The organism is Pseudomonas sp. S2_F07, assembly GCF_054668325.1.
Genome location: NZ_CP162758.1, coordinates 2,250,900 through 2,363,550 on the forward strand (window position 1 = coordinate 2,250,900; position 112,651 = coordinate 2,363,550).

Consider the following 112,651-nt stretch of genomic DNA (forward strand, 5'->3'; position numbering starts at 1 on the left):
TGGGCTTGTGCACCCGGCCATGGAAGTCCACGCCAATGCCGACGTTCGGGCCGACGGCATCGCGCACGGCAGCGACGTTGGCCAGGGCCTGGTCGACCTTGTCGAAGGTGTCGAGGAATTGCAGTTCTTCGGTGCCGTTCATTTTCACCGCGGTAAAACCACGCTCGACCGCTTCTTTCGCCGCCCGCGCGGTATCCGCCGGACGGTCGCCACCGATCCACGAATACACACGGATCTTGTCCCGCACCTGGCCACCCAACAGGTCGCTGACCGACACGCCCAGCGCCTTGCCCTTGATGTCCCACAAGGCCTGGTCGATACCGGCCAGGGCGCTCATGTGGATCGCGCCGCCACGGTAGAAGCCGCCGCGATAGAGCACGGTCCAGATGTCTTCGATGTTGCGCGGGTCCTTGCCGATCAGGTAGTCGGACAATTCTTCAACGGCAGCGGCAACGGTGTGGGCGCGGCCTTCGACCACGGGCTCGCCCCAACCGGTGACGCCCTCGTCGGTTTCGACCTTGAGGAAGCACCAGCGCGGCGGAACGATGAAGGTGGTCAGTTTGGTGATTTTCATCTTTTGGCTCTCTTATTAGATGCAGCGCGCTCGGCGCTCAAAGAAGTCTTAGCGAAGGGTTTTCCAGGCAGCGACGTAGGCCTCGGCATTGGCCGCTACTTGCGCTGGCGTCATGCCCGGTTTGAACAGGCCGGAGCCGAGGCCGAAACCTTTGACGCCGGCGTCGATGAACGACTGCATGTTGTCCGGCGTGATCCCGCCGACCGGCGCCAGAAGGGTTCCGGCCGGCAACACCGCGAGCCAGGCTTTGACGACTGCCGGGCCCATCTGCTCGGCCGGAAACAGCTTCAGCACATCGGCGCCTTCAGCCAGTGCCGCGAAGGCTTCAGTCGGTGTGGCGACTCCCGGCGACAGGTACAGCCCTGCCGCTTTCGCCGCGCGCAAAACCTTCGGATCGCTATGGGGCATGACGATCACCTGGCCGCCCGCGGCTTTCACTTGTTCGACCTGCTCCGGGGTCAACACAGTGCCGGCACCGATCAGGCAATCGGCGGGCAAGGTACTGCGCAGGATGCGGATACTTTCGTAGGGCTCAGGGGAATTGAGCGGCACTTCGATGACGCGAAATCCGGCGGCGTACAGCACTTCGCCGATGTCCGCCGCTTCCTGCGGACGCAGGCCACGCAGGATCGCGATCAGGCCGTTTTGCGCCAGGGCTTGTTTGAGCATGTCAGGACTCCAGTCAGGTTTAACGGGATGCGGTGCACGTGACCAGGCCGGCAGCCAGCGCCAGTTGCCACAACCCGCGTTCGGTGGCCTGTTCGGCCAGGATCACCCGGGCAAAACCGCAGGCGTCGAGCGCACGGCTGTAGCGGGCACAGAGTTGGGTGTTACCGATGAGGATGATCGAAGGCAGATGCACGCTGTTGCGCCGGCGCCGTTGCACGTTGGCCAGCGCCACCAGCTCGTGGCCGATCAGCAGGCCGGACAGATAGTCCGCCTGGGCGGTGGCGCTCAACTCGCCGGTCAGCCCGAGACTGCGGGCGCTGAACAGGGTCGACAGCGGACCGATGTCACCGTCCGCCGACAACGCGACCCGCACGCCGCGATCAAACGCATCGCCATCGAAAGACCCGCCACATTGCTGGGTGCGTCCGAGAATGCTGTGTTGACTCAGCACAGCGAAGACTTCGCCGGTCATGAAAGTGTCGAAGTGCATGATGCAGCCGTCGGCCACTTCCACCCATTTCGAGTGGCTGCCCGGCAAGCCGATCAGCAGATCAGCGCCCGCCTCGCTCGCCAGGTTTTGCAGCACGCCGAGCACCTGGGTTTCTTCGCCGCGCATCACATTCGGCAAAGACGAACGCTCAATGACGCCGGGCACGATGTGCACATCGACGCCGCGCAGGCTGCGCACGGTTTGCAAGGCAGTACCGAGCGTGGCGACATTCGCCGGCGTATCGCGGTAGGCCGCTTCGCGCCAGCCCTGGGCGCTGCCGACCATGCCGCAGGCAATCACCGGCAGATCCGGCTGGGCATCGAGCCAGTCGCCGCAAGCCTCATCGAAGGCCAGTTCGAAACCACCGGTGCATTCCCGGCCGCCAATGATTCGCGGCGCTTTCGGCAGCTGCATGATCCCCGACGACAGCGAACGCTGTTCGAGCACTTGGCCGCCTTCAGCCAGTTTGTAAGCACGTAATGAGGTTGTCCCCCAGTCGAGCGCGATCAATTGCGCCTGCATCGCTTCACCTGTTTTGGTTTTTGGCAGTGAGTGAGCGGGACTATAAACCTGAGACGGGACATATCTCAATATATAAATATCAATCCCATATTGTGAGACGCAACAAAAAAAGATCGCAGCCTTCGGCAGCTCCTACACGGGATCGTCCGCCGCGGTTTGGCGGTGTACATCGATCCGTAGGAGCTGCCGAAGGCTGCGATCTTTTAAGAAGTTTCAGTTACCCGAAGCAAAATCCCGCAACACCGCCCCATCCATCCGATAGCGCACCCACTCCTCCTGCGGCTGCGCCCCCAGGGATTTGTAGAAATCGATGGCCGGTGTATTCCACTCCAGCACGCTCCACTCGAAACGGCCACAGTCGTTGGCGCAGGCGATTTTCGCCAGTTGCCGCAGCAGGGTCTTGCCCGCACCGCCGCCGCGCTGTTCCGGGGTGATATAGAGGTCTTCGAGGTACAGGCAGTTGCTGCCAAGCCAGGTGGAATAGCTGAAGAAGAACACCGCGAAACCGATGGGGGCACCGTCGCGCAGGCAAATCAGGCCATGGGCGGTGGCGCCTTCGCTGAACAGGCTGCGCTCGATATCGGCAACGCTGGCGATGACTTCATGGCGGGCACGTTCGTAGTCGGCCAGTTCAGTGATGAACGCGAGGATTTGCGGTGCGTCACTGGGGGTCGCCGGGCGGATTTCGATCGTCATGGACGTGCCTTGTCAAAAGTGGAAAACGCCATACTAAGTCGGCGCGTGACGTGTGGCGAGAGAGCTTGCTCACTGGCCACAAATGCGCTCATTACTCCGGCCAACACTAACCCTGGAATCGATAACCTCGGACCTAACATTTGGGCACTGCGTGGTTAGATAGCCGCGCTGCTCATTCAGCCGGTCAAGGAACCGCGTCATGTCTACCGCAATACCCCCAGTTTCAAGCAAGCTGTTCGGCCTGTTCTGCCTCGCCAGTTACCTGTTGTCGTTGTCCTACGGTTCGACGTTTTTGCTGTCGTTGTTGATTGGTTCGCGCGGCGGTAACGAACACGACGCCGGCAGTGTGATTTCGGCGGCGATGCTCAGCACCTTTGCGGCGGTGATTGTTTCCGGTCATTTGTCCGACTTGCTCGGCGCCGCCCGATCGGTGGCGTTGTTCGGTGTGTTGCTGGTAGCAGCCAGCCTGGGCTTCGCCCTGACCCCGGGCTTCGGTCACCTGCTGTTGTTTTTCGGGCTGCTGCTGGGCCTGGGCTGGGGCGTGTTCTACACCCTGGGGCCGATCATCGTCGCGAGTCTTGTGACTCCCGCGCAGCGCGCCAAATACTTCGCCCTGTTGTCGGGCAGCATGATGACCGGAATCGGCAGCGGCCCTTTGCTCGGCCGCGCGGCGAGTGCGCTCGGTTATCCGGTGACGGCGGCGTTTTACCTGGCGGCGCTGGCCAGCCTGATCGGCGTTTTGCTGTTCTGGCGCCTGGATCGACAACTGAAACAGACGCCCGCGCAATCTGGCAGCGTGTCGCGGATTTCCTGGCGTGCAGCGACTCAGGTGCTGTCGTCCAGGGCCGTTTTCCCGATCATCATGGTTGGCCTCGGCGGCTGCGTGTTCGGTGGTCTGTCGAGCTTTCAAACCAGTTACGCGGCGGCGCACTCACTCGACTATTCGCTGTTCTTCCTCGGCTTCATGAGCGCGGCGATCAGCGGCCGCATGCTGGTTGCCGGGTTCGTGGTCAAGCGCGATCCGTTCCGTGCGTCATGCGTACTTTCGGGGTTGATGCTGGCATCGATCGTGATGTTCGGTTTTGTCGTCGACAGCAGCTTCAGCTATGTGCTCGCGGCGGTGATGCTCGGGATCGGTTATGGCCTGACCTACTCGGTGATCAACGGCCTGGCCGCCAATGAAGCGCCGAACGGCAGCACCGCGCAATCCCTGCTGCTGTTCAGCCTGTCGTACTTCATCGGCGTGTTCGGTTTTCCATTGCTGGCCGGGAAAATCATCGTCGAACAAGGCATGCCCACGCTGTTGCTCACGGTGTTGGCGGTTGCCTCGCTCAACTGGCTGATCACCGTGGGCCGATTGATCTGGCGCAGGGCCACAGCAGTCAGGGCACTGGAACAGGCTTGAGCCGTTCGTCGCTGACAATGCACCCATCCGGATCGAGGGCGGACTAATCAGGTAAGGACTCTACTCGTTGGAGACACCGCCATGACCCTGTCCAGGTTGACCGCCCTCGTTCTCACTGCGCTTTTGTCCGCAGCCTCCTTCGCCGGGACCATCGGCTCGAGCACCGGCCCGACCAATCCGGTGGAAAAACCCAGGGCTCCCGCCATCCAGAGTGCCCCCGGCATGAACACCGATGGCACGACGATCGACCATAACCTGCCGCCCGCCACCGGCACCGACCCGCGGATTCAAGGCAATGACGCGGGACGTAAGGGCGGGCCGAACCTGCCGGAGAAAAAAACACCCGGCAGTGGTGGCCTCGGTTCAAGCACCACCGAGGACGAGGAAAGCAACATGAGCCAGTAATGAAGCCAGGAGAAATCCCATGCCTCGTGGAAGCAAAACCAAATACACCGCTGAGCAAAAACGCAAGGCGCAACACATCGAAGACAGTTACGAAAACAAAGGCGTCTCAAAAGACGAAGCAGAAGCCCGCGCCTGGGCGACAGTCAACAAGCAGTCCGGCGGCGGCGAGCGGGCCGGCGGTTCGGGACGCAAGAAGCCGGCCAGTGCAAAATCGGCCGATTGCAAGGAGTCGGCGCGTCGGGCGGTGGCCACTCGTGAGGGACACTCGCGTGGCAGCAGGGCCTCCAGAGAGACCCAGACGGTCGATAGCTTGAGGAAGGAAGCCCGGGCCAAGGGTATTCCGGGAAGATCGGGGATGCGCAAGCAGGAGTTGATCGAGGCGTTGCGCAAGGCGGGTTAAGGCCAACTGTTTTGTACACGGTCCAATGTGGGAGCGGGCTTGCTCGCGAAGACGTCAGCACATCCAACATCGATGTGACCGACAGATTGCTTTCGCGAGCAAGTCGAATCGTCGCACCGCCGCTCCCACAGGAGATCATCTGTACCTTCAGACTTCGGTGGTCAACGCTGCTTCAGGCGGTCAATCACAACGGCCAAAAGCAGAATCGAACCCCGAATCACATACTGATAAAACGTATCGATGTTCTTCAGGTTCATCGCATTTTCGATGATCGCCAGAATCAACACCCCGGCGATCACGTGCCGGATCATGCCGATCCCGCCACTCAACGACACCCCGCCCAGCACGCAGGCCGAGATCACCGTCAGCTCGAAACCCTGGCCGATCATTGGCTGGCCGGAGGTCATGCGCGACGCCAGGATCACCCCGGCCAACGCGCCGATCACACCGTGCACGGCGAAGATGATGATCTTGGTCCGGTCGACATTCACACCGGCCAGCAGCGCCGCTTCCTGATTGCCGCCAATAGCCATGGTGTTGCGCCCGTAGGTGGTGTAGTTCAGCAGCCAGCCGAAGAACAGAAAGCAGACGATAGTGATCAGGATCGGTACCGGCACGCCAAACATCTGGCCGTTACCGAACACGAAAAACGATTCCTGGGACACCCCCACCGCTTTGCCATTGGCGAAGATGTAGGCCAGGCCACGCACGATTTGCATGGTCGCCAGCGTGGTGATCAGCGCGTTGACCCGCAGCTTGGCGATCACTATCCCGTTGATCAGCCCGACGATCAGGCCCATCACCAGCGCCGCACAGACACCGAGAAACACACTGTTGGTATCGCGCATCACCACCGCCGCAACCACCCCGGCGCAGGCAATCACCGAACCCACCGACAAGTCGAAATGCCCGGACGCCAGACAATACAACATGGTGCACGCAGCAATCCCGGTGGTGGAAATCGCCAGGCCCAGGCCACGCATGTTCAGCGGTGAAAGGAAGTTGTCGATCAGCAAGGTGCAGGCGACAAAAATGCCGACCGCAGCCAGCAGCATCACCCAGTCATCGAGGAAGCGTTGCAGGTCCAGCGGTTTGCGTGTAGTCGGCAGGGTGTTGTTTTGGGTTGTCATCATAGTCACCTCTCAGTTCGCCACGCCGTCGGCGCGTTGGCGCGGCAAAGCCAGTTGCAGCAGGTTGGATTCGTTGGCCTGTTCGCGGCTCAGCTCGCCACGCAGGGCGCCTTCGCACAGCACCAGGATGCGGTCGGAAATGCCCATGACTTCCATCAAGTCGCTGGACACCACAATCACCGCGATCCCCTCGGCGGCCAGGTTATGGATGATCTGGTAGATCTCGGCCTTGGCACCGATGTCGATGCCGCGAGTGGGTTCGTCGAGCAGCAGCACCTTCATCGGCATCGACAGCCAGCGGCCGAGAATGGCCTTCTGCTGATTGCCACCGGACAGGTACATGATTTTCTGCGCCGCGTTGGGCGTCTTCACTTTCAGCGCCCTGATCTGCTGCTCGGCGTTGTCCTTCTCCCACAGGCCGCGCAACAGGCAACCGAAGGTGGAGTGAGCGCCGCGCGCACTGATGTTGATGTTCTCGGCGACGCTGGCCAGCGGCAGGATGCCTTCCTTCTTGCGGTCCTCGGGACACAACAGGATCCCGGCGGCAATCGCGTCCCGGGGTGAACGCAGCTTCAGTTCATGGCCTCGAAGTTTCAGCTGTCCGGCGCTGTTGCGCGCCAGGCCGCTGAGCAGGCGCAACAGCTCGGTGCGTCCAGCACCGACCAGCCCGAACAGCCCGAGGATTTCACCTTTGTGCACCTCAAAACTCACCGGTTCGCGCAACCCCGGCCCGAGCAGGCCATCGACCTTGAGAGCCACCGCGCCGCGCTGGCGTGGGCGGTAATCGTAGATGTCCTGGATGTCGCGCCCGACCATGCAGGTGACCAGTTGATCGTGGGTCAGCTGGTTCATGTCGTCGAAGGTGCGCACGTAACGCCCGTCCTTGAACACCGTCACCGCGTTGCAGATGCGGAACACTTCTTCCATGCGGTGGGATACGTAGAGCACCACTTTGCCCTCGTCCCGCAGCCGGCCGATGATCGCCATCAAGCGGTCGATCTCCCGTGCCGAAAGGCTGCTGGTGGGTTCGTCGAAGGCAATCACGTGGGCGCCACGGGACAACGCCTTGGCGATTTCCACCAGTTGCCGCTGGCCGAGAGACAGGCGTCCGACTTTCTCTTGGGGGTCGATTTCATCGGCCAGGCCTTTGAGACATGCCAGTGCCTGCTGGCGCAGGGTACTGCGATTGATCAGGCCGAAACTGGCGGGCAGATGCCCGAGAAACAGGTTCTCGGCCACGGTCATTTCCGGCACCAGATGCAGCTCCTGGTGGATCACCGCGACGCCACTGCCGATGCTGTCGGCGGTGGACTTGAAGTCCATCGTCCGCTCGCCGATCTGCAAGGCACCGCTGCAAGGCGTGTAGGCCCCGCCAAGGATTTTCAGCAGTGTCGACTTGCCGGCGCCGTTCTCGCCCATCAAGGCATGAACCTGCCCCGGATGGGCGACGAAGCTGATGTTGTCCAGCGCCTTCACCCCGGGAAAGGTCTTGCCGATCCCGTTGAAGCGCAAGCTGCCGGTAAGGCTGTGTTCCTGTTGGATTGTTTGCGCGTGCATAACCACCTCTTCACACCGATCAGGCAGCCCCGCCGCCGGGGCCACCGCTGAAATCAAACGGCTGTCAGTTCCACAGGCCGATCTTTTCCAGTTCCTGCTTGAAGTTGTCGCGGGTGATCAGCGTCACGTCATCCATGGCGGTGTACTTCGCCGGTTCTTTGCCAGTGGTGACCCACTCGTACATCATGCTGGCGGTGTTGTAGCCCTCGATGTGCGGGCTCGGCAGCATCGAACCGTAGAAGCCGCTGTCGGGTTTCTTCAGCTCGCCGATGGCGTCGGTACCGTTGATGCCGATGCCGATCACGTTGGCCGCGGCAAAACCGGCGCTCTCGGTGGCGCGCACACCGCCCAGGACGGTGTTGTCATTCATGCCGCCGATGATCAGGTTCTTCGCCGCCCCCGGCAGTTTCACCAGGGCCGAGTTGGTGGCGTCCATGCTGCCCGGCACGTCGAGGGTCTTGAGGGCCGCGAACAGGATGTGGTCTTTCGGCATACCGGCATCTTCCAGCGCTTTGACCGAACCGTCGGTGCGCTTCTTGCCGGTGTCGAGTTCGTTGTAGGTGTTGATCACCGCATAGGTGTCTTTCCAGTCCCAGCCGCGCTTCTTCGCTTCGGTCGCCATGGCATGGCCTTGTTTCTGGCCGACTTCGAAGGCAGCCATGCCGAGGTACGGCACGTCTTCCATGAACTTGCCGCCGGCATCGACGAAACGGTCATCGACGGCGATCACTTTCAACCCGTTGAGCCTGGCCTTGGCCATGATCGCAGGTCCCAGGGACACGTCCGGCGGGCAGATCACGAACCCCTTGGCGCCGTTGGCCGCGAGGCTGTCGATGGCCGAAAGGGTTTTCTCGCCGTCCGGCACGGCGATCTTGATCAGGGTGAAGCCCTTCTCTTTCCCGGCCTTTTCGGCAAAGGCCCACTCGGTCTGGAACCAGGGTTCTTCCGCCTGCTTGACCAGGAAACCGATCTTCACTTCTTCGGCTGCCAGCAGCGTGCTGCTCAGGCTGAACGCCGAGACCGCCAACGCGGCACAGCAGAGGGAACGGATAGCATGACGACGATTCATAAGCTGACTCCTTGTTATTTTTCTTGAGCGTTCTTTGAAAGCGTTCTTTGTTAACCAGCGGGCAGTAAAAACACACCGCCAATAGTCATATCGTATGATGATTGGATTTCAGGCGTACCAAGGCGCCTGAAAGCCCGATCACTCAGTCGTGGTACATCACCGAGCGACCACCATCGACGGTGATGCACGAGGCATTGATGAACGGTGCTTCATCACTGGCCAGGAACACGGCGGTCATTGCCACTTCGATCGGCTGCCCGATGCGGCGCGGCGGGTGCAAGTCGAACGCGCGCTGGCGTTCGGCGTGGGGGTCGGCAAAACCGTTCCAGTAATCGACGTTCAACTGGGTTTCGATGTAGCCCGGCGCGATCGCGTTGACGCGCACACCCTTGGGCGCATATTCGATGCCCAGCGCACGGGTCAGGCCGAGCAGGCCATGCTTGGCCACCGGGTACGGGAAGCACCCCGGAATGATGTGGGTGGAATGGGTGGATGCGATATTGATGATGCTGCCGATGCCCTGCTCGATCATCTGCGGCAGCACTGCCTTGCAACCGTACCAGGCGCCATCGAGGTCGATGGCGAAGCAACGACGCCAGTCTTCTTCGGTCATTTCCAGCGGATCGCGAAACACGTTGACCCCGGCGCAGTTGACCAGCACGTCGATCCGGCCGTGCAGGTCGATCGCCAGCCGGGCCATGGCGTGCAGATCCTGCTGACGCGACACGTCAGCTTTTATTGCCACCACATCGGCGCCCTGGTCCCGCCAGTGCGCCGCGACCTTCTCGACTTTCTCGGCCTGAATGTCGCTGATGATCAGCCCGGCCTGCTGGGACGCGAAGGTCGCCACAATCGCTTCGCCAATCCCCTGGGCGGCACCGGTCAGCAATACGACCTTGCCTTTCAGGCGTTCGCCCTTGGGCGGTTCGGGCACTGGTGGCAATGACAGTGGTTCAGCCATGGATCAAGACTCCTGTTCGAAGACACGACGAAAACCGGGCATCTGTCGATGTCCGGTCAAAAGGCGCTGGGTAGGAAACAGGTGAGTGCGAAAACGTTTCAGCTCGGAAACGCCCTGAGGCACTGGCTCCGCAAGGGAACACGGGGAAACTTCGCTGCATCACTTCACCTGTTTTGTTTTTTTAAGTGTGAGTGCATGTAACTGGTGGGGCCGACTATAAACCCGGCACGCAGAAAATCTCAATATATATATTTACATCCCATATTTTGGGATTTACCCAGCGAAGCGAGTACAGTGCTTCCCGGGCACATCTACCGGGATCGACAACACCGCCCCGTCCAACGGATGGCCCAGCGGACTCGCCGCGCTGGTGATGTACAGGGTTTTCAGGTCTGCACCGCCAAACACACAGCTGGTGGGGCGACTGACCGGCAGCTCGATGATTCGATCGACCTTGCCGTCCGGGCTCAACCTGAGCAGGCAGCTGCCGTCCCAACGGGCATTCCAGATAAAACCTTCGGCATCTATCGCCGAACCGTCCGGGCCGCCACGCCCGTGCGGACCAAACCAGACCTGCGGCGCATCGAGGGCACCGTCGGTACGGATGAAATGTCGATACAAGGTGCCGTCGAGGCTGTCGCCGAAATACACGCTGGTGGCGTCATCGCTCCACAGCAGCGTGTTGGGAATGCCCAGATTGCGCAGCAACGGCGCAACCCGCCCGTCGCGATCGATGCGGAACAACCCACCGGAACGACGGACGATGGGCAGGTCTTCGCCGTTTACGCCGATGTTGTTTTGCATGGTGCCGAGCCAGAGCAGGCCCTGGGCGTCGCAGCGGGCTTCGTTGGGGCGATTGCCCGGTTGCGGATCGGCCACGCAAAACAATGTCAGGCGCGGCGCCAGGCCGGGTGAATCGAGATCGAGGCGATACACGCCGCTGCTCAATGTCACCAAGGCGTCGCCGCTCTCACAGGGAATGAACGCCGACACGTGCTCCGGCATCTGCCATATCTGCACGTTGGCACCGATCAATCGCAGCGCCTGTCTGCCGGCGATATCCACCCAGTACAGGGCTTGGGTGGGGGCATCCCAGAACGGGCCTTCGCCCAGTTGTGCCCGATGTTCGGTCACCGCGGTCCACGCCATGAAACCTCCTGCATTGTTCTTGTTTTTATGTGGGGATTTTCGTTGTCAGCTGGCCTTTTTATCCGCCATGACTTGCGGGTAGTAACGCTTGATCGCCAAGTCCGCGTTGTCGATCAGGGTCATGCAGGCCCAGACACCCCGGGCGGTATCCCGGGCCGCGATAGCCTCGGCCAGGTCCCGGTGAATCGGCAGGGTGCGACGCAGTTCATCCGGGTCGGCGGCGGACACTTCAAAGGCCACCGCCAGCAACGCACCGAGGGCGGGAACCATTTGTTCGATGAATTGGTTGTGGCTGGCGGCGAGGATGCACTCGTGGAAGAACTGGTCGGCACGGTTGTAATCGATGCCGCTGTCCACCGCCCGTTCCAGCGCATTGCAGGCCAACAGGATCGCGTTCACCTGTTCGCCGGTTGCGCGCTCGCAGGCCCAGCGCACGGCCATCGGTTCGATGGTGCGGCGCAGGTCGAGCAGATCGTCGACGAAGTTTTCCGGCAAGCCGCTGCGCGACAGCCAGCCGACGACTTGTGGATCGAAGAGGTTCCAGCGCCGCACCGGCAAAACCCGCGTGCCGACTTTCGGCCCGACCTCGAGCATGCCTTTGGCAACCAGGGTCTTGATGGCTTCACGGATGACCGTGCGGCTCACGCCGAGTTGTTCGCCGAGGTCGGCTTCGACCTTGAGTGACTCACCCGGCTTGACCTGCCCCGTGGCGAGCCAGCAACCCAACCAGTCAACCGTCGATGCATGAAAGCTGCTGGACATGGACACCTCAAAGCCGTACGTGATGGAAGCTCACGCTAATCATCATACGATTGGATGTCAAATAAAAAAGATCGCAGCCTGCGGCAGCTCCTACAGGAGTCCACATTCCCCTGTAGGAGCTGCCGCAGGCTGCGATCTTTTCAAGGCTCAAGCCCGATGGGGAAGAACTCGCCGCCACTCCATACACCGAGCCAGCGCTGGCCGTCGATCTCGCGACTCACCGCCAGCTCCACCAATTGATAGAACACGTTGCGATGGATCAAGGCTTCAAGATTGCTACGCACATGCACGTAAGGGGCCGGCTCTTGCGTTACCGGGTCGATGACCACACGCATCGGATGATCGGCGCCGGCCTCGGTGGTTTCATCGACGTTGGTGGTAAAGCGCAACAGCTGCGCCTCGCCCTCGCCTTCCACGTCCACTGCAATCGCCACGAACGGCGCATCGTCGACCTTGATGCCGACCTTTTCCACCGGAGTGATCAGGAAATAATCATCGCCGTCGCGGCGAATGATGGTGGAGAACAGTTTGACCATCGGCTTGCGCCCGATCGGCGTGCCCAGGTAATACCAGGTGCCGTCCCGGGCGATGCGCATGTCGATGTCGCCACAGAAATCGGGATTCCACAGGTGCACCGGCGGCAAGCCTTTGGTCTTGGGGATTTGCCCCAGCAGGTCGTTGGCTTTTTGCGGGCCACTCATGGCGTTCTCCTCGGGATTACTGGTCACTGAGCCCCAGCAGGCTGCGCGCGTATTGCTCCAGCGGCGGGCCCATCAGGTCTTCGGGTTTTTTATCGTGGAACGTCAGTAAACCGCCACGACTCTTGATGGTTGCAGTATCAATCAAATACTGGGTGCTGGTCTCGATCAACATGATCTGAATCATACCGCTGTCGATGCCGAGACGATCCAGAGCTTCCTGGTCCAGCCACTCGTCCGAGTTGCCGATACGGTCGTCAGACTGGGCAAACCGGGTGTAAAGCAGATAGTGCGCACCGGCGGCACGGGCCTCGCCCATGGCCTGGTCGAGGCCTTCCGGCGTGCGGGCACGGCGGACCATCGGAAAGTATTCGACGAAGCCATCGAACGCGACTTCGGCAATCACATTGGGCCGCGGGTAAACGGTGCTGCCCGGCGGCATGAAAGCGCCCTGGGCGATGTAGACGAACGAGTCCGGCTGAATGCGCAGGTTGTTTACACGACGGCTGTCACTGTGGTCGAGCAACCCCGCATCGCTCATATGGTAACGAGTCCCTTCGGCCATATCGCTGACGTTCATGCAGCCACCAAGTGCCAAAACGGCCAGCAGCAAAACCAGGCTACGCATCCTATCCTCCAGAGGCCGGTGTCGGAAAACCGGCGAATGGCCGTAGGATGCAGCTTTTGCGCCAGCTCATTCACATCAGCATCTGACAGACCGAATCGCGAGCAAGCTCGCTCCCACAGATGATATGCGATCCCCTGTGGGAGCGAGCTTGCTCGCGATTGCGAAGGATCAACCGCCGATAATCTTCATGACAGTCGCACCACCGGAGAACGCCACTTCCTGCTTGTCCCCCAAGGCTTTCACCAGCAGCCGCTGCAAGGCCGGCAGCGCCTGATGGCGCGGCTTGTCCAGCAGATCGCCGATGTAATGGCGATTGCTCGACGACAGGCAGCCATGCAGCCACCCGGTGGAAGATAAACGAAGGCGCGAGCAAGTACGGCAGAACGGCACACTTTCGTTGGCGATCACGCCGAAATGGCCTTGCCCCGGAATTTCATAGCGCACCGCTGTCGCATCGACGGGCGCGTCGGCTTGCAGATATTCGTAGCGCTCGCCGATCAGGCTCAGCAATTGCTGGAGGCTGACGAACTGTTGCAAAAAGGCATTGGAGTCGTTGGCCAGATGGCCCATGCGCATCAGCTCGATAAAGCGCAGTTCATAACCGCGCTCCAGGCAGTAGTCGAGCAGCGGCATCACTTGATCGAGGTTCTGTCCGCGCAGCGGCACCATGTTGACCTTGATCTTCATGCCGGCCGCACTGGCCTCGTTCATGCCGTCGAGCACGGTGGCCAGGTCGCCGCCCCGGGCAATGCCGCGGAACGCACTGGCGTCGAGGGTATCGAGGGAAACGTTGAGGCGCCGAATGCCGGCGTTCACCAGCAGCGGCAGTTTCTTCGCCAGCAACTGGCCATTGGTGGTCAGGCTGATGTCTTCCAGGCCCATCTGTCCGACCGCCGTCATGAACGCTTCGAGTTTCGGGCTGACCAGCGGCTCGCCGCCGGTAATGCGCAGACGCTCGATGCCCGCTGCATCAATCAGATAAGCCACGCCGCGCGCCATGGCTTCGGCCGACAATTCATCCTGCGCAGCCACCAGCCGCTTGCCATTGGGCACGCAGTAGGTACAGGCGTAATTGCAGGCTGAGGTCAGACTGATTCGCAAGTTGCGAAAACGCCTGCCTTGACGGTCAACGATCATGGTCACTCCGGCGGAAGAATATCGGGCCGCTAAAACTTGACTCAGAAATCAAGTTTTAGCAAGTCCTCTACCTGAGTATATTCCTGCGGTACTGCGCCATGTAGCGAAATCATGGCGCAATAAAGCAACTGAATGGCTCAGCTGCCGGAAGTGTCGGTGTCACGCTTGCGCTTGTTGCCCATGCGCACGCCGATGTCCATCAGGAACTGGAAGAAACCTTCCTGATCTTCCAGCACATTGCTCCAGAACGGCGAGTGATACAGCGCGACGGCACCGTGCACCAGCGCCCAGGACGCGCAGTAGTGGAAGTAAGGCGGCACGTCTTCCAGCTTGCCTTCGCTGATCCGCCCCTTGATCAGCAGGGTCAGGCGTTCGAAGTTCGAGGCACGGATCTTGTGCAGCTCCTCGATCATCTCCGGCACCTGGTTGCCCTTGACCACTTTCTCTTCGAGGCGGTCGAACAGGCGATAGCGTTGTGGATCGCGCATGCGGAATTCGAAGTAGGCCCGGGACAGGGCTTCCTTGTCCTTGTCGACATCGGCCGAATGCAGAAGAGCGTTCAAATCGCGCTCGTAGTCGAGCATCAGGCGCAGATAGATTTCCGCCTTGGATTTGAAGTGCTTGTAGATCGTGCCTTTACCGATACCGACGGCATCAGCAATCATCTCGACGGTGACACTGTCTTCACCTTGTTCGAGGAACAGCTTGAGCGCGGTATCGAGAATTTCCTGCTCGCGGCGACGGAATTCACGGACCTTACGAGGTTCTTTATGCATAAGAAAAGGTCTGTCGGGGTCAAAATTCGAAGCCGCGTATTATGCCTAACTTGCGCAAAAATGCACGGATCATCCGACCATATCTGCGCTTTCTGGTCATTCCGCGTACGTTTACAGGGTGATGAGAACTCTTCCGAAGCGCACGTATTCCAAATTTGTTTAAAAACCCGTGCCGCTAAACTGGACGAGGCGCAATCCTGATCAATACTTGAACTGTCGGCGGGGCATCTCCCCCAAGTGTCACGCCGATATTGGTACCAACGGACCGCGTGCCATTGTTTTACTCCTAATGGTCTTAACCCGGATTCACCCCCCAGAACCCGGGTTTTTTTTGCCTGCGATTTAACCTTTTACGTGTGCCAGCGGGAACAGTCGCTTGAAATTCGCCGTGGTTTGCTCGGCAAACCGCTCGTAGGGCTCACCACGCAACATTGCCAGAAATTCCGCAACTTCACGCACGTACTGCGGCAGGTTTGGCTTGCCGCGATAGGGAATCGGCGCCAGGTACGGCGAGTCGGTTTCCACCAGCAATCGCTCGGCCGGCACCTTGCTGGCCACATCGCGCAACGCATCGGCATTGCGAAAAGTGACAATCCCGGACAGGGAAATGTAATAGCCCATGTCCAGCGCGGCCTTCGCCATCTCCCAGTCTTCGGTAAAGCAATGCAATACGCCCGCCTGGGGCAGCGCTGCTTCACGCAGCAAGTCCAGGGTATCGGCGCGGGCGCCACGGGTGTGGATGATCACCGGTTTGCCGGTCTGTTGCGCCGCTTGCAGATGCAGTCGGAAGGACTCCTGCTGCAACTCTGCCGCTTCCGGTTCGTAGTGATAGTCCAGGCCGGTTTCGCCGATCGCCACCACCCGCGGGTGATTGAGTTCCTGCAACAGCCAGTCCAGCGCCGGCGCGGCACCCGGCTGCACATCCAGCGGGTGTACGCCCACCGAGCAGTCGACGTCGTCATAACGTTCGGCCAGGGCCTTGACGTCGGCCGCGTTGTCCGCGGTGACACCGATACACAGAAAGTGCCCTACCCCGCGCTGCCGGGCTGCATCAAGGGCAGCATCCAGGGAGCCGTCGTGGGTGGTCAGGTCGAGGCGATCAAGGTGACAATGGGAATCTACGAGCATAAGGGGCTGCAACTTGTATCGAATGGGTGGGACGGTCGGATGTACCGATACTCAGAGTTTAGGCGCAGACGGTCATCGCTGGGCAGGCAACGACGCCCATTGCACCAGCAATGCCTCCAGCAGCAAGGCCGGATTGAGGTTGGCCTTGCTCAGGACTTTCTGCCGCTGGGCGAGGATCCAGTCCTGGATATCGAGGACTTTGCCCTGGGCGCTTTTCTGCGCCAGGTATTGCACGACCTTGCGCATGTCGGTCAGGCCGAGGCCGGCTTCGTCCTGGGTCAACTGATAGCGCAGGATCAGGCTCGACCAATCGCAGAACCAGTCGAACAGGCGCAACATCGGAATGTTTTTCCATTCTTCGGCCAGTTGCGTCGGCGACTGCTGTTGCTTGAGGAGTTTTTTCACCCCTTCCACCACGTGCGCGCGCTGTTCACGCACGCCCTGCCCCTGGAGGTTGACCGCCGCCAGCGGCGAACCGGCGGCCAGCGTGAGCAGTTCGACGCGCTCGTCTTCGGAACACTCCGGCAGCGCCTGGGCCAGCCATTTCAAACTCATGGCCTCGCCCGGTAGCGGACAGGCCTGCTGCACGCAGCGACTCTTGATGGTTGGCAACAAGCGGCTCGGCTGATGGCTGACCAGCAACAGGACGGTATCGCCGGACGGTTCTTCAAGGCTTTTGAGCAAGGCGTTGGCGGCGTTGATGTTCATCGACTCGACCGGCTCGATCAGCACCACCTTGCGCCCGCCCAACTGCGCGGTCTGCACCACGAAACCGACCAGGTCGCGAACCTGGTCGACCTTGATCGCCTTGTCGGCTTCTTCGGGCTCCAGGATGTAGTTATCCGGGTGGCTGCCAGCCTTGAGCAGCAGGCATGATTTGCATTCGCCACAGGCCTCCAGTGCGTTCGGGCGCTGGCACAGCAAGCTGGCCATCAAGCGCTCGGCCAGTGCCCGCTTGCCGATCCCCGCCGGGCCATGCAGCAGGTAGGCGTGCGCATGCTGGGCGCGACCGGCCAGTTGCTGCCAGAGGGCTTCCTGCCACGGGTAGGCCTCAGCCACGGTTCAACTCCAGCAGGCGCGGCAGCAAGGCATCCAGCGATTGCTGGACCTTTGCCAACGGCTGGGCAGCATCGACCAGCACATAACGCGCCGGATCCGCCTTGGCGCGCTCGAGAAAGGCACTGCGCACGGCATCGAAAAAGGTCCGGCCTTCAAGCTCGAAGCGATCCAGACGACCACGAGCGCTGGCGCGGGCCAGGCCGACCTCGACAGGCAGATCGAAAATCAGTGTCAGGTCCGGGCGCAGATCGCCCTGGACGAAGGCTTCCAGGGTCGCGATGCGTTCCAGCGACAAGCCCCGACCGCCACCCTGGTAGGCGTATGTCGAATCGGTGAAACGATCACACAAGACCACGGCACCGCGAGCCAGCGCCGGGCGAATCACCTCGGCCAGGTGCTGGGCACGCGCCGCGAACACCAGCAGCAGCTCGGTGTCCGGGTTCATGACTTCATCGACCGGAGCCAGCAGCACGTCACGGATGCGCTCGGCCAACGGCGTGCCACCCGGCTCGCGGGTCAGCACCACCTCGATGCCGGCGGCGCGCAGGCGCTCGGCCAGGTATTCGCGATTGGTGCTCTTGCCGGCGCCTTCGGGGCCTTCCAGAGTAATAAACAAGCCGGTCACAGGCAGTCCTTAGTCAGAGTCATTGCGAGCTTTTCGGTGCGTTGGCATCGAGTTCGGGCGTTTCGGGGGTTGGCGCAGGTTCTTGCGCCGGCACTTGCGGCAGCGCCTCGGGAGCCGTATTCGGTGAAGCGGCCGGAATCGGTGTTTGTTCCTGCGAAGCCTTGGCCTCCTGCGTACCGTTTTGTTCAGTATCGGTCGGCGATGTCTCTGGCGTGGCAGTGGGTGCCGGGCTGGAGCGGTAATCGGCGCGACGCTTGATCTGGAACTCCTTCACGGCATTGTTGTGGGCATCCAGGTCGTCGGAGAACACGTGAGTGCCATCACCACGCGCCACGAAGTAAAGGCTGTTGCCCTCCACCGGATTGAGTGCCGCATGGATGGCTTCGCGACCGACCATGGAAATCGGGGTCGGCGGCAGGCCCGCATTCATGTAGGTGTTATAGGGCGTCGATTCCTTGAGGTGAGCCCGGGTCAGCTTGCCGCTGTAGCGGTCGCCGAGGCCGTAGATCACTGTCGGATCGGTCTGCAGCAGCATGCCTATCGCCATGCGGCGCACAAACACGCCGGCAATCTGTCCGCGTTCCTGTGGCACACCGGTTTCCTTTTCCACCAGCGAAGCCATGATCAGCGCCTGGTAGGGTTCGGTGTACGGCGTATCTGCAGCGCGCTTCTCCCACTCCTTGGCGAGCACTTCATCGAGGCGGTCGTAAGCGGTTTTCAGCACCTCGACATCGGACATGCCCCTTACGTAACGATAAGTGTCAGGGAAGAAGCGCCCTTCCGGAAAAATCCCGGTGTGGCCGAGCTTGTCCATGACCTGGCTATCGCTCAAACCGTCGAGGCTATGATCGAGTTTTTCTTCCTTGGCCAGCGCTGCGCGGACCTGACGAAAATTCCAGCCTTCGACCAGGGTCAGGCTGTATTGAACCATTTCCCCGCGTTTCCACAGATCGATCAGGCCTTCGACGGTCATGCCAGGTTGAATGCGGTATTCCCCGCTGTGCAGAGGTTGTTTGGCCAGGTTGAAGCGCCAATACACCCGCAGCCAGAATGCGTCCTTGATGACGCCATTGGCTTCGAGTCGGTAGAAGGTGCGGGTCGGCGTGGTGCCCTTGGGCACATCCAGCAATTGTTCCTGGGCAATGTTCAGCGGCTGTACCAGCGCCGAATGAATCTTCCAGGCAGAAGCACCCATCAGCAGCCCCGCCAGAACCACTCCGGTTTCCAGCAGCAGCAAGAGTTTACGTCTCACGTATCAAGCATCCAGTAGCACACGGGCAATGGTTTGGAGTTTACGGGTGAGCGGCCCAACCGGCCAGTGAAGAGCAGCATAGGCGCGCACCGGCCAGATACCATACACGCTGTTGCAGACAAAGACTTCGTCAGCCCATTGCAGCTGCTCGAGGGGGATATCGGTGATTTGCGTGGGGATTCCCAGCGACTTGGCCTGAAACAATATTTCGGCACGCATCACGCCTGCCACGCCGCAGCGCTTGAGGTCGGCAGTGATGAGCACGCCATCACGCACCAGGAACAAGTTGCTGAACACGCCTTCAATCACGCGCCCGGCCTGATCGAGCATCAAGCCTTCGGCATGCTCGCTGTCCTGCCATTCGGCACGGGCGAGGACTTGCTCAAGACGATTCAGGTGCTTGAGGCCGGCCAGTAATGGCTGCCTGGACAATCGCGTGACGCAGGGAAACAGACGAACACCCTGCTCACCGTGGACCCCAGGGTAAGCCGCCGGTGGATTGCCTTGCAGAATGCGTCGGGCCTGGGCCGAAGGATCCGGGGCGTAACCGCGCAGTCCGTCGCCACGGGTGAGAATGAGTTTGAGCACCCCGTCACCCAGTGCCGCGGCGTAGGCCAACAGTTCGCTGCGGATCAGCTCATGCTCGGCGGTTATCGCCAGGCGTGAGCAGCCATCCGCCAGACGCGACAGATGCCGGTCCAGCAACACGGGCTGACCACTGCGCACGGCGATGGTCTCGAACAGACCATCGCCATAAGCCAGGCCGCGATCCTTCAGCGACAAAGCGTCAGCCGGCTGACCGTCGACCCAGCTGTCCATCAGCCTGCGAACCGGCGGAACACCAGCGAGCCGTTGGTGCCACCAAAACCGAAGGAGTTGGAAACGACCACATCGATATCCATGTTGCGCGCCGTGTGCGGCACGAAATCGAGGTCGCAGCCTTCATCCGGCTCATCGAGGTTAATGGTCGGCGGCGCCACCTGGCCGTTGATCGCCAGCACGCTGAAGATCGCCTCGACCGCGCCCGCCGCCCCCAGCAGGTGGCCGGTCATGGACTTGGTGGAACTGACGGCCAGCTTGTAGGCGTGCTCGCCGAACACCGACTTGATCGCATTGACTTCGGCCAGGTCGCCTGCCGGAGTCGAGGTGCCGTGGGCGTTGATGTACTGCACTTGATCGCCATTGATTTTGGCATCGCGCAGTGCATTGGTGATGCAGCGCGCAGCACCCGCGCCATCAGCTGGCGGCGAGGTCATGTGGTAAGCGTCGCCACTGGTGCCGAAGCCGATCAGCTCGGCATAGATGGTCGCGCCGCGGGCCTTGGCGTGCTCGAGTTCTTCCAATACCAGCGCGCCGGCACCATTGGACAATACAAAGCCATCGCGGCCCTTGTCCCATGGACGGCTGGCGCGGGTCGGCTCATCGTTGCGGGTCGACAGCGCGCGGGAGGCACCGAAGCCGCCCATGCCCAGACCGCAGGCCGCCATCTCGGCGCCGCCGGCAATCATCACGTCGGCTTCGTCGTACATGATGTTGCGGGCCGCCATGCCAATGCAGTGGGTACCGGTGGTACAGGCCGTGGCGATGGCGTAGTTGGGTCCCTGTGCACCGAGGTGGATGGACAGGAAACCGGAAATCATATTGATGATCGAGCCTGGCACGAAGAACGGAGAGATCCGTCGCGGGCCGGTCTCGTGCAGCGTGCGGGCGGTTTCTTCGATATTGGTCAGACCGCCAATACCCGAGCCCATGGCCACGCCGATACGCTCACGGTTGGCGTCGGTGACTTCCAGACCGGAATTGCGTACCGCCTGAAAACCTGCGGCCAGACCGTACTGAATGAACAGGTCGAGCTTGCGGGCTTCCTTGACCGAGAGGTATTCCTCGACATTGAAGTCCTTTACCGAGCCGCCAAAACGGGTGGAATAGGCAGAAAGGTCGGCGTGTTCGATCAGACCAATGCCACTACGGCCAGCCAGAATGCCCTGCCAGCTGCTCGGCACATCCGTGCCCAGTGGCGACAACATACCCATACCGGTGACTACGACGCGTCTACGCGACACAGCACTCTCCTTTTTTCAAATGACGACTTTGCATCAGGCCTAAAGAAAAAACCGCACGCCTTGATGGCAGTGCGGTTTTTCCATGACAGCGAGCAACGATTACAAACTATTACGCCTGGTGGCTAGTAACGTAGTCGATTGCAGCTTGTACAGTAGTGATCTTCTCGGCTTCTTCGTCAGGGATTTCGGTCTCGAATTCCTCTTCCAGAGCCATCACCAGCTCAACGGTGTCAAGGGAGTCGGCACCCAGGTCTTCAACGAAGGAAGCAGTGTTGACCACTTCTTCTTCTTTAACGCCCAGTTGCTCAGCAACGATTTTCTTGACGCGCTCTTCGATGGTGCTCATACCTTGTTTTCACTCCTAATGGACAAATTCAGGCAGCTGGCCAGTGGGTAAGTGTATAGAAAGACTTTTCAGCTTTTCAACTGAAAGCTTCACTCCTCGTACCCGGTGACCCTCTGCCTATAAATAGATTGCAGCTTTATAACGGATTTTAGACAGCTCGTATGACATTTTTTTGAAGCAATCCGTCACATTTGAATTACATGTACATCCCGCCGTTCACCGGGATTGTAGCTCCGGTAACGTAAGCCGCACCGTCCGACGCAAGAAAAGCGACCACGGACGCGATCTCTTGAGCCTGCCCCAGACGACCCAGCGGAATCTGCGTCTGCAAGGCTTCACGCTGTGCCTCGGGCAGTTCACGGGTCATATCGGTATCGATGAACCCAGGGGCCACCGAGTTTACCGTAATCGAACGCGAACCGACTTCACGCGCCAGAGCACGGCTGAAACCTTCCAGGCCGGCCTTGGCGGCAGCGTAGTTTACTTGGCCTGCGTTGCCCATGGCACCCACAACCGAGCCAATACTGATAATTCGGCCCCAACGAGCTTTGGTCATGCCGCGCAAAACGCCCTTGGACAGGCGGAACAGACTGTTCAGATTGGTATCGACAACGTCGTGCCACTCGTCGTCTTTCATGCGCATCATCAGGTTATCGCGGGTGATACCGGCATTATTGACCAGAATTGCCGGCGCACCGAACTGCTCCTGAATGCTCGCCAGAACACTTGCCACGGACTCGTCGCTGGTGACATTGAGTTCCAGGCCTGTGCCCTGGATACCGTTTTCCTTCAGGGTCGCGGCGATGCGCTCAGCACCCGACGCGGAGGTCGCGGTACCCACAACGATAGCGCCCTGACGCCCCAGTTCCAGGGCGATGGCCTGGCCTATGCCACGGCTTGCACCGGTGACCAGTGCAACTTTACCTTGCAGACTCATGCAAGCTTCTCCTGATTCAGGCCAACGCTGCACGGGCGGCAGCGAAAGCGTCTGGGGTATTGAGGTTGGATGTCGACACGCCTTCGGCGCAACGTTTGTTCAGACCGGCGAGCACTTTGCCCGGGCCACACTCGACCAGGTTGGTCGCGCCTTTGGCGGCCAGCGCCTGGACCGATTCAACCCAGCGTACTGGCTTGTACAGTTGTTCGAGCAGATCGCGCTTGAGGGTTTCCAGATCGGCCGGCACCTGGGCACTGACGTTCTGTACCACGGGAATCTGCGGCGCCTGCCAGTCGATCGCAGCGATCGATTCGGCGAAACGTTCGGCAGCCGGACGCATCAGCTCGCAGTGCGACGGCACACTGACCGGCAGCGGCATGGCGCGCTTGGCACCACGCGCCTTGCAGCCTTCGATGGCGCGCTCGACGGCAGCCTTGGCACCGGCGATGACCACCTGGCCCGGCGAGTTGAAATTGACCGCGCTGACCACTTCGCCTTGCGCCGCTTCGGCACAGGCTGCCAGTACGTCGGCATCGTCCAGGCCCAGGATAGCGGCCATGCCGCCCTGCCCAGCCGGAACGGCTTCCTGCATCAACTGGCCACGACGCTCGACGAGTTTCACCGCGTCGCCCAGGCTCAGGCTGCCTGCCGCGACCAGCGCGCTGTATTCACCCAGGCTGTGCCCGGCAACGTAGGCCGGGCGTGCGCCACCTTCAGCCAGCCACAGACGCCACAAGGCGATAGAGGCGGTCAGAATGGCCGGCTGGGTTTTATCGGTTTGATTGAGTTGCTCTTCCGGCCCTTGCTGGGTCAGTGCCCACAGGTCGTAACCCAGTGCATCGGAAGCTTCTTTGAATGTTTCAAGGACAACCGGATGTTGCGCGCCCAGCTCGGCCAGCATGCCGAGGGACTGCGAACCCTGTCCTGGAAAGACGAATGCGAGGGAAGCAGACATGTAACAAGCCCCTAATGATCTTGTCGTCGGAGAGTTGGCGCCCCACTTCGGGGACGCAAGAAACTGACAGTTGGATGGCCCATCGAACCAAGCGGTCACATTTAAGCATTGTCCGACGAAAACGCCTAAAGCAACAAATCCTCCAGACGACCGTGCAGGCGCTCGGGAAGATTCTCCTGAATCTCGATCAAGGCGCGCTCAATGGCACTCTGAAACCCATGGACCCCTGCAGAACCGTGGCTTTTCACCACAATACCCTGCAAGCCGAGAAAGCTCGCGCCGTTGTGTCGGGCAGGCGCCAGATCGGCCTGCAGGCGCTTCATCAAGGGCAGCGCCAGTGCGCCAACCACGCGAGAGGCCACGTTCTTCCTGAACAACGCCTCGATGCGCCCGGCAATCATGGTCGCCAGACCTTCGCTGGACTTGAGCAGGATGTTGCCGACAAAACCGTCACACACCACCACATCCGCTTCGCCACGGTACAAACCGTCGCCCTCGATAAAGCCGATGTAATTGATGCCACGGGCGCCTTGCAACAAAGTCGCTGCCAACTTGACCTGTTGATTGCCCTTGATGTCTTCGGTGCCGATGTTCAGCAACGCCACCCGAGGACGCGCGATACCCAGGGTCTCAGCCGCAACCGAGCCCATGACCGCAAACTGCAGCAGATGCTCGGCACTGCAATCGACGTTGGCGCCCAGGTCGAGCAATTGGCAGTAACCCTTTTGTGTCGGAATCGCCGCCACCATGGCCGGGCGGTCAATGCCCGGCAGGGTCTTGAGCACGAACCGCGACAACGCCATCAGCGCACCGGTATTGCCGGCACTGACACAGGCCTGGACCTTGCCGTCACGCAACAACTCAAGCGCCACGCGCATCGACGAGTCGGGTTTGCCACGCAGGGCCTGGGCCGGCTTCTCGTCCATTGTGATGACTTCGCTCGCCGGGGCAATCGACAGGCGCGCGCGATCCACAGCCGGATGGCCAGCGATCAATTCTTCAAGAAGGGAGGGTTGACCGACGAGGGTCAGGTGCAGCGAGGGCGTAGCAGACAGGCAAGCAAGGCTGGCCTGGACAATGCTGCGGGGACCGAAGTCCCCGCCCATTGCGTCAATCGCGATGACTTGAGCGGACAAGTGATTACTCGTCAGCGCCCTTGTCGATCACTTTACGGCCACGGTATACGCCTTCTGGCGATACGTGGTGACGCAGGTGAACTTCACCGGTGGTTTTTTCTACAGACAGGGTGCTAGCCTCGAGAGCGTCGTGCGAACGGCGCATGTCACGGGCAGAGCGGGATTTTTTGTTCTGCTGAACAGCCATAATTGATTAACTCCTAAACGTTTGGGTCACGCTTTAACTGCGCCAATACACTGAACGGGTTGGACCGCGTTACCTCGTCCTCGCTCGGTTCGGGCTCATCGAGACCCGCCGGCTGCTGGCATTCTTCCGGATGATGAGCAGGCACAATGGGCAAGGCGAGCAGAAGCTCCTCCTCGATCAGTGACTGCAGATCCAAAGGATCTTCGCCCAGTTCCAGCACGTCATAACCTTTCGGCAACGACTGGGTATTCGCACCCTCCTTCACCACAGCGTAACTGCATTCGCTGTGGATCGGCAGGGTGACCAGCTCAAGACAACGCTGGCAAACCATTTTGACCTCAGTGTCGATAAAGCTGTGGATGACCACAGATTTACGTTCATCTCGTTCAAAAACGAATTTAGCCTGCACCGTACCGACATTGTCGGAAAGCGGGTCGCAGAGTCTCTCCAAATCGGCCAGCAGCATTTCACCTTGAAGGGTGGTGCCACGATCAGCCAATTTGCGCGGGTCAACGTGAGGTGGAATCGGGTCATTCAACATAGGCGCAGCATTATAGGGATGCCCCCGCCCATGTCAAAGGAAATTCAGCCCTGTCCGTCACTTGGAAGCCTCGCTAGAATTCGCACACGCCTTATGGAGTTGCGCATGCTGCCTTTATTACTCGCTTCCAGCTCGGCCTATCGCCGGGAATTGCTGACCCGCCTGCAGCTGCCTTTCACTTGCAGCTCGCCGGATATCGATGAAAGCCATCGCCCGGGCGAGTCCGCCATCGAGCTGGTCAAGCGCCTCGCCGAAGAGAAAGCGCGCGCCCTGGCCGACAGCCATACCGCTCATCTGATAATCGGCTCCGACCAGGTCGCCGTGCTGGGAGAGCGGATTATCGGCAAGCCTCACACCTTCGAAAAGGCCCACGAACAACTGCTGGCCGCCAGCGGTGCCAGCGTGACGTTCCTGACCGGCCTGGCCCTGCTCAACAGCCAGACCGGGTACTGCCAGGTCGATTGCGTGCCGTTCACCGTACACATGCGCACACTCGACGCAACCCGCATCGAACGCTACCTGCACGCAGAGCAACCCTACGACTGCGCAGGCAGCTTCAAGGCCGAAGGCCTGGGGGTCAGCCTGTTTCGCAGCACCGAGGGCCCTGACGCCACCAGCCTGATCGGCCTGCCACTGATTCGCCTGATCGACATGTTGCTGGCCGAAGGCGTGCAAATCCCCTGAAAGCAAAAGATCGCAGCCTGCGGCAGCCCCCACACGAATTAGCGTAGGAGCTGCCGCAGGCTGCGATCTTTTGACCCAAGGCCGGATCAGCGCAACGACGGACCGTTAAAGCCCATCCACATCGCCAAATGCTCAGCCACGCTGGCACCGAGTTTTTTCGAGAAGCGATCGAATGGCGACTCCTGAACGGTGAAGTCCACCAGCTCTTTCTCGCCGATCACATCCCGTGCAACCGAACTGGCATTGCCCAACCCATCGATCAACCCCAGCGGCAACGCCTGCTCACCGGACCAGACCAGGCCGGAGAACAGCTCCGGATGCTCCTTGTCCTTCAGGCGATCGCCACGCCCCTGCTTGACGCTGCTGATGAACTGCTTGTGGGTCGTATCGAGCACGCCCTGCCAGAAAACGGTTTCTTCCGGCTTCTGCGGCTGGAACGGATCGAGGAACGACTTGTGCTCGCCAGAGGTGTAGGTGCGCCGCTCGACGCCCAGCTTCTCCATGGTGCCGACAAAACCATAACCGGCTGCCGTCACACCGATGGAGCCGACCAGGCTCGCCTTGTCGGCGTAGATCTGATCTGCCGCGCTGGCGATGTAGTAAGCGCCGGAAGCCCCCAGATCGGAAATGACCGCATAGAGTTTGATATCCGGGTGCAGGCCACGCAGACGACGGATCTCGTCATAGACATAACCCGACTGCACCGGACTGCCGCCCGGGCTGTTGATGCGCAGGATGACGCCCTTGACTTTCTTGTCCTCGAAAGCCGCGCGCAGGCTGCCAACGATATTGTCTGCGCTGGCCGATTCCTTGTCGGCAATCATGCCCGTCACATCAATCAGCGCCGTGTAATTGGCACTGAGGGTAGCGGCCTTCTCCATATCCATCAGTGGCGAAAACAGGGCAATTGCGCCGAACAGATACACAAAAGTCAGTAATTTGAAGAATATCCCCCAGCGACGGGACCGGCGCTGCTCCTGCACGCCAGCCAGCAGCGTTTTTTCCAGCAGCTTCCAGCTCTTGTCGTCACCGCTCTCTGCGCTCGCCTTGGCGGGCGCCTTCCATTCGTCGGCCATGCCATCCACCCCAAAAACAACCGGTTAAGCCCGCTGACTCAGCCAGGCATGCAATTCTGAAAAACGGTCGATGGCCAGTCGCGGCTCATACAACTTCAACGCATCGATCGATTGAGCACCATAACTGACGGCCACCGAACCCATGCCGGCGTTGCGTGCCATCTGCAAATCGAAGGACGAATCACCGACCATCAACGCCTGCTCCGGGCGAACCTCGCAATGGGCGAGGATCTGCTCGAGCATCAGCGGATGGGGCTTGCTGGCGGTCTCGTCGGCGGCGCGAGTGATATCGAAGTAGTTCTCCCAGCCATGGGACTTCAACACCCGATCCAGCCCGCGACGGGCCTTGCCGGTCGCCACAGCCAGATGATAGCCCTCGGCACGAAACGCCTCGAGCGATTCGACCACACCCTCGAACAGCGGCGAAGGCACAGCCTCCGACGCAATGTAATGCTCGGCATAGTGCTCGCGGAACGCGATCAGCCCGGCATCGTCGATTTCGGGGTACAGGGTGCGGATCGCTTCCGGCAAGCCCAGGCCGATGATCCCCTTGACGGCCAGATCATCGCGCAGCTCAAAACCGGAACGCCGGGAGGCAACGTGCATCGCCTCGACAATTCGGCCAATGGAGTCGGCCAGGGTGCCGTCCCAATCAAAGATCAGCAGTTTGTAATCAGATGGGCGCACTCAATCGCTCCACGGTTTTGGCCCACATATCGTCGACCGGCGCTTGCAGCTTCAGTTCGCCGCCATCGGGGAGCGGCACGGTCAACATGTAGGCGTGCAGGAACAGGCGCTTGCCGCCCAGATCACGGATTTCCTTACTGAAATCGTCATCGCCATACTTGGTGTCGCCGGCAATGCAGTGCCCGGCGTGCAACGTGTGGACACGGATCTGGTGAGTGCGGCCGGTGATCGGCCTGGCTTCAACCAGGGTGGCAAAGTCGCCAAAGCGACGCAGGACCTTGAACACGGTCACAGACTCCTTGCCCTCCTCCTCGTCGACCTCGACCATACGCTCACCGGAGCGCAGATTGCTCTTGCCGAGCGCCGCTCGGACTTGCTTGATCGAGGACGCCCAGTTACCGCGAACCAGCGCCATATAGCGCTTATCAACGCCATCACCGCGCAAGGCTGTGTGCAGGTGACGCAGCATGCTGCGTTTCTTGGCGATCATCAGCAAGCCGGAGGTGTCGCGGTCAAGACGATGAACCAGTTCGAGCTCCTTGCAATCGGGACGCAACTGACGAAAGGCTTCGATGACACCGTAATTCAAGCCGCTGCCGCCGTGAACGGCGATGCCGCAAGGCTTGTTGATCACGATCAGCGCCTTGTCTTCGAAGACAATCGAGGCTTCGAGCCGCTGCAGCAGGCCTTGTGCCAGCGGTACCGGCTCGTCGCGCTCGGGCACGCGAACCGGCGGCACGCGCACGATATCGCCCGCCTGCAGCTTGTACTCGGGCTTGATCCGACCCTTGTTCACGCGCACTTCGCCCTTGCGCAAAATGCGGTAAATCAAGGTCTTGGGCACGCCTTTGAGTCGGGCGAGAAGGAAATTATCAATGCGCTGGCCGGCATATTCCGGCGAGACCTCAAGCAGTTGTACGCCTGGAGTCGGGGGGGTAGTCGTCGTCATGGCGCGGATGATAACAATTTTTTATGGAATTGAAGCACTTAATCATTGCTGCTATAGTCGCGAACGCCGCCAAAAGCGGCCTGGACAGCGGACCAACGGTCAAAAACCGGCCCTGACCAACGCAATTCACCAGGACGCGAGGCCGTCCTACGGGGCTTTCGCTACGTAACGGTGGAGTTTGCAGGTGTAACGAGCGCAGGTGACATGAGGCCTGAATCACGCCACAAAGCAGAGTTTTCCACTCGTTTTGCGAGCCATATTCACGGCCAGTTCACAAAGTGCAGTCAGCTGCGAATGACCCCGAGCGAAGGCATCGGAAACAACGCCTAAATTAGCCATGATGCGTGACCTCCCCTTTCGGAGCTCACGGTAAATGCCAACCCGCTGCGGATTCTGCGCGCGGCAGCACCCGAATTATCAGGGATACGTGTAGGGTGGAGATGCACAACCGCCGGACTGTGTAGCAACAGGCTTTCTCAAGACGCTTCATCTCGTCCACAGCCGCTGGTTGATTCCTCCTCCTGACTGAGTGCTTAAGTAGCCACAGCAAGCAGGACGCGTACGTCGCGATGAAGGCCCACATTGGCCGGACTTCGCTGGACACGGGAAATGGCCAACCACTCCCGACGCACCTGACACCGACCGTGAGAAGTCGTGTGTGCCGAACGCCGTTTCCGGCAGCCCGGAAACCGACGGTACTACATGAAAAGAATGCTGATTAACGCAACTCAACCCGAAGAGTTGCGTGTTGCACTGGTAGATGGCCAGCGCCTCTACGACCTGGACATCGAATCCGGTGCACGCGAGCAGAAGAAGGCCAACATCTATAAAGGCCGGATTACTCGCATCGAACCAAGCCTCGAGGCTGCCTTTGTCGATTTCGGCTCTGAGCGCCACGGCTTCCTGCCCCTCAAAGAAATCTCCCGCGAATACTTCAAGAAAGCCCCTGAAGGTCGCGTCAACATCAAGGACGTCCTGAGCGAAGGCCAGGAAGTCATCGTTCAGGTCGAAAAAGAAGAGCGTGGCAACAAGGGCGCCGCCCTGACCACCTTCATCAGCCTGGCCGGTCGTTACCTGGTGCTGATGCCGAACAACCCGCGTGCCGGCGGTATCTCCCGTCGCATCGAAGGCGAAGAGCGCAACGAACTGCGTGAAGCCCTGAACGGCCTGGTTGCCCCGGCCGACATGGGCCTGATCGTGCGCACTGCCGGCCTGGGCCGCAGCAGCGAAGAAATGCAGTGGGACCTCGACTACCTGCTGCAACTCTGGACCGCCATCAAGGAAGCTTCGCTGGACCGCGCCGCGCCGTTCCTGATCTACCAGGAAAGCAACGTGATCATCCGCGCGATCCGTGACTACCTGCGCCAGGACATCGGCGAAGTGCTGATCGACAGCGTTGAAGCCCAGGACGAAGCCCTGACCTTCATCCGCCAGGTGATGCCGCAGTACGCCAGCAAGATCAAGCTGTACGAAGACAGCGTTCCGTTGTTCAACCGTTTCCAGATCGAAAGCCAGATCGAAACCGCTTTCCAGCGCGTTGTCGAACTGCCTTCCGGCGGTTCCATCGTTATCGATCCGACCGAAGCCCTGGTGTCCATCGACATCAACTCGGCGCGCGCCACCAAAGGCAGCGACATCGAAGAAACCGCACTGCAAACCAACCTTGAAGCGGCCGAGGAAATCGCCCGTCAGTTGCGCCTGCGCGACATCGGCGGCCTGATCGTCATCGACTTCATCGACATGACCCCTGCCAAGAACCAGCGCGCCGTGGAAGAGAAAGTCCGCGAATGCCTGGAAGCCGACCGCGCTCGCGTACAAGTCGGTCGCATCTCGCGCTTCGGCCTGCTGGAAATGTCCCGTCAGCGCCTGCGTCCGTCCCTGGGCGAAAGCAGCGGCATCGTCTGCCCGCGCTGCAACGGCACCGGCATCATCCGTGACGTTGAATCGCTGTCCCTGGCGATCCTGCGCCTGATCGAAGAAGAAGCCCTGAAAGACCGTACCGCCGAAGTTCGTGCACAAGTGCCGATCCCGGTGGCCGCGTTCCTGCTCAACGAAAAACGCAACTCGATCACCAAGATCGAACTGCGCACCCGTGCCCGTATCGTCATCCTGCCGAACGATCACCTCGAAACGCCGCATTTCGAAGTGCAGCGCCTGCGTGATGACAGCCCGGAAGCCGCGACCAACCAGTCCAGCTACGAAATCGCCGCTGCCGCTGCCGAAGTCGAAGAAGTCCAGCCAGCCGCTGCGACCCGCACCCTGGTTCGCCAGGAAGCCGCGGTCAAGACGGCCCCGGCCCGCGCCAACGCTCCGGTTCCGACCGAAGTGGCCGCTCCAGCCCCTGCTCCGGTTGCAGTGCCTGAGCCAAGCCTGTTCAAAGGCCTGGTGAAGTCGCTGGTGAGCCTGTTCGCCACCAAGGAAGAGCCTGTTGCTCCGGCCGTGGTTGAAAAGCCTGCGACCACCGAGCGTCCAGCCCGCAACGAAGAGCGCCGCAACGGTCGCCAGCAGAGCCGCAACCGTAACGGTCGCCGCGATGAAGAGCGCAAGCCTCGTGAAGAACGTGCACCGCGTGAAGAGCGCGCACCACGTGAGCCGCGTGAAGAACGTCAGCCACGTGAAGTGCGTGAACCTCGCGAGACCCGCGAAGAAACGCCAGCAGTAGCCCGCGAAGAACGCGCACCACGCGCGCCTCGTGAAGAACGTGCACCGCGCGCTCCGCGTGAAGATCGCAAGCCGCGTGGCGAGCGTGAAGAACGCGTTCGTGAACTGCGCGAGCCTCTGGATGCCGCTCCGACTGCTCCGGCTGCTCCGGCCGCCGCTACAGCTGCTACCGCTGAAGAGCGTCCGGCTCGCCAGCCACGTGAAGAACGCGCTCCACGCCCACCGCGTGAAGAACGTCAGCCACGTGCCGAACAAGCTGCCGCAGCCGCAACTGAAGAAGAACTGGTCACCAACGAAGAGCAACTGCCGGAAGACGGTCAGGAAGGCGCCGAGGGCGATCGTCCACGCCGCCGCTCCCGTGGCCAGCGTCGTCGCAGCAACCGTCGCGAGCGTCAGCGTGACGCCAACGGCAACGTGATCGAAGGTTCGGAAGAGTCCGAATCCGGCGAAAACGCTGAAGCGCCAAGCACTGCCGACCTGGCCGCCGGCCTGGCTGTCACCGCAGCCGTTGCCAGCAGCGTGATCAGCGCTCCAGCCGAAGCTGAAGCCAATGTGCAAGCCGAACGCGCCACTGCCGCGACGCTCGAAGCAGCTCCGGTTGAAGCGCCAGTCGTTGAAGCGACCACTCCGGTCGAAGTCACCGCCTCGCCGGAAATCGAAGTAGCGCCAGCGCCGGAAGCTCAGCCAGCTGTTGAAGCGGCTGCCGAGCCAGCGCCAGTGGTAGAAGCTCCTTCCCAGGTTGCAGACGCGGTTGTTGAAACCGTGACTGAAACCGTGCGTGAAGTTCGCGAAGAGCAAACCGCATTCAACTGGGTTGCCGAGCCAGCCGTCGCTGAAGCCGCTGCACCAGCCGCTGAGACCCAAGTGGCTGAAGCCATGGTTTCCGAGCCGGTGGTTGCCGCCGCGGAACCGGCTCCAGCGCCGGTGATTGAAGCGCCAGTCGTTGAAGCGCCGGTCGTTGCCGAAGCACCCGCTCCGGTAGTCGAAGCCGCGCCTGCCAGCGCCCTGACGCCAAGTGGCCGTGCGCCTAACGACCCGCGTGAAGTGCGTCGTCGCAAGCGTGAAGCCGAGCGTCTGCAGAAGGAAGCTGAACTGGCTGCCGCTGCGGCTCCTGCTGAAGCGGCTGTCGCTGCCGAACCTGCACCGGCCGCCGAAGTGACTGCCGAGCCGGTTGAGTCGGTGATCCACGAAGCACCGCGCTCCGTTCAGGAAGCGGTAGAGCAACACGAGCAAGCCGAGGAAAAAGAACACGAGCCTAAACCTCTCGTCTGATTCCATCGGCCAATGAAAAGCCCCGCCTGGTGATCCAGGCGGGGCTTTTTATTTCAGTAAAGATCAAAAGATCGCAGCCTTCGGCAGCTCCTACAGATGATCGACGTAGGAGCTGCCGAAGGCTGCGATCTTTATGACTTCACTCAAAAACCAATTTCTGCGGCACATCCACATCCCACAAAACCCCGGGATCATTCACCGCAACCTCAACCACCCGCCCCTGGGCGAACAGCGGCTTGGCGCCGCGATCCCCCGATAGCGCCATCAACCCCGCCGCGAAGTCCCGTCCGAAGCCGACCGGATGCCCGTATACGCCGTCCTGCACGGGCACACTGATACAGTCATCGCCAATACCTGTCACCACCTGCTCGATACTGGATGGCAGAATGAACGGCATATCTCCCAGCACCATCAACCAGCCATCGAGCTGCTTGCAGGCAGCGACTCCCGCGGCAATGCTGTCGCCCATTCCCGTCGATTCGATCAGTACAATCTCGCAGCCATAGGCCTGGGCCATGCGAATCACTTGCGGGCGGTCAGCAGTGGTCACCAGTACGCGCTTGTCCAGCACCGCCGGCAGGTTGACCAACGTGTGCTCGATGACGGACCGCACCACGCCGTCACGCCCGGTGCAATCGGCCACCAATTTATCCTTTTCGGCACCCGCCACCTGGCGAAATCGACTGCCCTGCCCCGCCGCCAACACGATGACGCCAATGGACTTGCTCATACATCCTCCCGCAGGGTTTTCTTCTGCTTCAGTTCGATGCCGTTTTTGACCGCCACGATTTCCGCCATGAGCGACAAGGCAATTTCCGCCGGATTATGACTGCCGATGTGCAAACCGATCGGACCATGCAAGCGGTCAATCGCCGATTGCGACAACCCCAGTTGAGCCAGGTTTTCCCGGCGCTTCTGGCTGTTGACCCGCGATCCCAGCGCCCCGACGTAGAAAGCCCTGGAATCCAGGGCTGTGAGCAGCGCCATGTCGTCCAGACGCGGATCATGGGTCAAGGCCACGATGGCCGTGCGTTCATCGGTCTGGATGTTCAATACTGCCTCATCCGGCATGCCCGAAACGAATCGTCCGTGCTGCTCCTCCCAGCCGTAGACGAACTCGCTACGCGGATCGCAAATCAGCACCTCGAAATCCAGCAGCCGGGCCATTTCCGCCACATAGCGCGACAGCTGCCCCGCGCCGATCAGCAGCAAGCGCCAGCGCGGACCATAGATCGCTCGCAACGTCTGCCCGTCGAACATCAACACGTCAGCTTTACCGGCCGGCTGCAAAATCACTTTGCCGGTGGTCAGGTTCAGTTCACGGGCAACGATTTCATGGGTCTCGCATCGAGCGAGTAGTTGTTCGACCCAATCCCCATCGTCGATACGCTCCTCGGTCAAGCGCAAGGTGCCACCGCAGGGCAAGCCGAAACGTGCGGCTTCCTCGCGGGTCACGCCGTAGGTGATCAATTGCACCGGCGGCCCGTCAAGCGCGAGGCGCCCGTCGTGCAGCCGGGCAATCAAGTCATCTTCGACACACCCACCCGAGACCGAACCAATCACCATGCCGTCTTCGCGCAAGGCCAGCATGGCGCCGGGTGCCCGGGGCGCTGTGCCCCAGGTTTCGACCACGCTGTACAACACCACCCGCTGACCGGCGCGATGCCATTGCAACACGCTGCGCAGGACGTTCAGATCGGCGCTGTCCATCAGGCGTCGGCCTTCTGCCAACCCGACAGCTGATAACGAACCGGCAGATTGCGAATGCGTTTGCCAGTGGCAGCAAAGATCGCATTGCACAGGGCCGGCGCAATCGGTGGCACACCCGGTTCACCCACACCGCCCAACGGCACGTTGCCCGGCGGCGTCACCAGATGCACCGCCACTTCCTTCGGCGCCAGGGACATGCGCGCCACTTCGTACATATGGAAGTTATCCTGCTGGACCTTGCCGTCCTTGAAGCTGATCTCTCCCAGCACGGCATTACCCAGGCCCATAACGCAGGCGCCCTCGAACTGCGAGCGAATCCGTTCGGGGTTGATCTGCGGACCGCAATCCACCGCAATATCCGCCTTGTGCACGACCAAGGTGCCGTCGTCTTTGACTTCGACTTCGATCACCGCCGCCACATAGGTCACGAAGCTGTAATGCACCGCCAGGCCAAGGCCGCGCCCCTTGGGCAACTCACGCCCCCAACCGGCGGCTTTGGCGGCGGTCTCCAATACCGTGCGCAGGCGCGCGGTGTCGATCGGATAACGCTCGGGGGACTCGCCGTAGTTCCACTCTTCACTCAAGGTGCGCGGATCGATCTGACGGTCCGGGCCGAGCAATCTGATCTGGTACTTCAGCGGATCCTGCCCGGCCTTGTGCGCCAGTTCATCGATAAAACTCTGGATCGCGAAGCCATGGGGAATGTTCGACACCGAGCGATACCAACCCACCCGGGTATGCACCGTTGCCTCGGGGTTCTCCAGGCGAATGTTGGGAATCGCATACGCCATGTTGGTGAACCCCATGCCCAACTCGAACGCCGCCTCATGGTTCATGCCCGGCGCAAACAACGCAGTGATGCTCGGCGCCACCGTACGGTGCAACCAGCCGGACGGCAGGCCATCCTTGTTCAGGCTGGCCTTGAGATATTCGGCCGACACGGTGTGGAAGTAGGAACAGTGGATGTCGTCTTCACGAGTCCATTGCACCCGCACCGCTTTGCCGGGGAACTCCTTGGCGAGGATGGCGGCTTCGATGATGAAGTCAGGCTTGGACTTGCGCCCGAATCCGCCCCCGAGCAGGGTCACGTTGAACGTGACTTTGTCGAACGACAGGCCCAGGCGCTCGCCGATCCGCTCCCGGGTGACCTGCGGCGCCCGGCTCGGCCCCCAGGCTTCGCACGCACCGTCCTTGAACCGCGCAATGGCGACCATCGGCTCCATCGGCGACTGTGACAGATGCGGCAAGTAGTAGGAGGCTTCCAGGGTGCTATCGGCGCTGGCCATGGCCTCTTCGATGTTGCCGGCATTACGCACCACCTTGCCCGGCTTGAGCGAGGCAGCTTCGAGCTCCTTGCGGTAAGCAATCGAGTCGTAGCTGGCGTTGGGGCCGTCGTCCCACTCGATTTTCAGTGCCTCGCGGCCCTTGATCGCCGCCCAGGTATTGCTCGCCACCACGGCAATGCCGCCCAAGGGTTGGAACTCCGAAGGCAACGGACGGCTTTCGATCTGCAGCACCTTGACCACGCCGGGGACTTTCATCGCCGCGCTGCCATCGAAGCTTTTGACCTTGCCGCCATACACCGTCGGCCGCGCAATGGTCGCGTACAGCATGCCGTCGACATGCACGTCGGCGCCGTACACCGCACGACCGTTGACGATGTCTTCACCGTCGATGGCCTTGGTGCCTTCCTTGCCGATATATCGAAATTCCGAAGGTTGCTTGAGTCTCAGGCTGTCGCGCGCCGGCACGGCCAAAGCGCCAGCAGCGGCGGCCAGGGCTCCATAGCCCAGCTCACGACCCGACGGTTTATGGATGACTTTATGAAGTTGCGCATGGCACTCGCCGACGGACACTTTCCACTGGTCGGCGGCAGCCTGTTCCAGCATGGCCCGCGCAGCGGCACCGCAGCGACGCATCGGCTCGTACCAGTGACGCATGCTGCGCGAGCCGTCGGTGTCCTGGTTGCCGAAACGTACTTCATCGCCGGGGGCCTGCTGTACTTTGACCCTTGCCCAATCGGCCTCCAGTTCATCGGCCACCACCATGGTCAGGCTGGTGCGCACGCCCTGGCCCATCTCCGAGCGATTGCAGATCACGGTCACCGTGCCATCGGCGGCGATGCTCACATAGACTTTCGGATCGTCGACCCAACCGTGAGGCATGCCGTCGGCACCGAACTTTTTCTCTTTGTCCTCGGCAAAAGCGTCTTGCCAGCCCCAGCTCGCCGCCAAAACCAGCGCGCTGGTGGCGCCCACGCCTTTCAGAAAACCACGGCGACTAAGGTTGCTCAGGGCGAAATCATTCGGTAACCGGCTCATGCCTTGGCCTCCTTCAGGTGAGTGGAGGCCTGGCGGATCGCGGTCTTGATGCGATTGTAGGTGCCGCAGCGGCAGATGTTGCCGACCATGGCTTCCTCGATCTGCTCGTCGCTCGGGTTCGGATGGGTCTTGAGCAGCGCTGTCGCCGACATGATTTGCCCGCCCTGGCAGAAGCCACATTGGGCCACTGCCGTGTCGAGCCAGGCTTGCTGCACGACTTTGCCGATCGGGTCGGCGTGCAGGTTGTCGATGGTGCTGACATTCTGCCCGGCGACTGAACCGATGGGGGTGATGCAACTGCGTGCCGGAGCCCCTTCGATATGAATGGTGCAGGCGCCGCACAGGCCCATGCCGCAACCGAATTTGGTGCCGTTGTAACCGGCCACGTCGCGGATCGCCCAGAGCAACGGCATGTCCTCGGTGACGTCGAGTTGATGGTCTTGACCATTGAGTTTCAGGGTAATCATGGGCACGCCCGCATAGATCTTGAGTGATGGGGTCGAGCAATCTGCCGCTGGATCTCGGTGGGTCGCACGCAGATCGACTCAGGCTAATGGGCTCTCTTGTACAGACGAAAACGGTCTGCACCGGGCCTTTGGTGGAGCAAGAGTGTGCATCGTTAGCTGACTAAGTTAACCGAGCATTAACAAAAAAGCCCTGCACAATAAACATTGTGCAGGGCTTTTTGATCTGTCCTGGAAGCTTAGGGGGCGTTCTCAATAGCGGTTTGGCTCCATTTCCAGATCGACATGGAAACGCTCGGAAATGTCTTTCTGGATGCGCTGCGCCAGGTTCAGCAGTTGCAGGCCCGTCGCGCCGCCATAATTGACCAGCACCAGCGCCTGCAATTTATGCACGCCAGCATCAGCCTCACGGAACCCCTTCCACCCTGCCCGCTCGATCAGCCAACCGGCGGCCAGCTTCATCTGCCCGTCGGGTTGCGCATAGGCCACCAGGTCGGGGTATTCGCCCTTGAGTCGTGCAGCCAGCGCCGCCGACACCAAAGGGTTCTTGAAGAAGCTGCCGGCATTGCCGAGTACGGCCGGGTCCGGAAGTTTTTCGTTGCGGATGCTGCAAATGGCCTGGCTGACATCGCTGGCGGTCGGATGCTCGATGCCCTGTTCGGTCAGGCGCTGACGCACCGGGCCGTACTCCAGGTGCAGATGCGCGGCGCGGTCGAGGGCGAAACGTACGCGCAGGATCAACCAGCGTCCCGGCTCCTGTTTGAACAGGCTGTCGCGGTAAGCGAAATTGCACTCCGCCAGGCTGAAGTCGCGCAGTTCGCCGCTCAGGCGATCAAGGGCAGTGAGGCCGGCGAAGACGTCCTTGATCTCGACGCCGTAAGCGCCAATGTTCTGCATCGGTGCCGCGCCGACAGTGCCGGGAATCAGGCTGAGGTTTTCCAGACCGGACAACCCCATGGACAGTGTGTGTTGCACAAAGGGATGCCACGGCTCACCGGCCTCGGCCTCAATCACCACTTTGCTGCCGTCATCGCTCAGCACGCGACTCCCGCGGGTGGCCATGCGCAGCACCAGTGAATCGATATCCGCCGTCAGCAGCAGGTTGCTGCCGCCGCCGATCACCAGCACCGGGACCTTGCGCTCCAGCCCGTAGGCCAAGGCTTCGCGCACATCGGCGTCGCTATGGGCCTCGGCAAAGAACCGGGCCTGGACATCCACGCCAAAGCTGTTGAACGGCTTGAGCGAAACCTGCGATTGAACCTGCAAACTCATAACCGTCCCTTCAATTCGATCACCAGCAAATCACTGGCGCGTTCGATCAGGTCCAGCACCTGCTCGAAGCCCTGCTCGCCGTCATAGTACGGATCCGGCACTTCATCGACCGGCGACTGGTAGCGACGCAGGAACAGGTCGAGTTCGGCCTTGCCCTTGGCCGGCTGCAAGGCCTTGAGGTTGCGCAGGTTGCTATTGTCCATCGCCAGGATCAGGTCGTAGGTGGCGAAATCGGCACGGCTGACTTGCCGGGCGCGCTGGGCGGACAAGTCATAACCGCGCAGCTTCGCCGCTGCCTGACTGCGCTTGTCCGGCGCCTTGCCGACATGCCAGTCACCGGTGCCGGCGGAGGCCACTTCAACTTGATCGGCCAGGCCGGCCTCGCGCAGTTTATGCTGCAGCACGCCTTCGGCCGTGGGGGAACGGCAGATGTTGCCCAGGCAGACAAACAGAACCCGCATCACGCCTCCAGCAGGCGACGAACGCGCTCAAGGTCTTCAACGGTATCGACGCCGGCTGGCGGCGCGATCAGTGCGTCGGCCACGTGGATCCGCACGCCGTGCCACAGGGCACGCAGCTGTTCCAGGCACTCGGTGTTTTCCAGCCAGCATGGGCCCCAGCTGACGAAATCCTGGAGGAAACCGGCGCGGTAGGCATAGATACCGATATGGCGGCGATACGGCACACCTTCGGGCAACTGCTCAGGGTTCACGGCGAATGCATCCCGCGCCCAAGGCAAAGTGGAACGACTGAACGTCAGCGCCAGGCCATTGAGGTCGCTGACGACCTTGACCACGTTGGGATTGAACAGGGTGTCCGCGTCTTCGATCGGCTCGGCCAGGGTGGCCATGCGCGCTTCGGCGTGGGCCGCCAGGTTGGCGGCGACCTGATCGATCACGCTCGGCGGGATCAGCGGCTCGTCGCCCTGGACGTTGACCACGATGGCGTCGGGCGCCAGGCCCAGCTTCATCGCGACTTCGGCCAGGCGATCAGTGCCGGAGTTGTGGTCTTCACGGGTCAGTACCACTTCGGCACCAAAGCCTTTGCAGGCCTCGACGATGCGCGCGTCGTCGGTGGCCACCACCACACGCCCGGCGCTGCTTTTACTCGCCTGTTCCCAGACGTGCTGGATCATCGGCTTGCCGGCGATCAGCAGCAGCGGCTTGCCCGGCAGGCGGGTGGAGGCGTAACGCGATGGAATGACGACGGTAAAGGCTGTGGTCATTTATCCAGGCGCTCGTCGGTGGTCAGGGTGCGCGCTTCGGATTCGAGCATCACCGGGATGCCATCGCGAATCGGGTAGGCCAGGCCTGCACCCTTGCTGATCAGCTCGGTCTTGTCGGCGCTGAGTTTGAGCGGGCCTTTGCAGACCGGGCAAGCGAGGATATCGAGCAATTTGGTGTCCATGAGCATTCCCTGGAAAAAACGGAGTTAAGGCAACAAACGAGCCGGCAGCAGGCGCATCAACTGTGTGTCGAACCAGGCCACGAAGGCCGGCGACGGCACGGCATCGACCGCCAGGTACCACCAGTCGGCGGCGGCAAAGGCACGGCATTTCACCGCGTCCTTTTCCGTCATCACCAACGGCAATGACGGCGTGAAATTCAACGCCTGCACGCTGTATTCGGCGTGGTCGGCAAACGCATGTGGAACCGGCTGCCAGTGTAGCGTTTCGAGGGTCTTGAAGAAACGTTGCGGATTGCCGATGCCGGCCACCGCGTGCAGGGCCTGGCCGCTGGGGAAGTAGTCAAGGGGACGTCGTTCGCCGCTGCGCAGGTTGACCAGCGCGGTGGGTTGCAACTGGAAGGCAAATCCATCATCTCGGTCAGATGCGGCACCATTGTAGAGCACCGCGTCGACGCTTTGCAGACGCTCGACCGGCTCACGCAATGGCCCGGCAGGCAGGCAACGGCGGTTGCCCAGGCCGCGGGCGGCATCGATCAGCACCAGTTCCAGGTCACGGGCCAGGCGGTAGTGCTGCATGCCGTCGTCGGACAGGATCAGGTCCAGCGGCTCGCTGGCCAGCAAGGCTTTGACGGCATTGCTGCGATTGGGGTCGATCATCAGCGGCACGCCTGTGCGCTGGACGATCAGCAACGGCTCGTCACCGGCGACGTCGGCGCTGTGCTCGGCCTCGACCCGCCATGGCAATTGCGGCGGTTTGGCGCCGTAGCCCCGGCTGACCACGCCGACCCGCAGGCCGCTGCGCTGGCAGTGGTCGATCATCCACAGAATCAGCGGCGTCTTGCCGGTGCCACCCACGGTGATGTTGCCGACCACGATCAGCGGCACCGGCGGCTGATAGATCTCGCCCTCACCCGCCAGAAAGCGCTTGCGCTTGTTCATGACCACGCGCCGGTACAACCATTCCAGCGGCTGCAGCAGTTTCAGGGCCGGATGACCTGCGTACCACGCGGCGAGCAATCGATCGGACATGGCCATCAGGGCGCCGGGGGCGCCGCCTCGATGGTGGTCATGCGCAAATGACTGAAGCCGAGCTTGCCGGCTGCATCCATGGCTGTCACCACGGACTGATGCGCAGTCTTGCCGTCAGCGCTGATGGACAGCGGTCGGCTGGTGTCGCCATTGGCTTCTTTTTGCAGCGCGTCCATCAGCGAAGCCAGGTCGCTTTTCGGCAAAATCCGGTTGTTCACCGAGAACACGCCGTCGGCGCTGATGGCGATGTCCAATGACTTGTCCTGATCGTCGGCCGGCGCGCCGCTGACGGCTTCCGGCAGATCGACGCGTAGCTGGGTTTCACGGGTGAAGGTGGTGGTCACGACAAAAAACAACAGCAGGATGAACACCACGTCGATCAGCGACGCGAGGTTGATGTCCACCGTTTCCCGTGGTTTGCGGCGGAATTTCACGCTTTGCCCTCGGCCAGGTCCACGTCGCGGTCGCCCTGCACTACCTCGACCAGTTTGATCGCTTCCTGCTCCATCCCTACCACCAGCTCATCGATCCGGCGTTGCAGGAATCGATGGAAGAATACCGCCGGGATACCGACCATCAAACCGGCGGCCGTGGTGATCAGGGCCTTGGAAATACCACCGGCCAGCACCGAAGCGTTGGTGGTCATGCCACTGCCGGTAAACGCGCTGAAAATATCGATCATGCCCAGCACGGTACCAAGCAAGCCCAGCAACGGGGCCATGGCAGCAATAGTGCCGAGGGCGTTGATGTAACGTTCCAGATCGTGGATGACCCGCGCAGCAGCCTCTTCGATGCACTCTTTCATGATCTCGCGACCATGCTTGGAGTTGGCAAGGCCCGCGGCGAGGATCTCACCCAGCGGCGAGTTGGCGCGCAGTTCCTTGAGTCTGTCTTTGTTGAGTTTCTTGTCCTTGATCCAGACCCAGACCTGCCCGAGCAAGTGCTCCGGGGTCACGCGGCTGGCCCGCAGGGTCCACAGACGCTCGGCAACGATCGCCATGGCCGCGATGGAACTCAAAATGATCGGCAGCATCATCCAGCCGCCGGATTTGACCAATTCCCACACAGTGACAGCCCCCTCGAAAAAGTGCGCCACTCTAACATAGGGGGTGCAAGCACCGAAGACCGTGATGTCGCATCCGGTCGTGCCTTTATAATGCTCGTTTATGGATTCAAGGGCGGCGGATCGCGCCAGAAACGCCGTTCCTGGCGCATTGACCACGGCGACTCGAAGCGTCCCAGTTGCAGACGAATGGCACCCTGTTCGACGCTGTCGTAGATTGCCATTCCACGTTTTTGATAACGCGCGATGACCGTAGGATGCGGATGGCCAAACGAATTGCCTTGCCCGCGAGAGATCAGCCCCCCTTTGGGTCGCAGGACATCCAACAGGACATTGGACGACGAACTGCGACTGCCGTGGTGTGGCGCCTGCAGCCAATCGGTGGGCCGGGCCAACGCGCTGTCCAGCAGGGCTCTTTCGGCGGCGGCATCAATGTCGCCACTCAACAGCAACCGTTCACCATTGGCTTCGATCAACAAGACACAGGAGTTCTGGTTGCTGTCGCCGGCCAATGGCCAGTGCCAGAGCTGGAAATCGACTTCATCCCAGGTCCATTGCCGACCGCTCTCACAGCTCCCGGCTTGCAATTGCGCAGGCAAGTCTGACGGTTCACCACTGACCACCTGTTTCACCGGCAAGCCCCTGGCAATCGCCGGGGCACCGCCGGCATGATCGGCATGGGCGTGGCTGATAAGCATCATGTCGAGCCCCTTCACCCCCAGTTTGCGCAATGCCGGCAGCACCACCCGCTCCCCTTGGTCGAGTTCACCGAAACGCGGGCCGGCGTCGTACAGCAACGTGTGATGCCGAGTGCGTACCAGGATTGACAAGCCCTGCCCCACATCCAGTTGCCAGACTTCGGCCATGCCCTCCTGCAACATCGGCCTGGGCGAAAAAACCAGCATCAACAGCATGGGCCAACCTAACGGGCGCATCGGCAAGCCTCGCGGCAGCAATAGCAAAAAGGCGCCAATGGCACCGATTACCCAAGCCCATGGCGGGACTGCCGCGGGCACCCACGCGGGAACCTGGCCGGAGACGAGCCCCAACGCCCTGAACCAGCCATCGATCAGGCCACCGGCCAGCCACAGCAACTTCTCACCCACGTAAGGCACCGGCAGCAACAGTGTCCCGAGCAACGCCGGCGGCAGGACCACCAGACTGATCCAGGGCACCGCAAATAAATTGGCCAGCGGCCCGCTGAGACTGATTGGCAACCCCAGCGCCAGTAACAACGGACACAGACCGATTGCAATCAGCCACTGGGCACGGGTCCAGGTCTGCCACCAGCGCCAAGGCCCCAAACGTCCGCCGAAGGTCAATATCAAGACTGCCACGGCCGCGAAAGACAGCCAGAAACCAGGCTGGAGACTCGACAGCGGTTCCAGCAGCAATATGCCGTCGAGTGCCAGCAACAGTGGCCACCATGCACCGAGATGACGGAACCGCAGACGCCACAACAACACCATTGCAATCATCAGGCAGGCCCGCCGCACCGGCACCTCGAAACCGGCCAGCATCCCGTAACCGAGCGCAGCGGCGAATGCCAGGCCACACGCCCAGGGCAACCATGGCAGACGGTTCGGCCATAACCCGAAGCGGGCCAGGCCGGCGATCAACAGATACACCACGCCCGCCAGCAATCCGATGTGCTGCCCGGAAATCACCAACAGATGCACCGTGCCGGTGTCCTGCAATACCTGCCAGTCTTCGCGGCTCAGCCCGGCGCCGTCCCCGAGTACCAATGCCGTCAACGCGCCGCTTCGCCCTTGGGCATCCACCGCCAGCAAACGCTGGCGGATGGCATCGCGCCAGGCCCATCGGGCTGGCGCAAGGCGTTCGCCCTGCTTGATCGTCCCGATGGCCCCGATGCGTTGCGCCAACAACCAGGCCTGATAGTCGAAGGCCTGCGGATTGAGGAGCCCGACCGGGCGCTTCAACTTGACGGCCAGCCGCCAGCGCTCGCCACCGCTCACCGGCGGTCCGCCATACCAGGCCAGGCGCATTTGCCGCGGCAGCCGGGTCCGTCGGGACTGGATGTCGGTCAATTCGAAACGCACGACGCCATCGTCCTGCCGGGGCAAGCCCGTGACCCGGCCTTCGACCCAGCGGGTTTCTCCATCCAGCGCCGGCGGCAACCGGTCATCCAGCGCCCACTGCGCATTCGCGCAGGCCCAACTCAAGCCGAACAGGTAAAACGCCACCGGATAGGTCCTGAACGGCAGCAACATCAGACCCGCCACCGGCATCGCCAGCCACAACCAGACCGGCGGTAATACCGGTAAAAAACGCAAGGTCAACAGACCCAGCGCCAGCGCCATCATCCCTGTGCGCATAAGCCCGTCCTTGAAAGTCCCCTCCAAGGCTTAGCCCGCCCATCGCGCCAGCGCCGTTATTAATTGTCACAAAGTCTGAATGGGTAGTTCATGGAATCCAGACATACTTGCCGCCTTGACCGACCGAGAAGCCTTATGCCCCGGCGCTTATTCAAACGTTACATGCCAGACCCGATGAGTATCAGGGAACACAAATCCTTACGCTTTCTCGGCACGCTGCTGCATGACCCGAACCTGTGGCACCTCAACCGCCACTCCGTTGCCCGCGCCATGGCGGTGGGCCTGTTCGCCGCGTTCCTGCCGATCCCGATGCAGATGCTGCTGGCGGCAATCCTCGCCATCATCGTGCGTGGCAACATGCCGATTGCCGTGAGCCTGGTCTGGCTGACCAACCCGATCACCATGCCTGCGGTGTTCTTCTGCACCTACCAGACCGGCGCCTGGCTGATGGACGTTCCCACCCGGCAGTTGCCGGACTCACTGACCTGGGAATGGATCAGGGGTGAAATCTCGACCCTGTGGCAACCGTTTCTGCTGGGTTCGGTAGTGACGGGGCTCGCACTTGGAGCACTGGCCTACTTCCTGGTGATGATGTATTGGCGCTGGTGGGTGGCCAGGCAGTGGAAGCGGCGCAAGAAAAGCCGGATGTGAGAATGCAGAACGGCCTCCACTTGGGAGGCCGTTTTTTTTCGGTGGCTGGGCTGACGCCATCGCTGGCAAGCCAGCTCCTACAAGGGTTTGCTGCGGGTCAGGTACGCATCCCGCGTCCACTCACCAGCAACCGCGCACTGCCGAGATACAGCACCACGGTCGCAACCAGCATGAAGGCGATGGCCACGCTGATGCGGATATCCGAAACGCCAAGGATGCCGTAACGGAACGCGTTGACCATGTGCAGCACCGGGTTGGCCATGGACACGGTCTGCCAGAACGGCGGCAGCAAGGTGATCGAGTAGAAGACCCCGCCCAGGTAGGTCAGTGGCGTCAGCACGAAAGTCGGAATGATAGAAATGTCATCGAAGTTGCGCGCAAACACGGCGTTGATGAAGCCCAGCAGCGAGAAGATCGTCGCGGTCAGCACTACCACCAGAATGGTCACGCCCAGGTGATGCACCTGCAAATGGGTGAAAAATAGCGACAGCAGAGTCACGATGATCCCCACCATCAACCCGCGCAGCACACCGCCCAGGGTGTAGCCGATCAGAATCGTGTGCGGCGACAGCGGTGAGACCATCAGTTCTTCAATGGACCGCTGGAACTTGCTGCCGAAGAAACTCGACACCACGTTGCCGTAGGAGTTGGTGATCACCGACATCATGATCAGCCCCGGCACGATGTACTCCATATAGGTGAAGCCACCCATGTCGCCGATCTGCCGACCGATCAGATTACCGAAGATCACGAAGTACAAAACCATGGTGATCGCGGGTGGCAGCAGGGTCTGCGGCCAGATCCGGGTGAAACGCCGGACTTCACGATAAACGATGGTGTTGAGGGCAACGAGGTTGGGGCGCAGTTCGGAACTCATACTGCCACCTTCGACAGATTTTTCTCCACCAGGGACACGAACAACTCCTCAAGGCGATTGGTTTTGTTACGCAGGCTCTGTACTTCGATGTTCTGCTGCGCCAACTGGGTGAACAGCGCGGTGATCCCCATGGACTTGTCCACCTGGACTTCCAGGGTGTGGCTGTCGATCAACCGGGACGGGTAGCCGAGCAACTGCGGCGCCACTTGCAACGTGTTCTTCATATCCAGCAGGAAGGTTTCCACATGCAATTGGCTGAGCAACTGCTTCATGCTGGTGTTCTCGACGATGGTGCCGTGGTCGATGATGCCGATATTGCGGCACAGCTGTTCAGCCTCTTCCAGGTAGTGGGTGGTGAGGATGATGGTGATGCCTTTCTGGTTCAGCTCGGTGAGGAAGCTCCACATCGAACGACGCAGTTCGATGTCCACCCCGGCGGTCGGTTCGTCGAGGATCAGCAGGCGCGGTTCATGAACCAGCGCGCGGGCGATCATCAGGCGACGCTTCATGCCGCCGGACAGCGAGCGTGACGGCACGTCCTTCTTGTCCCACAGGCCGAGCTGGGTCAGGTACTGTTCGGCGCGTTCCTTGGCGATTTTCGCCGGGATGCCGTAGTAGCCGGCCTGGGTCACGACGATGTCGAAGGTCTTTTCGAACTGGTTGAAGTTGAATTCCTGAGGCACCACGCCGATGGAGCGCTTGAGCTGCGCGGGATTCCTGTCCAGGTCGTGACCGAAGATATTCACCGTGCCGCTGGTCTTGTTCACCAGGGTCGAGAGAATGCCGATGGTCGTGGATTTGCCGGCGCCGTTGGGGCCGAGCAAGGCGAAGAAGTCACCTTCGGCGACATCCAGATCGATACCACTCAGGGCCTGGAAACCGTTGCCGTAGGTTTTGGTTAGCTGCCGGATGGACAGAGCGGAACTCATATCTGATTTACGCACCAAGAAGGGAAGAAAGGAATAAGTATGGGCGGCGGCGAACAATACAACCGCAGCGAACTGGCACAATGGTGCTTGTCGCCGCCACACAAGTACAGTCAAGCGTGTCGATAGTGAGTATTAAGTCAACGCGGTCATGACCGCCTTTTGATACGCCGGACGCTGTTTCAACCGCGCGTACCAGGCCTCCAGATGAGGTTGCGGTGCACGCTCGATCGGCATTTCGAACCAGGCATAAATGAAACTGCCCAGGGGAATGTCACCCATGCCGATCTCGTCTCCGGACAGGTAGGGTGTGGCGGCCAGCGCCTGATCGGCCATCGCCAGCAACGTGTCGCATTCCTTGATCGCCGCCTTGATGGCGGGCCAGTCCTGCTGGTCTGCCGGGGTACGCAGCACACCCCAGAACACAGTACGGAACGGGCCGGCAAAGCTCGAGGTGGTCCAGTCCATCCACTTGTCGGCAGTGGCGCGGGCCTTTGGATTTTTCGGGTACCAGGCCGTGTCGTCAGCATGTAAGGCCATCAGGTAACGCACGATGGCGTTGGATTCCCACAACACAAAACCGCCGTCTTCAATGACAGGCACGCGACCATTGGGATTCATGGCGCGGTACTCGGGCGTATCGACGACACCAAAGGCGCCACCGGCATCGATAGCCTCGTAGGCCAGTCCCAGTTCTTCGGCGGCCCACAATGGCTTTCTGACATTCGACGAGTTTTTCCGACCCCAGATCTTCAGCATGACCGCCTCTTTTTCGGTAAGTGGGCAGGCAGCATACGCCGGATCAGGCGCGACTCAAATCGCTCTGCATGTCGCCCAGCAGCGGTTGCTGTTGCTCACCGAACAGGTGCGGATAGCACTTTTCCAGGTGTTCGAAAAAGAACGTTTCAGGTACGTCGGCGAACTGGCCGTGATCGACGAGGTACTCCATCAGCTTCGCGCCATCGCGGTTGAAGGGATGGAAAACGCTGTCGTTGACCCCGTCGAATTCCAGCGGCGCCACATTGAACAGGTCGCAGAGTTTGCGGTTGAACGCTGGTGTCGCCTTGACCCAGCGATCCTGCAAATAGAATTCGGTGTAGCCATGCATGGCGAACATGTCGCTCTTGAGCAATTCGAGCAGCCGTGGCGTCGACAGATGATTGCGCACATCCGCCAGGCCGATCCGTGCGGGAATCCCGCAATGCCGCGCCGCACCTGCCAGCAGCGTGGCCTTGGGCACGCAGTAACTCTCACCGGTCGCCAGCGCATAACTGCCGCGCAAGGTCTGCGGATCGCGACTGAACGTGTACGGGTTGTAGCGCACCGCTTCGCGCACGGCGTAATAGAGACTGATCGCCTGCTCCAGCGGATCGCGACTGACGCCACGGTGTTGTTCGGCGAACTCCACGACGGACGGATGGTCACTATCGATGAAGCGGCCGGGACTCAGATACTCGTGCATCAGAATAATCTCCTGGGGAAGCCTTGAGTCTAACGAGAGCTTCAGCACAGAGATAACGACGTTTCGGCCAAACATGGGCGCTTTGCCGCTTGCTCGATGAACGCTTTTCCCACGATTCCAATCACATCGCTCCAACCAGCCTGTTTCGCGGATGCCGTCTAAGCTCTGTGGGCTGGTTCGCCCTGGTTTCACGGAGGAATGAATATGCTGTTGTTGTGGATACTGGTTCTGCTGGTCGCAATTGCCTATTTGGCTCACCGCCGCATCGCCCCGATGCCCGCCCTAATCATCGTGGCCGTCTATGTCGTGGCCATGGGCGCTTTCAGCCGCGCGCCGGGCTGGTTGCTGTTGGTTTTCTGGGTGTTGATCGCCGCCGTCGCAGCCCCCCTGTTGCTGCCCGACCTGCGCCGCAAATTGTTCAGCGCGCCGATGTTCAACTGGTTCCAGAAAACCCTGCCGCCGATGTCGCAAACCGAACGCGATGCCATCGACGCCGGCACGGTCTGGTGGGACGGCGAACTGTTCAGTGGCCGTCCGGACTGGAACAAACTGCTGTCCTATCCCAAGGCGCAATTGAATGAAGAGGAACAGGCCTTCATCGACGGGCCGACCGAAACACTCTGCGCCATGGTCAGTGAATGGCAGCTCGGTCAAACCATGGACCTGCCGCCGCAAGCCTGGACCTTCATCAAGGACAACGGCTTTTTCGCCCTGATCATCCCCAAGGAGTTTGGCGGCAAAGGCTTCTCCGCCTATGCCCACTCGCAAGTGGCGATGAAACTGGCGAGCCACAGCGGCGACCTCGCCTCCACCGTGATGGTCCCCAACTCCCTCGGCCCGGCCGAACTGTTGCTGCATTACGGCACCGACGAACAACGCAACCATTACCTGCCCCGCCTGGCGCGCGGCGACGACATCCCGTGTTTTGCCCTGACCGGTCCGCTGGCCGGCTCCGACGCCGGCGGCATGCCGGACTCCGGGGTGATCTGCAAAGGTCAATGGGAAGGCCAGGAAGTCCTCGGCCTGCGCCTGAATTGGGAGAAGCGCTACATCACCCTCGGCCCGGTGGCCACCCTCCTCGGCCTGGCCTTCAAGGCCTACGATCCGGATCACCTGCTGGGCGACAAGGAAGACCTGGGCATCAGCCTGGCGCTGATTCCGACCGACACCGCCGGTGTCGACATCGGCCGTCGGCATCTGCCGTTGGGCGCGGCTTTCATGAACGGCCCGAACTCGGGCAAGGACGTGTTCGTCCCCCTGGAGTTCCTCATCGGCGGCCAGGAGATGCTCGGCAAAGGCTGGATGATGCTGATGAACTGCCTGTCGGTCGGGCGTTCGATTTCCCTGCCGGCGGTGGGCTCCGGCATGGCCAAGTTCACCAGTCTGGTCACGGGCCAATACGCCCAGGTTCGCGAGCAGTTCAATGTGCCGATTGCTTCGTTCGAAGGCATCCAGGAAGCCATGGCCCGCATTGGTGGCAATGCCTGGATGATGGACGCCGCCCGCATGCTGACCGCCAATGCGGTCGATCTGGGCGAGAAACCGTCGGTGCTGTCGGCGATTCTCAAGTACCACCTGACCGAACGCGGCCGCGACTGCATCAGCGATGCCATGGATGTGCACGGCGGCAAGGCGATCATCATGGGGCCGAACAACTACCTCGGTCGCAAATGGAACGGCGCGCCGATTTTCATCACCGTCGAAGGCGCGAACATTCTTTCGCGCAACCTGATGATCTTCGGCCAGGGCGCTATTCGCTGCCATCCCTTCGTGCTCAAGGAAATGGCCCTCGCCGGCCGTGAAGACAAGGATCAGGCGCTCAGGGAATTCGACGACCTGCTGCTCAAGCACATCGGTTTTGCCGTGGGTAACGCCGCCAGTACGCTGGTGCTCAATCTCGGTTTCGGGCACCTGGAACACACACCGGGCGACAAGCTCAGCCAGGGTTATTTCCGTGCCCTCAACCGTCAGGCCGCTGCATTCGCCCTGCTCGCCGACCTCAGCATGATGTTGCTGGGCGGCGCACTGAAACGTCGCGAACGCCTGTCCGCACGACTAGGCGATGTCCTGAGCAACCTTTACCTGGCCTCGGCCGCACTCAAGCGCTACAACGATCTCGACTCACCGCAGCACATGACACCACTGCTGAGCTGGGCCATGGAAGAAAGCCTGGGCCAGGCGGAACGGGCCATGGATGAACTGCTGAACAACTTCCCGAACAAAGTCGCAGGCTGCCTGTTGCGAGTGATCGTGTTCCCGTTCGGTCGCCGACACAAAGGGCCATCGGACAAACTCGGTGCCGAAGTTGCCGGGGTAATTGGCCGCGCCAAAGGCGACCCGGCACTGGAGGAAGTGCTCCTGGGTTGCTACCGCCCGCAAGCGAGCGACGATCCGGTCGGTGCATTGCAGCACGCCTGCAATCTGTTGAGCGCCGCACAGCCGTTGCAGAAGAAGTTGCATGTGGCACTCAAGAGTGGCCAGGTCAAACCGGTGGCCGGCGAGTCGGTGATCGATGCCGCCCTCGAAGCTGGCGTGTTGCAGCCGGTGGAAGCCCAAACCCTGCGCGAAGCCGAAGCGGCCCGGCGCAAGGTCATCGATGTCGATGACTTTGACCAAGAGGCCTTGGCGCTGGCCGAGGGAAAAGTCCGCTGATCCCGTCAAGCATGTAAAAACGGGCGCGGGCGCTTTATACTCCCGCGCCCGTTTTGCTCTTGAGGACTTATCTCGTGTCCAACATCGTTGCCGATCATCTCGTTTTACTCGACCACCTGCGCAGCATCCTGGTCGCCGTAGGTGAGGCCGAGCAGGTTCCCGAAGAAAGCCATGCCTTGTTCCTTGAGCGCTTCGACGAACTGCTGGCGTCACTGCCGATCGAGCCGATCGAAAGCCAATACCTGGGCCAGGACATCCTGACTCAAGTCATTTCCCGTTATCCGCAAATCGCCCACCTGATTCCACGGGATCTACTGTGGTATTTCGCCGGTGACTGCCTGCACTACTTGTCCGATGAAGAAATCGACCTGTATCAGGCACTGGAAGAACGCCGCTTCGAAGCTGAACAGAACGACGAACCTTTCGACTGGAACCAGGAAAAGCAACTGCTGGCGCTGTCGAACCAGGACAGCAAGCACTGATTGAAGATCAGTGATGCCAAAGGCCCGCATGCTTGAGCATGCGGGCCTTTTTTATTGCCTTGAGCGTAACCCGCCAGTTTCAGGCAACCGCACCGTGCTGCGACCTTGCCCGCCCCCCTCATCCGCCTGCCTGAATCCAGCCTTTGCACCAAGGGTTTTGTTTAAATTCATGGCACTTTGGTTTGATTGAACTACCTTCAAACTACAAGAAGTCATAACGGCTCGAGTTTCCACGTTAGCTTCAGTGATCAGATAGCGGATTGGCAAAAGGAGTTACCTCACCATGATCCTGGCAGGCGTTTTCCGGCTCTGTTCCTGTATTGCCGATTTGTTTCAGGGGAAACCAGGACAGCAGACAGTGCCATCCCCAGGCGCGGGTATCGCTCTGGCGCGCAGTCCAGGTTACCGAATCACTGAAAACCGTTTCAGCAAAGGTCGCTCGCTATCCAGCCAGATCAGCGAATGGCGCCCGCTCGTGTGTAGCACGCAAGGAATAACGCCTGGGCCATGGATGAGTGGTCTGGCGCATTGGGGGGGATAGTCCGATCCCCATGAAGTGATCCGAGACAACTCTGTCAGCCTAAAGATGGCCTATCCAGCGAGGATGTACTTGATGAGCTTTCGTACCGAGCCCGCTTTCAAGCGAATTATCCATGGCCTGTTCTGGATGGGCCTCAGCGTGGATGCGGCTCAGGCCGCGCCAGCCAATTGCCCGCAGCTGGACAATTGGCCGACAACGTACGAGGTCGGTCAGGGACTGCAGAATGAACTGCGCAGCCCCGTTCCGGTAACGCAACTGGCGGTGGGTGACCCGAAAATTGCCGACGTGCAACCCAGCGGCAACAACGCGTTCATTCTCACGGGCATTGCACCGGGAACCACCAGCCTGATGGTCTGGACCGCCTGTTCGAAAACGCCGCGCCAAAGCATGGTGTTCGTCAAGGGCAAGGCCACGTCGGCGCTGACCAGCGTGCCGTCGGTGCCTTCCGACGATCCGCTGCTGCCGAGCCAGGTGCAGACTGATGTCCGCTTCGTTGAAGTCAGCCGGACCAAGCTCAAGGAAGCCTCCGCCTCGATTTTCGGCGTCCGGGGCAACTGGCTGTTCGGCTCGCCGAGAACCTTGCCCACCATCGGCGGCATAGTCACGCCGGCGATACCGGTGAGAAACGACCAGTTCAACCTCACGTTTGCTACCGGCAGTACCCTGGTGGCGATCAACGCGCTGGAAGGCAGCGGTTTCGCCTACACCCTGGCGCGACCAAGCCTGGTTGCGCTCAGCGGGCAGAGTGCGAGCTTTCTGGCCGGCGGTGAAGTACCAATTCCAGTGCCCAGTTCAGGCAGCGATAACGTGTCCATCGAGTACAAGGAATTCGGTATACGCCTGACCCTGACGCCGACCATCGTCGGGAAAAACCGTATCGCACTGAAGGTGGCGCCGGAAGTCAGTGAACTGGACTTCACCAACGCCGTAAGCATCGCCGGCACGATAGTCCCGGCCCTGACCGTGCGCCGTACCGATACCAGCATCTCCCTGGCCGACGGCGAAAGCTTCGTCATCAGCGGCCTGATCAGCACCCACAACGACTCCCAGGTGAACAAGTTTCCGGGGTTGGGCGATATCCCGATTCTGGGCGCGTTTTTCCGCGACAACACCATCAACCGTGAAGAGCGCGAACTGCTGATGATCGTCACCCCGCATCTGGTCCAGCCATTGGCTGCCGATGCACCACTACCGTCATTGCCTGGCGAGCAGCTGCGCAATTACGACCCGAACTTCTATCGCATGTTTTTCCTGGAAAATGGCGACTTCGACAGTCTCAGCGGGCTCTCGCAATGAAACGAAGCCTGAACCGCACTGACCTCGCCCTCACTCGTAACGGTGACTTTGAACGCTTGCCGGGCCAGCTGTGCTGCCATTGGCCAGGCGTTCAACGTGTTGTAGCCAGGGGACATTCAATGAAAGCAGTCATTGCAATAGCGGCGACATTGATGCTCGCAGGTTGTGCCAGCAATGGCCTGTCTTCGCGACCGGGTAGCTGTGCCAAGCCCGGTTCGGACCAGGAACTGACCCTGAACCTTGCCGACAACATGGCCAGCGAAGGCCGCTTGTATGCCAGCCTGGCGAATCTGGAAGGTTTGCCCGATAGCGTGGTCCAGGTTCGCCTGCGCAAGGCTCGGGTGCTGCGCTTGATGGGGCGTAACTCGGAGGCGGAGCCGTTGTATCAAAGCTTGCTCGGCACCTGTCTGGCGGCTGAAGGGGAACATGGCCTGGGCCAGTTGGCCGCCGCCAGAAATGATAACGCCACCGCTACCACTCACCTTGAGCGTGCGGTGTGGATGGCCCCCACCGACGACAGGATGCGAAATGACCTGGGGGTCGTCTACCTCAATCAACGACGGATCCCCGAAGCACGCATTGAGTTCATGACCGCCATGGAGCTCAAGCAGGCAAACACACTGGCGGCACTCAATATGGTGACGTTGCTGATCTATCAGGATAACTGGAAGGCGGCAGCCGAACTCGTGACCCGCGCCGACTTGAGCCCCAAGCAAGTCGTAGAGGCTCAAACCCGCGCGGAAAAACTCAAGACCTCCGCCAAAAAAGTGGTGGCCTCCGAGGGGAATCGCAAGACTGAGGTAGCCGATGCCTCTTCCAGTGCGAACAAGTAGAACGTACGAGGAGTCGAGATGAATACCAAAAGGCTGTTGATCGTGTGCATGGCTTGCCTGTCCACCAGTGCCTGGGCCATTGGGCCGGGGCCCTCCTCGCCGTATCAACAAGGCACCGAGCAGTGGTTGCAGCTGCAGATTCGCGGTGTGGTTGCCTCCCCGCACCTGCAAACCGCCTCGGCCACCGAACGTGACCTGGCCATGCAGCGCTGGCTGAACAGTTTCAACTTTCCGATACCGGAATTTTTTGACCAGGATGCAGCGGGAGATATGAGCGTCAGCGGCAGCAACTGAGGCATGTCGATGGGTGATCAGCCTCTGACGTAGTCTAGATAGGCCTGGCTGCAAAGCCGGGCTTGATGTCGTGTGCAGGAAAGCTGTGGCATCTACGCATTATCCATCCCTGGACGGATTACCCCGGAGCAGATGTTTAGATCCCTGGCAGGAAAGTGCAGATCAGGCTCGAGTGGCAAGGCCGTCGCACTCGACAGCCTCAAGCCCCTTGACCTCACCCGAATGCTCTCAATACCCCGATCAGGGCCGGGCCGATGGCAACCAGAAAGAAGCTCGGCCACAGGCAGAAAATCAACGGGAATATCAGTTTGGTACCGATTTTCGCCCCCGCCTCTTCGGCGGCTTGGGTACGCCGGTCACGGAATTCATCGGCATAGATACGCAGGGTGTCGGCCACGCTGGTACCAAAGCGGATGCTCTGCGCCAACAGGCCGACCAACCCTTGTACGTCATCCAGACCGGTGCGCACAGCCAGTTGCTTGAGTGCCTCGGTACTGCTAATGCCCGCGCGGATTTGCGCATTGACCAGAGCCAGTTCTTCAGCCAGTTCGACCTGACTGACTGACATTTCCTCAGCCACCCGTTCGATCGTCGTGGGCAAGGCCAGGCCAGACTCCACGCACACTACCATCAGATCCAGCGCATCCGGAAACGCGGCACGCAGCCGACCTTGTCGCAACTGCTTGCGCTTGGTGACATACAGCGCTGGCGCCAACCATCCGATAGCGGCCACCATGAACACCAACGACATCCCCATGATCAGGGAAACCTTGGGAATCATCGGCAACAGCAACAACGCAATACCGATCAATAACAGAGGCAGCATCAAGCGCACCGCCCAGTACATCTGCACCGCCGACGAGGAACGGTACCCCGCATGCATCAACAGGGTCTGGGTGATACTAGTCTGAGCCGACTCGGCCGAGCCAAAGCGCTGGCCGACCCGCTCCAGCAACAGTTGCAAGTTACCCGGCGCTTCCTGCCCCGTCGTATTGCCGAAATGACCACGCTTGATCAGCGCCAGACGACGCTGCACCGGGTCCTGAAGCCCCTGCATCAGCAAGATCACGGCGACGACCACAAGCACCGTACTCAAGCCGACCGCGCCAAGGAACAACAGGCGCGCCATCTCCTCGTTCTCCGTGACCCGACTGAACAACCCGAGCAAAAAGTCCATTATCTGTACCTCCCGGTAGCGAACACCGCTTAAACCTGAATCCTGATGATTTTGCGTATCCAGAAAATCCCGATCAACATGGCGCAGAACGCCCCGATGATCAGCTTGTGACCGGTGGGGTCATTGATCAGCACAGGCAAGTAACTGGGAGTGGTGAGTATGATCGCGATCGCCAGCACAAAGGGAATGGTCACCAGTATCCAGGCTGACATCCTCCCCTCGGCCGACAGGGTTTTGACCTTGCGCTGGAAGCGAAAGCGCCCACGGATCAAGCGACTCAAACGTTCCAGCACCTCGGTCAAATTGCCGCCAGTCTCGCGATGGATGAGGATCGAAGTCACGAGCATCATCACCGTCATGCTCGGCATCCTCTCCAGCAGGCCGAGCATGGCCCGGCGCACATCGTTGCCATAGTTGATATCGGAGAAGGTCAGGCCGAACTCATGAGCCACCGGCCCTTTGTGCTCCTCGGCCACCAGGCGCAAGGTTTCGTTGAAGGGGTGCCCGGCGCGCAGAGCGCGGCACATGGCATCCAGCGCATCCGGCAAGCCTTCCTCGAACGCTGCGAAACGCTTGCTACGGTCACGAGATATTTTCAGTATGGGTAACCAGAAAACCGCGAAACCCGCCACCAGCGCCATCCACCAGACTGACGAAACCATCCAGACCAGGATACCCACCCAGCCCCCCAGTACCAGCCCGAGCAACAATACCCGATAGGCTCGGTACTCGTGCCCGGACTGCTCTATCATTTGCGTCAATGCTTCCATGAAGGGCAGTTGTTCAAGACTGGCCTCCAGTGGCGACAGACGCGTCAGGTATTTCTGTCGCAACACTGTCTGCATGTTGGGCTGATTGTTGGCTTTCTCCATTACATTCAAGCGGCCGCGGATGCGCTTGCGCATCTTGCCGGCCTCGCCGAATACCGGCACCGCAACGCTCTGGGACAGGAGGAAGACGGCGATAAACACCATGCCAAGGAACATCAGAATGAATTCACCAGGAATACTGCTCATGACTGCCGTGCCTCCATCCACTCAGGCCTGAACATCGCAAGCGGCAATTCGATGCCGCGTTTGGCAAGCACATCGCGGAAGGCGGGGATCATGCCGCTGGGCCGATAATCACCCAACACTTCGCCGTTTTCGCCCATGCCATGGCGTGCAAAGGAGAAGATTTCGGTCATGGTGATGATCTCACCCTCCATGCCGTTGATTTCCTGCACGCTGACCAGGCGGCGCTTACCGTCCTCCTGACGCTCCAGCTGGATAACCACATCGATGGCCGAAGCAATCTGTTGACGCATGGCCTTGATCGGGAAGGTCGCCCCGGTCATCGACACCATGTTCTCGACCCGCCCCAACGCATCGCGCGCGGTGTTGGCATGGATCGTGGTCAACGAGCCGTCGTGGCCGGTGTTCATCGCGGTCAGCATGTCCAGCGCCTCGACGCCGCGCACTTCGCCGATCACGATGCGGTCCGGGCGCATCCGCAGGCTGTTGCGCACCAACTCCCGCTGGCTCACCTCGCCGCGCCCCTCGATATTCGAAGGCCGGGTTTCCAGGCGCACCACGTGGGGCTGCTGCAGTTGCAGTTCAGCCGAATCCTCGATGGTAACGATCCGCTCGTTGTGCGGAATGAAACTGGACAGGACATTGAGCATGGTGGTCTTGCCGCTGCCGGTACCGCCGGAAATCAGCACGTTCAAGCGCCCACGGACAATCGCCTTGAGCAGCAGGGCAATGGCCGGGGTCAACGTCCCCACCTGGATCAGGCTGTCGGTATTGAGCAGGTCCACCGCAAAGCGCCGGATCGACATGCTCGGGCCGTCGATGGCCAGTGGCGGGATAATCGCGTTGACCCGCGAACCGTCCTTGAGCCGGGCGTCCACCAAGGGCGAAGACTCGTCGATACGCCGCCCCAGGCTGGAAACGATACGGTCAATGATGTTCAGCAAATGCTGATCATCGCGAAAGCGCACATCGGTGCGTTGCAGCTTGCCGAAGCGCTCGACATAGACCGAGGAAAAGCCGTTGACCAGAATGTCGGACACGCTGTGATCGGCCAGCAACGGCTCCAGGGGGCCAAGGCCGAGCACCTCGTCGGTGATCTGCTTGATGATCAACTGGCGGCTGGAAGTACTCACCGGCGCCGAATGCTCATCGAGCAGGCGCTGGCAAATATCGCGAATCTGCCGCGTGGCCTCAGCCTGTTCAAGGGAGTCCAGCAGGGACAGGTCCATGACCTTGAGCAACTGCTGGTAGATCTTTTCTCGCCACTCGGCTTCCACCGGGGTGACCTGGGTTCTGGTTTCGTACATGACATCCGGGATTGCGTGCTCCCAAGCCATCAGTTCATCTGCCGGATCCGGCTGGTCACCGTCCAACGGGGTCACCGACGATGAGGCGGTTTTACCGGACTGTTTGCGCAAGCGGTTACGAAAGTCGCTGATCATGGGTCATCCCCCGAAAAAACGGTTGAAGGCGCGTTTGAGTAAGCTTTTGTTCCCGGCAGCCTGTTGACCGATCAGGTTCTCGGTCATGTCGCGCAGTGCAGCAGTGATCGCTGCCTTCGGCGCATGCAGCCCCAACGGCACGCCAGTGTTCTGGCTCTGGCTGACCAGGTTGAAGTCGTTGGGTAATTTCGACAGGTTCGTGCAGCGCAGCGCCTCGCCGATATCCTTGAGACTGACCGCTGCCGACTTGTCATAGCGGTTGACCACTATCTGCAATTGATCCCCACGCACGCCCAGGTCTTCGCGAAGAATCCGCACCAGGGAGCTGGCATCGCGCAGATGGCTGACGCTCTGCTGCACCACCACGTACACCCGGTCCGCCTGCTCCAGCACGGAGCCGGTGAGGTGATCGATCTGCCGTGGCAGATCGATCACTACCCAGTCATAGGTGGCGCGGGCCAACTGCAACAAGGTGTCAAGTTGCTCGGGTTGGGCATCCTGCGGCAGACACAGCTCACCGGCCCGGCCACCCAGCACATGCAAGGTCGGGCTGAAGTGGCTGCAAAAACCCCGTAGCGCGACACTGTCCATGCCGTCGATCTGATGCAACACCTCAAGATGGCTGTGGGTTTGCGCCACATCCAGGTAATGCGTCACGCTGCCAAATTGCAGGTCCATATCCAGCAACAGGGCACTGCCACCCTTCATGCTGAGCTGCTGAGCCAGATTGCAAGCCAGCATGGTGCCGCCGGATCCGCCCTTGGAGCTGGTCACGGCGATCAATTTGCCTTCAGTCCCACTGCCGTTCCGAACCTCCACGACCAGCCGATTCAAGGCGGCGACCAGTTCTGCCTCGGCTACTGGCTCGGGCAGCACGTCACGGGCGCCGGCCTGCATCGCCAGGCGCATGCCTTCCTGCTCGCTCAGCAGCCCGCACACCAGCATTGGTGGACGCTCATGGGCCGGGCGCTGCAACAGGGCCGCCAATTCCTCGCGCCACAGGTGGCTGACGCGCAACAGCAACAAGTCGGGCATCCGGTCCAGGCCATAGAGCGGGTCGACATGCCCATTGCTCACCAGGCGAGTGCTGACCTCCAGGCTGGGCATGCGTTGGCAGACGCTTTGCAGGTCGCGCAACGACGTGGCATCACGGCTGCTGATCAGCAACCTGAGCCCGGCTTTGCCGGTCGAGGCAGAGAGTGGAGTGTCCTTGGTATTCAGCATGGCGTGATCTCCCCGGAATCGGAATGACGCCCGAGGCTTTCGCGTGGCAACGTTGCCCTGAATGCAGGCAAGGTAATGGACACGCCGAACCCGGGAATGAACAGATTGAAAACGAAGTTTTGCAGACTCAACCGGACATAGCGGATGGCACGAAATCCATTGGCCCCACTCGTGTCGGTGGGGTTGGCTACCAGCGCACCGGTTGCGTCCAGATAGCTCAGCGTCAGGTTGGTAGTGCTCAGATTTCCAATCAGTTGGCTCGTACCCGCATCGCCCGCCGCGTTGAAGATAGCCCGCTGCAACACCACCGGATCGCTGATATTGCACACCGCTGCCAAACGTGTCCCACGGCGCACGGCTTCATCCAGCGCATTGACCGTGAAGTACAGGCGGCCCATTTCCAACACGCCGAACAACAGCGTGAACATCAGCAGACCAATGAAGGCGAACTCCACGGTATAGGTGCCGCGCATGTGTTTTCGGTTCATCACAGGGCCCTCATCACGGTAGTGGCGACCAGCGGAATGCTCAGCGCAATCTGATTACCAATAAAACCGGGAAGCGATCCGGTGCAGTTGCCACCGCCAATCACCGGGCAGAACGTGTAAGTGATAGTGACCCGCACATGGTCGGTGCCCACTGCTACGACGTCCACGTTGGCAGTCGTCAACCCTGACACCACAGCGGTCCCGGTGTTGGCCGGCACGCCATACACCGCAACGTTTTTCGTCTCGGTCAGCAGCGTACTGCTCAGGGCAACCATGCCAAGCGTCGAGTTCCAGGCCTGACTGGCGACAAATCGGTCGGCATCGCGGCTGGCCTGCAGCAATAAGTTGTACTGGTAGAGCATGCGGCCGAACTCACCGAAGGCCAGCATCAGCAACAGTAATACCGGCAGGACGAGGGTGAACTCGACCAAGGCCAGGCCTTGCTGGCGCTGTGAATGCTTAAATCCGTGAAGTCTCATGACACCTCCTACGAGTCAGTGCTCGGAGTGCCGCTGCCGTTGATATAGGTTTTGTAGAGCTGGATGATCTGCGGGCCGGAATCGGTCGACGGCGACGGGCCGGCCACATTGTCGCCTTCGCACTCGCGCACAAACTGGCCGAAGATCTGCGCTTGCGTGCCGCCGCCATCCATGGGCTGCACCACGAAATAGCAGCCAAAGCCCAGGACAGGGATCGTAGTTGAACCGCCCTGTTTGCCGGTGCAGTCACCAACGACGATTTTCAGCATCCGGCGCTCGAATACCCCACCGCCCTGACAACCACTGCCGGACCCCGCTACACAGGCGGCAACACTTGCCTTCCAGTCGTTGTAGTCCAGTATCGCGTTGCTGCCCGCAGTGAGATTGCCACCACTCGAGATGACGGGTTGCCCCTGGTACAGCGTCTGCGCCGGGGTAACCGAGTCGTTGTAAGTGATCGCGGGATTGCTCGACGACGTCACCATGTCTGGCGGATAGTTCGAGGCACTGACCGGGCCGTTGTAGATGCCGAAGCGCGTATTCAAGCCTTGAGACGCAGGGCCGACCGTGTTGCCGGGTGAGGTCTGGACAGTCTCCCCCACATTGCGGCAGACCGAGCCGCCACCGGCCAGGTCTTCTCTGACCGAACTGCCGCCCGAACCGAAATCGAGCAATTGGAAGTTGCCAGGGCCAATGGCGGACGAATTGTTGGCAGCTGACTTCAACACCTGCAAATCACCAAACTGGAAACCCCAGAACATGCCGGCGGCCGGGTCGTATTGAGTCGAGTCGCCACAGATCATCAACGGTGCGACATCACATGGGTTGGTGGGGCTGGGTCCGGCGGTGGCGATCGCCGCCACCGCTTTGGCTCCCAGGCCACCAGCGCCAAATACCTGGGCGAAGTTCCAGAAAAATCCTGTCAGGCTGTAGCTCGGTACCGATACCCGGACGTACTTGGCATCCGACGGCCCGGGATAGGAGAACGGGCCATAGACGCTGCTTGCCAGCTCCACCACCGCAAATGCAGCGGCGTTGCCGCCCACAGCCGTGGCCAGTTCGTTGTTGCCCAGGGCATTGGCATTCTGTACCAGCGTATTGAGCGCGGCGGTGCGCGTCGTGCTGGCGCTGTTGCTGCCACCCGCCACCTGGCTCAGGGTTTTGGCGCCACTCAGGGCGGCGGCATCCACCACATTCTGCAGGCGCGTTTTGTTCAGCAGAATATGCCCGCCATCCAAAGCCAACGCCGCCATCATGGCCATCGCCGCCAACGCGATCACCATCAAAACACTCACCGATCCTTCCTGGCGCCTTGGCGTCGAAGTGAACGGCCGCTGAATACGAAGATTCATCATCAAGCCCTCGATTGCCGACACTGATCCGGATCGGCTCCGCCAATACCCTGGTGCCCAGGCACCTGTTGCACACTGTCAGCGAATGTTGACCACTTTGGCGTCGGTCCCGCGGATAACGGTGATACCCGCGCCCTCGCCACTGCTGCGCTGTACCACACGTTTTGGCGCCTCGGCGGTGGCCACGGCCATGGCCGGGGCAACAGATGCGACAGGCGTGGCAGGCGCAACGGCCGGGCTTTTCTTCTCGAGGTTCAGCGGGTTGCGCAGCGCCAGTTGCAACTTGCCTTCCGTCTGCGCCGTGACCAGGGTTTCCGCTTCAGCGGCCGACATCTCCAGGGTCACTGCGCGCACCACTACCGGTTGGGTCTTGTCGGTGCCCGCAGTCTGATCCACCGCCAGCACCCGCAAGTTCTCGAGGATGGTCCTGGACGTGGCGCTGTTACTGCCGGCATTGGTGGTTTTGGTCGCCAGTACATCGACCCGGTTACCCGGCAACAGGAATCCACCGACGCCGACCACATCGTCCACCCGTACCGAAATGGCGCGTTTGTCAGGCGCAATCAACGAGGCCAGGGTGCTGCCCCCCAGGTGTTCGCTCAGCCGTGCGCCGCGCACAATGTCGCCCCGCAGAATGTCGAAGGTTGCGATCTTGCCCACGGCTTTTTCACTGGCATCGAAGGCATCGTCCGGGATCGTATCCAAGGGCATGCGTACGGTCGTGACCTGCTGGGCCTCGACCATTTGCCCGAATGGAATTTCTACCGTGGCGACCACCACGTTTCGAAGGTGGTCATCCGGGCTGGCATTGAGCCGCGCGCTCAGCCAGGAGTCGGCCATCCATGCAGCCCCTAGGCCCATGGCCAGGGAAACGCCTATCAGGGTAAGCGTGCGAGAGCTCATGTCAGTATCTCCGTATCAAAGAAAGTCGAGCTGGACGAAGTAGTTGTGCCAGGCCCATTCCAACTCTTTCGGTGACAGTGGTCCGGAACCGCCCATATAACGCTGGCGATCGAGTGCCATGTTCAGGAGATCGCGGGGATGGCAAGGCACCAGGGGCATGCCTTCACTTGCATAAAGCCTTTGCAGCACATAACGCACCAGCAGCGGGTCATAGGAAATGCCCAGACGCTCGCTTTCCTGACGCCAGATCTTTTCGTACTCCTCAGGCTTCAGGTAACCGAATTGCAGCTTGTAGCCAATCCGGCGAAGGAAGGCCTCATCGGCCAGCTCCAGGGGATTGAGGTTGGTGGAAAACACCAGAATCAGATCGAACGGCAACTCACAATGCCGACCACCGCCCAGGTTGAGGAAGTCGCGCTTCTCTTCCATCGGGACGATCCAGCGATTGAGCAGCTCGGCGGGAGCCATGCGCTGGCGCCCCATGTCGTCAATGATGAACAGGCCATTGCTGGCCTTGAGCTGCAAGGCAGCCTGGTATTGACGGGTGAAAGGGTCATAGCGAACGTCCAGCTGTTCCATGCTCAACTCACCGCCAGTGATGACGATCGGGCGTTTGCAGCACAGCAGTCGACGGTCGATGCCTTCGTTGAGCATCAAAGTGTTCTGTTGAGCGTTATCATCGAGCCGCTGATGCACCTGCGGGTCATAGATCTCGATCACCGACTCGTTGATGACGATGGCATGGGGGATCCAGATGGCCTCGGCGAACAGACGGATCAGCCGACTGCTGACATAAGTCTTGCCGGTACCCGCGGGGCCATAAATCATGATCGCGCGCCCGGAGTTCATCGCCACACCCAACTGATCCAGCATCTCCTCCGTGAGCACTACGCCAGCAAGGGCATTGCGCATATCGTTGGCGTTGATGCGACCATGGTGAATGGTCTGCAGTTTGATCAGGGACCGGTAGGTACTCACCGGAAACGGTGCTGCGCCTATATAACCGCTACGCGACAGGGCATCGCGGGCGGCACTGCGACCACGTTCGGTCAGGCCATAACGCAGCATCTGCCCGCCCGTTTGACTCACCTGGCCCAGCACTTCGACACGGCCATCCTTGCGCAGAAACGCCAGGACCTCCTCTAGTACCGCGCCGGTCAGCGCCAGGCGTTCCACCAGCCGCGACATGTCCAGCACCCCGGCATCAAACAAATGCTTGCACACCAATTCGCCGAGAAAACTGTCGGTCAGACCGGTTTCGCGGATTGTGCACGGCTGAGGAGCCAATCTTTGCACCGCTCCCCGATCGCTGGGGTAGGCATCACTATCGACGATGACGTGCATGTCTAACCTCCGAATCCACCGGCAACTTGCCAGTAGACTATGTTCAAAGTGCCGATCAATATTGCAATCGAATATGGGAAAGGCTTGCCAGCGACTTCATCTGAAGTTGGCGCCAGATAAGCCTGCGCCCTTAGAATCAGCCAATAGCGCCCCAGGGTCTGACGCAATTGACCGCGAACCAGCACGATCAATAAACCGCATACGCCGCCAGCTATCAGGCTGAACATTGCAGCCCACAACGCGAGCTGGAACGGTAGAAAACTGCCGACCATGGCCATTAACTTGACGTCACCGGCGGCCATGCCACCGAAGGCGTACATCGGCAGAAACAGCGCAAAACAGATCAGGATACCCAGCAGGCCGTCACCCAATCCGCTGACACCACCTGTGTACATTTGACCGATCAATCCCAAGGTAAGCCCCACCAGGACAAGCATGTTGGGAATACGGTGGCTAAGCAGATCGCTCACCACCGCCACGCCCAAAAGTCCTATCAGTAAAACCATCGATACCAGTTCCGTGGACATGGCATGTCTCCCTGCGGGTATTAATCGTTAGCACACAACGTTGCTGTTGGCGGCCTTGAACAACGCAGTGATTTGGAACAGGGACAACGTGAAGCCCATTAAGAAAGTTGCCGGCGCCCTATCAGAAATAGCGGCAACCGGCTGCTCCGTGGACATCGACGCGTCCCCCAGCGGGAACTATCAGCAAGCGGAACCTTTGATCGCGGTGCACAGTGTCTGCATTTTTGTCTGAACCGCTAAGCCAAGGTTCGTGAAAATTGTGACGACTAGCGCCGTAACCAACCCACCGGCTACCGCGTACTCCACAACGGTCAGGCCATCTTCGTCTTTGACGAACTTCACTACCGAAGCCTTGATTGTTTGCATGATCATTTTGCCCACCTCACTCGAATGTTGTTTTTTCTGAGGCAGTACGTTCTGCGCTGCCTGAGTGCAACACTAGTCAGGAGCAAGGCATGAGCGTTAGGAAGATTTTGCGCATCGCTAGGACTTTTTTGCGGGACGACCAAATACGCAGCATTGGCCTTTGCAGCAGTAACGGGAGGGGTAAACAAGGCATTGAAACGCAAAGGCAATTGCCACTGATTCACAAGCGACAGGCGGTTCAACCCGGTTTTTTCGAAGACTCACGAGCAAACACTCGCCCTGGACAGACTTCCAGGCAACCCATAGAGCGAATGGAACTAAAAACCGTCTTTTCTATCGGGATTAAATCTGCAAAGTGATAGCACATTGGCAATACTGGCGAAGAGAGTCACTAGAACCACCGAGTAGAGACATGACGTCCAATTTGACCAAAAGGCCATCGCTCCTGTGGTTCGATCTGACTCATGATCGGTCCACGAAAGAACTCGTCACGCAGTTCGAGGACGCCTGCGAGTGCAATCTGGCGAAAAACTCCGTGTTGCCCATCAGGGAACACGCAGACATGATCTGCGTCCATTTTGATCGCCCCGACACTCCAGGTTTGAAGCTATTGCTGGAGATCAAACGCACAACCCCCACCATCCCGATCACCATGTTCACCGTGCAGCACTCAGAGGAACTGGCTGTATGGGCCATGCGCTCCAGCGTCTGGGAATACATGGTGCTTCCGCTCTCGACCACCGAGAGGAAGCGTTACCTGACGGCAGTGCTGCAGCTCTGCGAGCTGCGCCGAAATGCCCACGGCCAGGGCAAGTCATCGCAGATCGACCACTCCCCGACTCTGCCGGACAGCATCCGGCTGACCTCAGGACACCAAAAACACCAGGCGTTGAGCAATGTCATGCTGTACATCGAACAGCACTTTCGTGACAGCATCGATCAGAGGGACCTGGCGCAGCGCTGCGGCATGACGACATTTCGCTTCAGCCGCCTGTTCAAGGAAGCCAATGGGCAGGGCTTCACGGATTACATCCTGGACAAGCGCATGAACTTCGCCAAAGACCTGCTCGACAACAGCCAGATGCCGATTACCAGCATCGGCTATGAAGCCGGCTTCAAGGATCCTTCCTACTTCGCCCGTGCCTTCAAGCAGTTCGCCAACTGTACGCCCAGCGAATACCGACTGGCACGCCAACTCAAAGCGGCTGCAGCTGCGCAACAGGTGCAGGATGAGAAAACCACTGAAGCGCTCGAAAGCCTGGTACAAACCCTCAGCGGTTGATCCTGCTTTTTACGCGCAAACAAAAACGCCGCTCAATGAGCGGCGTTTTCGTTAAATATGGAGCGGGAAACGAGACTCGAACTCGCGACCCCGACCTTGGCAAGGTCGTGCTCTACCAACTGAGCTATTCCCGCAAATGGCGTCCCCTAGGGGACTCGAACCCCTGTTACCGCCGTGAAAGGGCGGTGTCCTAGGCCACTAGACGAAGGGGACACGCTACCCGGAACACATGGTGTGTGTTTCGGTGTCCAGAGCCGCATCCGAAGACTTGGTTCTGGTTTCACTCAGCCCTGCCCGAAAGCAACGCTGTTTAAAATTGGAGCGGGAAACGAGACTCGAACTCGCGACCCCGACCTTGGCAAGGTCGTGCTCTACCAACTGAGCTATTCCCGCATTGGCGTCCCCTAGGGGACTCGAACCCCTGTTACCGCCGTGAAAGGGCGGTGTCCTAGGCCACTAGACGAAGGGGACACACGTACAACATTCACTCCCTGCTTCGTTTCGCTGTGTGCTTTACGCTGCAAGTGGCGCGCATTCTATGGATGGATTGAGAGGTCGTCAACCCCCTGATATAAATTTATTTAAATCAATGACTTCGACCTGCTTTTGGGAGCCGTTGCGGTTTTTCCGCTGCCCGGCGTTTGACGCCTATATTCTGGCACCCGCCAAGACGTTATAGTCCACGGGGTGATGGCAATCTGTATATCGAGTGCCATCATTTATAGAAACGGGGCTCCGGCCGATATAAGTACAAGCATGTCCGATCCAACCCGTCGTGCGGGCCTGGGCGCTCAATTGCCAAGCCACCAGACTCCCATGCGTAACCTATAAAGAGGTCTTACCGGTGACGCCACTCATGATCACCCTGCTAGTTGTAGTCGGGATCGCACTGTTGATCGCCATTGGCTACATGAACCATGTGGTGGAAAGCAACAAGCTGGAAAAGGCCCGTACCAAGATCGAGCTCAACGATCGCCTGCGACGCTGCGGCGAGATCACCGAGACATTCCCCGGCCAGCTGATGACCCCGGCCCTCAAGCTACTGTTGGCCCGTCTGGAACTGAACGTCTGCCAGCGCCTGCTCAACCTGGAAAAATCCAGCGCCAACCTCAAGGCGCGGATCGCCGAACTGGAGGCCCTTGTCGGCCAGGGTGAATCCATCCCGGTCAACAATCCGCCAGCACCGATCCAGACGGAAGCCAAGGCCAAGGATGTACGCTTCCTGCTCGAAGCCCTGCACGGCCAGATTACCCGTGCGGCACAGGACGGTTTCCTGCCCCCCAACGAAGCCAAGCGCTGGATTCGTGAAGTGCGCCACATCCTGGTACTGCTGCACATCGAGTTCTTTAACAACCTCGGCCAGCACTCCCTGCAACAGAACCAGCCCGGACAGGCTCGCCTGGCATTCGAGCGCGGCGTGCAATACCTGCGCAAACAACAGGACCCACAGGTCTACGCCGAGCAACTGGGGTACCTGGAAAAACTCCTGGCCCGCGCCAACGACCAGGTCATGGATCGCATCGCACCGGTCGAAGGCGAGGTCAACCAATTGACCGAAGGCCTCAAGGACGTCGAGGCTGATGCGGACTGGAAGAAGAAAGTGATCTACGACTGATCAACGAAAATGGAAAAGCCACCGAGAGGTGGCTTTTTTTGGGTTCTTCACGCAATTCCGGGGAACACCGATACCTGTAGGAGACGGCTTGCTGGCGATGGCGGCCTCCTGGCTGGAGTATTTTATTGGTGGTGTACATATTCATTTCTGCGGTAACGGCCTCCTATGGTTCCGCTTTTACAGCGGGTTACTTGGAAAAGCGCCAAGTAACCAAACGCTTTTGCCCCTTACGTTCGGTGCCTCGCCTAGGCTCGGCATCCCCTTGCTCCGGTCCTGCTCCGTGGGCCCGCCGCGATCGGCCATCCATGGCCGTACGCGGCTAACCCGGCATCCATGCCGGGTTGCCCACTGCGCAGAACCTGCGCTCGGCCTCTCGAGGGGGCGTGCACCGCAACAGCACCGCGAGGCGAGCTAACGCTCGACCTCGTTGTATGGTGGTGTACGCGTTCCCCTGTAGGAGCTGCCGAAGGCTGCGATCTTTTGATCTTGCTTTTGCGATCGGGAAATGGTCTGCCGGCCAAGGCCTGACGCGGTGTTGCCCGGCCCGCCCGGTTCATCGAACGGGCCGGCAACCCTTAGCGGTCGAGCAGTTTCATGACTTCTTCCGGATAACGCAGGCCTGCGGTGGCATTGGCCGCAAAGATCGCTTCCAGCGCGTGCAGTTCTTCGCCACTCAGCGTCACCTCCAGTGCGGCCACGTTTTCTTCCAGGTATTTACGTTGCTTGGTGCCCGGAATCGGAATCAGGCAGTCACCCTGGGCCAGCACCCACACCAGCGCCAGTTGGCCCGCCGTCACGCCTTTTTCTGCCGCCAGCGCTTGTACCTGTTGCACCAGCAGCAGGTTTTTCGCGAAGTTTTCGCCCTGGAAGCGCGGGCTGAAACGACGATAATCGTCGGCCGCGAAATCATCCGCGGCTTTTTTGGCCTGGCCGATGATCGTTTCAAAGCCTGAAATGCCCCACCATTCCCTTCAGTTCAACCCCCAGTTGCGCCAACTGGATACTGGACGCGGCATTGCCCTGCATCGCCAGCGATGACTGATCGGCACTGGCGCGAATGCTGGTGACACTGCGATTGATCTCCTCGGCCACCGAGCTCTGCTCCTCCGCCGCCGCGGCGATCTGCTGGTTCATCTGCTGGATCAGCGACACCGCCGTCGCAATGCTTCCCAGCGCACTCTCGGTCTGCAAGGCATCGCTGACCGCCAGCTTCACCAACTCGCCACTGCTCTGGATCTGCTGCACCGACGACTGCGCCGCCAAACGCAAGGCGCTGACCAGGCGTTCGATTTCCTCGGTCGATTGCTGGGTTCGCTTGGCCAACGCACGCACTTCATCGGCCACCACCGCAAACCCCCTGCCCTGCTCGCCAGCCCGGGCCGCCTCGATCGCCGCGTTCAATGCCAGCAGATTGGTCTGCTCCGCCACACTTTTGATCACACTCAAAACCGTGCCGATGTTCTGGATTTCCGCACTCAGGCTTTCGATGCTCGAACTGGCCGAGGTGGCCGAGTTCGCCAGTTGTTCAATCCGCGCCATGCTCTGGCGCACCACCTGCTGGCCACTTTCAACCTTGCCGTCAGCCGTTTGCGCTGCCAGGGCCGCCTCCTCTGCATTACGCGCGACATCATGCACCGTGGCCGTCATCTGATTCATTGCAGTGGCGACCTGTTCGGTTTCCTCCTTCTGCGTGCTGACTTCGAGGTTGGTCTGTTCAGTCACCGCCGACAGCGATTGGGCGGAAGTCGCCAACTGCTCGATACCCGACTGCAAGCCGCTGACTATATGGCTGAGCCCCGCGCCCATTTGTTGCATTGCCTGCATCAACTGGCCGATTTCGTCACGACGGGTCACGTCAATGGTCGTACTCAAATCCCCTGAGGCAATCTGCTGCGCCACCTCAATCACACGGCGCAGCGGTGCCACGATCAACCGGGTGATAAACCACGCGGCAACCAACCCGACCAGCAAAGCCAGGGCGGAGGAGCCGATGATCAGCAACGAGTTCTTTTTCAGTTCAGCCTGCATCGCCATGTCTTGTGCAACATAAGCCTGATCCACCCGTTCGACCACTTGGGCTGCGCGCTGGTGCAATTGTTGATAGACGGTTTTTTCCTGCTCCAGCAGCCCGGTGTACTCGGCAAGTTTGTCGCTGAAACTGACGATATGGCCCATTACCTCATTGAGGACGGTCTGATAGCCCTCATCCTTGACCGTGGTCTTGAGCTGCTCGGCCTGGGCCAGTGCCTGGCTGGCCTGTTCGATCTTGCCCTGCCCGGCGCTATCGTCACCTTTGCGGCTTTGATCCAGGCGCACGCGCGCTTCATTCATGGCTTGCAGCATCAAGCGTGAAACCTGGCTGACCTGGCTGGCCTGCTCGATGAATTGCGCACCGTCCTTGCCTTCGGACTCTTTCAGCGTATAGGCGCCGTCATCGACGAGCCCGGATTGCAATACATCAAGGTTATTGGCCACGCTGGACACCGACCAACTGGCCATTTCCAGGGCCAGGTCCTTGGCCTGGGTAAGCGAGACAAACTCGTCGAAAGCCTTGCGATAGTCCCCCAGGGACTGTTCGACATCATTCATCACCGGCACGTTGGCCGCAGAAGCGGCCTTGAGCTGGCCGGCCAGGGCGATCAGGCCATCGACGCCCTCGTGCAGGGCATCGACGGTTTTCGGACTGCCGTGCAAGGCGTACTCCTGCTCCAGCAGCCGCACCTTGAGCAAACCGCTGTTGAGCGATGACATCTGCTTGAGCCCGTCGAAGCGCTGGCTGATGGTTTGCAGGGACCAAACGCCAATGCCCGCCACCAATGCAGTCAACAACAGTACCAGGACAAACCCGACACCCAGTTTTTTCGCCATACCGAGGTTGGCAAAACGTCCTTGCACGGCCGAATTCATTGCACTTAGTCCCCTGCCAAAGTCTGTAGACGCAGATTCGCAACGGGCCGGTGGCAACACAAGGCTCTGGCGCCGGAATAATGGCAAAAAGCTACGCCAACGTCGTTTTCAGAACGCTTGAGGTCGATCCCGTGCAGTGGCCTGAAAGAACGCCCGGGCTCGCGGATCGCAGGCATAGGCCACGTTGATACGCTGCCAGTCACTGGCCTCACCCGAGGGGTTGAAGGCGGTCTTCGATGACAGCAGCACACCCAGGCGCCGCGCCTGGGTCCGCAGCTGATCGTAGTCGGACATTCGTGATCGCGCCCAGATGAACAAGCCTCCCGCCGGCTTGCCGAAAACTTCCCATTCGGCATCCTCGAGCAATTGCAGCACCGCCAGCCGGTCGCAGCTCAAGCGTTGGCGCTGACGCTGCACCAGTTTGCGGTAGGCACCATTAGCCAACAGGCACGCCAGCACCGACTCGCAAAAACGCGAGGCGCCCATGCCACTGATCATCTTGACCTCGGCCAGGCGCGTAATGACTTCGGCACCAGCCACCACGAAACCGACCCGCAAGGAACTGCTGAGGGTCTTGGAAAAGCTGCCCACGTAGATCACGTTGTCGTCCAGCGCAGCCAGACGCATACCGGAACCGCTGTGCAAATCCGCATAGACGTCGTCTTCGATCACCTGTACGTCGAAGGTCCTGGCCAGCTGCAGCACGCGGCGCGCCACCAACGGTGCAAGGCTGCTGCCGGTCGGGTTGTGATAGAAGCTATTGATCAGCAGCCCTTGAGGCCGGTGTTTGACCAGCACCGATTCGAGCACGTCCACGTCCGGCCCGCGCGGTGTTCGCGGTACTTCGACCATGTGGATGCCGTGCAGCCTGAGCAGATCGAACAGCACCGGATAGCCGGGACTCTCCACAGCCACACAATCACCGGCCTTGAACAGTGTCCGCACGATCAGGTCAAGCCCCTGACTGGCGCCCGCCGTGGTCATGATCCGGTTGTCCTGCGCCCGGATATCCAGCTGCCTGAGGTGCTTGAGGATCTGTTGTCGCAAGGCCGGCAAACCCAGCGGCGTGCTGTAGTTGAACAGGCTGGCCGTGTCGGAACGACTGACTTGCCGAATCGCGTAAATCAGATCGTCTGTCTCGCGCCAGCTTTCAGGCAGCCCACCACAGCCCAGCCTCAACTCAGTCGAACAGGGCCTGATCTCGGGCTCAACGCCCTCGAACCACACCGGCTCGTGCTTTGCGCCCGCGGCCAATACCGGGTCGGCAACCGTATAGCCCGCCCCATGACCTGACACCAGCATCCCCTGCGTCACCAGGCGTTCACAAGCCTGGGCAACACTGACCTGACTGAGCAAGTTGATCCGCGCGATCTGTCGCACCGAAGGCAGGCGCGTACCGGGCGATACCCCGCTGGAATGAAGCCAGCAGGTCAGCGCGTCAACAATTTGCTGTACGACGGGCACCAGCGCCTGTCGGTCGATTCTCAATTCCATGAGCAAGCAAACTCCTGTTGATTTTGCGAGAAGCAGTTAATCACAGGAGTGTTCGAAGACATGTGCGACAACGCCGCCAAAACCATTGGATCTAATCATTTGAAACACATTGCCTGGTCCTTTAGCGTAACCAAAAAAACTGTGGGAGCTAGCTTGCTCCCACAGGTTGCAACTCTTCTTTGGTAGAGATGCGTTGCTTTAGAACGCAGTAACGCCACCATCCACCGCAAGCGAATGGCCAGTCGTGAACGCCGCGCCATCGCTGCACAGGTACAGCACCGCGCTGGCGATCTCTTCGACCTTGCCGATGCGACCGACCGGATGCATGGCGTTGGCGAACTCGCCTTTTTTCGGGTCGGCTTCATAAGCGCGACGGAACATATCCGTGTCGATCACCGCCGGGCACACCGCGTTGACCCGGATCTTCTTCTTGGCGTATTCAATGGCCGCCGACTTGGTCAGGCCGATCACTGCGTGTTTAGAGGCTGCGTAGATACTCATTTTCGGCGCCGCGCCAAGGCCTGCCACCGATGCTGTGTTGACGATCGCGCCGCCCCCTTGCGCCAGCAACAGCGGCAACTGGTATTTCATGCACAGCCAGACACCTTTGACGTTGACGCCCATGATCGCGTCGAATTCGTCGAGCGTACCTTCGGCCAACTTGCCTTTCTCGATTTCGATGCCGGCATTGTTGAAGGCATAGTCGAGGCGACCGTAAGAGTTGATCACCTCCTCCATCAGATTTTTTACATCGCTTTCCAGGGTAACGTTACAGCGCACGAAGGTCGCGTCACCACCGGCTGTACGAATCAGCGCCACCGTGCCCTCTCCGCCCGCCGCGTCCATATCGGCCACCACGACCTTCAGGCCCTCTGCGGCAAATGCCTGGGCGGTCGCGCGGCCAATACCGGCCGCCCCGCCTGTCACCACGACCACCTGGCCGGAAAACGTCATGCTCATTGTTATGTCCTCAAAAGAAGAATGCGGGGAATCGCGTAGGACCAGTCTAGCCATGGAGGTCTTGAACACGGCAGCACTATCAAGGCTCCGGTTGGGTGCCCATGAGTTGCAGTGATGGAACTGCCGTACCAACTATCACTGCACTGGATCAGGCTGCATTCGCCGCATCAGCCGAACTTGCGGCATCGGCGCTGACCGGCTATCAACAAAGCTTCATTCATCCTGAGTGCCTGCCATGACCTCCCAGATCAATCGCCAATTCCTGCTCGCCAAACGTCCGGTTGGCGCGGCGACCCGTGAGACATTCACCTACCAGGAAGTACCGGTCGGCGAGCCGGCGGCGGGTCAGATCCTGGTCGAGAACCAATACCTGTCCCTGGATCCGGCCATGCGTGGCTGGATGAACGAAGGCAAGTCCTACATCCCGCCGGTCGGGCTCGGCGAAGTCATGCGCGCCTTGGGTGTGGGCAAAGTCATTGCCTCGAACAACCCGGGATTCGCGGTCGGGGATTACGTCAACGGCGCCCTGGGCGTGCAGGATTTTTTCCTCGGCGAGCCGCGAGGTTTCTACAAGGTCGATCCGAAACTGGCACCGCTGCCACGTTACTTGTCCGCGCTGGGCATGACCGGGATGACGGCGTACTTCGCCCTGCTCGACGTCGGCGCTCCGAAGGCCGGTGACACCGTGGTGCTGTCGGGCGCAGCCGGCGCCGTGGGCAGCATCGCCGGGCAGATCGCCAAGATCAAAGGGTGCCGGGTGGTTGGCATCGCCGGCGGCGCCGACAAGTGCAAGTTCCTGATCGATGAGCTGGGTTTCGATGGCGCTATCGACTACAAGAGCGAAGACGTCCTCGCCGGCCTCAAGCGCGAGTGCCCGAAAGGCGTCGACGTGTATTTCGATAACGTCGGTGGCGACATTCTCGACGCAGTGTTGAGCCGCCTGAACATGAAGGCGCGGGTGGTGATTTGCGGTGCCATCAGCCAGTACAACAACAAAGAGGCGGTCAAGGGACCGGCCAACTACCTGTCACTGCTGGTCAACCGCGCGCGCATGGAAGGCTTTGTGGTGATGGACTACGCCGCCCAGTACGCCAGCGCCGCCCAGGAAATGGCCGGCTGGATGGCCAAGGGACAGCTCAAGAGCAAGGAAGACATCGTCGAAGGACTGGAGACGTTCCCGGAGACGCTGATGAAATTGTTCAGCGGCGAAAATTTCGGGAAGCTGGTGTTGAAGGTGTAACCCGATTTTTGAAGTCACCCTAAAAACAATGTGGGAGCGGGCTTGCTCGCGAATGCGGTGTGCCAGACAACATCTTCGTCGACTGACACGCCCTCTTCGCGAGCAAGCCCGCTCCCACAATGGGTTCTGCGGTGTCTGATCAGGCCAATTCAGCCACAACTGAAGCCAGCGCCTTGGCTGGATCCGCCGCCTGGCTGATCGGACGGCCGATCACCAGATAGTCGGAACCGGCATCCAGCGCTTGACGCGGGGTCAGAATGCGGCGCTGATCGTCCTGGGCACTGCCCGCCGGACGAATCCCCGGGGTCACCAGTTGCAGTGACGGATGCGCCGCTTTCAGTGCCTGGGCTTCCAGGGCCGAGCACACCAGGCCGTCCATCCCGGCTTTTTCCGCCAGGGCGGCCAGGCGCAGCACCTGCTCCTGGGGCTCGATGTCCAGACCGATGCCCGCCAGGTCTTCACGCTCCATGCTGGTCAACACGGTCACGCCGATCAGCAGTGGTTTCGGACCGGTGCGCTGATCCAGCACTTCACGGCACGCAGCCATCATGCGCAGGCCGCCGGAGCAATGCACGTTGACCATCCACACGCCCATTTCCGCAGCCGCCTTGACGGCCATCGCGGTGGTGTTCGGGATGTCGTGGAACTTGAGGTCCAGAAACACTTCGAAACCCTTGTCACGCAGGGTACCGACGATTTCCGAGGCGCAACTGGTGAACAGTTCCTTGCCGACTTTGACCCGGCACAGCTTCGGGTCCAACTGATCGGCCAGCTTCAGTGCGGCGTCACGGGTAGGGAAATCCAGGGCGACGATGATGGGAGTCTGGCAGGCGGACATGAGTGGGCTCTCAGGCAAGTCGAAATCGGCGCGCATTGTAGCGGAACCAGCGCCGCTGCGGGACCCGATGATCGGTAAATCGTCGCGACGGCTCAGGCAAGGCCAGTCCTTGAGGCCATTGTGTCGAGTTCCCCAAGCAGAATACAAATCTCAGGGCCGACGATCGTCAACCCGCGCCTGAGGCTTGCTCCAGTCGATCAACAGGCTGTAGGCCACCGCCAGCAATGTCGGGCCAATGAACAGGCCGATAAAACCAAAGGCAATCAACCCGCCAAATACCCCAAGCAGCACAATGACCAGCGGCAGGTTACCGCCACGGCTGATCAGGTATGGCTTGAGCACGTTGTCGACACCGCTGATGACGAATGTGCCCCAGATCCCGAGGAATATGGCCATCCCGTACTCGCCTTTCCAGACCAGCCACGCGGTCGCCGGAATCCACACCAGCGGCGGGCCCATCGGGATCAGGCTGAGCATGAACGTCACAATGCCGAGTACCAACGCTCCCGGTACGCCGGCAATCAGGAACCCGATCAGCGCCAGGATCGCCTGGGCCGCGGCGGTACCGATCACGCCGTTCACCACCCGCTGAACCGTGCCCGCCACCAATTCGATGTAATAGCCGGCCCGCTGACCGATCAGCCGCTCCAGCAACGTGTGTACAAACGCCGCCAGGCGCGGCCCGTCACGATAGAAAAAGAACACGAAGACGACGCTCAGGGTCAGTTCGAGAATACCGCCGCCGATCTGCGCGCTGCGCGCCAGCAACCAGTTACCCATCTGCCCCAGATAAGGCTTGAGCGACACCATCATCGCCGCGCCCTGCTCATCGATGCTGTTCCAGATCCCCACCAGCCGTCCGCCCACCAGGGGAATCGAACCCAGCCACAGCGGCGCTTCGGGTAGCCCCTCGACCTGCGCATCCTTGATGAAAGCCGTGGCATCGCGCACATGATCGGCAAGATTGAAACCCAGCCACACCAAGGGTGCAGCTACCAGCACCATCCAGCCCAGGGTCAGCAATGCCGCCGCCAGCGACTCGCGGCCATTGAGCCAACGGGTCAGCAAGCGCATCAGCGGCCAACTGGCAAACGCCAGTACCGCGCCCCAGAACATCGCCGACCAGAACGGCGCCATCACCCAGAAGCTCGCGCCGAACAACACCACGAGCAGGATCTGCACCAATAGGCGATCGTTATTGATCATCAAAAGTCTCGAAAAAGTCAGTCAGCAAAAGAGTAGGCGAACGCGATGTACGCGCTCGCCCGGTACAGCCTAGCGCAATAGCTCGATGTGCAGGCCAGAGCCTCCGGCACTGCCAGCTTCCATCCGCGCGGCACGCACGCCCTGGCCAATCAGTGCCTGACGCCAGGCTTCGGCATTCGCTCCGGAAATGCTGACCCGCAAGGTGGTGTCCAGGTTCAGCCCGCGAGAAATCAGGCGGAGCCAGGTCTCGTCAGGTGCGCTGTTCAACGTGGAAAAATCGAGCTCGCCGGTGCTCTTGAGTTCACGCAGCAAGGTCGCGGAGGTCGGCAACAACTCGCCCAGCGGTGCCGAAGCGTCGAACTGCTCGACATGCAGGTAGGCTTTGCGATTACCCCGGGTGATGCTGTACAGCGCGATAAGCGTGTTGTCCCGTGGAGCGGCAAGTCGCAGCAGCAGATAGGCTTGTTGATCGTCGGCGCCGTACAGCTTGGCGTTGCCGAAGACTTCATTGGCCCATAGGCTGCTTTCACCGCAATCGCGCGCCTGGCACCAAAACAGCAAGCCGGCGTCCTGCTGTTGCAAGGCCTCGCGGGCAGCGGTGAACGCCTCGATGGATGAATGCTCCGGTGGCAACTCGTAGGTCACGGAAGTGACGTTGCCGCGGGCACTGACCTGGCCGTCGAAACGTAACTGGCCACTGATTTTCCGGATCGAGCCCAGCGGGTAGATCCGCTCCAGTTCGGCGGCAGGACGATAGTCGACAATCTGGGCGTCGACCATGCGCGGTACTATCGGCAGGTCCTGACTGCCCGGAACATCGGCGGCGAACAACAAGGGACTGAAACTGCACAGCACCAATAAACTGAATGAACGCATGGATAGACTCATCGGATCAGCATGGCCTGGGCACCCTTGATGACACTGGCTTCATCGGCGCGTTTGGGTACTTGCAAACCACGCTGCACCGCCGCCCGGGCCTCCAGGGTTGCCATCCAGCGTTGCAACGCCGTCAAGCCCTCCACCGAGACGCCCGACCACTCGTAGCCGCGCACCCAGGGAAAGGTGGCGATGTCGGCAATGCTGTACTGATCGGCGAGGAACTCCACGCTTTGCAACCGGGTGTCGAGCACTTCGTAGAGGCGACGGGTTTCATGCTGATAGCGGTCGATGGCGCCCTGAAGCTTTTCCGGAAAGTAGCGGAAGAACACGTTGGCCTGGCCCTGCATCGGGCCGATCCCGCCCATCTGGAACATCAGCCACTGCAATACCAGCGAACGTCCCTTCGGGTCCGATGGCATCAGTTTGCCGGTTTGTTCAGCGAGGTAAATCAGGATGGCGCCGGATTCGAACACGGCGAAATCACCGTTGGCGCGGTCGACAATCGCCGGAATCCGGCCATTGGGGTTGATCTTGAGGAAGTCCGCGGACTTCTGCTCCTTTTTGTCGAAACTCAAGGCATGCACCGTGTAGGGCAGGCCGAGTTCCTCGAGCACGATAGAGACCTTGTGGCCATTCGGGGTCGCAGCGGTGTAGAGATCTATCATGGTTGTCTCCCTTTTCAACCCGCCAAGCCTCGACAGTTGCCCGGCGCAAGTCAAGGAGTGGCGAAGAACCGATTGAAACAGTCTGCGACAAGATCAGCACCGGACTCGTCATTGAGGTGCAAATGATGGCCGCCTGGCAGCTGTTCCCGGCTAAAGGGTAGACGCTCCAGCAACTCCGGGTGTTTGGCGAGCATGCCGTCGGCAGCAACCACCAATGTTGCAGGACACTTGATCCGCTGGACGAAGGCCATGGCCTGTTCGGTGGTAAGACGCAGCGGCGATGGCAGCGTGAGGCGATTGTCGGTGCGCCAGGTGTAACCGCCCGGCACCGGCATAAGGCCACGCTGCGCCAGCAGTTCGGCGGCCTCGCGGCTGACCGCCACCAGGCCCTTCATGCGCGCTTCGATGGCCCGGTCGAGAGTGTCGTAGACCGGTTTGCGCTTTTCCCGCAGATCCAGTTGCGCTTGCAGGGCCATGCCCATGCGCTCGGCAGCGTTTTCACCTTTGTCTGTAGGAGGAATGATGCCGTCGATCAACGCCAGGTGGGTAACCCGCTCGGGCATCGACCCGGCGATGATCAGCGAAGCAATGGCGCCCATCGAATGCCCCATCAGCGCAAATTTGCGCAGGCCAAGCTGTTCGGCGACTTGCAGCACATCGTGGGCATAGTCCCACATGGCGTAGCCAGCGCCCGGCGGGCGATGCCCGGAATGACCGTGACCGGCCATGTCCAGTGCGATGATGCGCAGGCCTTTGAGTTTGGGTGCCAGGCGGGCAAAGCTGTTGGCGTTGTCCAGCCAGCCATGCAGGGCAATCACCGGCAATCCGTCTTCAGGGCCGAACAGGTGCGCCGCCAGTTCGATGTGCGGCAGGCTCAGGCGAACCTCTTCGACGACGTGGTTCATGCGCAATCCTGCTGTCGACGGCCGCCCCAGCGATAGAACAGGCCTTTGAGCATGCCAGCGGTATCAAGGGGACGTTCGAGCGGAAACATGTGGCCGCCGGGCATGGTCAACGACTCTCCCAGCGGCAGGCGGTCGACCGAACTGGCGTGATGACGCATCACCACGCGGCTGTCATGCCCGCGAACCACCGCCAGCGGCACTTGCAACTGCCGGGTGCTGCCCGGGCTTGTGTGCGGCACGCCGCGATAGATGCTGATTTCCGTGGCCGGGTCGAAGCGCAGGCGCAGCTTGTCGCCGACCTGATGCAAGCCGTGTTGCAGGTAGGCATCGAAGCATTCCGGGTCGAAGCCGCGGAACAGGGTCTTGCCAGCGAAATACTTGCGGGCGCTGTCCAGGTCGGCGAATTCTTCACGGCGGCCCAGGGTACGCCCGGCCGGGGTCAAACGGTCGATGAAACCAAAGCGTTTGGCCGCCCGTATGACCCATCGGTCGGTGCGTGTCAGCACTGGCGAGTCGAGCATCACCACCCCGCGATACAACTCAGGGCAGCGCAAAGCGGCATGCAGGTGCAACACGCCACCGAAGGAGTGACCGACGCCCCACACAGGCTCGGCCTGTTGTTGCAGGTGATGGATCAGCTCATCCACCAGGTTGTACCAGTTGTCGTCCGCCGGAAAACGCGGGTCGTGGGCGTGCTGCTCCAGATGCGTCACCTCAAACTCGGGTGCCAGCGCCGCAAACAACTTGCCGTAGGTCCCCGAAGGAAAACCATTGGCGTGGGCGAAAAAGATCTGTTGCGACATACCTGCAAATCCATGAGTTAGAACAGGCGTTGATTGTCCGCAAGACCGCGTCCTACAGCAATGACCATAACTACCAGGAATGGTGGTAGGAGCTGCCGCAGGCTGCGATCTTTTGATTTCAAACCGTCAACGTACCGGCGGATTCTCACCCAACGGCACCACCGCCATGGTCAGTCGCGACACGCAACTGGCCTTGCCCTCATCGCTGGTCAGCCGAATGTCCCAGACATGGGTCGTGCGGCCAATGTGGATCGGCTTGGCCACCGCCGTCACCCGTCCGCTGCGCAGACCGCGCAAATGGTTGGCGTTGATTTCCAGGCCCACGCAATAGAATTTGCTGGCATCGATGCACAGGTAGCTGGCCATCGAGCCGACCGATTCGGCCAGCACCACCGAGGCACCGCCATGCAGCAATCCATAAGGCTGATGGGTGCGGTGATCGACGACCATGCTGGCAGTCAGGGACTCGTCGTCGAAGGCTTCGAAACGGATGTCCAGCACTTCGCCAATGGTATTTTTCTGGATCGCGTTCAACTGCTCGATGTTCGGGATGGTGCGCCACAGGCTCATCGCAGAGGTTCCTTGTTGGTTTTGTTCGTGGATCAATCCTGCCACAGCACCGCTTCGCTGCGCTCGCTCCATTCCTCAAAGCGCTCACCGTAAGCCGCTTCAATCACGTTGCGCTTGATCTTCAGGGTCGGGGTGAGAAAGCCGTTTTCCACGGCCCAACTGTCCTTGACCACCACCAGGCGTCGCAGCTGTTCATGCTTGTCGAGGGCGCCGTTGACCTCTTCCAGGAGTTTTTCCAGGCTCGAATGCAGGCCGGCGCGCGCGGCCCCGCCGGCATCCTGCTGGCCGACCGCCGACAACACGCACAACCCCAGCGGCGCACTCAAGCCGTCGCCCACCACGCAAACCTGTTCGATGCGCGAATGCACGGCCAGGCGATTTTCAATCGGTGCCGGAGCCACGTACTTGCCTTTACTGGTCTTGAAGATCTCCTTCAAGCGTCCGGTCAGGCGCAGATTGCCTTCGGCGTCCTCCTCGCCCTTGTCGCCGGTACGCAGGAAGCCGTCCTCGGTAATGGTGTCGGCGGTTTTTTCCGGCTCCTTGTAATACCCGAGCATGGTCGCACCACTGCGCACCATGACCTCCCCCGTCTCGGCAATCCGCACTTCGACCTCTGGACACGGCTTGCCGATCCAGCCCGGTTTGTTCTGGCCCGGCATGCCGATGTGGGAGTAGCCGCAACTCTCGGTCATGCCGTAGACCTCCAGCACGTCCAGCCCCAGTTTGCGGTACCACTGCAACAAGGTCTGCGGCACCGGAGCCGCGCCGGACAAGGCGATGCGCAACGCATCCAGCCCCAACCCGGCGAGGACTTTATGCCCGACCCGTTTGCCGATGATCGGCAGGCCGAGCAGGAAGTCGAGGCGTTTTGCCGGGATCTTGCTGTACACGCCCATCTGGAATTTGGTCCAGATGCGCGGCACGCCAAACAGTGCGGTCGGCCGCGCACGCTTCAGGTCGGTGAGGAAGGTGTCGAGGCTCTCAGCGAAAAACACTGTTTGGCCGGTATAGATCGACGCCAGTTCGACGAACATCCGCTCGGCAACGTGGCACAGCGGCAGGTAGGACAACAGCCGGTCCGACTCGTTGAGGCCGAACAACGCAGTGCCGCGTGTGGTGGCGAACCCCAGATTGCCGAAGCTGTGCATCACGCCCTTGGGCATGCCCGTGGTGCCGGATGTGTAGATGATGGTCGCCAGTTGGTCGGCGGCAGGCTTGGGATTGTCCTGGATGGGCGAGTTGCGTTGCAGGTCGGTCCAGCTGAAATCAAAGTCGCCTGGGGGATGCAGGGGCAGGCTGATGGTCGGCAGGTCGGAGCTGACGCCACGGGACATGCCTGGCCAGTCGTCGAGCTTGCCGATGAATGCCAGCGCCGCTTCTGAATGTTCGAGTACCTGGGCAACGGTCTCGGCGGTCAGGTTGGGGTACAGCGGCACCGAGACATGCCCGGCCATCCAGATCGCCAGGTCGGCAATGATCCAGTGCGCACAGTTTTTCGAGATCAGGGCGATATGGCTACCCTGCGGCAGTTCCCGCGCTCGCAGCCAGTGAGCTGCACAGCGTGCCTGATGACCGACATCGGCCCAGGTCAAGGTCTCGACCTGACCACCGCCGACAGGCTGGACCAGAAAGCGCTGGCGGGGATGACGGGCCTCACGCTCGTAGAAAACGTCCAGCGGCAAACGAAAAGCAGCAGACATGCGACTCGCTCCTGTTTTTTTGGTCTGGAGCAAGCGTAGTCAACCAAGCAAGTGCTTGGTTGAATTTTTAACGGAAAAACAAAATCAATAGATCGCAGCCTGCGGCAGCTCCTACATGGAAATGGCGTGCATCTTGTAGGAGCTGCCGCAGGCTGCGATCTTTGCTTTTATGGGTGCTTGATGCCGTTGAGCCTCATCGACCCGACCAACAACTCATTGCTCTCGAGCTCGGCCAGGCCGGCGGTGCTGATCCGCTCTGGCAGATGCCCGGCACCATGCTGCAGGTAGCTCAACAGATTCCCCACCAGCGGGTTGTGACTGACCAGCAGCACGTTGCTTACCGCGACCATCTGTTCGGCCACCTTGTCCGGTTCCGTGTCCGGTGTCAGCCACTCGACGGTGCGGATTTCCGGTTCGAAACCCAACGCCTCTCGTACCAGTTGCGCTGTTTGCTGCGCTCGCAGGTACGGGCTGGCGTAAATGCCGGTCAGCGGCTGACCCACCAGCTCTGCGGCGACTTTCAATACTTCCTTACGACCGTTATCCGTCAATTCCCGCTCCGAATCGTGGGGGCGGGAACCGTGTGGTACAGCTTCACCATGACGCAATACCCAGAGTTTCATAGCTTGGGTTCCTCATCTCGGGCCGGATGGGGTGCCGGTGCCACGACATGCGGCGCCTCGCCTTCCGGTGTACGCGGCGTCGGCCAGTCGGCGAACGGCCAAGGCTTCTGGTCGCTGTGAAAGCTGCCGAAACGACCGATCTGCGCCAAAAACTGGCTCAGGCTGTCGCCGAAATTCATCAGGCTGGCGCTTGGGGCGCCATAGAACAAACGATAGATCAACTGCACCAGCACGACGGCGCCGAGGATGAACTGCGCCACTTGCCACACCAGCACGAAGAGGATCATCCACAGCACCCGCAGCAGGATAGACTCGTACTTGGCTTCTACTTTTGGATCGTTCATGCGCAACTCCCTGCTTTTCTGGCAAGCGTGATTAGTTGAAACCACTGGTGGAAATAAAGTCGACGTCGGTTTTCGGCTCGCCACGCATTAACAGACCGATGACCTGCTCCAGCGTGCGGCCCTCGAACAGGATCGCGTGCAGCCCGGCGACCAGCGGCATGTACACACCAACCTCCTGGGCCTTGGCCTTGAGTACTTTAAGGGTGTTGACCCCTTCGGCGACTTCACCCAGGCGCGTGACCGCCTCGTCCAGGCTCAGGCCCTGGCCGAGGGCGAAGCCGACCTGATAGTTGCGGCTCTTGGGCGACGAACAGGTCACGATCAGATCGCCCACGCCCGCCAGCCCCAGGAAGGTCATCGGGTTGGCGCCCTGATTCACCGCGAAGCGGGTCATTTCCGCCAATGCCCGGGTGATCAGCATGCTCTTGGTATTTTCCCCCATGCCCAGCGCCACCGCCATGCCGGCGATGATCGCGTAGACGTTTTTCAACGCCCCGCCCAACTCCACGCCGAAACGGTCGGCGCTGGCGTACACACGAAAGGTGCGCCCGTGCAGCGCGGCCTGAACCTGCTGGCAGAGTTCTTCGTCTTCACTGGCGACCACCGTGGCGGTCAGCGCGTGCTCGGCGATTTCACGGGCCAGGTTGGGTCCGGACAGGACGCCGATGCGCGCCTGCGGGGCGATCTCTTCGAGGATCTCGCTCATCAACTTGAACGTGTGGGCTTCGATGCCTTTGGTCAGGCTCACCAGCAATTTGCCGGTCAAGCGTTCAGCGTGCGGCACCAGCACCGAGCGCAGCGCGCTGGAGGGCAACGCGACGAAACACAGGTCGCAGGCGTCCAGGGTGGCTTGCAGGTCGGTGACCGGCGTAACGCCGGGCAGAATCTTGATGCCTTTGAGGTAACGCGGGTTCTCGCGATTGACCCGAATGGCCTCGGCCTGTTCGGGGTCACGCATCCACTGAAGAACCTGATGCCCGTTCTCGGCCAGCAGATTAGCCACGGCGGTTCCAAAACTTCCGCCTCCCAGGACCGCAATCGGGCGCTGTTCAGTCATATGCAATCCGTTAATCCATACCAGTGGCGATGTCGGCATTATACGGGGCAGCCCATCGGCGGCCAGCCCCGGCATCAAATACCTGCACCAGTAGGAAGAAGAGCAATAAAACCGAGGAAAATGCCGACATCGTGAATGGAAAAGTCATTCGGCTCGGTTAACATGCGCGCCAACAATCACTGACAGGGATCTGTTGTGTCTCCGGGCTCTCCTTCGCCGCGTTCGCCTCTGTTACTGGCGCTGATTTTCAGCTCGCCGGCGCTGGCCGACGACTTGTTCCTGGACAGTGAACCGCTGCCGCAAGTGCTCACCGCCACGCGCCTGAAGCAGTCGCCGGCGGCCGTACCGGGAAGCATGACGGTGATCGACAGCGCCCTGGTCCACGCCAGCGGTGCCCGCGACATCAGCGAATTGCTGCGCCTGGTGCCGGGAATGATGGTCGGCAACATCAGCGGCAACCAGGCAGCGGTGAACTACCACGGCACCAACGCAACTGAAGCGCGACGCATGCAAGTGCTGATCGACGGGCGCTCGGTGTATCGCGCCGGCCTGGCCACCGTGGACTGGAGCGACATTCCGGTGGCCATGGAGGACATCGAGCGCATTGAAGTCTTTCGCGGGCCGAATACCGTCAGCTACGGCGCCAATGCCCTGATGGCGGTGGTCAACATCATTACCCGGCGGCCGGCCGACAGTCACGGTACACGCATGAAGGTCACCCGGGGCCAGCGCGGCATCAACGACTTTTACGCCAGCCAGGGCCTGGGCTGGGAAGACGGTGACATGCGCCTGTCCCTGTCCGGCCAGCAAGACGACGGCTTCGACACCGACCGAACCGGCGCGGACTACCATGACAGCCGTCGCCTTGATCGCTTCAATCTCGCCGTCAGCCAGAGCCTCGACGAACGGCAAAGCCTCGACTGGCAGTTGAATGCCAAGGACGGCACCAACCAGCGACCCTATACCTACCGGCCGGTGTTCCCGGGGATTACCCGCGCGGGCAACGACTCCGACGTCACCGCCAAGGACTACGCCGGTTCATTGCGCTGGAATCTGGACATCAATCCCGACCACAGCCTGTATATCCAGGGTTCGGCCCAACACTGGGATCGCCAGCAAACCTGGCGCGCCTGCGATGCTGAAATATCCTTCAGCCCGCAACTGACCGAACTCTGGCAATTGAACCCGAACTACACCGAACGCCTGGCCCGCAATATCACGCGTTTCATCGGCCCTGGCGCGCCGGCCGGCACGCCCGCCGAGCAGGCGCTGGCCAATCAGGTGCTCGATCAATGGCGTAACGGCGCGAGCCAGACCGTTTGCGGCGACATCGACCAGAGCACCCGAGAGTCGCGCTACGACCTCGAACTGCAGGACACCCTGAGCCTTGCCGATAACCTGCGGCTGGTCAGCGGTTTGAACTATCGTTACGACCGGGCCGATTCCGAGACTTACTTCAATGGCACGCTCGATGACACCATCTGGCGCGCGTTCGGCCAGTTCGAGTGGCGTGCCACCGAACACTGGCTGCTGCAAGGCGGTGCCATGTTCGAGGACACCCGATTGATCGGCAGCTCACTGACACCTCGCATGGCGGTCAACTACCTGATCAATCCGCGCCATGGCTTGCGTGCGGTGTACTCCGAGGCCGTCCGTTCGCCGGACATGTTCGAGAACAACGTCAACTGGAGTTATCAGGTCACTAACCTCAAGCCCGGCGCCTTTGGCCAATCCAGCGCCCGCTATTTCGTCAAGACCCGTGGCCCCGGCGACCTCGATCAAGAGCACATGCGCTCCCGGGAGCTGGGCTACAACGGCTATTTTCCCGAACCGGGGCTGGCGCTCGACGTGAAGCTGTTCCACGACGAAATCACCGGCATGATCAGTGAACCGCTGCGCAATAATCAGTACATCGCCAGCAACGCCAACAAGGCGCGTTTTTCGGGGGTCGAAACCCAGCTCGACTGGCGTATCGGCAGCCTCGATCGCCTGCGCCTGACCTATGCCTACGTCGATACGGACGCCAGCAATCCGCTGGATGCCGGGCAGACTGCAAGCAACAGTGGCTCGGCCGGATGGCTGCGCGATTGGGGCCAAGGCTGGAACAGTGCGCTTTTCTATTATGGCGATGATGCCCTCAACGGCTACCGCTTCGAACGGGTCGATGTGCGCATCGCCAAACGTATCGCCTTGGGCAAGACCAGCCTTGAACTGGCCGGAGTGCTCCAGCAACGGCTGGACAATCAGCCGACCACCTTCATCGACAACAATTATGACCAGCGCCACGTGATGTACTTCAGCGCGGAGCTGGAGCTTTAAGATGCCGAATCGTCCAGCCTGCGCAATACCGACCCTGGGTCGGCTGCTGGCCATACTCTGCCTGCTGACAAGCGGCCTGCTGGGCAGCCTGGCGAGTAACGCGGCCGACATTTTGCTCACGGGGGCCGAAGACAGCCCGGCTGTGCGGGCGTTTACCCAGGCCCTGAGCGAGTTGCGACCACGCGATAACGTACGCTTCCAGACGCTGGCCAAAATGCCGATACCGGACAAGCTGCCGGAAAACATCCGCTTGATACTGCTCGACCTGCCCAGCCTCGACTGGCGCCTGCAGAACACCCAGGGCCCGGCGACTCTCGTATTGCGCATCAGCCGCCTGCAAGCCCGGCAACGCTTGAACAACACGTTGCCTGCGCGCCTTTGCCTGCTATGGAGCGATCCGCCACTGGACCGCCAGTTACGCTTGACCCGCACCCTGTTGCCTCAGGCCAGACGCATCGGCGTGCTCTACGACACCCACAGTGAATTCCTCTTGAATGAGCTGCGTCAGGCCGCCCTCCCCCTGGGTCTTGAAGTGGTCACCCAGCGCTGGGACAACATTCACGACAGTCGTCCACTACAAGCACTGCTAAGCAAAAGCGACGTGTTGCTGGGTCTGGACGATGCCGACCTGTACAACCCGCAAACCGCAAAGAACCTGCTGCTGAGCAGCTACTCGCGGCAAGTGGCGCTGATCGGACCCAACGCCGGATTCGTCAAGGCCGGGAGCCTGGCCAGCACTTATAGCGACCAGAGCGACTGGCTGGCGGTCCTCGACGAATTGCTCGACCGGCCACCGGCCACCTGGCCGCGCACGCTCTATCCCCATCGATTCAAGGTCGCGAGCAATCCGCAGGTGGCACGTTCATTGGGCATCGAACAGATAGACGAAACGTCTGTCGCCACACTGCTGGCTGAAGGAGAACGCCGCCCATGAGCTTGCGCCGTCGCTGGGACATCAACACCCGCACCCAACTCATCAGCCTTGGCCCTGCGCTGCTGCTGACCTTGTTGCTGATCAGTTTCTTCACGTTCGTGCGCATTCAGGATCTGCGTCAGGAAATCACCCACACCGGGCAGTTGATCGCCAATCAACTGGCCCCGGCCACCGAATACGGAGTGATTTCGGGCAACATCGAAGTGCTCGAAACCTTGCTCAAGGCGACGCTGGCCACACCCAACGTGAGCTTTCTGGAAATCCAGGACAGCGCCAACCGGGTTCTGGTGTACGTCGAACAACCAAACGAACACCACAATCGCGCGCTACAACTCGAAGTGTTCCAGGCACCGATACGGCTCCAGCGCATCGCGTTGCACAATGATTTTTTCCAGAGCAGCAAAACCGCCACTGCCGCCCCCACAGAAGACTATCTGGGCCGGGTGATCGTCGGGCTGTCCAACGACGCCTTCAGCCGGCGCCAACAGGAAATCGTGCTCAAGGCGGCCATCCTGGCGCTGTTTGCCCTGCTGTTTACCTTCCTCGTGGCCCGGCGCCTGGCGGGCAGCCTGTCGCAACCGATCCGTGATATCGGCAATGCCGTCAAGGCGATCCAGGAAGGCGACTACAAGACACCGCTGCCCATAGTCGACGACACCGAGCTGGGGGCGCTGTCGCAACACATCAACAACCTCGCCAGCGGTCTCGAGCAGGCCAGCCGCGAACAGCATCAGGCCATGGCGCAACTGATCCAGACCCGTGAAGAAGCGGAAAAGGCCAACAACGCAAAATCCGATTTCCTCGCCATGATGAGCCATGAACTGCGCACGCCGATGAATGGCGTACTGGGCATGCTGCAGTTGCTGGAAACCACCGACATGACCGAGGAACAGGTGGAGTACGCGGCGCTGGCCTCGGAGTCCACCGAGCACTTGCTCAAAGTCATCAACGACATCCTGGATTTCTCGCGGATCGAACGTTCAGAGCTGGAACTGGAGCACATTGCGTTCAACCTCGCCGATCTGATCGGCAGTTGCGCCCAGTCGTTCCAGCACAGCGCCGTGCAACGCCGTCTCGACCTGCAACTGATGATCCCCGACGACATGCGCGGCTTGCAGGTCAAGGGCGACCCGACGCGTATCCGGCAGATACTGGTCAACCTGGTTGGCAACGCGCTGAAGTTCACCGAAAAGGGCCGCGTCACCATCGAGGCACAGTGGCAGTCGCTGGACCACGAGTTGCTGTGGTTCACCTGCACCGTGCGCGACAGCGGCATCGGCATCCCGGCGCAAAGCCTGGAATTGATGTTCAACGCTTTCCAGCAGGCCGACAGCTCTATCTCCAGACGCTACGGCGGCACGGGGCTGGGCCTGCCGATAGCCCGTACCCTGGCCGAACGCATGGGCGGCACCTTGCGCGCGCAGAGTGAGGAAGGCCGCGGTTCGGTGTTCACCCTGGAAATTCCCCTGGCACTGCACCAGCAGACACAACCGCTGTTGCCCCCTCGCGCGCAATCGCGCAACAGCAACGGCGAAGGGCGCAATGTGCTGTTGGTCGAAGACAACCCGGTTAACCAGACGGTCATCGAAGCCATGTTGCGCAGCCTGGGCTTCAAGGTCAGTGTCGCCGCCGACGGCGCGCAGGCGGTACGCAGTGCCGAAAGCCTGATTTTCGAAGCGATCCTGATGGATTGCCGCTTGCCGATCATCGATGGCTATGAAGCCACCCGACAAATCCGCAAGCTACCCGGTTGCACCGACCTGCCGATCATCGCCCTGACCGCCAACGCCTTGCAGGGCGATCGCGAAGCCTGCCTGTCGGCGGGGATGAACGATTACCTGGCCAAGCCGTTCAAACGGACTGATCTGCAGCAAATTCTGCAACGTTGGGTGCAGTAGTACAGGCCTTTCGACCATCTGTGACTGGCGTGAAAGGCGAAAGTGCGGCAGTCTTAGGCACCCGAACAGGCCCGAAAAGGGGCTTGAATAAAAATTTCAGTGCACAAGTGTACATTCATGTCCTTGGTGCTGTGACTTTCACCACAACGCAATAGTCTATGAGTAGGCTGCCGGTTCGAGGCATGAACGCTTCGATCGGCCGGGAAGATTTGCCCCACCTGCCGCATGGGACTATTGAGGAGCTCGCATGACCAAACAAAACGCCTTTACCCGGGAAGACCTGCTGCGCTGCAGTCGCGGTGAGCTGTTCGGCCCTGGTAACGCGCAACTGCCCGCCCCGAACATGCTGATGGTTGATCGCATCACCCTGATCAGCGAAGAAGGTGGCAAGTACGGCAAAGGTGAATTGGTCGCCGAGCTGGATATCAATCCGGACCTGTGGTTCTTCGCCTGCCACTTCGAAGGCGATCCGGTGATGCCGGGCTGCCTGGGCCTCGACGCCATGTGGCAACTGGTAGGCTTCTTCCTGGGCTGGCAAGGCTTGCCGGGCCGTGGCCGTGCGCTGGGTTCGGGCGAAGTGAAATTCTTCGGCCAGGTCCTGCCGACCGCCAAGAAAGTCACCTATAACATTCATATCAAGCGCGTCCTCAAGGGCAAGCTGAACCTGGCCATCGCCGACGGTTCGGTCACTGTCGACGGTCGCGAAATCTATACCGCCGAAGGCCTCCGGGTCGGCGTGTTCACCTCCACTGACAACTTCTAAGGGTTATCCGCATGCGCCGCGTCGTTATCACTGGTCTGGGCATCGTTTCTTGCCTGGGCAATGACAAAGAGACCGTCTCCGCTAACCTGCGTGCAAGCCGCCCTGGCATCCGGTTCAACCCGGAATATGCCGAAATGGGTCTGCGTAGCCAGGTTTCCGGCTCCATTGACCTCAACCTTGAAGAACTGATCGATCGCAAGATCTATCGCTTCGTCGGCCACGCGGCAGCTTATGCCTACCTGGCCATGAAAGACGCCATCACCGACTCCGGCCTGACCGAAGAACAGGTGTCCAACCCGCGTACCGGCCTGATCGCCGGTTCCGGTGGCGCATCGACCCTGAACCAGATGGAAGCGCTGGACATCCTGCGCGAGAAAGGCGTCAAGCGCGTCGGCCCATACCGCGTCACGCGGACCATGAGCAGCACCGTTTCGGCATGCCTTGCCACTCCGTTCAAGATCAAGGGCCTGAACTACTCCATCGCTTCTGCCTGCGCCACCAGTGCTCACTGCATCGGTACCGCCATGGAACAGATCCAGATGGGCAAGCAGGACATCGTCTTCGCCGGTGGCGGTGAAGAAGAGCACTGGAGTCAGTCGTTCCTGTTCGACGCCATGGGCGCCCTGTCCAGCAAGCGCAACGACACCCCGGAAAAAGCCTCCCGTGCCTACGACGCTGACCGTGACGGTTTCGTCATCGCCGGCGGTGGCGGCATGGTCGTGGTTGAAGAGCTGGAACACGCTCTGGCCCGCGGCGCCAAGATCTATGCGGAAATCGTTGGCTACGGCGCGACCTCCGACGGCTACGATATGGTTGCCCCTAGTGGCGAAGGCGCGATCCGCTGCATGCAGCAGGCGCTGTCCACCGTCGACACCCCGATCGACTACCTCAACACCCACGGCACCTCGACCCCGGTCGGCGACGTCGCGGAAATGAAAGGTGTGCGTGAAGTGTTCGGCGACAAGGCACCGGCCATCAGCTCCACCAAGAGCCTGTCGGGTCACTCCCTGGGCGCCGCCGGCGTTCATGAAGCGATCTACTGCATGCTGATGATGGAAGGCAACTTCATTGCCGGCTCCGCCAACATCGACGAGCTGGACCCTGAAGTGGCCGACCTGCCGGTGCTGACCAAGACCCGCGAAAACGCCACCATCAACACCGTGATGAGCAACAGCTTCGGTTTCGGTGGCACCAACGCCACCCTGGTACTGAAGCGCTGGCAGGGCAAGTAATACCCCGCCATAACGCCGCACAAGAAAACGCCCCGACTGGTTCGGGGCGTTTTTTTTGCCTTGAGAAAACCCTCTGAAGATGAAGCTTTTGTCATGAAACCAAATGCCCTGCAACTGAATGTCGCGGATTCCGCGGGCTGCAGCACTGTTGCCGTTTTTGCAAAAAACCCTTACCAAACCCAATCATTTACTTAGCAAGCTACCAAACTCTATAACAGAGTCCTGCACACGCCTTGCTGCAGATAACAGAGATTGGAGCTAGCAGATGACTGTAAAAGTAACTGAACGCGACGATTCACATAAATCCCACGAAGGTGTAGCCGCCGGTATCCGGATCTGGGACGTGCATCAACAAGACCTGCTGGTCGGGATGTTCCACTCCGAGACCGACGCGCAAAACTACAGGGCCGAACTGGAAATGCTCGAGCGCAAACGCGAGCTCGCAACCGGTTGAGGACAGACTCTACAGACTTGCAGCTTGCCCCCCCACGCAGGGGCAGGCTGCAACCGGGCCACTTGGCTCAGGTAATGTGAACAGCCGCCAAATGAAGGGAGTCGTCGATCACCAGCGCAGGGACAACACTGACGATCCGCCCCGCTTCAAGTTTCACCACCTCGCATTCACCGTCGCCCGCGCCGTCATTACGGATCGCGTACTGGAGCGAAGACGGATGCAGTTTGCCGTAGTTGAATTTCATGCCGCAGGCAATCAGAAAATCGATCTTCGCCCCCGTCAGTTCAATTTCCTTGTCCCGCTCACCGTCTTTCAACTCTGCATAATCGAGACATAAATTGATACTGAATGGGCAGCCCGGAACGAGGCTGTTAATAAACATCCCTTCATATCCACCAAAATAACTATGCTCGGCCCGCACACTACTCACTGCCTTTACCCTGACTACAACCTCGTCAAACAACTTAAATAACCAATAGCCGTCTTCATCGCCAACATGGTTGCCGAAATCGATACCTGATACGTAGCGTTTCGGCCACATCGACATCAATGGCATATCGACCTCATATTCCTTGTTGGTAATTGTCAGCATGTAATTGATAACATCGTAGTAACTCGACTCCCCCTCTCCTACCTTGATAAGCGTCGCACAGCTTCCCGCCAGCAAAACGATCTTGCCGTATTGCTCCATTGGTAGTTCGCTGATCAACAGCGTCACACACTCAGGTACCTTCTCCAGGTATGCAGAACTCAGCTCGTGCAGTTCTTCTTCACTGCGGATCTGGTGCCAGGGAATATTCCAGAAAAACTCAGGCAGGGTAAAGAAAACACACGCAGTCTCACCATGTTTCTCACGGGCGGTCTTAGCAGCGATCTTGATTTTTCGGCGCACCAGGTAAGCGCGCTCGGCCAGTTCACTGTCCAGATAATCGAGAATGGATTGTTCGGGCATTCGCGGGTGCGACAACTGCGATTTGAAAGTGGGTTGACGTAACGAAGCGATACTTACCAGCATCAAAGATATCCTTATCCATTTAAATTCATTCCATTAGTTCCTCCCGCCAAACAGCTAACCACTCATTCAAGAGCGATTATTTTTGGCAAAAGAAAACCCGAAAGATCGTATCGATACGAGCTTTCGGGTTCAAATTTTTAATCCTGCAAAGTACTAGCAAATATTTAGTACTGGCGAACTATTTACCACATCAGATCATCAGGGATCTTGTAGGCCGCGTACGGATCGTCCTCGACGCTGACTTCTTCGGTCTGCACATTCAACTGCACGATGCGTTGCGGGTCACGCTCCTGAATCTTCAGCGCCGCCTCGCGCGGAATCACTTCGTAGCCGCCGGCGTGATGCACGATGGCCAGAGAACCGCTGCTGAGCTTGTTGCGCATCAGGTTGTTGACGCAGATGCGCTTGACCTTCTTGTCGTCGACGAAGTTGTAGTAATCCTCGGTCGTCAATTTCGGCAGGCGCGAGACTTCGATCAATTGCTTGACCTGCGCGGCACGGGCCTTGGCCTCGGCCTTTTCCTGCTGCTGGCGGTTGAGCTCCTGGTCGCGCTTGACCTTCTCGGCCATGGCTTCCTGTGCCGCCCGCTGTTGGGAGTCATCCAGTTCGATCTGGCCTTTGTGGGCCAGGCGTTGCTGTTTCTGCTTGTCTTTGCTGACCTGCTTGGCCTGCTTCTGGTTGACCAGCCCTGCTTTGAGCAACTGGTCGCGAAGGGAAATGCTCATGGTGCTTATTACTCACTTAGGCCACTGCTCAACCGCAGCTGGGCAAATTCTTTTCCTGACGTTTGGCTTCGCCCCACAAGGCGTCCAACTCTTCGAGGGTACAATCTTCCATGGGACGGCGGGTGTCGCGCAATGCCTGTTCGATAAAACGAAAGCGTCTTTCAAACTTGCCGTTGGCGCCACGCAGTGCGGTTTCCGGATCAACCTTGAGATGCCGCGCCAGATTCACCACGGAGAACAGCAGGTCACCGATCTCGTCGGCCACGGCCTCGGGATCATTTTCCGACATGGCTTCAAGGACTTCATCGAGCTCCTCACGCACTTTGTCGAGCACCGGCAAGGCGTCCGGCCAGTCGAACCCGACCTGCCCCGCGCGCTTTTGCAATTTCGCCGAACGTGACAACGCCGGCAATGCAGCGGGGACGTCATCGAGCAATGACAGCTGTTCGGGCGCCGAGGACTTCTCTGCGCGCTCCTCGGCCTTGATCTCTTCCCAACGCTGCTTGACCTGCTCTTCGCTCAGGCGCGGGACATCCAGTGGCGCATAGAGATCGCCCGCAGGGAACACATGGGGGTGACGACGGATCAGCTTGCGGGTGATGCTGTCGACCACGCCATCAAACTCGAAGCGCCCTTCTTCCCGGGCCAACTGGCTGTAATACACCACCTGGAACAACAGGTCACCGAGCTCACCCTGCAAGTGATCGAAATCACCGCGCTCAATGGCGTCGGCGACTTCGTAGGCTTCTTCCAGAGTGTGGGGGACGATGGTGGCGTAAGTTTGCTTGATGTCCCACGGGCAACCGTACTGCGGGTCGCGCAGGCGGTTCATCAGGTGAAGCAGGTCTTCAAGGCTGTGCATCGACAATCTCATTTAGACGCAGGCCCCTGTAGGAGCTGCCGCAGGCTGCGATCTTTTGATGTTAAAAAACAAGATCAAAAGATCGCAGCCTGCGGCAGCTCCTACAAGGGTGCCGATCATGGCGTACGGTTACGCCGGGTTTCGATGATGTTCGGCAACTGGGAAATCCGCCCCAACAACCGCCCCAACGCATCCAGCCCCGGAATCTCGATGGTCAGGGACATCAACGCAGTGTTGTCCTCCTTGTTCGAGCGAGTGTTGACCGCCAGCACGTTGATTCGCTCATTGAGCAAGACCTGCGAGACGTCACGCAGCAACCCGGAACGGTCGTAGGCGCGGATGACGATGTCCACCGGATAGGTGAGCACCGGCACCGGGCCCCAACTGACCTGGATGATCCGCTCTGGCTCACGCCCGCTCAGTTGCAGCACCGAGGCGCAGTCCTGGCGGTGAATGCTCACCCCGCGGCCCTGGGTGATGTAACCGACGATGGCATCTCCCGGCAGCGGCTGGCAGCAGCCGGCCATCTGGGTCATCAGGTTGCCGACGCCCTGGATCTGGATATCGCCGCGCTTGCCCGGTTTGTAGCCAGTGGCCTTGCGCGGTATGAGTTCAAGCTGTTCGTTGCCACGCTCCGGCTCGACCAGTTGCTGCGCCAGGTTGACCAGTTGCGCCAGGCGCAAGTCGCCAGCACCGAGGGCCGCGAACAGGTCTTCGGCGGTTTTCATATTGGCCTTGTCGGCCAGCTTGTCGAAATCCACCGCCGGCAGACCGAGGCGATTAAGCTCGCGCTCAAGCAGCGTTTTACCGGCCGCGACGTTCTGGTCACGAGCCTGCAACTTGAACCAGTGAACGATCTTGGCCCGTGCCCGCGACGTAGTGACGTAGCCCAGGTTCGGGTTCAACCAGTCGCGGCTCGGGGTGCCGTGCTTGCTGGTGATGATCTCGACCTGTTCACCGGTTTGCAGGCTGTAGTTGAGCGGCACGATGCGCCCGTTGATCTTGGCGCCACGGCAGTTGTGACCGATTTCGGTGTGGACGCGGTAGGCGAAGTCCAGCGGGGTCGCGCCCTTCGGCAAGTCGATGGCGTGACCGTCCGGGGTGAAGATATAGACCCGGTCCGGCTCGATATCGACCCGCAGCTGTTCCGCCAGGCCACCGATGTCGCCCAGCTCTTCGTGCCATTCGAGCACCTGGCGCAGCCAGGAGATTTTCTCTTCGTAATGATTGGAACCGGACTTGACGTCGGTGCCCTTGTAGCGCCAGTGCGCGCAAACGCCGAGTTCGGCTTCTTCGTGCATCGCATGGGTGCGGATCTGCACTTCCAGCACCTTGCCCTCGGGCCCGATTACCGCCGTGTGCAGCGAGCGATAGCCGTTTTCCTTGGGGTTGGCGATGTAGTCGTCGAACTCTTTCGGGATGTGTCGCCACAGGGTGTGAACGATGCCGAGCGCGGTGTAGCAATCGCGCATTTCCGGCACCAGCACGCGAACGGCACGCACGTCGTAGATCTGGCTGAACTCCAGACCCTTGCGCTGCATTTTGCGCCAGATCGAATAGATGTGCTTGGCCCGGCCGCTGATGTCGGCATCGACACCGGTGGCCTGCAATTCGTTTTTCAGCTGGCTCATCACGTCGCTGATGAAACGCTCGCGATCCAGTCGCCGCTCATGGAGCAACTTGGCAATCTGCTTGTACTGGTCGGGCTCAAGGTAACGGAAGGACAAGTCTTCCAGTTCCCACTTGATGTGACCGATACCCAGGCGATGGGCCAGCGGTGCGTAGATGTCGAAGACTTCACGGGCCACGCGGTTGCGTTTTTCGTCGTCGGCGGTTTTCACCGCGCGGATCGCGCACGTGCGTTCGGCCAGCTTGATCAGGGCGACGCGAACGTCGTCGACCATGGCCACCAGCATCTTGCGCAGGTTTTCCACCTGGCCCTGAGTGCCCAGCACCAGGGATTTGCGCGGGCTCAGGCTGTCGCTGATCGCGGCCATGCGCTGCACGCCGTCGATGAGCTTGGACACCACCGGACCGAAGCGCTGGCTGACGGCCGGCAACTTGATCTGATTTTCGCGCACGCCTCGATACAGGATCGCGGCGACCAAGGAGTCCTGGTCGAGCTTGAGATCGGCGAGGATCTCGGCGATCTCAAGCCCGGTACGGAAAGTCGAGTTACCTTCCGACCACAGATTCTGTGCCGCATTGGCTTGTTGTTCGGCCTCCCGAGCGTACTCGCAGGCCTCTTTCAAGGCTTCGCGATCCAGTGCCAGATCGACACTGACCGCATGATCGAGCCAAGCCTCGAGATTGATACTGCCGTCGGTGTTGATCGGCTGGTGTGCTCTCACCTGTACCATCTTGCTTACCTTCCCTACGACGCAGATTCAATGCGTCAAATCGCTGACCTTCGTTGCCCGTGCGCCCACGTCGGGCTGGGTGCGCGGCTGCACGGGCGGGCCAGTCGGACCAGACGAGCATCCTAGCTCGCTTCAAATAACGCCATGGCCTCGACATGTGCCGTTTGAGGAAACATATCGAGAATCCCGGCACGTTTTAACCGGTAGCCCTGCTTGATCAATTCGACCGTGTCGCGCGCCAGAGTTGCAGGGTTGCACGACACATACACCAATCGCTCGGCGCCAAGGCTCTTGAGCTTGCGCACGACCTCGAAAGCACCGTCACGCGGTGGGTCCAAGAGTACCGCACAAAAGCCTTCGGCGGCCCATTCGGCGCCTGTCAAAGGCTGGGATAAATCGGCCTGAAAAAACTTCGCGTTATGCAGATTGTTGCTAGCCGCATTCGCCGCGGCCCGATCGACCATCACCTGCACGCCTTCGACCGCTACCACTTCACGAGCGGCCTTGGCCAACGGCAAGGCAAAGTTGCCCAGGCCACAGAACAGGTCAAGTACCCGCTCATCCGCTGTCGGCTTCAGCCAGTCCAGCGCCTGGGCGACCATCGCTTCGTTAACGGCGGCGTTGACCTGGATGAAATCCCCTGGACGATACGCCAACTCCAGGTCCCACTGTTCAAGGCGATAGCCCAACGACTGATCGGCCTCGACCGGTTGCGGTTCGCCGTCGCCATGCAGCCACAACTGGGCTTCATGGAACGCACAGAATTCCTTGAGGATCGTCAGGTCGGCGTCGGACAACGGTGCCATGTGCCGCAGCAACACAGCCAGCGTCGAGCCACTGAACAACTCCACATGCCCGAGCGCCTGGGGTTTGCTCAAGCGCCGCAGCATCTGGGGCAAGCGGGCCATGATCGGTTGCAAGGGCTGTACCAGCACCGGGCAGTCATCGATGCCCACGATGTCCTGGCTGCCGGCGGCACGGAAACCGACTTCGAGTTTTTTCGCCTTCATGTCCCAGCGCACAGCGACTCGGGCACGACGCCGGTAAGCGAATTCCGCACCGCTCAATGGCGCTGCCCACTCTTCGGGTTCGACGCCCGCGACCCTCGACAACTGCTCGGCGAGCATGCGCTGTTTCAGGGCAAGCTGTTCGTTGTGGGGCAGATGCTGCACGCTGCAACCGCCGCAGCGGCCGGCATGGGCGCACGGTGCAGGCCGGCGTAACTCACTGGCCTTGAACACCCGCTCGGTACGCGCCTCGACCACTTTGCCGTGGGCACCGAGCACCCGCGCCTCGATCTCTTCACCGGCCAATGCGCCGATGACGAACCAGGTGCGGCCTTCGAAAAACGCGATACCGCGACCGTCATTGGCCAGGCGCTCGATGGTCAGGCGCTGCTTTTTGCCGGTCGGGACTTGCGGGGCCTTGCTGCCGCCAGTGGGCTGGAAGCGCAGGCCTCTTTCATGTTTGGCCATCAGTTGGGCGCGTCGAAAATGCCGGTCGACAGGTAACGGTCGCCACGGTCGCAGATGATCGCGACGATCACCGCGTTTTCAACTTCTTTGGACAGGCGCAGCATGGCCGCCACGGCACCGCCCGAGGACACGCCACAGAAAATGCCTTCTTCGCGGGCCAGACGACGGGTCACGTCTTCGGCTTCGCTTTGGGCCATGTCGACGATCCGGTCCACGCGGTCGGCCTGGTAGATCTTCGGCAGGTATTCCTGAGGCCAGCGGCGGATACCCGGGATCGCCGAGCCTTCCATCGGTTGCAGACCGATGATCTGCACGTTGTCGTTCTGCTCTTTCAAGTAGCGCGACACACCCATGATGGTGCCGGTGGTGCCCATGGAGCTGACGAAATGGGTGATGGTGCCCTGGGTCTGGCGCCAGATTTCCGGGCCGGTGGTGGTGTAGTGCGCCTCGGGGTTATCACCGTTGGCGAACTGGTCCAGCACCTTGCCGCGACCTTCGGCTTCCATTTTCTGCGCCAGATCACGGGCGCCTTCCATGCCCTGCTCCTGACTGACCAGAATCAGCTCGGCGCCATAGGCCGTCATGGCTGCCTTGCGCTCGGCACTGGAGTTGTCCGGCATGATCAGGATCATCTTGTAACCCTTGATCGCAGCGGCCATGGCCAGGGCGATCCCGGTGTTGCCCGAGGTCGCCTCGATCAGCGTATCGCCGGCGTGGATCTGCCCGCGCAGTTCGGCGCGGGTGATCATCGACAGCGCCGGCCGGTCCTTGACCGAACCCGCCGGGTTGTTCCCTTCGAGCTTGAGCAATAGGGTATTGCTGGTGGCGCCGGGCAGGCGCTGCAAACGGACCAGCGGAGTGTTGCCGACGCAATCGGCGATGGTTGGGTACTGCAAGGTCATGGCGTATTCGCAATCCAGACTGCGGGGGCGACTATCATACCGGCAAACGTTCCCAGGCCATATCACGCAAAGTGTGGTGCTTATGGTTTATGGGAATAAGCAGATATTTTGCGGTGAACATGAGGGCCTCTTCGCGGGCAAGTCGGATCGCCGCACCGCCGCTCCCACAGGGTACCGGGGTGATCATACGTTTTGCGGTTGGAACACGCCCAATGTGGGAGCGGGCTTGCTCGCGAAGGCGTCGGCACTGGCGCTATTAACATCCGCCAACAAGCGCATATTCAGGCGCAACCCGGTCCCGGTGTTCTGCGCCCACAGCTGTCCGCCCTGACGCTGCACCGCATTGCGGGCGATACTCAAGCCCAGCCCGAATCCACCGTCCCCCGGCCGCGAACCGTCGAGCCGGGTGAACGGCAGGAAGATCCGCTCCAGATCCGCTTGCGCCACGCCGCCGCCGTGATCTTCCAGCCACAGGTGCCAGAAATCGCCATCACGACGACCACCCAATTGGACAATGCCTGCGGCCGGTGAATGCCGAATCGCATTGCGCAGAATGTTTTCCAATGCCTGGGCCAGGGTGTTGAGATGACCGCGAACCCAGCAGGATGAATCCACCGTGCATTGCAACTGCGTATCGGGCCAGCCACTTTCATAGCAGGCGTTTTCCGTGAGCATTTCCCACAGGGCCTGGATCTGGATCGCTTCGTCGGGCAATCGGGTGCGCTCGGTATCGAGCCACGCCAGTTGCAGCGTGTCTTCCACCAGGCGCTGCATGCCATCGACCTCACGCCCGATGCGCTCGCGCAATGGCTCCAGCCCCTGCTCGCTTTCACTGGCCACCCGCAGTCGGCTCAAGGGCGTGCGCAATTCGTGGGACAGGTCGCGCAGCAGTTGCTGCTGCAGGGCTACAGTACTTTGCAGGCGTTCGGACATGTGATCGAACGCCCGACCCAACTCACCCAGCTCATCCGATCGATTGGTGGTCCGGGCCGACAGCCGTACGTTCAGTTGATCGGCACGCCAGGCATTGGCCTGCGCGCGCAAGTGATTGAGCGGGACCACCAACAGGCGATACAGCCCGACGCATAGCAGCAAGGTGAACAATCCCGGAATCACGCCGTTGGTGATCACCCGCCAGAACACCCGATAACGCCCGGGTACAAAGCGCTTGGGCAGCTCGATCACAAGGCTGCCGGCGGACGGGTCACCGGGAAACGGTATGCGCATCCACGGCCGACCTTTCTTGTGGATGGGCCAATCGAGGCCGCGCAAAAAGGTCAGGCGTTCGACTTCCTTGTCCGTCAGCGATTGGTTGCTCAAGGACTGCAAATCACCACCGATGACACCGACCCAGCCTTTTTCCCGCTGATGCATGCCTTGCAGCCAGTCATCGACACCAGCGCTCTGGCGCTGCTGCCAGACCTGCTCGGCTTCGGCGGCGTAGCGCGCCAGGGTGCCGCGGGCCTCATCGGAGAGGAACTGGTTGCGCTGCTCCATGTAACGGCCCCAGGACCAACTCAGCCAGATCATCAGCAGGCAGAAAGCGACCAATAGACAGGCCAGTTTCCAGAACAGCGAATGCCTGCCGGGCAAGTTACACTTCATCAGCGTGGCTCAGGATGTAGCCCTTGCCCCATACCGTGCGTACTTCGCGCTCGGTGTAGCCAATGGCCTTGAGCTTGCGGCGGATCTGGCTGATGTGCATGTCCAGGCTGCGGTCATGGGCCGCGTAACCGCGTTGCAGCACCTGTTGATAAAGGAAGGCTTTGCTCAGTACTTCGTCGGCGCTGCGGTGCAGCGTCTCCAGCAACCGATACTCGCTGCGGGTCAAGCCACCGGCCTGTTCGCCATAAAAGACCTCGTAGCTTTCATCGTCGAAACGCAGGCTGTCCATCGATGGGGCCGGCACCGCGGGTGCGGGACGGCGGTCGAGTGCCACCCGCCGCAGAATGGCTTCGATGCGTACCCCCAACTCCACCATGCTGAAGGGCTTTGGCAGGTAATCATCGGCCCCCAGTCGAAAGCCGCTGATGCGATCGGCCTCGGCACCGAGGGCCGACATCAACAACACCGGGGTGGAATGGCTCTGGCGCAATTGGGTCAGCACCGCCAGGCCGTCCATGCCTGGCAGCAGAATATCCATCAGCACCACGTCGAAAGCTTCCCTGCGGGCAATATCCAGGCCTTCCCGGCCGTTCTGGCACCAGGTCACCTGGAAACCGCTACGGTCCAGATGCTCATGCACGTAGGCGCCGAGCACAAGGTCGTCTTCGATGGACAGGATTCGGGGGAGAGCGGCAGTGATGGGAGCCATGACTATCTGCAAATAATTCTCAGTTGAGCAATTATTCAAGATTGCCTCGCCAGGGGCAACCCACCGTTTGTCCATATCGCCATTAAGTCATTCGGGCCGACGAATGACGGCACCATTTTTACGAGGATTGCCCGCGAGCAAATCGCTACACTGCGCAAGTGGTGCATGGCGGATGCATGTACAGCTCTATAAATAGCGGGATGCAGGAGAGATGCGTGCTCAAGAAACTGGGAATCAAAGGCCGCGTGCTGTTGCTGACCCTATTGCCAACCAGCCTGATGGCGTTGGTGCTGGGGGGGTATTTTACCTGGATGCAACAGGCGGACCTGCACATCCAGCTCATGCAGCGTGGCGAAATGATCGCCGAGCAGTTGGCGCCATTGGCGGCTCCCGCCATGGGCCATCAGGACAACGAACTGCTCGAACGCATTGCCACCCAGGCCCTGGAACAAACCGACGTACGAGCCGTGACCTTCCTGGCTCCTGATCGCACGCTACTGGCCCACGCCGGCCCGACCATGCTCAACCAGACCCCCTCCGGCAGTGGCACGCAGATGCTGCGCCGCAGTGGCAACGATGCGACCCGCTATTTGCTGCCGGTATTCGGCAAACACCGCAACCTGGCCGGGGACGTGATTCCCGAAGAAGCCGACCGCCTTCTGGGCTGGGTCGAACTGGAACTGTCCCATAACAGCATGCTGTTGCGGGGCTACCGCAGCCTGTTCGCCAGCCTGATACTGATCATTGCGGGACTGACGGGTGCGGCACTGCTGGCCCTGCGCATGGGGCGCACGATCAATCAGCCGCTGAGCCAGATCAAGCAGGCCGTGGCCCAGCTCAAGGACGGTCATCTGGAAACCCGCCTGCCGCCCCTCGGCAGTCAGGAGCTGGACGAGCTGGCCTCGGGCATCAACCGCATGGCCGGCACCCTGCAAAATGCCCAGGAAGAGTTGCAGCACAGCATCGACCAGGCCACCGAAGACGTGCGCCAGAACCTGGAAACCATCGAGATCCAGAACATCGAGCTGGACCTGGCGCGCAAGGAAGCCCTGGAAGCGAGCCGGATCAAGTCCGAATTCCTGGCCAACATGAGCCATGAAATCCGCACACCGCTCAATGGCATTCTCGGCTTCACCCACCTGCTGCAAAAAAGCGAGCTCACCCCACGCCAACTCGACTACCTGGGTACCATCGAAAAGTCCGCCGACAGTCTGCTGGGGATCATCAACGAGATTCTCGACTTCTCGAAAATCGAGGCCGGCAAGCTGGTGCTTGACCATATTCCGTTCAACCTGCGCGACCTGCTCCAGGACACCCTGACCATCCTCGCCCCGGCCGCCCACGCCAAACAGCTGGAACTGGTGAGCCTGGTGTACCGGGACACGCCACTGTCACTGGTGGGCGACCCGCTGCGGCTCAAGCAGATCCTGACGAACCTGGTGAGCAATGCGATCAAGTTCACCCGCGAAGGCACCATCGTCGCCCGCGCCATGCTCGAAGAAGAACACGAAGATACCGTGCAGTTGCGCATCAGCATTCAGGACACCGGCATCGGTCTGTCGAACCAGGACGTGCGCGCCCTGTTCCAGGCCTTCAGCCAGGCCGACAACTCGCTGTCGCGGCAACCCGGCGGTACTGGCCTGGGCCTGGTGATTTCCAAGCGCCTGGTCGAACAGATGGGCGGTGAGATCGGCGTCGACAGCACGCCTGGGGAAGGATCGGAATTCTGGATCAGCCTGAGCCTGCCGAAAACCCGCGACGATGCCGAAGACCTGCCCTGCGCGCCCTTGCTCGGGCGACGGGTGGCGGTACTGGAAAACCACGAGCTGGCGCGGCAGGCGTTGCAGCATCAACTGGAAGACTGCGGCCTCAGCACCACACCGTTCAATACCCTTGAAAACCTGACCAATGGTGTCACCGCCGCCCACCAGACCGACCAGGCGATCGAGCTTGCCGTGCTCGGCATCACCAGTAACGACATGCCGCCGGAACGCCTCAACCAGCACATCTGGGACCTCGAGCATCTTGGCTGCAAGGTGTTGGTGCTGTGCCCGACTACGGAACAGACGCTGTTCCATCTTTCCGTGCCCAACCCCCACAGCCAGCTCCAGGCGAAACCGGCTTGCACCCGCAAGCTGCGACGCGCCCTGTCTGACCTGGTCAACCCGCGACCGATACGCAGCGAGCCGGGCGAACCGTTGTCCAGCCGTGCCCCGAAGGTGCTTTGCGTCGACGACAATCCGGCCAACCTGATGCTGGTGCAGACCCTGCTCGAAGACATGGGCGCCAAGGTGCTCGCGGTGGAAAGCGGTTATGCCGCCATCAAGGCAGTGCAAAACGAGACATTCGATCTGGTGCTGATGGACGTGCAAATGCCCGGCATGGACGGCCGCCAGAGCACCGAGGCAATCCGCCAGTGGGAAAGCGAGCGCCATTGCACACCGCTGCCGATCGTGGCGCTCACTGCCCACGCCATGGCCAACGAAAAACGCGCGCTGCTGCAAAGCGGCATGGACGACTACCTGACCAAACCGATCAGCGAGCGGCAATTGGCCCAGGTGGTGCTCAAGTGGAGCGGCCTGGCGCTGCGCAATCACAGCCCGGAGCGCGCAGGCGATGGGCATGCGGGTGCCCATGACCTGATGGTACTCGACCACGACGAAGGATTGCGCCTGGCCGCTGGCAAGGCTGACCTGGCTGCAGACATGCTGGCGATGCTGCTCGCGTCCCTGGAAGCCGACCGAGAAGCCATCCGCCTCGCTCAGCAAAGCAACGACCACAACGCCCTGATCGAACGGGTCCATCGCCTGCATGGCGCGACGCGTTACTGCGGCGTACCGCAATTGCGTGCGGCCTGCCAACGCAGCGAAACCCTGCTCAAGCAACAGGACCCGAAAGCCAGCGTGGCACTGGATGAGCTCGACCGGGCAATCAATCGCCTGGCTGCCCAGGCGCGCATGAATGCTTGATGCAGCGCAATCGCCAAGGGTTGCCGGCGAGCTAACCTGACGACTGTCGAATGCCGGCTTGCTCAACGGCGCAGGCCACCTTCAAGGAGCACTGCATGCGTACGATTCTTTTCAGCAGCCAGAACTACGACCGCGACAGTTTTCTCGCGGCCGGGCAGCCGGCCGGCATCGAGCTGCAATTTCAGCCTGCGCGCCTGAGCCTCGACACGGTAGCGCTCGCCCAAGGGTATGAAGCGGTCTGCGCGTTCATCAATGATGACCTCGGCGCGGCAGTGCTCGAACGCCTGGCCGCTGGAGGCACGCGCCTGATCGCCCTGCGCTCGGCCGGTTACAACCATGTCGACTTGCCGACGGCAAAACGTCTGGGACTGGCCATCGTACGCGTCCCGGCTTATTCGCCCCACGCGGTGGCCGAACATGCGGTAGCGTTGATCCTCGCACTCAACCGCCGCTTGCCTCGCGCCTACAACCGCACCCGAGACGGGGACTTCAGACTGCAGGGGCTGACCGGTTTCGACCTGGTGGGCAAGACCGTCGGCGTGGTCGGCACCGGTCAGATTGGTGCCACCTTCGCCAAAATCATGAGCGGGTTTGGTTGCCAGTTGCTGGCCTACGACCCCTACCCCAACCCACAGGTCGAAGCCCTCGGCGCTCGCTACCTGAGCCTGCCGCAACTGCTGGCCGAATCGCAGATCATCAGCCTGCACTGCCCGCTCAACGAGCAGAGCAAGCACTTGATCAACCGCGAGTCCCTGGCGCACATGCAACCGGGTGCGATGCTGATCAATACCGGGCGTGGCGGCCTGGTGGACACCCCGGCGCTGATCGATGCCTTGAAAGACGGTCGCCTGGGTTACCTGGGGCTGGATGTGTATGAGGAAGAAGCGCAGTTGTTCTTCGAGGACCGCTCCGACCTGCCACTGCAAGACGATGTGCTGGCACGGCTGCTGACCTTTCCTAACGTGATCGTCACCGCGCACCAGGCCTTCCTGACCCGCGAAGCGCTGGATGCGATTGCCGCCACCACGTTGCGCAACATTGCAGCCTGGACGGCGGGCACCCCGGAAAACCTGGTGACGGGAGACTGAAACGGATCGAAGGTCATCTGCCTGCGCGATGCGGCGTGCAAGCCCGTGCTAGCATATCGCGCATATTTGGAGGACCCATGGTCGAACACGATTTCCGCTACAGCCTGATGAACCCGCAACACACCCTCACCGAATGCCGCGCCCTGGTGCCGGGGCGCTATCAAGTCACCGGCAACGGTGGTTCGATTCGCAACAATGACGTGCTGGTCGTGACCCTCAAGGGTGCCAAGGACTTGTCCATGCGCCTGACCGTCGAAACGGTTCGCCACCTGATCAACCCGCCCGGCCAATGGGTCGCGGTAGCCAGTGGCCCGGTGTTCGGCGAACTGGCCATCCACACCTGGCAAGTGAACTGTGACAGCTGCGCCAAAGAGCTGAGCTTCGAGTTCGCCGTCGATGCCAAGCTGGGCAACAAGGCCGAAAAGCCTGCCGCCACCGCGCGGATTGCCGAGCTGGGCTGGACCAGCGTCGGCGAGAAACACCTGTGCCCGAAATGCCAGGAGCCTGCGTGATGAAACGCCTCGCTCTGAGCGCCATGGTCGGCGCCAGCCTGCTGGGTTGCGCCGCCGAGCCGGTGCAACTGCAACAGAACCGCAGCTACATTCTGGAGTGGATCGGCGAGCGGCCGTTGATGGACTACAGCCACCTGACCATCACCCTCGGCGAAGACGGCCGGGCCTACGGCAATGGCGGCTGCAACCACTGGTTCGCACCGTACACCCTCGAAGGCCACAAGCTGACCTTCGGCAAAATCGGCAGCACCCGCAAACTGTGCGCGCCAGCGCTGATGGAACAGGAAAAACGCTTCCTCCAGGCGCTGGAAAATGTCCAGCGCTGGGACGTCTCCCCGATCGAGCAGATGCGCTTCTGGCCAGCCGAAGGCAAGCCGCTGCGTTGGTGGCTTGAGGAGGGCTGATCCCCTGAAAGATCGCAGCCTGCGGCAGCTCCTACAGGGTGTACGACAATCCATGTAGGAGCTGCCGCAGGCTGCGATCTTTTTGCTTTAATTTTTCGCCTGCAACGCCTCAAGCTTGGCCATCACCCCCGCCGCCGTCTGCTCACCCATCAACTGCTCACGTACCTTGCCCTTGTTATCGATGATGTAGGTCACCGGCAACGCCTCGCTGCGCGGCAGCTCGAACAGTTCGGAAGGGTCCTGGGCCAGCACGGTGAACCTGATCCCCAGTTTCTCGCTCGCGCTCTTCAGCTCTTGCCCCTGAACGTTGTCGAAGTTGACCCCGAACACACCGATTTTCCTGTCCTTGAGCTGCTCGGCCAGGGCGTTCAACTCCGGGATCTCCGTACGGCAAGGCCCGCACCATTCTGCCCAGTAGTTGAGGACCAGCCATTTTCCGTCCAGGCGGTCAGAGGCGATTTTATGACCGTCCTGGTCGATGCCATAGTCATTACCGCAGCCCCCCAGCATCAACGCTCCGATGATCGCCAATGCTGCTGCCAGTCGCCTTGTCATGTCGTGTTCCTTGTCAAAAATTGAATGCACCTGCGACCCATCGCCTCTCACGGTTCTGGAATGCGCGCTGCACAGTTAGAATAGCCGCCACCTTACGCAAGATGCGACCCGCTCATGACCGATCTGACGCTTTATCACAATCCGCGCTGCTCGAAATCCCGCGGTGCGCTCGAACTGCTTGAAGCCCGTGGCCTGACCCCGACTGTGGTCCGCTACCTGGAAACCCCACTGGACGCCGCGCAGATCCAGAACCTGCTGGGTAAACTCGGGATCAGCGCCCGGCAATTGCTGCGCACCGGCGAGGACGAGTACAAGACCCTCGACCTGGCCGACAGCAGCCTGAGCGAAGCGCAATTGATCGCCGCCATCGCCGCCCACCCGAAACTGATGGAGCGACCGATTCTCGAAGTCGGCGACAAGGCCATCATCGGCCGCCCACCGGAGCAGATCCTGGAACTGTTGCCATGAGCGCACCGTACATTCTGGTTCTGTACTACAGCCGCAGCGGCTCGACCAACGAAATGGCCCGGCAGATCGCCCGTGGCGTCGAACAGGCAGGGCTTGAGGCACGCTTGCGCACGGTGCCGGCGATTTCCACCGAGTGCGAAGCCGTTTCCCCGGAGATTCCCGACGAAGGTGCGCTGTATGCCAGCCTCGACGACCTGAAGAACTGCGCCGGCCTGGCTCTCGGCAGCCCGACCCGCTTCGGCAACATGGCTGCACCGCTCAAATACTTCCTCGACGGTACCAGCAACCTGTGGCTGACCGGCGCCCTGGTGGGTAAACCGGCGGGTGTTTTCACCTCCACCGCGAGCCTGCACGGCGGCCAGGAAACCACGCTGCTGTCGATGATGCTGCCGTTGCTGCACCACGGCATGCTGATCACCGGCCTGCCCTACAGCGAATCGGCGCTGCTGGAAACCCAGGGCGGCGGTACGCCATACGGCGCAAGCCACCACGCCGGTGCCGACGGCAAAAGCGGTCTGGATGCCCATGAAGTGGCGCTGTGCCGCGCGCTGGGTATGCGCCTGGCCAAGACCGCACAGAAACTGGAGAGCTGAGGTGGCCAAGAAACCGAAGATCCTGCCCGCCCTCGAATGGCTCGAACCACGGGTCAAGGCGATGCGCGCCATCAGCCTGCTGTGCTTTTTCGGCCTGGTGGGATTGCTGTGTGTTTACTACCTGGCGATTGCCGACCTGCACGGGGCACGCCCCTGGGTGATCCTGTTGATCGAGCTGGTGCCACTGCTGATTCTGGCACCGGGGATGATCATCGGCAGCCCTCGCGGGCATTCGTGGATGTGCTTTGTGGTGAACCTTTATTTCATCAAGGGCGCATTGGCTGCCTATGACCCGAACCGGCAGATCTTCGGTTTGCTGGAGATGGGCGCGAGCCTGGCGGTGTTTTGCTCGGCGCTGTTGTATGTGCGGTGGCGGTATCAGTTGAACCGAAAGCTGGCGGGTGAAGGCGAACCCTCCGTCGCCTGATCTGACGCCTTCGACTTGCTCGCGAAGGGGGCAACTCGGTCTCAATGATTGACGGTATAAGCCAGCATCATCGAAATCTGGCTCATCGGCCGCCCGCCACTTTCCTCATGCCACTGGTTGAACACGTCCTGCACCAACGCCAGGTCGCGCAGACTGCTCGGAACCTTGTCGATGATGTCCTGCGCATTCAATGCCGCCACCACGTCATAGCTCGGTACAAAGGTGTCCTTGCCGATCATGCGCAGGAAGCGCGGGGCTGACAGCCCGCCCAACTGATGTCCGCGCTTTTTCAGGAAGGTCCAGAGCCCGACGATATCGGTCACCGGCCAATCGGCGATCAGCGCACCGAAACTGCCCTTTTCATGGGCCACGTCCAGTATGAACTGCGCATTGCGCGGCACGCTCTTGAGCTTGCCCAAGTGACGTATGATCCGCGTGTCCTGCATCAGGCGCTCAAGGTGCTCGGCGCTCATCAGCACGACTTTTTCCGGGTCGAACCTGAAGAACACTTCTTCGAAGGCCGGCCACTTGGCATCCACCAGGCTGTGCTTGAGCCCGGCACGGAATACCCGCAACGCCATCGTCGAGAGGTAGCGATCGTCGCTGATCTTGCGCAGTTGCGCCGGGGTCTTGGGAACGGGCAGATGGGCTTCCAGTTCAGCCGCCGAACCGAAGCGGTTCAAGCAATACTCGTTCAGCCACTTGTAGTCGCGCATGCCCTCTCCTGAGGTAAACGAAAAACCTTGTGGGAGCGGGCTTGCTCGCGAAGACGTAGTGTCAGCCAACATCAATGCTGAAGACACACCGATTTCGCGAGCAAGCCTGCTCCCACAGCTAGATCAGAGGTTGACGACATTGACGAAGCGCGATGCGGCGCTTTCGTCGATCTTCAGACTGGTAAAGTCGAACAGGTTGCGATCCGCCAGTTGCGACGGGATCACGTTCTGCAGGCTGCGGAAAATGCTTTCGGTACGACCCGGAGTCTTGCGTTCCCAGTCCAGCAGCATTTCCTTGACCACCTGACGCTGCAGGTTCTCCTGGGAACCGCAGAGGTTGCACGGGATGATCGGGAATTGCTTGAAGTCCGAGTAGGCCTGGATGTCTTTTTCGTTGCAGTAGGCCAGCGGACGAATCACCACGTTACGACCATCGTCGGCGCGCAGCTTCGGTGGCATGGCCTTGAGCGAACCGTTGAAGAACATGTTCAGGAAGAACGTTTCGACAATGTCGTCGCGGTGGTGACCGAGAGCCATCTTGGTCGCGCCGATTTCATCGGCGAAGGTGTAGAGCGTGCCGCGACGCAGGCGCGAGCACAGCGAGCAGGTGGTCTTGCCTTCCGGAATCAGCTCCTTGACCACCGAGTAAGTGTCTTTCTCGACGATGTGGTACTCGATCCCCAGTTCCTTGAGGTAGGCCGGCAGCACGTGCTCCGGGAAGCCCGGCTGCTTCTGGTCCATGTTCACGGCCACGATCTCGAACTTGATCGGCGCGACCTTCTGCAAGTGCATCAGCACATCGAGCATGGTGTAGCTGTCCTTGCCACCTGACAGGCAGACCATGACCTTGTCACCGTCTTCAATCATGTTGAAATCGGCAACCGCCTCGCCGGCCAGTCGGCGAAGGCGCTTTTGCAGTTTGTTCTGGTTGACCGTGAGAGTGCCCATGACGCGAAATCCGTGAGGTGTGACGAAAGGCCGGCATTTTACGCAAAAACGCCTCAGGGGCGAAGTGCCTGGCCAAAAGGGCCGTTCGCCACAGACCCGGCGGCGATTAACAACTGCGTTTACAGCGCGATTTGCTCTAAAGCCCCTACTCCCTCTGGGGAAACTCCTCCCTATACTGCGACATAAGGTCACATACACATTCAGACCTATGACTTACTTGGCCGCATTGGCCCGTAGGCGCTCCGCTGGGGGGCGACGGTAAAAACAAGAGGAGTGACTGGCATGATCCATCACGTAGTGGGGCTCTTCACCCACCCTGACCAAGAATGGAAGGAAATCCGTGGCGACCAGGAGGAAAGCATCAGCCACATGTACCTGACCCATACACTGATCCTGGCGGCGATTCCCGCAGTGTCTGCCTTTATTGGCACCACACAGGTCGGCTGGGTCATCGGCAACCGACCTCCCGTCATGCTGACCGTAGAAAGCGCGATATGGATGACGATCATGTCGTACCTGGCGATGCTCGGCGGTGTCGCGGTAATGGGCGCGTTCATCCACTGGATGGCCCGCACCTATGACGCCAACCCAAGCCTGGCCCGCTGCATTGCGTTTGCCACCTACACCGCTACACCGCTGTTCATCGGTGGTCTCGCCGCCTTGTACCCGCACTTGTGGCTGGGGATGATCATCGGTACCGCCGCCATCTGCTACACGGTGTACTTGCTGTACGTGGGCTTGCCGACGTTCATGAACATTCCATCTGACGAGGGCTTCCTGTTTTCAAGCTCGGTGCTCGCCGTAGGCCTGGTGGTGCTGGTCGCCATCATGGCGTTCACCGTCATTGTCTGGGGACTCGGCGTGGGCCCGGTCTACACCAGCTAAACGCTCATCACTGAACATCGGAACTGCCGACAAAGGCCGCCGCAAGGCGGCCTTTTCATTCTTCAGCAACGAGAACGCACACGACCATTCGGCAACCTGGCGATTCGCAAGGTCCGAGGGTTGCGGCATACTTGAGCGCTCTGGAGATCCATCAAGCATGCCCGAGCAACTCAATACCCGCGTCGAAGACTGTTTCCAACTAGCCGAATCCTTTTTCAAACGACCTTTCAAGCGCCCCGTGGTGAGCCTCAAGCTGCGCGGGCAAAAAGCCGGTGTCGCGCATTTGCACGAGAACCTGCTGCGCTTCAACCCGCAGCTGTACCGGGAAAACACCGAAGATTTCCTCAAGCAGACCGTGGCCCATGAAGTCGCGCACCTGATCGCCCACCAGCTGTTCGGTGACCGCATCCAGCCCCATGGCGAAGAGTGGCAATTGATCATGCGCGGCGTGTACGAACTGCCGCCCAACCGCTGCCACACCTATGATGTCAAACGCCGCAGCGTGACCCGCTACATCTACAAGTGCCCGTGCGCCGACAGCGACTTCCCGTTTTCGGCCCAGCGCCACAGCCTGGTTCGGCAGGGACGGCGGTACCTGTGCCGGCGGTGTCGTAATACCCTGGTGTTCAGTGGGGAAATGCGGGTCGAGTAGTTGTTTTTTTGGTGACTGCACTGGCCTCATCGCGAGCAAGCTCGCTCCCACATTGAGTTTGTGTCACGCCACAGATCCCCTGTGGGAGCGAGCTTGCTCGCGATGGCGGCCTGACAGGCACTAAAGAATCACCTTGACCCGACGCAACTGTTCGATCCGCTCAGCACTGAACCCCAACTCCCCCAACACCTGGTCCGTATGCTGCCCCAGCGCCGCGCCAATATACCGGGGCTCAGGCAACCCTTGCGAAAACTTCAGCGGACAAGCCATCTGCGCCTGGGACGAGCCATCGCCACGGGGCACTTTGGCCACCAACTCCCGCGCCTGCAACTGCGGATGACACAGCGCTTCTCCCAGGCTCAACACCGGTTCGACACAAGCATCCAATTCGGCGAACAGCGCGCACAATTCGGCGAAGTCATGTTTTTCGAATTCGACCTTCAGCGCGTCTTTAAGCTGTTTCTGCTGCGCCGGTTGCGGTGACAGGCCAAGGCCGGCCAACTCCTCCAGCCCCAACGCCGTACACAACTGTTTCATGAAGGCCGGCTCAAGGCTGCCCACCGACAGCCAGCGCCCATCCCGGGAGCGGTAGTAATCGTAGAAACTGCCGCCGTTGAGCACCTGATTTTCCGGTCCCGGCTCGACGCCACAGGCCAGATACCCGGCACCCGCCATCGCATTCAGGCTGAACGCACAGTCGGTCATGCTGACATCCAGGTGCTGACCCTGACCGGTTTGCTGCCGGGCAATGACCGCCGCCAGCAAGCCAATCACCCCGTGCAACGAACCACCGGCGACATCCGCCACCTGCATGCCCAACGGCAGCGGCCCAGAGTCGGCACGGCCGGTATAACTCGCCAGCCCGGACAGGGCCAGGTAGTTGATGTCATGGCCGGCGCGGTCCTTGTAGGGACCGGTCTGGCCATAGCCGGTGATCGACACATAAATCAATTTCGGATTGATCGCCTTCAGGGCTTCGTAACCCAGGCCCAGACGCTCCATGACGCCCGGGCGGAACTGCTCGAGCACAATGTCGTAGTCCTGCAGCAACGACCTGATCACCTCCAGTGCCTCAGGTTGCTTGAGGTCCAGGGCGAGGCTGCGCTTGTTGCGGTTGAGGTAGGCATGACTGGCTGACACGCCTTGATCGTGGGGCGGCAACACCCGCAGCAGATCCATGCGGGTCGGTGATTCGATGCGCAGCACTTCGGCGCCCATGTCCGCCAGCAGCAACGAAGCGAACGGCCCCGGCAGCAGTGTCGAGAAATCCAGAACCTTGAGTGATGCCAGTGGACCGAGCATGAACGTTCTCCCTTGACGATGCCCACAGCCTAGGCAGCTGATCGCTTTGCAGCAATCACCTTATATGCCACGTGCAGTGACCGTTACGCTCAAACACCGGGCATGAAAAAACCCGCCGAAGCGGGTTTTTCATTACAACAAGGCTTACTTGGCGTTAACCGGGGCTACCTCTTCGACGTGGCCCAGTACATCGTCTTTAGGCTCGTCGGCAATGCCGCGACCGCCCGAAGCCAGCTCGGCTTGCAGTACGTCGGTGTCCAGTTCATTGACCCAC

112 protein-coding genes, 4 tRNA genes and 2 pseudogenes (2 of these 118 only partly in view) are annotated in these 112,651 nt (G+C 60.5%); 29 read left to right on the forward strand and 89 right to left on the reverse strand.

Features of this window, described 5'->3' with window-relative positions:
• From dgoD to AB4O40_RS09950, 4 genes are all read right to left on the reverse strand, one after another.
• Nucleotides 1-574, reverse strand: partial view of a galactonate dehydratase gene (gene dgoD, locus AB4O40_RS09935; protein WP_008047041.1) — the beginning only. 575 nt of this gene lie to the left of the window's left edge; the window shows 574 of its 1,149 coding nt (coding positions 1-574); it begins with the start codon at nt 572-574; its stop codon lies beyond the left edge, outside the window.
• A 48-nt stretch (nt 575-622) separates the two neighbouring features.
• The gene (locus AB4O40_RS09940) at nt 623-1,243 is read right to left on the reverse strand and encodes a 2-dehydro-3-deoxy-6-phosphogalactonate aldolase (RefSeq protein WP_460054743.1); all 621 of its coding nucleotides are present in this window, start codon (nt 1,241-1,243) and stop codon (nt 623-625) included.
• A gap of 19 nt (nt 1,244-1,262) precedes the next feature.
• Nucleotides 1,263-2,255, reverse strand: a complete 993-nt coding sequence (locus AB4O40_RS09945; RefSeq protein WP_460054741.1) for a 2-dehydro-3-deoxygalactonokinase — start codon at nt 2,253-2,255, stop codon at nt 1,263-1,265.
• 213 nt (nt 2,256-2,468) lie between these two features.
• Nucleotides 2,469-2,951, reverse strand: a complete 483-nt coding sequence (locus AB4O40_RS09950; RefSeq protein WP_056727202.1) for a GNAT family N-acetyltransferase — start codon at nt 2,949-2,951, stop codon at nt 2,469-2,471.
• A 199-nt stretch (nt 2,952-3,150) separates the two neighbouring features.
• Between AB4O40_RS09950 and AB4O40_RS09955 the strand changes: the two genes are divergently transcribed.
• The 3 genes from AB4O40_RS09955 to AB4O40_RS09965 all read left to right on the forward strand — a co-directional run bounded on the left by AB4O40_RS09955 (nt 3,151) and on the right by AB4O40_RS09965 (nt 5,161).
• Nucleotides 3,151-4,356 carry an MFS transporter gene (locus AB4O40_RS09955; RefSeq protein ID WP_056727203.1) on the forward strand — a complete coding sequence of 402 codons (1,206 nt, stop codon included), beginning with the start codon at nt 3,151-3,153 and terminating at the stop codon, nt 4,354-4,356.
• Nucleotides 4,357-4,437: 81 nt separating this feature from the next.
• Nucleotides 4,438-4,761 (forward strand): hypothetical protein, encoded by a 324-nt coding sequence (locus AB4O40_RS09960; protein WP_056727204.1) that lies wholly within the window; start codon nt 4,438-4,440, stop codon nt 4,759-4,761.
• A gap of 19 nt (nt 4,762-4,780) precedes the next feature.
• Nucleotides 4,781-5,161, forward strand: coding sequence for a Rho termination factor N-terminal domain-containing protein (locus AB4O40_RS09965; RefSeq protein ID WP_460054736.1), 381 nt, complete (start codon nt 4,781-4,783; stop codon nt 5,159-5,161).
• A 161-nt stretch (nt 5,162-5,322) separates the two neighbouring features.
• Here the strand turns inward: AB4O40_RS09965 and araH are convergent, their stop codons facing one another.
• The 22 genes from araH to AB4O40_RS10075 form a co-directional block, all read right to left on the reverse strand.
• On the reverse strand, nt 5,323-6,291 hold the full coding sequence (gene araH / locus AB4O40_RS09970; protein WP_460054734.1) for an L-arabinose ABC transporter permease AraH: 969 nt from the start codon (nt 6,289-6,291) through the stop codon (nt 5,323-5,325).
• A 12-nt stretch (nt 6,292-6,303) separates the two neighbouring features.
• Nucleotides 6,304-7,848 carry an L-arabinose ABC transporter ATP-binding protein AraG gene (gene araG, locus AB4O40_RS09975; RefSeq protein WP_056727206.1) on the reverse strand — a complete coding sequence of 515 codons (1,545 nt, stop codon included), beginning with the start codon at nt 7,846-7,848 and terminating at the stop codon, nt 6,304-6,306.
• A gap of 64 nt (nt 7,849-7,912) precedes the next feature.
• Nucleotides 7,913-8,917, reverse strand: coding sequence for a substrate-binding domain-containing protein (locus tag AB4O40_RS09980; protein WP_056727207.1), 1,005 nt, complete (start codon nt 8,915-8,917; stop codon nt 7,913-7,915).
• Nucleotides 8,918-9,059: 142 nt separating this feature from the next.
• Entirely contained in the window at nt 9,060-9,878 is an 819-nt protein-coding gene (locus tag AB4O40_RS09985; RefSeq protein WP_460054730.1) for an SDR family oxidoreductase, read from the reverse strand.
• 273 nt (nt 9,879-10,151) lie between these two features.
• Nucleotides 10,152-11,027 carry an SMP-30/gluconolactonase/LRE family protein gene (locus AB4O40_RS09990; RefSeq protein ID WP_414917629.1) on the reverse strand — a complete coding sequence of 292 codons (876 nt, stop codon included), beginning with the start codon at nt 11,025-11,027 and terminating at the stop codon, nt 10,152-10,154.
• A 45-nt stretch (nt 11,028-11,072) separates the two neighbouring features.
• Nucleotides 11,073-11,789 (reverse strand): FadR/GntR family transcriptional regulator, encoded by a 717-nt coding sequence (locus AB4O40_RS09995; protein WP_056727210.1) that lies wholly within the window; start codon nt 11,787-11,789, stop codon nt 11,073-11,075.
• A gap of 140 nt (nt 11,790-11,929) precedes the next feature.
• Nucleotides 11,930-12,490, reverse strand: coding sequence for a DUF1285 domain-containing protein (locus AB4O40_RS10000; protein WP_460054726.1), 561 nt, complete (start codon nt 12,488-12,490; stop codon nt 11,930-11,932).
• A 16-nt stretch (nt 12,491-12,506) separates the two neighbouring features.
• A complete protein-coding gene (locus tag AB4O40_RS10005; protein WP_460054723.1) occupies nt 12,507-13,115 on the reverse strand; it encodes a DUF4823 domain-containing protein in 609 nt (202 codons plus the stop codon).
• Between the two features lie 168 nt (nt 13,116-13,283).
• On the reverse strand, nt 13,284-14,252 hold the full coding sequence (locus tag AB4O40_RS10010; RefSeq protein WP_409078927.1) for a GTP 3',8-cyclase MoaA: 969 nt from the start codon (nt 14,250-14,252) through the stop codon (nt 13,284-13,286).
• A gap of 137 nt (nt 14,253-14,389) precedes the next feature.
• Nucleotides 14,390-15,028, reverse strand: coding sequence for a TetR/AcrR family transcriptional regulator (locus AB4O40_RS10015; RefSeq protein WP_007977040.1), 639 nt, complete (start codon nt 15,026-15,028; stop codon nt 14,390-14,392).
• Nucleotides 15,029-15,370: 342 nt separating this feature from the next.
• Nucleotides 15,371-16,156: a TatD family hydrolase gene (locus AB4O40_RS10020; protein WP_460054720.1), complete on the reverse strand. Its 786-nt coding sequence runs from the start codon at nt 16,154-16,156 to the stop codon at nt 15,371-15,373.
• A 72-nt stretch (nt 16,157-16,228) separates the two neighbouring features.
• Nucleotides 16,229-17,215, reverse strand: a complete 987-nt coding sequence (locus AB4O40_RS10025) for a DNA polymerase III subunit delta' (protein WP_056727215.1) — start codon at nt 17,213-17,215, stop codon at nt 16,229-16,231.
• Nucleotides 17,208-17,840, reverse strand: a complete 633-nt coding sequence (tmk, locus tag AB4O40_RS10030; RefSeq protein WP_056727216.1) for a dTMP kinase — start codon at nt 17,838-17,840, stop codon at nt 17,208-17,210. Before tmk ends, AB4O40_RS10025 begins: the two co-directional genes overlap by 8 nt.
• A gap of 19 nt (nt 17,841-17,859) precedes the next feature.
• The gene (gene mltG, locus AB4O40_RS10035; protein ID WP_056727217.1) at nt 17,860-19,092 is read right to left on the reverse strand and encodes an endolytic transglycosylase MltG; all 1,233 of its coding nucleotides are present in this window, start codon (nt 19,090-19,092) and stop codon (nt 17,860-17,862) included.
• A gap of 3 nt (nt 19,093-19,095) precedes the next feature.
• A complete protein-coding gene (gene pabC, locus AB4O40_RS10040) occupies nt 19,096-19,911 on the reverse strand; it encodes an aminodeoxychorismate lyase (protein WP_223541066.1) in 816 nt (271 codons plus the stop codon).
• Nucleotides 19,911-21,155, reverse strand: coding sequence for a beta-ketoacyl-ACP synthase II (fabF, locus tag AB4O40_RS10045; protein ID WP_056727219.1), 1,245 nt, complete (start codon nt 21,153-21,155; stop codon nt 19,911-19,913). Before fabF ends, pabC begins: the two co-directional genes overlap by 1 nt.
• Before the next feature lie 109 nt (nt 21,156-21,264).
• A complete protein-coding gene (gene acpP / locus AB4O40_RS10050) occupies nt 21,265-21,501 on the reverse strand; it encodes an acyl carrier protein (RefSeq protein ID WP_003175607.1) in 237 nt (78 codons plus the stop codon).
• A 196-nt stretch (nt 21,502-21,697) separates the two neighbouring features.
• On the reverse strand, nt 21,698-22,438 hold the full coding sequence (gene fabG / locus AB4O40_RS10055) for a 3-oxoacyl-ACP reductase FabG (RefSeq protein ID WP_007987168.1): 741 nt from the start codon (nt 22,436-22,438) through the stop codon (nt 21,698-21,700).
• Between the two features lie 16 nt (nt 22,439-22,454).
• Nucleotides 22,455-23,393 (reverse strand): ACP S-malonyltransferase, encoded by a 939-nt coding sequence (fabD, locus tag AB4O40_RS10060; RefSeq protein ID WP_008050436.1) that lies wholly within the window; start codon nt 23,391-23,393, stop codon nt 22,455-22,457.
• A gap of 125 nt (nt 23,394-23,518) precedes the next feature.
• Nucleotides 23,519-24,529, reverse strand: a complete 1,011-nt coding sequence (gene plsX, locus AB4O40_RS10065; RefSeq protein ID WP_460054712.1) for a phosphate acyltransferase PlsX — start codon at nt 24,527-24,529, stop codon at nt 23,519-23,521.
• A gap of 4 nt (nt 24,530-24,533) precedes the next feature.
• Nucleotides 24,534-24,716, reverse strand: a complete 183-nt coding sequence (rpmF, locus tag AB4O40_RS10070; protein WP_003179396.1) for a 50S ribosomal protein L32 — start codon at nt 24,714-24,716, stop codon at nt 24,534-24,536.
• Between the two features lie 13 nt (nt 24,717-24,729).
• Nucleotides 24,730-25,257, reverse strand: coding sequence for a YceD family protein (locus AB4O40_RS10075; protein WP_008050439.1), 528 nt, complete (start codon nt 25,255-25,257; stop codon nt 24,730-24,732).
• Nucleotides 25,258-25,362: 105 nt separating this feature from the next.
• On the opposite strand from AB4O40_RS10075, the gene AB4O40_RS10080 reads away from it, so the two are divergent.
• Complete coding sequence (locus AB4O40_RS10080) at nt 25,363-25,941, forward strand: Maf family protein (protein WP_223541065.1); 579 nt, start codon at nt 25,363-25,365, stop codon at nt 25,939-25,941.
• A gap of 86 nt (nt 25,942-26,027) precedes the next feature.
• Here the strand turns inward: AB4O40_RS10080 and AB4O40_RS10085 are convergent, their stop codons facing one another.
• From AB4O40_RS10085 to rluC, 3 genes are read right to left on the reverse strand one after another with little or no spacing between them, the layout of a single operon-like run.
• Nucleotides 26,028-27,017: a S49 family peptidase gene (locus AB4O40_RS10085; protein WP_223541064.1), complete on the reverse strand. Its 990-nt coding sequence runs from the start codon at nt 27,015-27,017 to the stop codon at nt 26,028-26,030.
• A 24-nt stretch (nt 27,018-27,041) separates the two neighbouring features.
• On the reverse strand, nt 27,042-27,704 hold the full coding sequence (locus tag AB4O40_RS10090; protein ID WP_056727224.1) for an HAD-IA family hydrolase: 663 nt from the start codon (nt 27,702-27,704) through the stop codon (nt 27,042-27,044).
• Nucleotides 27,691-28,653: a 23S rRNA pseudouridine(955/2504/2580) synthase RluC gene (gene rluC / locus AB4O40_RS10095; RefSeq protein ID WP_056727225.1), complete on the reverse strand. Its 963-nt coding sequence runs from the start codon at nt 28,651-28,653 to the stop codon at nt 27,691-27,693. The genes AB4O40_RS10090 and rluC overlap by 14 nt, the downstream gene beginning before the upstream one ends.
• 702 nt (nt 28,654-29,355) lie before the next feature.
• Between rluC and rne the strand changes: the two genes are divergently transcribed.
• The gene (gene rne / locus AB4O40_RS10100) at nt 29,356-32,586 is read left to right on the forward strand and encodes a ribonuclease E (RefSeq protein WP_460054707.1); all 3,231 of its coding nucleotides are present in this window, start codon (nt 29,356-29,358) and stop codon (nt 32,584-32,586) included.
• Nucleotides 32,587-32,725: 139 nt separating this feature from the next.
• On the opposite strand, the gene AB4O40_RS10105 is transcribed toward rne, so the two are convergent.
• The 12 genes from AB4O40_RS10105 to AB4O40_RS10160 all read right to left on the reverse strand — a co-directional run bounded on the left by AB4O40_RS10105 (nt 32,726) and on the right by AB4O40_RS10160 (nt 44,188).
• Nucleotides 32,726-33,316 (reverse strand): nucleotidyltransferase family protein, encoded by a 591-nt coding sequence (locus AB4O40_RS10105; RefSeq protein ID WP_409078930.1) that lies wholly within the window; start codon nt 33,314-33,316, stop codon nt 32,726-32,728.
• Nucleotides 33,313-34,296 carry an XdhC family protein gene (locus tag AB4O40_RS10110; protein WP_409078931.1) on the reverse strand — a complete coding sequence of 328 codons (984 nt, stop codon included), beginning with the start codon at nt 34,294-34,296 and terminating at the stop codon, nt 33,313-33,315. Before AB4O40_RS10110 ends, AB4O40_RS10105 begins: the two co-directional genes overlap by 4 nt.
• Nucleotides 34,296-36,617 (reverse strand): xanthine dehydrogenase family protein molybdopterin-binding subunit, encoded by a 2,322-nt coding sequence (locus tag AB4O40_RS10115; RefSeq protein WP_460154709.1) that lies wholly within the window; start codon nt 36,615-36,617, stop codon nt 34,296-34,298. Before AB4O40_RS10115 ends, AB4O40_RS10110 begins: the two co-directional genes overlap by 1 nt.
• Nucleotides 36,614-37,084 carry a (2Fe-2S)-binding protein gene (locus AB4O40_RS10120; protein WP_223541060.1) on the reverse strand — a complete coding sequence of 157 codons (471 nt, stop codon included), beginning with the start codon at nt 37,082-37,084 and terminating at the stop codon, nt 36,614-36,616. Before AB4O40_RS10120 ends, AB4O40_RS10115 begins: the two co-directional genes overlap by 4 nt.
• Nucleotides 37,085-37,333: 249 nt before the next feature.
• Nucleotides 37,334-38,353 (reverse strand): UDP-N-acetylmuramate dehydrogenase, encoded by a 1,020-nt coding sequence (gene murB / locus AB4O40_RS10125; protein WP_414918323.1) that lies wholly within the window; start codon nt 38,351-38,353, stop codon nt 37,334-37,336.
• Nucleotides 38,350-38,814, reverse strand: a complete 465-nt coding sequence (locus tag AB4O40_RS10130) for a low molecular weight protein-tyrosine-phosphatase (RefSeq protein ID WP_460054703.1) — start codon at nt 38,812-38,814, stop codon at nt 38,350-38,352. Before AB4O40_RS10130 ends, murB begins: the two co-directional genes overlap by 4 nt.
• The gene (gene kdsB, locus AB4O40_RS10135; RefSeq protein ID WP_056727232.1) at nt 38,814-39,578 is read right to left on the reverse strand and encodes a 3-deoxy-manno-octulosonate cytidylyltransferase; all 765 of its coding nucleotides are present in this window, start codon (nt 39,576-39,578) and stop codon (nt 38,814-38,816) included. The genes AB4O40_RS10130 and kdsB overlap by 1 nt, the downstream gene beginning before the upstream one ends.
• A complete protein-coding gene (locus AB4O40_RS10140; protein ID WP_003179363.1) occupies nt 39,575-39,760 on the reverse strand; it encodes a Trm112 family protein in 186 nt (61 codons plus the stop codon). The genes kdsB and AB4O40_RS10140 overlap by 4 nt, the downstream gene beginning before the upstream one ends.
• A gap of 24 nt (nt 39,761-39,784) precedes the next feature.
• Nucleotides 39,785-40,795, reverse strand: a complete 1,011-nt coding sequence (gene lpxK, locus AB4O40_RS10145; protein WP_056727233.1) for a tetraacyldisaccharide 4'-kinase — start codon at nt 40,793-40,795, stop codon at nt 39,785-39,787.
• The gene (locus AB4O40_RS10150) at nt 40,795-41,223 is read right to left on the reverse strand and encodes an ExbD/TolR family protein (RefSeq protein WP_223541059.1); all 429 of its coding nucleotides are present in this window, start codon (nt 41,221-41,223) and stop codon (nt 40,795-40,797) included. Before AB4O40_RS10150 ends, lpxK begins: the two co-directional genes overlap by 1 nt.
• Nucleotides 41,220-41,855 carry a MotA/TolQ/ExbB proton channel family protein gene (locus tag AB4O40_RS10155; RefSeq protein WP_056727235.1) on the reverse strand — a complete coding sequence of 212 codons (636 nt, stop codon included), beginning with the start codon at nt 41,853-41,855 and terminating at the stop codon, nt 41,220-41,222. The genes AB4O40_RS10150 and AB4O40_RS10155 overlap by 4 nt, the downstream gene beginning before the upstream one ends.
• 98 nt (nt 41,856-41,953) lie before the next feature.
• Entirely contained in the window at nt 41,954-44,188 is a 2,235-nt protein-coding gene (locus AB4O40_RS10160) for a DNA internalization-related competence protein ComEC/Rec2 (protein ID WP_460054697.1), read from the reverse strand.
• A gap of 135 nt (nt 44,189-44,323) precedes the next feature.
• On the opposite strand from AB4O40_RS10160, the gene AB4O40_RS10165 reads away from it, so the two are divergent.
• A complete protein-coding gene (locus AB4O40_RS10165) occupies nt 44,324-44,839 on the forward strand; it encodes a DUF2062 domain-containing protein (RefSeq protein ID WP_409078934.1) in 516 nt (171 codons plus the stop codon).
• Nucleotides 44,840-44,936: 97 nt separating this feature from the next.
• On the opposite strand, the gene AB4O40_RS10170 is transcribed toward AB4O40_RS10165, so the two are convergent.
• The 4 genes from AB4O40_RS10170 to AB4O40_RS10185 all read right to left on the reverse strand — a co-directional run bounded on the left by AB4O40_RS10170 (nt 44,937) and on the right by AB4O40_RS10185 (nt 48,104).
• Nucleotides 44,937-45,716, reverse strand: coding sequence for an ABC transporter permease (locus AB4O40_RS10170; RefSeq protein WP_414914907.1), 780 nt, complete (start codon nt 45,714-45,716; stop codon nt 44,937-44,939).
• Nucleotides 45,713-46,645: an ABC transporter ATP-binding protein gene (locus AB4O40_RS10175; protein ID WP_056727238.1), complete on the reverse strand. Its 933-nt coding sequence runs from the start codon at nt 46,643-46,645 to the stop codon at nt 45,713-45,715. The genes AB4O40_RS10170 and AB4O40_RS10175 overlap by 4 nt, the downstream gene beginning before the upstream one ends.
• A gap of 132 nt (nt 46,646-46,777) precedes the next feature.
• A complete protein-coding gene (locus AB4O40_RS10180; protein ID WP_409078935.1) occupies nt 46,778-47,401 on the reverse strand; it encodes a glutathione S-transferase family protein in 624 nt (207 codons plus the stop codon).
• 43 nt (nt 47,402-47,444) lie between these two features.
• Complete coding sequence (locus AB4O40_RS10185) at nt 47,445-48,104, reverse strand: transglutaminase-like domain-containing protein (RefSeq protein ID WP_056727240.1); 660 nt, start codon at nt 48,102-48,104, stop codon at nt 47,445-47,447.
• Between the two features lie 204 nt (nt 48,105-48,308).
• On the opposite strand from AB4O40_RS10185, the gene AB4O40_RS10190 reads away from it, so the two are divergent.
• The 5 genes from AB4O40_RS10190 to AB4O40_RS10210 all read left to right on the forward strand — a co-directional run bounded on the left by AB4O40_RS10190 (nt 48,309) and on the right by AB4O40_RS10210 (nt 54,202).
• On the forward strand, nt 48,309-50,756 hold the full coding sequence (locus AB4O40_RS10190; protein WP_460054692.1) for an acyl-CoA dehydrogenase: 2,448 nt from the start codon (nt 48,309-48,311) through the stop codon (nt 50,754-50,756).
• Between the two features lie 74 nt (nt 50,757-50,830).
• Entirely contained in the window at nt 50,831-51,238 is a 408-nt protein-coding gene (locus AB4O40_RS10195; protein WP_056727242.1) for a PA2817 family protein, read from the forward strand.
• A gap of 613 nt (nt 51,239-51,851) precedes the next feature.
• Nucleotides 51,852-53,075, forward strand: a complete 1,224-nt coding sequence (locus AB4O40_RS10200) for a type II and III secretion system protein family protein (protein WP_056727244.1) — start codon at nt 51,852-51,854, stop codon at nt 53,073-53,075.
• A 119-nt stretch (nt 53,076-53,194) separates the two neighbouring features.
• Nucleotides 53,195-53,908 (forward strand): tetratricopeptide repeat protein, encoded by a 714-nt coding sequence (locus AB4O40_RS10205; protein WP_056727246.1) that lies wholly within the window; start codon nt 53,195-53,197, stop codon nt 53,906-53,908.
• A gap of 18 nt (nt 53,909-53,926) precedes the next feature.
• Nucleotides 53,927-54,202, forward strand: a complete 276-nt coding sequence (locus AB4O40_RS10210; protein ID WP_460054688.1) for a DUF3613 domain-containing protein — start codon at nt 53,927-53,929, stop codon at nt 54,200-54,202.
• A 214-nt stretch (nt 54,203-54,416) separates the two neighbouring features.
• Here AB4O40_RS10210 and AB4O40_RS10215 read toward each other — a convergent pair whose 3' ends face one another.
• From AB4O40_RS10215 to AB4O40_RS10265, 11 genes are all read right to left on the reverse strand, one after another.
• Nucleotides 54,417-55,379, reverse strand: a complete 963-nt coding sequence (locus tag AB4O40_RS10215) for a type II secretion system F family protein (RefSeq protein WP_056727250.1) — start codon at nt 55,377-55,379, stop codon at nt 54,417-54,419.
• A 29-nt stretch (nt 55,380-55,408) separates the two neighbouring features.
• Nucleotides 55,409-56,395, reverse strand: a complete 987-nt coding sequence (locus tag AB4O40_RS10220; protein ID WP_056727252.1) for a type II secretion system F family protein — start codon at nt 56,393-56,395, stop codon at nt 55,409-55,411.
• Complete coding sequence (locus tag AB4O40_RS10225) at nt 56,392-57,834, reverse strand: CpaF family protein (protein WP_056727253.1); 1,443 nt, start codon at nt 57,832-57,834, stop codon at nt 56,392-56,394. The genes AB4O40_RS10220 and AB4O40_RS10225 overlap by 4 nt, the downstream gene beginning before the upstream one ends.
• Before the next feature lie 3 nt (nt 57,835-57,837).
• Entirely contained in the window at nt 57,838-59,058 is a 1,221-nt protein-coding gene (locus AB4O40_RS10230; RefSeq protein WP_056727255.1) for an AAA family ATPase, read from the reverse strand.
• Entirely contained in the window at nt 59,052-59,546 is a 495-nt protein-coding gene (locus AB4O40_RS10235) for a TadE/TadG family type IV pilus assembly protein (protein ID WP_056727257.1), read from the reverse strand. Before AB4O40_RS10235 ends, AB4O40_RS10230 begins: the two co-directional genes overlap by 7 nt.
• Nucleotides 59,546-60,025, reverse strand: a complete 480-nt coding sequence (locus tag AB4O40_RS10240) for a TadE/TadG family type IV pilus assembly protein (protein ID WP_056727259.1) — start codon at nt 60,023-60,025, stop codon at nt 59,546-59,548. The genes AB4O40_RS10235 and AB4O40_RS10240 overlap by 1 nt, the downstream gene beginning before the upstream one ends.
• Nucleotides 60,026-60,033: 8 nt before the next feature.
• Complete coding sequence (locus AB4O40_RS10245) at nt 60,034-61,380, reverse strand: pilus assembly protein TadG-related protein (RefSeq protein ID WP_056727260.1); 1,347 nt, start codon at nt 61,378-61,380, stop codon at nt 60,034-60,036.
• Nucleotides 61,381-61,455: 75 nt separating this feature from the next.
• Entirely contained in the window at nt 61,456-62,280 is an 825-nt protein-coding gene (gene cpaB, locus AB4O40_RS10250; RefSeq protein WP_460054683.1) for a Flp pilus assembly protein CpaB, read from the reverse strand.
• A 15-nt stretch (nt 62,281-62,295) separates the two neighbouring features.
• Nucleotides 62,296-63,624, reverse strand: coding sequence for a hypothetical protein (locus tag AB4O40_RS10255; protein ID WP_056727263.1), 1,329 nt, complete (start codon nt 63,622-63,624; stop codon nt 62,296-62,298).
• A gap of 2 nt (nt 63,625-63,626) precedes the next feature.
• Complete coding sequence (locus AB4O40_RS10260) at nt 63,627-64,151, reverse strand: A24 family peptidase (RefSeq protein WP_056727265.1); 525 nt, start codon at nt 64,149-64,151, stop codon at nt 63,627-63,629.
• A gap of 180 nt (nt 64,152-64,331) precedes the next feature.
• Nucleotides 64,332-64,523, reverse strand: coding sequence for a Flp family type IVb pilin (locus AB4O40_RS10265; RefSeq protein ID WP_056727267.1), 192 nt, complete (start codon nt 64,521-64,523; stop codon nt 64,332-64,334).
• Nucleotides 64,524-64,929: 406 nt separating this feature from the next.
• Between AB4O40_RS10265 and AB4O40_RS10270 the strand changes: the two genes are divergently transcribed.
• Nucleotides 64,930-65,799 carry an AraC family transcriptional regulator gene (locus AB4O40_RS10270; protein ID WP_056727272.1) on the forward strand — a complete coding sequence of 290 codons (870 nt, stop codon included), beginning with the start codon at nt 64,930-64,932 and terminating at the stop codon, nt 65,797-65,799.
• A gap of 58 nt (nt 65,800-65,857) precedes the next feature.
• Here AB4O40_RS10270 and AB4O40_RS10275 read toward each other — a convergent pair.
• The 4 genes from AB4O40_RS10275 to AB4O40_RS10290 all read right to left on the reverse strand — a co-directional run bounded on the left by AB4O40_RS10275 (nt 65,858) and on the right by AB4O40_RS10290 (nt 66,270).
• Nucleotides 65,858-65,933, reverse strand: a tRNA-Gly gene (locus AB4O40_RS10275).
• A gap of 3 nt (nt 65,934-65,936) precedes the next feature.
• Nucleotides 65,937-66,012, reverse strand: a tRNA-Glu gene (locus AB4O40_RS10280).
• Between the two features lie 104 nt (nt 66,013-66,116).
• Nucleotides 66,117-66,192: transfer RNA gene (locus AB4O40_RS10285), tRNA-Gly, on the reverse strand.
• Between the two features lie 2 nt (nt 66,193-66,194).
• Nucleotides 66,195-66,270, reverse strand: a tRNA-Glu gene (locus AB4O40_RS10290).
• 385 nt (nt 66,271-66,655) lie between these two features.
• On the opposite strand from AB4O40_RS10290, the gene AB4O40_RS10295 reads away from it, so the two are divergent.
• Nucleotides 66,656-67,414, forward strand: a complete 759-nt coding sequence (locus tag AB4O40_RS10295) for a hypothetical protein (RefSeq protein ID WP_460054678.1) — start codon at nt 66,656-66,658, stop codon at nt 67,412-67,414.
• Nucleotides 67,415-67,989: 575 nt separating this feature from the next.
• Here the strand turns inward: AB4O40_RS10295 and AB4O40_RS10300 are convergent.
• The 5 genes and pseudogenes from AB4O40_RS10300 to AB4O40_RS10320 all read right to left on the reverse strand — a co-directional run.
• Nucleotides 67,990-68,340: pseudogene (locus AB4O40_RS10300) on the reverse strand (aldo/keto reductase); the annotation flags it as partial.
• A gap of 16 nt (nt 68,341-68,356) precedes the next feature.
• Nucleotides 68,357-69,238 carry a methyl-accepting chemotaxis protein gene (locus tag AB4O40_RS10305; RefSeq protein ID WP_460154727.1) on the reverse strand — a complete coding sequence of 294 codons (882 nt, stop codon included), beginning with the start codon at nt 69,236-69,238 and terminating at the stop codon, nt 68,357-68,359.
• Nucleotides 69,239-69,265: 27 nt separating this feature from the next.
• A pseudogene (locus tag AB4O40_RS10310) lies at nt 69,266-70,321 on the reverse strand (HAMP domain-containing protein); the annotation flags it as partial.
• Nucleotides 70,322-70,429: 108 nt separating this feature from the next.
• Nucleotides 70,430-71,815: an aminotransferase-like domain-containing protein gene (locus AB4O40_RS10315; RefSeq protein WP_460154711.1), complete on the reverse strand. Its 1,386-nt coding sequence runs from the start codon at nt 71,813-71,815 to the stop codon at nt 70,430-70,432.
• Nucleotides 71,816-72,013: 198 nt separating this feature from the next.
• A complete protein-coding gene (locus tag AB4O40_RS10320) occupies nt 72,014-72,775 on the reverse strand; it encodes an SDR family oxidoreductase (RefSeq protein ID WP_056727976.1) in 762 nt (253 codons plus the stop codon).
• Nucleotides 72,776-73,010: 235 nt separating this feature from the next.
• On the opposite strand from AB4O40_RS10320, the gene AB4O40_RS10325 reads away from it, so the two are divergent.
• Nucleotides 73,011-74,015, forward strand: coding sequence for an NADP-dependent oxidoreductase (locus AB4O40_RS10325; RefSeq protein ID WP_056727978.1), 1,005 nt, complete (start codon nt 73,011-73,013; stop codon nt 74,013-74,015).
• A 139-nt stretch (nt 74,016-74,154) separates the two neighbouring features.
• On the opposite strand, the gene pyrF is transcribed toward AB4O40_RS10325, so the two are convergent.
• From pyrF to AB4O40_RS10380, 11 genes are all read right to left on the reverse strand, one after another.
• Complete coding sequence (pyrF, locus tag AB4O40_RS10330) at nt 74,155-74,853, reverse strand: orotidine-5'-phosphate decarboxylase (protein ID WP_008016546.1); 699 nt, start codon at nt 74,851-74,853, stop codon at nt 74,155-74,157.
• A 150-nt stretch (nt 74,854-75,003) separates the two neighbouring features.
• Entirely contained in the window at nt 75,004-76,059 is a 1,056-nt protein-coding gene (locus AB4O40_RS10335; protein ID WP_056727980.1) for an AI-2E family transporter, read from the reverse strand.
• Nucleotides 76,060-76,128: 69 nt separating this feature from the next.
• Nucleotides 76,129-76,935, reverse strand: a complete 807-nt coding sequence (locus AB4O40_RS10340) for a DUF4892 domain-containing protein (protein WP_409078939.1) — start codon at nt 76,933-76,935, stop codon at nt 76,129-76,131.
• A gap of 8 nt (nt 76,936-76,943) precedes the next feature.
• On the reverse strand, nt 76,944-77,603 hold the full coding sequence (locus tag AB4O40_RS10345) for a glutathione S-transferase family protein (protein WP_056727983.1): 660 nt from the start codon (nt 77,601-77,603) through the stop codon (nt 76,944-76,946).
• A gap of 50 nt (nt 77,604-77,653) precedes the next feature.
• Entirely contained in the window at nt 77,654-78,508 is an 855-nt protein-coding gene (locus AB4O40_RS10350) for an alpha/beta hydrolase (RefSeq protein WP_056727985.1), read from the reverse strand.
• Nucleotides 78,505-79,311: an alpha/beta fold hydrolase gene (locus AB4O40_RS10355; RefSeq protein ID WP_056727987.1), complete on the reverse strand. Its 807-nt coding sequence runs from the start codon at nt 79,309-79,311 to the stop codon at nt 78,505-78,507. Before AB4O40_RS10355 ends, AB4O40_RS10350 begins: the two co-directional genes overlap by 4 nt.
• 126 nt (nt 79,312-79,437) lie before the next feature.
• A complete protein-coding gene (locus tag AB4O40_RS10360) occupies nt 79,438-79,881 on the reverse strand; it encodes a hotdog fold thioesterase (protein WP_056727989.1) in 444 nt (147 codons plus the stop codon).
• Nucleotides 79,882-79,913: 32 nt separating this feature from the next.
• On the reverse strand, nt 79,914-81,581 hold the full coding sequence (locus tag AB4O40_RS10365; RefSeq protein WP_460054665.1) for an AMP-binding protein: 1,668 nt from the start codon (nt 81,579-81,581) through the stop codon (nt 79,914-79,916).
• A 167-nt stretch (nt 81,582-81,748) separates the two neighbouring features.
• The gene (sixA, locus tag AB4O40_RS10370; protein WP_056727993.1) at nt 81,749-82,204 is read right to left on the reverse strand and encodes a phosphohistidine phosphatase SixA; all 456 of its coding nucleotides are present in this window, start codon (nt 82,202-82,204) and stop codon (nt 81,749-81,751) included.
• Entirely contained in the window at nt 82,201-82,548 is a 348-nt protein-coding gene (locus AB4O40_RS10375; RefSeq protein WP_056727994.1) for a DUF4389 domain-containing protein, read from the reverse strand. Before AB4O40_RS10375 ends, sixA begins: the two co-directional genes overlap by 4 nt.
• A gap of 31 nt (nt 82,549-82,579) precedes the next feature.
• Nucleotides 82,580-83,605: an NAD(P)H-dependent glycerol-3-phosphate dehydrogenase gene (locus tag AB4O40_RS10380; RefSeq protein ID WP_046042990.1), complete on the reverse strand. Its 1,026-nt coding sequence runs from the start codon at nt 83,603-83,605 to the stop codon at nt 82,580-82,582.
• Nucleotides 83,606-83,800: 195 nt separating this feature from the next.
• On the opposite strand from AB4O40_RS10380, the gene AB4O40_RS10385 reads away from it, so the two are divergent.
• From AB4O40_RS10385 to AB4O40_RS10410, 6 genes are all read left to right on the forward strand, one after another.
• A complete protein-coding gene (locus tag AB4O40_RS10385) occupies nt 83,801-85,924 on the forward strand; it encodes a TonB-dependent receptor plug domain-containing protein (protein ID WP_460154712.1) in 2,124 nt (707 codons plus the stop codon).
• Nucleotide 85,925: 1 nt separating this feature from the next.
• Entirely contained in the window at nt 85,926-86,858 is a 933-nt protein-coding gene (locus AB4O40_RS10390) for an ABC transporter substrate-binding protein (protein ID WP_056727997.1), read from the forward strand.
• Complete coding sequence (locus AB4O40_RS10395; RefSeq protein WP_056728000.1) at nt 86,855-88,756, forward strand: ATP-binding protein; 1,902 nt, start codon at nt 86,855-86,857, stop codon at nt 88,754-88,756. Before AB4O40_RS10390 ends, AB4O40_RS10395 begins: the two co-directional genes overlap by 4 nt.
• Nucleotides 88,757-89,003: 247 nt before the next feature.
• Complete coding sequence (fabA, locus tag AB4O40_RS10400; protein ID WP_003227150.1) at nt 89,004-89,519, forward strand: 3-hydroxyacyl-[acyl-carrier-protein] dehydratase FabA; 516 nt, start codon at nt 89,004-89,006, stop codon at nt 89,517-89,519.
• An 11-nt stretch (nt 89,520-89,530) separates the two neighbouring features.
• Nucleotides 89,531-90,751: a beta-ketoacyl-ACP synthase I gene (gene fabB / locus AB4O40_RS10405; protein WP_046042997.1), complete on the forward strand. Its 1,221-nt coding sequence runs from the start codon at nt 89,531-89,533 to the stop codon at nt 90,749-90,751.
• A 265-nt stretch (nt 90,752-91,016) separates the two neighbouring features.
• Nucleotides 91,017-91,205, forward strand: coding sequence for a hypothetical protein (locus AB4O40_RS10410; RefSeq protein ID WP_056728002.1), 189 nt, complete (start codon nt 91,017-91,019; stop codon nt 91,203-91,205).
• Between the two features lie 67 nt (nt 91,206-91,272).
• Here the strand turns inward: AB4O40_RS10410 and AB4O40_RS10415 are convergent, their stop codons facing one another.
• The 8 genes from AB4O40_RS10415 to AB4O40_RS10450 form a co-directional block, all read right to left on the reverse strand.
• Nucleotides 91,273-92,220 carry a hypothetical protein gene (locus AB4O40_RS10415; protein ID WP_056728004.1) on the reverse strand — a complete coding sequence of 316 codons (948 nt, stop codon included), beginning with the start codon at nt 92,218-92,220 and terminating at the stop codon, nt 91,273-91,275.
• A gap of 182 nt (nt 92,221-92,402) precedes the next feature.
• The gene (locus tag AB4O40_RS10420; protein WP_056728006.1) at nt 92,403-92,945 is read right to left on the reverse strand and encodes a DUF2058 domain-containing protein; all 543 of its coding nucleotides are present in this window, start codon (nt 92,943-92,945) and stop codon (nt 92,403-92,405) included.
• 28 nt (nt 92,946-92,973) lie between these two features.
• Complete coding sequence (mazG, locus tag AB4O40_RS10425) at nt 92,974-93,807, reverse strand: nucleoside triphosphate pyrophosphohydrolase (protein ID WP_056728007.1); 834 nt, start codon at nt 93,805-93,807, stop codon at nt 92,974-92,976.
• Between the two features lie 116 nt (nt 93,808-93,923).
• Nucleotides 93,924-96,167 (reverse strand): GTP diphosphokinase, encoded by a 2,244-nt coding sequence (relA, locus tag AB4O40_RS10430; protein WP_056728008.1) that lies wholly within the window; start codon nt 96,165-96,167, stop codon nt 93,924-93,926.
• A gap of 122 nt (nt 96,168-96,289) precedes the next feature.
• Nucleotides 96,290-97,642: a 23S rRNA (uracil(1939)-C(5))-methyltransferase RlmD gene (gene rlmD, locus AB4O40_RS10435; RefSeq protein WP_056728009.1), complete on the reverse strand. Its 1,353-nt coding sequence runs from the start codon at nt 97,640-97,642 to the stop codon at nt 96,290-96,292.
• Nucleotides 97,642-98,544 carry a cysteine synthase CysM gene (gene cysM, locus AB4O40_RS10440; RefSeq protein WP_056728010.1) on the reverse strand — a complete coding sequence of 301 codons (903 nt, stop codon included), beginning with the start codon at nt 98,542-98,544 and terminating at the stop codon, nt 97,642-97,644. Before cysM ends, rlmD begins: the two co-directional genes overlap by 1 nt.
• Before the next feature lie 183 nt (nt 98,545-98,727).
• Nucleotides 98,728-100,149, reverse strand: a complete 1,422-nt coding sequence (locus AB4O40_RS10445; protein ID WP_223541050.1) for a sensor histidine kinase — start codon at nt 100,147-100,149, stop codon at nt 98,728-98,730.
• A complete protein-coding gene (locus AB4O40_RS10450; RefSeq protein ID WP_056728012.1) occupies nt 100,139-100,858 on the reverse strand; it encodes a response regulator transcription factor in 720 nt (239 codons plus the stop codon). Before AB4O40_RS10450 ends, AB4O40_RS10445 begins: the two co-directional genes overlap by 11 nt.
• A 215-nt stretch (nt 100,859-101,073) precedes the next feature.
• Between AB4O40_RS10450 and AB4O40_RS10455 the strand changes: the two genes are divergently transcribed.
• From AB4O40_RS10455 to AB4O40_RS10470, 4 genes are all read left to right on the forward strand, one after another.
• Complete coding sequence (locus AB4O40_RS10455) at nt 101,074-103,827, forward strand: response regulator (RefSeq protein WP_223541048.1); 2,754 nt, start codon at nt 101,074-101,076, stop codon at nt 103,825-103,827.
• Nucleotides 103,828-103,922: 95 nt separating this feature from the next.
• Nucleotides 103,923-104,915, forward strand: a complete 993-nt coding sequence (locus AB4O40_RS10460) for a 2-hydroxyacid dehydrogenase (RefSeq protein WP_056728015.1) — start codon at nt 103,923-103,925, stop codon at nt 104,913-104,915.
• 77 nt (nt 104,916-104,992) lie between these two features.
• The gene (locus tag AB4O40_RS10465) at nt 104,993-105,427 is read left to right on the forward strand and encodes a hypothetical protein (RefSeq protein ID WP_056728017.1); all 435 of its coding nucleotides are present in this window, start codon (nt 104,993-104,995) and stop codon (nt 105,425-105,427) included.
• Nucleotides 105,427-105,831, forward strand: a complete 405-nt coding sequence (locus AB4O40_RS10470; RefSeq protein ID WP_056728018.1) for an META domain-containing protein — start codon at nt 105,427-105,429, stop codon at nt 105,829-105,831. Before AB4O40_RS10465 ends, AB4O40_RS10470 begins: the two co-directional genes overlap by 1 nt.
• Nucleotides 105,832-105,918: 87 nt before the next feature.
• Here AB4O40_RS10470 and AB4O40_RS10475 read toward each other — a convergent pair whose 3' ends face one another.
• Nucleotides 105,919-106,386, reverse strand: a complete 468-nt coding sequence (locus tag AB4O40_RS10475; protein WP_056728020.1) for a TlpA disulfide reductase family protein — start codon at nt 106,384-106,386, stop codon at nt 105,919-105,921.
• A 114-nt stretch (nt 106,387-106,500) separates the two neighbouring features.
• Here AB4O40_RS10475 and arsC point away from each other — a divergent pair, with 114 nt between their 5' ends.
• The 3 genes from arsC to AB4O40_RS10490 are packed head-to-tail and all read left to right on the forward strand — an operon-like array spanning nt 106,501 to nt 107,874.
• Nucleotides 106,501-106,854, forward strand: coding sequence for an arsenate reductase (glutaredoxin) (arsC, locus tag AB4O40_RS10480; protein ID WP_056728022.1), 354 nt, complete (start codon nt 106,501-106,503; stop codon nt 106,852-106,854).
• A complete protein-coding gene (wrbA, locus tag AB4O40_RS10485) occupies nt 106,851-107,447 on the forward strand; it encodes an NAD(P)H:quinone oxidoreductase (RefSeq protein WP_046043016.1) in 597 nt (198 codons plus the stop codon). Before arsC ends, wrbA begins: the two co-directional genes overlap by 4 nt.
• 1 nt (nt 107,448) lies before the next feature.
• Nucleotides 107,449-107,874, forward strand: coding sequence for a DUF2069 domain-containing protein (locus AB4O40_RS10490; protein ID WP_056728024.1), 426 nt, complete (start codon nt 107,449-107,451; stop codon nt 107,872-107,874).
• A gap of 41 nt (nt 107,875-107,915) precedes the next feature.
• Here AB4O40_RS10490 and AB4O40_RS10495 read toward each other — a convergent pair whose 3' ends face one another.
• Together AB4O40_RS10495 and ttcA are read right to left on the reverse strand one after the other, a co-directional pair.
• Entirely contained in the window at nt 107,916-108,590 is a 675-nt protein-coding gene (locus AB4O40_RS10495; RefSeq protein WP_056728025.1) for a DNA-3-methyladenine glycosylase I, read from the reverse strand.
• A gap of 123 nt (nt 108,591-108,713) precedes the next feature.
• Nucleotides 108,714-109,538 (reverse strand): tRNA 2-thiocytidine(32) synthetase TtcA, encoded by an 825-nt coding sequence (gene ttcA / locus AB4O40_RS10500; protein ID WP_008051493.1) that lies wholly within the window; start codon nt 109,536-109,538, stop codon nt 108,714-108,716.
• Nucleotides 109,539-109,820: 282 nt separating this feature from the next.
• Here ttcA and AB4O40_RS10505 point away from each other — a divergent pair, with 282 nt between their 5' ends.
• Nucleotides 109,821-110,423 (forward strand): Yip1 family protein, encoded by a 603-nt coding sequence (locus AB4O40_RS10505; RefSeq protein WP_056728028.1) that lies wholly within the window; start codon nt 109,821-109,823, stop codon nt 110,421-110,423.
• A 157-nt stretch (nt 110,424-110,580) separates the two neighbouring features.
• On the forward strand, nt 110,581-111,075 hold the full coding sequence (locus tag AB4O40_RS10510) for a SprT family zinc-dependent metalloprotease (RefSeq protein ID WP_046043022.1): 495 nt from the start codon (nt 110,581-110,583) through the stop codon (nt 111,073-111,075).
• 120 nt (nt 111,076-111,195) lie between these two features.
• Here AB4O40_RS10510 and AB4O40_RS10515 read toward each other — a convergent pair whose 3' ends face one another.
• Together AB4O40_RS10515 and AB4O40_RS10520 are read right to left on the reverse strand one after the other, a co-directional pair.
• The gene (locus tag AB4O40_RS10515) at nt 111,196-112,377 is read right to left on the reverse strand and encodes a CaiB/BaiF CoA transferase family protein (RefSeq protein ID WP_056728029.1); all 1,182 of its coding nucleotides are present in this window, start codon (nt 112,375-112,377) and stop codon (nt 111,196-111,198) included.
• A 144-nt stretch (nt 112,378-112,521) separates the two neighbouring features.
• A protein-coding gene (locus AB4O40_RS10520) for a dicarboxylate/amino acid:cation symporter (RefSeq protein ID WP_056728032.1) crosses the window boundary here: on the reverse strand, nt 112,522-112,651 show its 3' end. It continues 1,205 nt past the right edge of the window; the window shows 130 of its 1,335 coding nt (coding positions 1,206-1,335); the start codon falls outside the window, past its right edge — the gene reads right to left on this strand; the stop codon is at nt 112,522-112,524.

Coding starts and splice junctions, on each gene's coding strand:
- AB4O40_RS09940 (WP_460054743.1), bottom strand. CDS start 1,243: ATGCTCAAACAAGCCCTGGCGCAAAACGGCCTGATCGCGATCCTGCGT.
- AB4O40_RS09945 (WP_460054741.1), bottom strand. CDS start 2,255: ATGCAGGCGCAATTGATCGCGCTCGACTGGGGGACAACCTCATTACGT.
- AB4O40_RS09950 (WP_056727202.1), bottom strand. CDS start 2,951: ATGACGATCGAAATCCGCCCGGCGACCCCCAGTGACGCACCGCAAATC.
- AB4O40_RS09955 (WP_056727203.1), top strand. CDS start 3,151: ATGTCTACCGCAATACCCCCAGTTTCAAGCAAGCTGTTCGGCCTGTTC.
- AB4O40_RS09960 (WP_056727204.1), top strand. CDS start 4,438: ATGACCCTGTCCAGGTTGACCGCCCTCGTTCTCACTGCGCTTTTGTCC.
- AB4O40_RS09965 (WP_460054736.1), top strand. CDS start 4,781: ATGCCTCGTGGAAGCAAAACCAAATACACCGCTGAGCAAAAACGCAAG.
- araH (WP_460054734.1), bottom strand. CDS start 6,291: ATGACAACCCAAAACAACACCCTGCCGACTACACGCAAACCGCTGGAC.
- araG (WP_056727206.1), bottom strand. CDS start 7,848: ATGCACGCGCAAACAATCCAACAGGAACACAGCCTTACCGGCAGCTTG.
- AB4O40_RS09980 (WP_056727207.1), bottom strand. CDS start 8,917: ATGAATCGTCGTCATGCTATCCGTTCCCTCTGCTGTGCCGCGTTGGCG.
- AB4O40_RS09985 (WP_460054730.1), bottom strand. CDS start 9,878: ATGGCTGAACCACTGTCATTGCCACCAGTGCCCGAACCGCCCAAGGGC.
- AB4O40_RS09990 (WP_414917629.1), bottom strand. CDS start 11,027: ATGGCGTGGACCGCGGTGACCGAACATCGGGCACAACTGGGCGAAGGC.
- AB4O40_RS09995 (WP_056727210.1), bottom strand. CDS start 11,789: ATGTCCAGCAGCTTTCATGCATCGACGGTTGACTGGTTGGGTTGCTGG.
- AB4O40_RS10000 (WP_460054726.1), bottom strand. CDS start 12,490: ATGAGTGGCCCGCAAAAAGCCAACGACCTGCTGGGGCAAATCCCCAAG.
- AB4O40_RS10005 (WP_460054723.1), bottom strand. CDS start 13,115: ATGCGTAGCCTGGTTTTGCTGCTGGCCGTTTTGGCACTTGGTGGCTGC.
- AB4O40_RS10010 (WP_409078927.1), bottom strand. CDS start 14,252: ATGATCGTTGACCGTCAAGGCAGGCGTTTTCGCAACTTGCGAATCAGT.
- AB4O40_RS10015 (WP_007977040.1), bottom strand. CDS start 15,028: ATGCATAAAGAACCTCGTAAGGTCCGTGAATTCCGTCGCCGCGAGCAG.
- AB4O40_RS10020 (WP_460054720.1), bottom strand. CDS start 16,156: ATGCTCGTAGATTCCCATTGTCACCTTGATCGCCTCGACCTGACCACC.
- pabC (WP_223541066.1), bottom strand. CDS start 19,911: ATGGACAGCTGGGTCGACGGTCAGCCGGCTGACGCTTTGTCGCTGAAG.
- acpP (WP_003175607.1), bottom strand. CDS start 21,501: ATGAGCACCATCGAAGAGCGCGTCAAGAAAATCGTTGCTGAGCAACTG.
- fabG (WP_007987168.1), bottom strand. CDS start 22,438: ATGAGTCTGCAAGGTAAAGTTGCACTGGTCACCGGTGCAAGCCGTGGC.
- fabD (WP_008050436.1), bottom strand. CDS start 23,393: ATGTCTGCTTCCCTCGCATTCGTCTTTCCAGGACAGGGTTCGCAGTCC.
- rpmF (WP_003179396.1), bottom strand. CDS start 24,716: ATGGCTGTTCAGCAGAACAAAAAATCCCGCTCTGCCCGTGACATGCGC.
- AB4O40_RS10075 (WP_008050439.1), bottom strand. CDS start 25,257: ATGTTGAATGACCCGATTCCACCTCACGTTGACCCGCGCAAATTGGCT.
- AB4O40_RS10080 (WP_223541065.1), top strand. CDS start 25,363: ATGCTGCCTTTATTACTCGCTTCCAGCTCGGCCTATCGCCGGGAATTG.
- AB4O40_RS10085 (WP_223541064.1), bottom strand. CDS start 27,017: ATGGCCGACGAATGGAAGGCGCCCGCCAAGGCGAGCGCAGAGAGCGGT.
- rluC (WP_056727225.1), bottom strand. CDS start 28,653: ATGACGACGACTACCCCCCCGACTCCAGGCGTACAACTGCTTGAGGTC.
- rne (WP_460054707.1), top strand. CDS start 29,356: ATGAAAAGAATGCTGATTAACGCAACTCAACCCGAAGAGTTGCGTGTT.
- AB4O40_RS10105 (WP_409078930.1), bottom strand. CDS start 33,316: ATGAGCAAGTCCATTGGCGTCATCGTGTTGGCGGCGGGGCAGGGCAGT.
- AB4O40_RS10110 (WP_409078931.1), bottom strand. CDS start 34,296: ATGGACAGCGCCGATCTGAACGTCCTGCGCAGCGTGTTGCAATGGCAT.
- AB4O40_RS10115 (WP_460154709.1), bottom strand. CDS start 36,617: ATGAGCCGGTTACCGAATGATTTCGCCCTGAGCAACCTTAGTCGCCGT.
- AB4O40_RS10120 (WP_223541060.1), bottom strand. CDS start 37,084: ATGATTACCCTGAAACTCAATGGTCAAGACCATCAACTCGACGTCACC.
- murB (WP_414918323.1), bottom strand. CDS start 38,353: ATGAGTTTGCAGGTTCAATCGCAGGTTTCGCTCAAGCCGTTCAACAGC.
- AB4O40_RS10130 (WP_460054703.1), bottom strand. CDS start 38,814: ATGCGGGTTCTGTTTGTCTGCCTGGGCAACATCTGCCGTTCCCCCACG.
- kdsB (WP_056727232.1), bottom strand. CDS start 39,578: ATGACCACAGCCTTTACCGTCGTCATTCCATCGCGTTACGCCTCCACC.
- AB4O40_RS10140 (WP_003179363.1), bottom strand. CDS start 39,760: ATGGACACCAAATTGCTCGATATCCTCGCTTGCCCGGTCTGCAAAGGC.
- lpxK (WP_056727233.1), bottom strand. CDS start 40,795: ATGGCCATGTCCGATCGATTGCTCGCCGCGTGGTACGCAGGTCATCCG.
- AB4O40_RS10160 (WP_460054697.1), bottom strand. CDS start 44,188: ATGCGCACAGGGATGATGGCGCTGGCGCTGGGTCTGTTGACCTTGCGT.
- AB4O40_RS10165 (WP_409078934.1), top strand. CDS start 44,324: ATGCCCCGGCGCTTATTCAAACGTTACATGCCAGACCCGATGAGTATC.
- AB4O40_RS10170 (WP_414914907.1), bottom strand. CDS start 45,716: ATGAGTTCCGAACTGCGCCCCAACCTCGTTGCCCTCAACACCATCGTT.
- AB4O40_RS10175 (WP_056727238.1), bottom strand. CDS start 46,645: ATGAGTTCCGCTCTGTCCATCCGGCAGCTAACCAAAACCTACGGCAAC.
- AB4O40_RS10180 (WP_409078935.1), bottom strand. CDS start 47,401: ATGCTGAAGATCTGGGGTCGGAAAAACTCGTCGAATGTCAGAAAGCCA.
- AB4O40_RS10185 (WP_056727240.1), bottom strand. CDS start 48,104: ATGCACGAGTATCTGAGTCCCGGCCGCTTCATCGATAGTGACCATCCG.
- AB4O40_RS10190 (WP_460054692.1), top strand. CDS start 48,309: ATGCTGTTGTTGTGGATACTGGTTCTGCTGGTCGCAATTGCCTATTTG.
- AB4O40_RS10200 (WP_056727244.1), top strand. CDS start 51,852: ATGAGCTTTCGTACCGAGCCCGCTTTCAAGCGAATTATCCATGGCCTG.
- AB4O40_RS10205 (WP_056727246.1), top strand. CDS start 53,195: ATGAAAGCAGTCATTGCAATAGCGGCGACATTGATGCTCGCAGGTTGT.
- AB4O40_RS10210 (WP_460054688.1), top strand. CDS start 53,927: ATGAATACCAAAAGGCTGTTGATCGTGTGCATGGCTTGCCTGTCCACC.
- AB4O40_RS10215 (WP_056727250.1), bottom strand. CDS start 55,379: ATGGACTTTTTGCTCGGGTTGTTCAGTCGGGTCACGGAGAACGAGGAG.
- AB4O40_RS10220 (WP_056727252.1), bottom strand. CDS start 56,395: ATGAGCAGTATTCCTGGTGAATTCATTCTGATGTTCCTTGGCATGGTG.
- AB4O40_RS10225 (WP_056727253.1), bottom strand. CDS start 57,834: ATGATCAGCGACTTTCGTAACCGCTTGCGCAAACAGTCCGGTAAAACC.
- AB4O40_RS10230 (WP_056727255.1), bottom strand. CDS start 59,058: ATGCTGAATACCAAGGACACTCCACTCTCTGCCTCGACCGGCAAAGCC.
- AB4O40_RS10235 (WP_056727257.1), bottom strand. CDS start 59,546: ATGAACCGAAAACACATGCGCGGCACCTATACCGTGGAGTTCGCCTTC.
- AB4O40_RS10240 (WP_056727259.1), bottom strand. CDS start 60,025: ATGAGACTTCACGGATTTAAGCATTCACAGCGCCAGCAAGGCCTGGCC.
- AB4O40_RS10245 (WP_056727260.1), bottom strand. CDS start 61,380: ATGATGAATCTTCGTATTCAGCGGCCGTTCACTTCGACGCCAAGGCGC.
- cpaB (WP_460054683.1), bottom strand. CDS start 62,280: ATGAGCTCTCGCACGCTTACCCTGATAGGCGTTTCCCTGGCCATGGGC.
- AB4O40_RS10255 (WP_056727263.1), bottom strand. CDS start 63,624: ATGCACGTCATCGTCGATAGTGATGCCTACCCCAGCGATCGGGGAGCG.
- AB4O40_RS10260 (WP_056727265.1), bottom strand. CDS start 64,151: ATGTCCACGGAACTGGTATCGATGGTTTTACTGATAGGACTTTTGGGC.
- AB4O40_RS10265 (WP_056727267.1), bottom strand. CDS start 64,523: ATGATCATGCAAACAATCAAGGCTTCGGTAGTGAAGTTCGTCAAAGAC.
- AB4O40_RS10270 (WP_056727272.1), top strand. CDS start 64,930: ATGACGTCCAATTTGACCAAAAGGCCATCGCTCCTGTGGTTCGATCTG.
- AB4O40_RS10295 (WP_460054678.1), top strand. CDS start 66,656: ATGATCACCCTGCTAGTTGTAGTCGGGATCGCACTGTTGATCGCCATT.
- AB4O40_RS10305 (WP_460154727.1), bottom strand. CDS start 69,238: ATGCAGGCAATGCAACAAATGGGCGCGGGGCTCAGCCATATAGTCAGC.
- AB4O40_RS10315 (WP_460154711.1), bottom strand. CDS start 71,815: ATGGAATTGAGAATCGACCGACAGGCGCTGGTGCCCGTCGTACAGCAA.
- AB4O40_RS10320 (WP_056727976.1), bottom strand. CDS start 72,775: ATGAGCATGACGTTTTCCGGCCAGGTGGTCGTGGTGACAGGCGGGGCG.
- AB4O40_RS10325 (WP_056727978.1), top strand. CDS start 73,011: ATGACCTCCCAGATCAATCGCCAATTCCTGCTCGCCAAACGTCCGGTT.
- pyrF (WP_008016546.1), bottom strand. CDS start 74,853: ATGTCCGCCTGCCAGACTCCCATCATCGTCGCCCTGGATTTCCCTACC.
- AB4O40_RS10335 (WP_056727980.1), bottom strand. CDS start 76,059: ATGATCAATAACGATCGCCTATTGGTGCAGATCCTGCTCGTGGTGTTG.
- AB4O40_RS10340 (WP_409078939.1), bottom strand. CDS start 76,935: ATGCGTTCATTCAGTTTATTGGTGCTGTGCAGTTTCAGTCCCTTGTTG.
- AB4O40_RS10345 (WP_056727983.1), bottom strand. CDS start 77,603: ATGATAGATCTCTACACCGCTGCGACCCCGAATGGCCACAAGGTCTCT.
- AB4O40_RS10350 (WP_056727985.1), bottom strand. CDS start 78,508: ATGAACCACGTCGTCGAAGAGGTTCGCCTGAGCCTGCCGCACATCGAA.
- AB4O40_RS10355 (WP_056727987.1), bottom strand. CDS start 79,311: ATGTCGCAACAGATCTTTTTCGCCCACGCCAATGGTTTTCCTTCGGGG.
- AB4O40_RS10360 (WP_056727989.1), bottom strand. CDS start 79,881: ATGAGCCTGTGGCGCACCATCCCGAACATCGAGCAGTTGAACGCGATC.
- AB4O40_RS10365 (WP_460054665.1), bottom strand. CDS start 81,581: ATGTCTGCTGCTTTTCGTTTGCCGCTGGACGTTTTCTACGAGCGTGAG.
- sixA (WP_056727993.1), bottom strand. CDS start 82,204: ATGAAACTCTGGGTATTGCGTCATGGTGAAGCTGTACCACACGGTTCC.
- AB4O40_RS10375 (WP_056727994.1), bottom strand. CDS start 82,548: ATGAACGATCCAAAAGTAGAAGCCAAGTACGAGTCTATCCTGCTGCGG.
- AB4O40_RS10380 (WP_046042990.1), bottom strand. CDS start 83,605: ATGACTGAACAGCGCCCGATTGCGGTCCTGGGAGGCGGAAGTTTTGGA.
- AB4O40_RS10390 (WP_056727997.1), top strand. CDS start 85,926: ATGCCGAATCGTCCAGCCTGCGCAATACCGACCCTGGGTCGGCTGCTG.
- AB4O40_RS10395 (WP_056728000.1), top strand. CDS start 86,855: ATGAGCTTGCGCCGTCGCTGGGACATCAACACCCGCACCCAACTCATC.
- fabA (WP_003227150.1), top strand. CDS start 89,004: ATGACCAAACAAAACGCCTTTACCCGGGAAGACCTGCTGCGCTGCAGT.
- fabB (WP_046042997.1), top strand. CDS start 89,531: ATGCGCCGCGTCGTTATCACTGGTCTGGGCATCGTTTCTTGCCTGGGC.
- AB4O40_RS10410 (WP_056728002.1), top strand. CDS start 91,017: ATGACTGTAAAAGTAACTGAACGCGACGATTCACATAAATCCCACGAA.
- AB4O40_RS10415 (WP_056728004.1), bottom strand. CDS start 92,220: ATGCTGGTAAGTATCGCTTCGTTACGTCAACCCACTTTCAAATCGCAG.
- AB4O40_RS10420 (WP_056728006.1), bottom strand. CDS start 92,945: ATGAGCATTTCCCTTCGCGACCAGTTGCTCAAAGCAGGGCTGGTCAAC.
- mazG (WP_056728007.1), bottom strand. CDS start 93,807: ATGCACAGCCTTGAAGACCTGCTTCACCTGATGAACCGCCTGCGCGAC.
- relA (WP_056728008.1), bottom strand. CDS start 96,167: ATGGTACAGGTGAGAGCACACCAGCCGATCAACACCGACGGCAGTATC.
- rlmD (WP_056728009.1), bottom strand. CDS start 97,642: ATGGCCAAACATGAAAGAGGCCTGCGCTTCCAGCCCACTGGCGGCAGC.
- cysM (WP_056728010.1), bottom strand. CDS start 98,544: ATGACCTTGCAGTACCCAACCATCGCCGATTGCGTCGGCAACACTCCG.
- AB4O40_RS10445 (WP_223541050.1), bottom strand. CDS start 100,149: ATGAAGTGTAACTTGCCCGGCAGGCATTCGCTGTTCTGGAAACTGGCC.
- AB4O40_RS10450 (WP_056728012.1), bottom strand. CDS start 100,858: ATGGCTCCCATCACTGCCGCTCTCCCCCGAATCCTGTCCATCGAAGAC.
- AB4O40_RS10460 (WP_056728015.1), top strand. CDS start 103,923: ATGCGTACGATTCTTTTCAGCAGCCAGAACTACGACCGCGACAGTTTT.
- AB4O40_RS10465 (WP_056728017.1), top strand. CDS start 104,993: ATGGTCGAACACGATTTCCGCTACAGCCTGATGAACCCGCAACACACC.
- AB4O40_RS10470 (WP_056728018.1), top strand. CDS start 105,427: ATGAAACGCCTCGCTCTGAGCGCCATGGTCGGCGCCAGCCTGCTGGGT.
- AB4O40_RS10475 (WP_056728020.1), bottom strand. CDS start 106,386: ATGACAAGGCGACTGGCAGCAGCATTGGCGATCATCGGAGCGTTGATG.
- arsC (WP_056728022.1), top strand. CDS start 106,501: ATGACCGATCTGACGCTTTATCACAATCCGCGCTGCTCGAAATCCCGC.
- wrbA (WP_046043016.1), top strand. CDS start 106,851: ATGAGCGCACCGTACATTCTGGTTCTGTACTACAGCCGCAGCGGCTCG.
- AB4O40_RS10495 (WP_056728025.1), bottom strand. CDS start 108,590: ATGCGCGACTACAAGTGGCTGAACGAGTATTGCTTGAACCGCTTCGGT.
- ttcA (WP_008051493.1), bottom strand. CDS start 109,538: ATGGGCACTCTCACGGTCAACCAGAACAAACTGCAAAAGCGCCTTCGC.
- AB4O40_RS10505 (WP_056728028.1), top strand. CDS start 109,821: ATGATCCATCACGTAGTGGGGCTCTTCACCCACCCTGACCAAGAATGG.
- AB4O40_RS10510 (WP_046043022.1), top strand. CDS start 110,581: ATGCCCGAGCAACTCAATACCCGCGTCGAAGACTGTTTCCAACTAGCC.
- AB4O40_RS10515 (WP_056728029.1), bottom strand. CDS start 112,377: ATGCTCGGTCCACTGGCATCACTCAAGGTTCTGGATTTCTCGACACTG.